The following is a 113239-nucleotide window of genomic DNA, read 5'->3' as shown; positions in this document are numbered from 1 at the left end:
CCCGGGTGCAGGACCGTGTCGAGGACGGTGCCGAGCGGGATCGGCCGTGACCCGAAGGCCACCGAGAGCGCCACTGCGACGGCGAGCACGGCCACGGCGGCGCCGACGAGTCGTCCGCGGGACACCGGTTCCTGCCGTGGCCGGAGGAGCGGAGCGCGGCGGAGGCGGGGACGGGGGCTGGGAGCGGACGCGTGCATGGGCAGTGGTGCAAGCCTATGCGCGCACCCTGCTCGGCGGCCCCCGAGGAACCCCGGAGCAGTCGTCGGGTTCGTTCATAGGTGCGTCATGGGTTCGGCGCCTGTACTGGGTCCCACGACGCTCGACCAGGGCGCCGAGGACGACCGGAGAGCACCGATGAACGAGACCCCGAACCCCGCAGCGGCCGACGACCAGCACGACGCGCAGCAGGCACCGCGGACCGAGTGGGAGGCGCCGCACGCCGACCGCACCACGCTCCGCCCGGCGTACGCGTTCGACGGCAGCGGCCCCTACCTGTACGGCGCCGACGGCTCGGGCCCCTACGCCTACACACAGGACGGACGCGGCCCGTACCTCGTCGGCTCCGCGGCGCTCCTCGGCGGGGCGTCGCTCGGGAACCCGGCCGGTCCGCACGGCCAGCAGCACTGGGCCGGGGCAGCCGCCGCCGCGGATCACGCCGGCGGCTGGGCGCACGCCGGCGGCTGGGCGCACGCCGGCGGCTGGGCGCACACGACCGGGAAGAACGGCAAGCCCCGTCGGCTCGGCCTGGTGATCGGCTCCGGCGTCGCGGCGCTCGCGATCCTCGGTGCCGCTGGCGGCACGGCACTCGGCCTGTCCTCGCAGCACACCACGACGACGTCGAGCCAGACGCAGGGCACCCTGCCCGGCACCGGCACGGGCACGGGCGGCTCCGGGACGAACGGCTTCACCGTCCCCGGGTACGGCGACGGCAACGGGACCGACGGCAGCGGCGGCGGCAGCGGCACGGGTGGGACGGGCACCGGCTCCGGCACGGCGACCGAGTCGGCCGCCACCGCCGCGACGGCCGCGCAGAAGAAGGGCGTCGTCGTGATCGACACGGTCCTGAACTACGACGCGTCGTCGCAGGCCGCCGGCACCGGCATGATCCTGACCTCGGACGGGACGGTCCTGACGAACAACCACGTCGTGCAGGGCGCGACGAGCATCACCGTGACGGACGAGACGACCGGCAAGCAGTACGACGCCGAGGTCGTCGGCACCGACGCGACGCACGACGTCGCGGTCCTCAAGCTCAAGGACGCCTCCGGCCTGTCCACGGTCACGCTCGACGACGACGGCGGTGCGAAGACCGGCGACGCGATCACCGACGTCGGCAACGCCGGTGGCACGGGCGACCTGGTGTCCGCCCAGGGCACCGTGACCGCGACCGACCAGGACATCCAGGTGCAGAGCGAGTCCGGCACCGGCACCGAGTCGCTGCAGGGACTCCTGCAGGTCGCCGCGGACATCGTGTCGGGTGACTCCGGCGGCCCGGTGCTCGACAGCGAGGGCGAGGTCGTCGGCATGGCGACCGCCGCGTCCTCGGGGTCGGCGGACGTCACGGGCTACGCCATCCCGATCGCGACGGCGAAGTCCATCGCGGACGAGATCCTCGCCGGCCACGCGTCGGACACGATCACCATCGGCCTGCCGGCGTTCCTCGGGGTCGAGGTGAGCGGCACCGCGACGAGCGGCGGCGTCGCGGTCGCCGGGACGGTCGCGAACTCGGGCGCCGCCCTGGCCGGGCTGACCGAGGGCGACACGATCACGAGCCTGGACGGCACCGCGGTCACCTCGAGCGACGCCCTCACGGCGGCGATCCGCGCCCACTCCGTCGGGGACCAGGTGACGGTCGGCTACACCGACGCCACGGGCGCCGCGAAGACCGTCACGGTCACCCTGACCGCGGGTCCGGCCGCCTAGGCAGCCGGCGCGGCGAGCACCGCGCGCACCACGCTCCGGTACACGTTGGCCGGGGAGTCCGTCCGGAAGGACGTCTCCCCGGCCGTCGTGCGTCCGACGCGTGCGAAGCCGTGCCCGGCCGCGTGCACGATCGTGACGGGCTCCGGACGGCCGGGACGCAGCAGGTGCGAGACGGTCCACGGGGCGGACCAGAACCGGGCCAGTCGCGGGTCGCCCGCGGCGACCGACGCGGGCAGGTCCGGCACGTCGGTGCCGCCGCCGACGCGGCGACCCAGCAGGTCCGCGCGGAGCGACCCCGTGCGGAACGGGAAGGTCCACGTCGGACCGATGCCGAGCCTCCCGGCCAGCAGTGCGACGACCCGTTCCGGCGTGGCGGAGCCGACCACGACGTCGTCCGTCCCGTCGACGACGGTGTCGGACCAGGCCTGGAGGCGCGTCCGCCGCCCGTCGGGCAGGTGCTGTTCCAGCGTGACCGGCTGGGTGCCCTCCTGCCACGGTGCGAGGAGCGCCTGCGTGGACTCGGGCAGGGTGCCGAGCCGGCCGACGAGGCCGGCCTCGACGAGCTCGCGGCCCGCCTCGGTGCGGAGGAGGGTGGGGTTCCAGCGGCGACCGACCAGGCCCTGCAGGGTCGCGAGCGCCGCGGCGCTCACCCGCGGTCCGTCGAGGACCGGCGCGGGCGCGGGGGCCGGCAGCGGCTCGAGGTCGCGCTGCGGCCGTGCCGGGGTCGGCTCGGTCGCTCGGACCGACTCGAGCACGGCGAAGACGAGGTCGTCGGTGGCGACGAGCCGGCGGAGCGGACGTTCCACGGTGACGTCGACCCGGTGCCGACCGGTGACGAACAGCAGGTGCGCACCGGCGACGTCGCCGCCCTCGGTCCACTCGTCCGCGGTGGGCCGCACGTACTCGACGAGGCGTGCGGGGGCCCCGGCCGCGGTCCAGGCGTCCGAGCCGATCAGGCGCAGCCCCTCGACCGAGCCCGGGAGCCGTTCGAGCAGGCTCGTGTGCTCCTCGGCGATCGTCCGGTCGCTCGGGCGGGAGCGGACGGTGAGCACGACGTCGTCACCGGTGACGCGGAGGTCCGCCTGCTGCGCGTCCTCGCGGTGCCAGTGGTCGGGGCGGTGGAGGGTCAGCCGGGCGGTCCGGTCCTCGGTGCCGAGCGGGACGGTGACGACCATGCCCCGAGGCTACGGGTGGGCTGCTGCGTGGTCGGGTCGCCTCGCCGCAGCGGTGCGAGGTGGGGCGGGCGCGGCGCGGGCGGTCCCGGCGCGGGGTCAGGTGCGGCGGGGGCGTGGCGCCGGGGGCGGCGGGACGGACTTCGCGGCGACGACGACGTCCAGGGGCACGACGACGGTGCCGCGGCGGGTCGCGATCGACACCGTCGTCGGGGTGCGGGCGACGAGCTCGCCGAGGGCGTCCCGCGCGCCGTCGCCGTGGTGTGCCCGGACGACGAGCCGGTCCCCGGGTGCGGCGGCGGCGAGGACCGCGAGGGCGCGGGCCCGGGCGAGCGCGGCGGGCTCGGACCGCGTGGACGCGTCGGGTTCGTCGGGCTGGGGCACGGCTGCGAGCCTAGGCCGCGGGGTCGGCCGCGTAGGCTGGTCCGGTGGAGAAGGCACGCGTGGACAGCTGGATCTGGGCGGTGCGGATCACGAAGACCCGCTCGGCCGCGACCGCCGCGTGCAAGGCCGGGCACGTCCGGGTGAACGGCGAGCGGGCCAAGGCCGCGCAGCCGGTCGCCCCCGGGGACGAGGTGCGCGTCCGGCAGAACGGCTTCGACCGGATCGTGGTCGTCCGCGGCATCATCCTGAAGCGGACGAGCGCCCCGGAGGCCGCGAAGCACTTCGAGGACCGCACACCGCCGCGGCTCCCCCGCGAGGAGGCCGGCTTCGTCCCGACCCGTGAGCGCGGTGCCGGTCGCCCGAGCAAGCGGGAGCGCCGGGACCTGGAGAAGCTCCGCGGGTACTGAGCCGGTCCGGGTCCGCTCCGCGGGTACCGAGCGTGGGTCAGACGAAGCGGACGGTCTGCTGCAGCTGGTCGCGCACGGCGAAGACGTCGACGTTGCCCTCCGGGGACCACACGCCGATCAGGACCTGCCGGAGCGCGCTGCGGCGGACCACGAAGGCCGCCGGCTTCCGCGCGGGCCCGACGACCTGCACGTCCTCGTCCACCGCGGAGTCGGGCACGACCAGGAGCCGCCCGGTGAACCGGACGCGCGTCTGCTTCTGCACCGCACGGGCCGCCCGGACCAGCTCCTTGACCGGGCGCTCCCCCGGCGCCAGGGTCTCGCCGGTGACCTCGCCGTGCTCGATGCGGACGGAGCCGCCCCAGTCGATCGACTCGACGGCCCAGAGCCCCGTGGTGGTGAGGACGGCGTGGTCGAGCTTGCCCTCGGCTCCGGCGTCCAGGTCGTGCCACACGGTCACGCCGATGCCCATGTCCGCCACGATCGACGCGGTCGCCTCCTCTGCCAGGGCCTCACCGAGCAGGCGTCGGACGTGCCGGGGAGCCGAACGGACGAGCACGGGGTCGTAGGGGTCGTCGATCGGGTCGCCGAGTCCGACCCACTCGCGCTCGGCCTGCAGGAAGACCTCGCGGGACCGGCCACCGGGGTGGCCGTGCGACCGGGCGCGCGGACGGGAGTCACGACGGGCGGCCGGCGGCGCGTACGCGTCGCGGCCGGGGTCGCTCCGCCAGCTCGACGACCCGGACGGCCCGCTCGTACCGGCGGACCCCGACGTCGCCCGGGACCCGGCGTCGTACGCACGACGGGCGGCGGGGGTACCGATGCGCTCCCACGCGACCTGGACCTGCCGGAAGCGCCGGGCGTCCCCGCCCAGGTCGGGGTGGGACTCGCGGGCGGCCCGGCGGTAGGCGCGACGGAGCTCGTCGTCGTCGGCGGTGGGGAGGACGCCGAGCACCTCGTACGGGGTGGCGTCGGCCGGGCTGTCGGTCATGGCCTCCCGACGCTACCGGACGATCCGTCGGAGTCCGCCGCGTGCGGGCTGCACGCTGCCTGGGCGCGGTCCGTCCGTCAGAGCGCGGTGACCGCCTGGTGGATCGCGTCGGCGTTCGCCTCGATGTACGCCACGTCGGCCCGGTAGAGCTCGGCGTGGCCGTGTTCCAGGTCGCTGATGAACTTCGGGTTGCCGGCGGCGGCCTCGGTCTCCATGGTCGTCACGAGGGCGACGAGCGAGGCGGTCATCGTCTCGACGAGCACCCCGCGGGACCGGTCGTCGAGCGCGTAGGCGCGGCAGAACTCCGCGGCGCGTTCGAGTCGCTCGTCGAGGGTCGGCGCCGTGCTGCCCTCGACCTGCCCGGTGGTGAACGGGGCGAACCGGTACACCGCGCTCGCCACGTCCCACACCCGCGGACCGGGGTGCGCGGTGTCGAAGTCGATGAGCCCGACCGCCGCGATGCCGTCGTAGACGCAGTTGTACGGCGCGAAGTCGCCGTGCACGACCGTCTCGACCGGCAGGCGCTCGGCCTGCGACCACACGTCGGTCGTGCTGCGCGGGTACGTGGCCGCGGCGTCGTGGTAATGCCGGAGCAGGCGGGCGGAGGTGACGAGCGCCGCCTCGCCCGCGATCTCGGCGCTCCACGGGTAGTTGCCCGCGACGCCGGGCACGAAGGTGACCGTCTCGAGCGCGTCGCCGATGGCGATGGGCTCGGGCGCCGCGACGAAGCCCTGCTCGTGCAGGTGCGTGAGCAGCTGGTGCACCGTCGGCGTCCAGGGCCCGGCTGGGCGGTGGACGCGGTCGTCGGCTCTCGTGACACGCTCCATCGTGACCTCCTGTCGGCACGTCTCCGTCGACGTGGGCGCCAGCGTATCGGCACCGAGGCCGGTCCGTCACGGTCCGGTCACGATGCGCGTCGGACGGCGCCCCCGAGCCGGAGCCCGGCAGCCCCGGAGCCCGGAGCCCGGCGACACTGGAACCGGAGCCCGGTGGTCGCTCAGCCCTGCTCGCGGAACCACCCGGGACCACGGACCTCGGCCCCGAGCGCACCGACGCGGTCCCGCAGCTCGCGGTCCGCCGTGACGACCACGACGGGTGCGCCGCCGGCATCCACCGCGGCCGCCGTCGCCGCGACCACGGCGTCGTCCCCGGAACCATCGGCCCGCACCACGGCCACGTCGGCACCGGGGTCGTCCGCACCGCGCGCGGTGCCCTCGAGCACCACGGTCCAGCGTGGCCACCACCGGTCGAACCCGAGCCCGAGGGCGTCGGCGGGCAGCCCGGCCGCGGCGAGCGCCGACACGGACGCCAGCAGTCGCGACGCGGCCCCGGCGCGGTCCTTCCACCAGCCGTCGGGCACGCTGCCGACGACGTTCGCGGCGTCGACGACGACGTGCGGGGTGGTCGTGATGGCATCGCGGAGCGCCGGCCAGGAGGCGCCGAAGCCCGGGTGCAGCGGCAGGTCGACGACCTGGTCGAGCGGGATCCAGGACAGCGCGAGGCTCTCGCGGTCCGCGATCACCGGGTCGAACGGCCGGGAGGCGCGGCCCACCACGGTCGTGTAGGTCCAGAACCCGAGGTCGAGGACGGCCGTGTGGCGCAGGTCGACGCCGTCCTCGGGCACCCCGGCCTCCTCCGCGGACTCGCGGAGCGCGCCGGTGACGGCGTCCTCGCCCTGGTGCCGGGCGCCGCCGGGGATGCCCCAGGTGCCCCCGTGGTGGCTCCACTCGACGCGGTGCTGCAGGAGCACGCGGCCGTGGCCGTCGTCGACGAGCAGGCCGGCGGCGCCGAAGCGGCCCCACGCCTTCGTCCCGTCGGGTCCGACCGCCCATGCGTCGCCGGGGTCGCGCGGACCGGGCGGGGGTCCGGGAGGCGTCGGAGCTGGCACCCGTCAAGCCTGGCACACGGGCCCCCGCGATGACTGCGGACGGCTCGTGTACCGTGTGCCCCGAGACACGGGGTGCCGCCACGGGGCGGCTGAGATCACACCCGTCGAACCTGCTCGAGCTCGTACTCGCGAAGGGATCGTCCATGGAGAACGCTGCGCCCTCCCCTGCCTGGGCCCACCGCACCGCCGACCTGCTGGAGGCCGTCCGGGCCCGCTCGCCGCTCGTGCAGTGCATCACGAACACCGTCGTGCAGAACGTCACGGCGAACGTCCTGCTGGCCCTCGGTGCCTCGGCCGCGATGGTCGACGTCACGACCGAGGCCGGCCCGTTCGCCCGGGTCGCCGACGCCCTGCTGGTGAACACCGGCACCCCGCACGCCGAGCCGCGTGCCGCGTCCGTCGAGGCCGCGACCGCCGCCGTCGAGGCGGGTACCCCGTGGGTCCTCGACCCGGTCGCCGTCGGCTCGCTCCCGGTGCGCACCGCGCTGGCGCACGAGCTCCTGGCCCTGCGCCCCACGGTGCTGCGCGGCAACGCCTCCGAGGTCCTCGCCGTGCTCGGCGCGAGCACCGGCGGGCGCGGCGTGGACAGCACGGTCGGCCCAGACGACGCGCGTGCGGCGGCCGTCGGGGCGTCGGACGGGAGGATCGTGGGCGCGCTGGCCGTGTCCGGTGCGGTCGACCTCGTGGTCGCGCCCGACACCGGCGTGGTGCGGGTGGCGAACGGGACGGAGCTCCTGACGCGGATCACGGGCGGCGGGTGCGCGCTCGGTGCGGTCGTCGCGGCCTTCACGGCGGTCACCCCGGACGACCCCGGGGCCGCGGCGGTCGCGGCGACGGCGGTGCACACGATCGCCGCCGAGACCGCGGCGGCGGACGCCGGTGGCCCGGGGACGTTCCAGCCGCTGTTCCTGGACCGGCTGGCGTCCCTCACCCCGGAGGACGTCGTCCGCACCGCCCGGATCACCGTCGAACCCCGGACGACCGCCCTGCGGGGGGTCGGCGCGTGACCGCGGACGTGGGCGTCTACCTGGTGACCGACCCCGTGCTGTGCGACCGGCACGGCCTCGGCGTGCTCGCGGTCGTCCGAGCGGCGGTGCACGGCGGCGTGCGGATCGTGCAGGTCCGCGACAAGACGGCGTCGGCCCGGGACCTGCTCGCCCTGACCGCGGCGGTCGCGGACGCGGTGGGCGACCGTGCGACGGTCGTGGTGGACGACCGGCTCGACGTGGCCCTGGCGGCGCGGCACGCCGGGCACGCCGTCGCCGGGGTGCACCTCGGCCAGTCGGACGTCCCCGTGACGGCGGCGCGTGCCCTGCTCGGTGCGGATGCCCACGTCGGGCTGACCGCGAACACGCCGGAGCACCTGGCGGCCGTGGACCGGCTCCTCCGCGGGACGGTGGACCTGCTCGGGGTCGGCGTCGTGCACCCGACGACGACGAAGCCGGACCACCCGCCGGCGCTCGGGCACGACGGGTTCGCCCGGATCGCCGCGGCCACGGACCTGCCGTGCGTGGCGATCGGCGGGGTCGGCCCGGACGACGTCGCACCGCTCCGGGCCGCCGGCGCCGCCGGCGTCGCGGTGGTCTCCGGGATCTGCGCGGCGCCGGACCCGGCTGCGGCCGCCGCCGCGCTCGTCGCGGCCTGGGACGCCGCCGGAACCGGCCACGGGGCGGACCGGACGGACGACGGCGGGGGTGGGGCGCGCCTCCAGGCCGGTCGACCGGACCACGGGGCGGACGCGTGACCGGGGGTGTGCCCCGCGTGCTGAGCATCGCGGGGACGGACCCGACGGGCGGGGCCGGCGTGCAGGCGGACCTCAAGGCGATCGCTGCGCACGACGGGTACGGCATGGCGGTCGTGACCGCGCTCGTCGCACAGAACACGCACGGCGTGCGGTCGGTGCACGTGCCGGACCCGGCGTTCCTGCGGGAGCAGCTCGACGCGGTGTCCGACGACGTGACGGTGGACGCGGTGAAGACGGGCATGCTCGGCACCGCGGCGGTCGTCCGCGAGGTCACGGCGTGGCTCCGGGCGCACCGGCCGCCGGTCGTCGTGGTCGATCCGGTGATGGTGGCGACGAGCGGCGACCGGCTGCTCGACGCGGACGCGGTCGAGGCGGTCCGGGAGCTCGTCGGGCTCGCCGACCTGGTGACGCCGAACCGGGCGGAACTCGCGGTGCTGGCGGAGCTGGCAGCGGGCGCGTCGGACGGAGGGAGTGCCGTGGACGTCGACGATCCGGCCCTGCTCGTCGCACGGAGGTGGGACGTGCGGGTCCTGGCGAAGGGCGGCCACGACGGCGGGGCCACGGCGGACGACGAGCTCGTGGAGCCCTCGGGCGCGCGGCGGACGTTCTCGGCGCCGCGGGTCGCGACGACGAACACGCACGGCACGGGGTGCTCGCTGTCGAGCGCGATCGCGACGCTCGTGGTGCGGACGGGCGACTGGGAGCTCGCGGTCGGCGAGGCGAAGGCCTGGCTCGGCGCCGCACTGGCCGGGGCGGACGACCTGCACGTGGGGAGCGGGAACGGACCGGTCGACCACGGTGCCGCCGTCCGGGCGCTCCTGCCGCCGGTGCGGTGGACGGACCGGTGGTGGACGGACGTCGCCGGGGTGCTCGAGGAGACCCTCGCGACGCCGTTCCTGGTGGGGCTGCGGGACGGGACGCTGTCGGCGGAGGTCTTCGCGGGGTACCTCGCGCAGGACGTGCACTACCTGCGGGCGTACCAGGGGCACCTGTCGGCGCTGGCCGCGGCGGCTGCGGCGTCCGCGTCGTCGGCGGCTGCGGCGTCGGACGAGGCGGCGTTCTGGGCGGGGGCCGCGCAGGGGTGTGCGGACGAAGCGCGGGACCTGCACCACCGCCGGCTCGCGGGTTCTCGCGCGGACGACCCCGTGCACCCGGTGTGCGCCGGGTACCTCGCGCACCTGCAGCGGGCGGCGGACACCGGCTCGGCGGCGGTCCTGGCGGCCGCGGTGCTGCCGTGCTTCCGGGTCTACGCCTGGGTCGGGACGCAGCTCGGCCGGGCGCCCGAGGGACACCTGTTCGGCGACTGGCTCGGCGCCTACGGGGACCCGGGGTTCGCGGCGGCCTCGGCGGCGGCGACAGACTGGGTCGAGCGCCACGCGGCCGCGGCGAGCGCCGAGGAGCGCGGTCGGATGACGGCGGCGTTCCGGGCGTCGACGGCCTGGGAGCTGGCGTTCTTCCGGATGCCGACGGACTGACACGGGGCGCGTGCCCCGGGGCGGGCGCGCGCCCGGGGTCAGCGCGGGGGCAGACGGACGAGCTCGACGGTCAGGTCGCGGCCCGAGGCCTCGCCGCGCATCCACGTGTGGTCGGGCTGGCGGCGGCGGTCCGTCGGCGATCCCGGGTTGAGCAGCCGCATGCCCGACGGGGCGACGGTGTCCCACGGGATGTGCGAGTGCCCGAACACGAGCACGTCGGTGTCCGGGTGGTCCCGGTCCGCCCGGCGCTCCCGACCGGTCGCGGCCCCGGTCTCGTGCACGACCGCCCAGCGCAGGTCCTCGACCAGCAGGTGCGCGACGAGGGGCAGCCGGTCGTCGAACTCGGGACCGTCGTTGTTGCCCCGGACGCCCGCGAAGCGCCGGGAGCGTGCCTGCACGGCGTCGACGGTGGCCAGGTCGACCCAGTCCCCCGCGTGCACCACGAGGTCCGCGGCGTCGATGTCCGCCCAGAGCCCGGCGGGCAGGTCCTTCGCGCGCTTCGGCAGGTGCGTGTCGGACAGCAGGACGAACGACGTCGTCACGGGGCCGTGCGACCGGGCATCGGCAGGCCGGCCTCGTCCGCGGCGCCGAGCCGCTCGAGCAGCCCGGCGAGCAGGGCGACGTCGTCGTCGGACCACTCGGCGAGCCGTTCCTCGAGGGCGCTGCGGTGCATCCGGACCGACCGGTCGAGTGCGGCGCGACCGGCGTCGGTGGCCTCGAGTGGCTTGGCGTTGCCGGACCCGCCGTCGGTCGTGCGGACGAGCCCGGCGGCGAGCAGCCCGGACAGCTGCCGCGAGATCGTCGAGCGGTTGAGCCGCAGGTACCGGGCGATGTCGATGGCCATGCAGCCGGGGTGCTGCACGACGAAGTCGACGAGGGACTGGTCGACGACGCTCAGTGCCTCGTCGTCACCGCGGGCGCGGATGCTCGCGCGCCGGGTGATCCGGGAGAGTTCCGTGTACGCGCGGCCGATGTCGCTGTTCCGGACGTCGCTGTTCCGGACGTCGCCGTTCCGGAGGTCTCCGTCGCGGACGTCTCCGTCCCGCACGTCGGAGCTCGGGCTGCTCATCTCGGTCTCCAGCCTCTCGCGGGGGTGCGCCGTCCGTCGGCGCCGATCGGTCCCGCCACCATACCGGCGGGTACGTGCGGGGCGTCCTCAGTGACCCGCCGCCGCGGCCCGGAGTGCGGGGATGTCGAGTTTGACCATCTCCTGCATCGCCGCGAAGACCCGGGCGTTCGCGTCCGGGTCGCCGCTGCCGGTCATGAGCTCCCCCATCATCGACGGGGTCACCTGCCACGACAGGCCCCAGCGGTCCCGGAGCCAGCCGCACGCGACGGGCTCGCCGCCGTCCGCGAGCAGCGCGTCCCAGACACGGTCGAGTTCGTCCTGCGTGTCGACGTCGACCTGGAACGACACCGCGTCGGTGTGCGGGTGGCCGGGTCCGCCGTTCATCGCGCGGTACTGCTGCCCGAGGAGCGTGAACTCGACGACCAGTGCGGACCCGTCGGGCATCCGCGCGACGCTGTCGACGCGGCTGTCCTCGAACAGGCTCGTGTAGTACCGCGCCGCGGGCTCGGCCTGGTCGTCGTACCAGAGGAACGGGGTGATCGTCGGCATCGTCGCCTCCGGGTGGTGGGGTCAGTCCGCAGCGCCGCGGCTGAGCAGGTCGGCCTTCTCGGGGTGCTCGTCGAACCACTTCGCGACGAACCAGCACATCGGGACGATGCGCTTCGTGGTGGTGGCCTCGACGTCCGCGACGGCGTGCTCGACGAGCTGCGCCGCGTACCCGTGGCCGCGGTGCTTCGGCACTGTGTAGGTGTGCGGGAACGACACCGCGTCGTCGGTCGCGCGGCGGTCGAGCACGCTGACGAGCTCGCCGTCGACGTACATCGCGTAGCGGTCGCGGTCGGCTTCGTCGCGGAACTCGTGGGCCATGCGGCCATCATGCACCCGGCCGTGACTCGCCGTCCCACCCGGCCGGGACGGGCCACGCACTGTGCGGGAATGCGCCGCCACACGCGGTGTTGCAGCTCGCATGACCACCATCGGCATCATCGGAGCAGGCAACATCGGATCCCAGCTCGCACGTCTCGCGGTGCAGCACGGCCACCAGGTCGTGATCGCGAACTCGCGCGGACCGGAGACGCTGCAGGACCTCGTCGCGGAACTCGGCGACGGCGCGCGTGCGGCGACCCGTGACGAGGCGGCGGCCGCCGGCGACATCGTCGTCGTGACCACCCCGCTCGCCGCGATCGAGACCATCCCCGTCGAACCCCTCGTCGGCAAGGTCGTCATCGACACGAACAACTACTACCCGCAGCGCGACGGCCACATCGCGGCCCTCGACGACGAGACCACCACGACCGCCGAGCTCCTGCAGGACCACCTGCCCGGCGCCCGCGTCGTGAAGGCCTTCAACCACATCGCCGCGACGGCCCTCACCGACGAGGCCCAGCCCGCCGGCACCGCGGACCGCCGCGCCCTGGTCGTCGCCGGTGACGACGAGGACGCCAAGGCCGTCGTGTCGGAGCTCATCGACTCGTTCGGCTTCGACGTCGTCGACGCCGGGCCGCTCGCCGAGGGCTGGCGCATCCAGCGGGACACCCCCGGGTACGTCACGCGGTACACGGCCGACGAGCTGCGCGGCAAGCTCGCCGAGGCGAAGCGCTACCGCGACATGTGATCCCCACTCGGCGCAGCCCCGCGTCCCCGGAACTGGGGCTGCGCCGAGCTCCATGCAGACGGATAGAACTGACGATGGATCAGCACGGACGAGGGAGCACCAGTGGCGTCGCACCGCATGCCGGACCGGGACCGGCCGCGCCGACCGGTCCCCGCCTGGGTCACCGCGCCGCCGCACGCTGCGGTCACGACCGTGGTCGCGGACCCCGGCCTGGAGGCACACCCCGCCCCCGCCGTCGCGTCGCACCTGTCCGAGCGGGTCGCCACCACGGCAGCCGCTGCGGAACTCCCGCCCGCAGCGGTCGCGAGCGCTGAGCCCGGACCCGTCACGCACCTGCCGTCGCCGGAGGACGTCGTCGTCCCCGACTTCCCGCCAGAGCAGGACCTCCTGCCGCCGGCCCCGACCTCGCCCGCCGTGCAGGTCCCGAACACCGACGCGGTCCCGGTGTCCCCGACGGCCGTCGCCCCCACGTCGACCCCGGCACCGACCGTCGCCGCCCCGCTGCCGGCGCCGCCCGCGCCGGTGCAGCCCGCCGTCCCCGAGGTCGGGCAACCGCGCTTCTCGGTGCCCGGGCTCGAGCACGTCGTGGTCGAGGGCACGGAGCCGGAGCCCTCCGGGCCGATCGGCTACCGGACCCCCGCACGTTTCGCCCGACAGCAGGCACCGCTGCCCGCGGCCACCCCGCCGTCCGACGCGGCGACCCGGGCGTTCGACGCGATCATCACGCCCGCCGCACCGACCCCGGCTCCGGCTGCCGCGCCCGCTGCGCCTGCACCAGCCACGGCGACCGGACCCGCCACCGACGCCACCCACCGGACGCAGGAGCTGCCGCGACCCGACCGTGCGACGGCCGCGAGCGGACGTGCCGGACGGGCACCGCGCCTCCAGGCCGGATCGGCGACCACGCGGACCGACCGCCGGCCCGCCGTCGGCCCCACCCCGGGAGCGGCGCTCGGTGCCCTGACCGGGATCGCGACGCTCGCGCTGGCGGCCTGGTGGTTCACCGCGCCGGCGAGCGTGCACGCGACCGGACTCGCGCTCGGGGTCGTGGCGCTGCTGCTCTCGGCGACCGTCCTGCGGGACCGGACGGCGACGTGGCAGCGGCCGCTCGCGCTCCTCGGCGCCGCGCTCGGCGGGGTCGGGACCCTCGTGCTGCTGTGGGCGGTCGCGACCGCGGTCCTGCCGCTCGCCGGCGTGACGCTGCCGGACCTGACCGGCACGGGCGCGACGACGACGCTCGCCCCGTAGGGGCACCGGGTCAGACCGCGCGGACGACCCCGCGCGAGGTGATCGCGTTCGTCAGGGCGTCGATCGGCTCGCGCTGCACCGTCGGGTTCGCGATCAGGACGTAGTCGACGGCCGGCAGGTCCGGCAGCGACAGGCGCTGCGACACCTTCACGAGGTCCGCGGGGATGAGCGAGTGTGGGAAGACCGCGACCCCGATCCCGGCCCGGACCGCCGCGAGGACCCCGTTGACGTCCCGCGTGTTGCAGGTGATCCGCCAGGTGCGGCCGGCGGCCTCGAGCGCGTCGATCGCCATCTGCCGGCTGATGCTCGGCGCCTGGTAGGCGATGAGCGGCACCGGCTCGCCGGGTTCGAGGGCGATGCCGTCCTGCGCCATCCACACCATCTGGTCCGTCGCGACGCGGGTGCCCTCGGCGGACTCCCCCGCGGTCTGCTTGATGAAGACCAGGTCGAGCTGTCCGGCGTGCACGCGCCGCAGGAGCGGTGCGGACTGGTTCACCGTGAGCTCGAGGTTCACCTGCGGGTGCAGGCGTCGGAAGTCCCGCAGGATCCGCGGCAGCTGGGTGATCGCGAGGTCGTCCGCCGCGCCGAACCGGAGCCGTCCGCGGGTGGCGGCACCGGAGAAGTACGCGTCGGCGGTGGCGTGCGCGGCGAGGATCGTCCGCGCGAACCCCGCCATCGCGTCCCCGTTGTCGGTGAGCGCGACGCCGCGGGTGTCCCGGGCGACCAGGGTCCGGGCGACCGCGGTCTCGAGGCGACGGACGTGCTGCGAGACCGTCGGCTGGCTGATCCCGAGACGCTGCCCGGCGAGCGTGAAGCTGCCGGTCTCGGCGACGGCCAGGAAGGTGCGCAGCAGGACGGGGTCGAGCATCGGTGCTCCTCGGGGGCCTGACTGATCGCGTTCGGCTCATTGCGTTCCGCAATGGAGTGATAGCCACCATACGGGAGCCGAATGGCCCGGGTGGAACTAGTTTCGAGTGGGTACCGACCATCCGTCCGCCCGCGACGATCCGGAGCCCCACCACCGTGAGTGCGTCATCGACGACCCTCCCCCCACCCACCGAACCCCTCCCGATCCAGGCCGAACGCCCGCCGTGGCGCCACACCCTCATCGCGCTCTCCGTCCCGAACTTCCGCCTGTTCACGGCGACGAACCTCGTGGCGATGACCGCGGGGTGGATGCAGCGCATCGCGCAGGACTGGCTCGTCCTGCAGCTGACCGGCTCGGTGGCGCAGGTCGGCATCACGGTGGCGTGCCAGTTCGCCCCGATGCTGCTGTTCGGGCTCTGGGGCGGGGTGCTCGTCGACCGGTTCTCGAAGCGGGCGCTGATGATGCTGACGCAGGGCGCGTTCGCGGTGCTCTCCACCCTGCTCGCCGTGCTCACCCTGACCGGCGTCGTGCAGGCGTGGCACATCTGGGTGATCGCGTTCCTGGTCGGCATGGTGACCGTGATCGACAACCCGGCGCGCCAGGTGTTCGTCACCGAGATCGTCGGCCACCAGCACCTGCGCAACGCGATCAGCGTGAACTCGAGCGTGTTCCAGCTCGGCGGCATGATCGGCCCGGCGCTCTCCGGCGCCCTGCTCGTCGCGGTCGGTGCGGGGTGGTCCTTCGGCGTCAACGCGGTCGCGTGCGTGGCCGTCGTCGTGACCCTCGGGTTCCTGCGGGCGTCGGAGCTGCACCGCACCCCGCCGGCACCGCGGACGAAGGGGCAGCTCGTCGAGGGGCTGCGCTACGCCGTCCGGAAGCCCACGATCCTGGTACCGGTCGTCCTGATGGTGTTCTTCTCGGTCTTCGCGCTGACCATGCCCGTGCTGCTGTCGGCCTTCGCGTCGCAGGTGTACGACGTCGGCGCGGGCGGCTACGGCCTGTTCAACTCCGCCGTCGCGGTCGGTGCCCTGGCCGGTGCGCTGCTGTCCACGCGTCGGGCGACCGTCCGGCTCCGCACGATCGTCGGCGGGGTGTTCTGGACCGGCGTGCTGCTCGTGGTGTCCGGGTCGATCCCGGTCATCGCGCCGTTCACCGTCGCCCTGCTCGCGGTCGGGATGTCGCAGCTGCTGTTCATGACGGCGTCGAACTCGCTCGTGCAGCTGTCGTCGAACGTCGCGATCCGCGGCCGGGTGATGTCGCTCTACGTCCTGGTGCTCCTGGGCGGCCAGGCGATCGGCGGTCCGCTCATGGGCCAGGTCGTCGACCACTTCGGGGCCCACGTCGGCATGGTCGTCGCCGGGGGCGTCCCGGCGGTGGCGGCCGCGGTGGTCGGGCTCGTGCTCGCCCGGCGGGGTGGGCTGCACCTGGCGGTGCGGATGCGACACCACCTGCCGCTGCCCGCGATCGTCGGGCAGCGGTAGGGCGCGCGGCGCGCGCACGGGCGTTCCGCACAACGGGAAGCACGCCGCGCCACGTGATCGCGTGGCGCGGCGTGCTTCCGGTTGTGCGCGAACAGCACGCACCACCCGCCGGACGGGAGGCACGGGGCACGGCCGCCACGCGCCTCCAGGCCGCCGCGTGGTCGGGTCGCGCGCACGCGTGCCGCGGGACGCTCTCGCGGATCGCACCCCGCCGTAGCCGCCACGCACAACAGAAGGCACGCCACGCCACGGGATTCCGTGGTGCGGCGTGCCTTCCGTTGTGCGGCGCGCCGCGCGTCAGTACGCGACGCCGAAGCGGGCGCGGTGGTGCGCGGGGTGCTCGACCTCGTCGACGAAGGCGATCGCGAAGTCCTCGCCGGAGATGTCCGAGTTACCCTCGGCGTCGGTCAGCAGCACGTCGTCCGTCGTGCGGTAGGTGCCCTTCCGCTCGCCGGGGTTGTAGCCGCCGAAGGCCGCCGCCGGGCTCACGTAGAACCAGTCGACCTCGGTGCCGGAGGCCTTGAGTGCCTCGAGGACCTCGGCGTGGCTCTTCGCCTCGCCCTTGAACGCGTCGGGGAAGTCCGGGGTGTCGAACAGGGCCGGGCCGCCCTCGGCGACGAGCAGCGAGCCCGCGCCGCCGACGATGCCGAGGCGCGCGCCGGCTGCGGCTGCGGCGTCGACGAAGTGCCGGAACTTGTCCTTGAGCTCGCTGCCGTCCGCCTGGACCGCGTGCAGGGCGACCACGACGACGTCGGCGCCCTTCGTGACGTCCGCGACGAAGTCGGCGTCGAAGGCGTCGCCCTGCGCGAGGGTCAGCCCCTCGGCGGCGTCGAGCTTCGAGGTGTCGCGCGCGACGGCGGTGACGGCGATGCCGCGGGACAGTGCCTCGCGGGTGATGGCGGAGCCGGCGTACCCGGTGCCGCCGAAGACGACGATGCTCGTCATGGTGGTCCTTTCCTCGGACGTGGATCTGGTGCGACCGACCGTACTCGCGATACTCTCCTTCAGGAAGTAGGCACCTGTCAGTGCGTAACGGAGGTCGTGATGTCAGCGCTCGAGTACAGCCCCTACGCGGCGGACTGCCCCTCGCGGCAGCTGCTCGACCGGATCGGGGACCGGTGGAGCGTCCTGACGATCGGGTCGCTCGCGGGTGGTCCGCTCCGGTACTCGGCGCTCGCGTCCCGGGTGCAGGGCGTCTCGCAGAAGATGCTCACGCAGACCCTGCGCGCCCTCGAGCGTGACGGCCTGGTCACGCGCACCGTGTACCCGGAGATCCCGCCGCACGTCGAGTACGAGCTGACCGAGCGCGGCCGGTCGCTCCGGACCGTGCTCGAACCGCTCGAGGACTGGGCGACGATGCACATGGCCGAGGTGCAGGAGTCCCGCGACGCCTACGACGCCCGCTGAGCGTCACCGGGAAGCCCCGGGACCCCGCGGTGGTTGCCTGGTCCCATGCGATCGATCGTCTACACGAAGCCCGGAGCCAGCAGCGTCCTCGACCTGGTCGACCGGGAGGTCCCGCAGCCCGGCCCCGGCGAGGTCCGCGTCCGCGTCGTCGTCTCCGGCGTGAACCCCACCGACTGGAAGGCCCGCGCCGGCGGCACCTACGGTGACGCCCTGCCCTTCCCGGAGATCACCCCGAACCAGGACGGAGCCGGGGTCGTCGACGCCGTCGGCGAGGGCGTCACTGACCTGGCCGAGGGCGACCGCGTCTGGCTCTACATGGCCGCTGCGAGCCGCCCGACCGGCACCGCGCAGGAGTACACCGTCGTCCCCGCCGCCCGCGCCGTCCGGCTCCCGGAGGGCACGAGCTTCGACGTGGGCGCCTCGCTCGGCGTCCCCGCGATGACCGCACACCGCGCCCTGACCACGCACGAGCACGGTCCGTCGCGCCTGTCCCCCGGGGCGCTCGACGGACGCACGGTGCTGGTCGCCGGCGGCGCCGGAGCCGTCGGACACGCGGCGATCCAGCTCGCCCGCTGGGCCGGCGCCACCGTCGTCACGACCATCAGCTCGGACGCCAAGGCGGCCCTCGCGACCGCCGCCGGCGCGCACCACACGGTGAACTACCGCGACGAGGACGCCGCCGCCCGCATCCGCGAGATCGCCCCGGACGGCGTCGACATCGTCGTCGAGGTCTCGATCCCGCAGAACGCCGGGCTCGTCGCGGACGTCCTCGCGAACCACGGGGTCGTCTCGATCTACGCGAACAACGGCGGGGACGACGCGACCCTGCCGATCCGACCGAACATGAGCGTGAACGCCCGCTACCAGTTCCTGCTGCTCTACACGATCGGTGACGACGCGCTGGCGGCCGCCGCCGAGGACGTCACCGCCGCGCTCCGGGACGGCGTCCTGCCCGTCGGCGAGGACGCGGGCCTGCCGCTCGTGCGCTTCGCGCTCGAGGACACCGCCGCAGCCCACGACGCCGTCGAGGGCGACGCGGTCGGCAAGGTGCTCATCGACGTCGCGTCGGTCTGACGCGGTGACGGACGGGAGGATCGTGGCGGGGCCCGCCACGATCCTCCCGTCCGCTGTTCCCGGACCTGGTAAGCAGGTCGCATGAGCGAACTCGCCACCCCCGCCCCCGGTACCCGAGCCCTCGTCCTGGGCGGTGGCGGCGTCGCCGGCATCGCGTGGGAGGTCGGCGTGCTCTCCGCACTGCAGGACGCCGGGGTCGATCTCGACGCGGCCGACCTGGTGGTGGGCTCGAGCGCCGGCAGCGTCGTCGGGGCGTTCGTCCGCGCCGGGCAGGTGCAGGCCGCGTACGACCAGCAGCACGCACCGCTGCCGACGAGCTACGAGGAGCCCGCCCCGATCGCGTCCGAGGACTACCAGGAGCGGCTCGTACAGGTCCTGACCGGCGCCGCCTCGGAGCAGGAGGCCCGCGCCCGTCTCGGCGCCGTGGCGCAGCAGGTCGTGACCGGGCAGACCGACGAGGAGCGCATCGCGACGTTCTCGCACACGCTGCCGACGACCGAGTGGCCGACGAAGCCGTTCGGCGTCACCGCGATCGACGCCGTCGACGGGACCTTCCGGGTGCTCACGGCCGAGTCCGGCGTCCCGCTCCCCCGGGCGGTCGCCGCGAGCTGCTCGGTGCCGTTCGTCTGGTCGCCCGTCCACGTCGACGGGGTGCCGCACATCGACGGCGGGATGCGCTCCGCGACGAACGCCGACGTCGCCGCCGGGTACGAGCGGGTGCTCGTGATCGCCTGCGGTCCCGAGGGGCCGTCGCCGCTCGGGCCGTGGCTCGACGTCGCGGTCGAGGGCCTGCGCGCCGGCGGGAGCTCGGTCGAGGTCGTCGTCGCGGACAGTGCCTCGCAGCACGCGTTCGGCGACGACTCGCTGTCGCTGTCGACCCAGGCACCCGCGTCCACCGAGGGGCGGCGACAGGGGCAGACGGTGGCCGAGGCGATCGCGGCGTTCTGGGCCTGAGCGGCTCCGCCGGTCGGGCCTGAGCGGCTTCGTCGCCCGGGCCTGAGCGGCTCCGTCGCCGGTGCCCCCTGTTGCACGGTGCACGACAGCCGTAGCGTGAGGGCATGACGACGCCGTTCTCCGACCTGGACCAGTACACCGCCCTGCCCCGCGTGGACGGGATCGCGCTGAGTCCGGACGGCACGCGCGTCGCCCTGACCGTGAGCGCCCTGGACGAGCGCGGCACCGGGTACCGACGGTCGGTGTGGCAGGTGCCGGCGTCGCCGTCCGACGCGGGCGGGTCCGGCGCCCCGGTGCGGCTGACGCGCTCGGCGAAGGGCGAGGGCGGGGTCGCCTTCACGCGCTCCGGCGACCTGCTGTTCGTATCGGCACGCCCCGACGAGTCCGGGGACGACGCCGAGGGCGCGCAGCTCTGGCTCCTGCCCGTGGCCGGGGGCGAGGCACGACCCGTGACGGCCCTGGCGGGTGGCGTCGGCGGGGTGTTCGGCGTCGCGAGCGCAGCCGACACCGTCGTCCTGACGGCCGACCTGCTGCCCGGTGCCGGGACCGACCGCGACACCGTGGTCGCCGAGGACGCCCGGCTGCGGGACCGACGGAAGGACCGTCGGGTCCGGGCGGTCCTGCACGAGACCTACCCGGTCCGGTTCTGGGACCACGACCTCGGTCCGGCGCAGCCGCACCTGCTCGCACTCGACACGTCCGAGCTGCGGGAGCCCGAGGCCCGCGTGCCGTCGACGGCCGCGGCCGACGCCGCGTCGGAGCCCGGCGCGGACGAGGACTGCGCTGCGCGGTACCCGGCGCACCTGCCGGTCCCCCACGACCTCACGCCGGCGCCCGGTCGCACGCTCGACCACGTGGGCGGCACGGTGTCGCCGGACGGGTCGACCGTGCTCGCCGCGGTCGGCGTGCAGGAGGCCCGCGGCACCCGGTCGGCCGTCGTCACGATCGACGTCGCGACGGGCACCCGGACGGTGCTGTTCGACGAGGAGGGCGTCGACCACGAGCTGCCGACACTGAGCCACGACGGCACCACGATCGCCTGGGTGCGGACGGTCCGGTCGACCCCGGCCGGCGCGCACGAGCAGGAGGTGTGGGTCGCCGCGGTCGACGGCTCGGGGGCTCGTCGCGTCGCCACGGACTGGGACCGGTGGCCGTCCGAGCTCGTGTTCACGCCGGACGACGGTGCGCTCCTGGCGGTGGCGGACCAGGACGGGCGTGCGCCGCTCTTCCGGATCCCGCTCGAAGGCGGCGCCGTCGAGCAGGTGACCCACGACGACTGGGCGTACTCGAGCCTGCGCGTGGCGGGCGGGACGGACGTCGTGGTGGCGCTCCGTGCCTCCTGGGCGGCGCCGCTGCACCCCGTCCGGATCGCGACCGACGGGACGGTGACCCCGCTCGCGACCCCCGCGCCGCTGCCGGAGGTGCCCGCGCGGACCGAGGAGGTCGCGGTGACCGCGGCCGACGGTGCCCGCGTGCGCGGCTGGTTGCTGCTGCCGGAGGGTGACGGACCGCACCCGCTGCTGCTCTGGATCCACGGCGGACCGCTGAACTCGTGGAACCAGTGGTCGTGGCGGTGGAACCCGCAGCTCATGGTCGCGCGGGGGTACGCCGTGCTGCTGCCGGACCCGGCGCTGTCGACCGGGTACGGGCTCGACTTCGTGAACCGCGGGTGGAACGCGTGGGGGCAGGCGCCGTACACCGACCTGATGGCGATCACGGACGCCGTGGTCGCGCGCGACGACGTCGACGAGACCCGGACCGCGGCGATGGGCGGGTCCTTCGGCGGGTACATGGCGAACTGGGTCGCCGGGCACACCGACCGGTTCCGGGCGATCGTCACGCACGCGAGCCTGTGGGCGCTCGACCAGTTCGCCGGGACGACCGACTCGGCGCAGTACTGGCAGTCCATCTTCGACGAGCAGGGGCTGCACGAGAACGACCCGCACCGCTTCGTGGCGGAGATCGCGACGCCGCTCCTGGTCGTGCACGGGGACCGTGACTACCGGGTGCCCATCGGCGAAGGACTGCGGCTCTGGGCGGAGCTCGCCGAGCACCACGCGGGGCCGGACGGGGCGATGCCGCACCGGTTCCTGTACTTCCCGGACGAGAACCACTGGGTGCTCGCGCCGCAGCACGCGGTGGTCTGGTACCAGACGGTGTTCGCGTTCCTGGCGGAGCACGTGCTGGGCGAGGAGTGGGAGCGGCCGGAGTTGCTGGGGTAGGCGGCGGGGGCGGTGCCGCGTGCCCAGGCGCGGGCGTGGCGGGGCGTGGGCGTTGGCTGTGCCGCTGTGGTACGTCAACGCCGCTGTCGTACGACATCGGCCTTGTCGCACCTTCGCGTGCCGAACGGTTGCAGCCGCAAGGAGCGTCACCACCGCTGTCGTACGACAACAGCAATGACGTTCCCCAGCGGCCGCCGCGAACCCCGCCCCGCGCCCTACACGAACGCGGCCTGGCCCGTGATCGCCCGCCCCACGATGAGCGTGTTGACCTCGCGCGTGCCCTCGTACGAGTAGATCGCCTCGGCGTCGGCGAAGAACCGCGCCACACCCTTGTCGAGCACGATGCCGTTGCCGCCCTGCACCTCGCGGCACCACCCGACGGTCTCCCGCATCCGAGCGGTCGCGAACGCCTTCGCCATCGCCGAGTGCTCGTCCGCGCCGATGCCCTCGTCCTGCATCTGGGACGCCCGGGTGCACAGCGCGATCGACGCCGTGATGTTCGCGAGCGACTTCACGAGCAGGTCCTGCACCATCTGGTGCGATGCGATCGGCTTGCCGAACTGCACGCGCTCCCGGGCGTAGGCGAGCGCCGCATCGTACGCACCGACCGCGATGCCGATCGCCTGCCAGGCGACCTCGGTCCGGGTCAGGCGCAGCACCTCGGCGGTGGCGCGGAACGAGTTCGCGCGCTGCAGCCGGCGCGACTCGGGCACCCGCACGCCCTGCATGACGATGTCGGCGTTCTGCACGCCACGGAGCGCGATCTTGTCCTCGATCTTCGTCGCGGCGAACCCGGGGGTGTCCGTCGCGACGAGGAAGCCCTTCACCTGCTCGTCGGCGACGTCCTTCGCCCAGATGACGACCACGTCCGCGAAGGTCGCGTTCCCGATCCAGCGCTTCTCACCGTCGAGCACCCAGGTGTCGCCCTCGCGCCGAGCCGTGGTCCGCAGGCCACGTGCGGAGTCGCTGCCGGACAGCGGCTCGGTCAGCCCGAACGCCCCGATGACCTCGCCGGTCGCCATCCGCGGCAGCCACTCCCGCTGCTGTTCGTCGCTGCCGCCCACCGCGATCGAGTTCATCGCCAGACCGGACTGCACGCCGATGAACGTCGCGACGCTCGCGTCCACCCGCCCGAGCTCCAGGGCCGCCCACCCGCGGTACACGGCCGAGTTCTCGAACTGCCGTACGAGCGGGATGCTCGGCCCGTACATGCCGAGCTCCGCGAGCGGCGCGATGGTCTGGCGCGGGAACTCCGCCCGGGCCCAGTGGTCGTCGACGATCGGGCGGACCTCGGACTCGAGGTACGCACGCAGCTGCCCGAGCGACTCCCGCTCCCGCTCCGTCAGTCCCTCCTGGAACCGGTAGAAGTCGGACTCGAGCAGGGTGGTGGGCACGGACGTCGTTGACATACCCCCGAGCGTGCATCATTCTCGAAAACGTTGCAAGGGAGGACCGTGCCTTCACAGGAACGCACAGCACACGACATGGGGACGCTCGGCGCGGCCCTCGTCCCGTCTGCGCTCACCGCCAGACTGGAGGCACATCCCGAGTCCCGACGCGCGTTCCGTTCCGCGCGGCACAGCTTCATCGCCGGCTCCCGGATCGACATGGGATCCCTGGCGACGTCGCTGGGGGTCGACCGCACCTCCCTGTTCCGCTGGGTCGGGAACCGCGACCAGCTGCTGTCCGAGATCCTCTGGTCACTGGCCGTCCCGACGCTCGACGCCGCGTCCCGCGCCGCGGCGGACCTGCTCGGCGCCGCACGGATCGTGGCGGTGCTCGACCACTTCACGGCGGACCTCATCGAGGCGCCCTACTTCCGGACGTTCCTGACACGCGAGCCGGCCCGAGCCCTGCGACTCCTCACGACCACGGACAGCGACGTCCAGCGCCGGTTCGTCGCCGTCGTGACCGCACTCGTGCAGGAGGAGCACGACCACGGCGCGTTCGACCCCGCGCCGCTCGCCGCCGAGGAACTCGCACGACTGCTCGTCCGCATCTCGGAGTCGTTCACCTACGCCGACCTGATCAGCGGCGACCGCCCGGACCCGGCCCGGGCGCGGACGACGTTCGAGTACGTCCTGCGCCCCTGACCGACCGCCACTGTCCGACCACTCGCTGTCGGACACCCCACCCCACCGAACGGAGACCGATGCCCCTCGACGAGTACCCCTACCGCCGCGCGTACCCCACGCGGTGGAACGACAACGACATGTTCGGCCACGTGAACAACACGCTGTACTACAGCGCGATGGACAACGCGGCGACGTACTGGTTCCGCACGGAGGCCGGGCTCGACCCCTTCACCTCGCCGTGGATCGCGGTGCTCGTGTCGTCGAGCTGCCACTTCATCGAGTCCGCGGTGTGGCCCGACGTGATCGAGGTCGGGATGCGGTCGAAGCGCATCGGCACCACCAGCCTGGCGTGGGACTTCGGCTTGTTCCGCCAGTCGGACGGCGCCCTGCTCGCGACCGGTGAGTTCGTGCACGTCGTCATCGACCGCGAGGGTGCCCGCCGGCCGACGCCCGTGCCGGACACCCTCCGCGCGCTCGTCACGGAGCGGATGACGGTCCCGGTCGACGCCTGACGGCCGACGGGCCCGTACCTACTTCTGGGCGGCCAGCTCCAGGTTGATGTCGTCGGGGTCCTGCACCGACAGGATCACCATGCCGGCGTCGCCGAGGTCGGTCACCTCGCCGTGCTCGATGCCCGCGCCGTCGAGGCGCGACGCGGCAGCGCGCAGCTCGTCGACGGACCCGACCGTGAAGCTCACGTGGTCGAGCCCAACGGTGTCGGGATCGAACCGCTGGCCGCTCGGCGCCACCGGGCGCAGGCCGAACAGCTGCTCCCCCACGGGGAAGATGCACCCGCCGTACAGCCGCTCGCGGTCCTCGGCGATGCCTGGCTCGTCGATGTGCTCGCTGAAGTCCATCGCGGGCGCGACGCCGAGCAACTGCTCGTAGAAGGCCTTGCTGCGGTGGATGTCGGTGACGGTGACCCGCACGTGTGCGAGGCCGAGGGGACGGACGATCTGTTCGCTCATGTCCCCGAGCCAACGCCGGACTCCTGCGCACGACCGTGGCGAGCGCGGCTACCGGCCAGCGAGCTCAGGCGCCGACGGGCCGAGGGGCGGCGAGCTCGAGGTTGATGTCGTCCGGGTCCTGCACCGACAGGATCACGAGTCCGAACGGCTCGAGGTCCGTGACCTCCCCGTGCTCGATGCCCGCGGCGTCGAGCCGCTCGACGGCGCGCTGGAGGTCGTCGACGCTCCGGACCCGCAGACTGAGGTGGTCCAGACCGACCCGGTCCGGATCGAAGCGGTCACCCGGATCGGCCACGGGTCGGAGCCCGAGCGTCTGCCCGTGGAACGTGAACGAGCACCCGCCGTAGGTGCGCCAGGGGTCGTCACGGACGGTCGGGTCGTCGACCTGGTCGCTGAAGTCGCTGCCGGGTGGCATGCCGAACAGCTGCTCGTAGAAGGCCTTGCTCCGGTGGATGTCCGTCACCGTGAGCCGGACGTGCGCGAAGCCCTGCGGATCGACGATGCCGGTCCGGGCGTCGTTCACCGGAAACCCATGCCGTCGAGCATGTGGTTCGGGAAGCCGTGTCCAGCGCACCGGTCACGGCGGCGGGTCCCGCGCAGCACGTCGCGGACGTGGTCGCCGCAGCCGGTCCACGTGGTCTTGCCGCAGACGGGGCACTGGACGGACTCGCACATGGGCCCGACGGTACGCACGGGGCCGGCGGCTGGTGTCGTGACACCGGTCCACCGTCCGCCTTGCGCACATCGGTTCCGCCCGCCGCCGCCCGCCGCCGCCGCTAGATGAGCGTGTCGGTCAGGTGGTTCGGCGTGCCGAAGCGGTGCGCCGTGATCGACACCGCCTGCTCACGGAGGAACGGCAGCAGCTCGACGCGACCGGCCTCGGTGACGGGCTCGCCGTACACCGCGACGTCCGGACGGCCGTCGACCGCCGCGTACAGTGCCGCGAGGTCACCGCCGATGAGCCGCACGCGGGTCGAGGGTCCGGCGGCGATGCGTCGCGCGAACGCCTGGTCCGACTGGCCCTCGGCAACCGAGCGCACGACCGGCAGCGCACGGACCGCGGCCGCGACGCTCGACGGCAGCGGCTCGGCGGTCGAGACGTCCACCGTGGTCCCGGCGCGGAGGGCAGCGGCGACGACCCGCACGAGGCCGGCCACCGCGTCCTCACCCGAGGTCGCGAGTCGGACGTGGACGCCCGGGTACGGCAGGTACCGGGCGATGTTCCGTTCGGCCGAGAGCGCCGACACGTCCGCCGCGGCTCCGAACAGCGTCGACCAGGCCTGCTCGTCCGACGGCGCGGATCGGTCGAGCGACGGGGATGCGACCCCGGCTGCTCGGACGAACTCCTGCACCGGGCGCGAGGCCGGCACGCCGGACTGTGCCGGTGCCGTGCTCCAGGAGCCCAGGCCGAGCAGGTAGTTCAGGCCGCCGGCCTTCGTCCCCGCACCGACGGCCGACTTCTTCCACCCGCCGAACGGCTGCCGGCGCACGATCGCTCCGGTGATGCCGCGGTTGACGTAGAGGTTGCCCGCCTGGATCCGCTCGAGCCACGTACCGATCTCGGCCGGGTCGAGCGAGTGGAGCCCGGAGGTCAGGCCGTAGTCGACCTCGTTGACGATGTCGATCGCCTCATCCAAGGTCGAGGCGGTCATGATGCCGAGGATCGGGCCGAAGTACTCCGTGCGGTGGAAGGCGGAGCCACGGCGGACACCCCCGCGGACGCCCGGGCTCCACAGCCGACCGGAGTCGTCGAGGCGCTTCGGCGTGACGGCCCAGTGCTCGCCGGCGCCGAGGGTGGTCAGGCCCTCGAGGAGCTTGCCCACGGCGGGCTCGATGACCGGGCCCATCTGCGTGGTGGGGTCGGACGGGTACCCGACCGTGAGCGACGACACGGCGTCGAGCAGCTGCGAGCGGAACCGGCGCGATCGCGCGACCGACCCGACGAGGACGACGAGGGACGCCGCGGAGCACTTCTGCCCGGCGTGCCCGAACGCCGACGCGACGACGTCCTTCACGGCGAGGTCGAGGTCCGCAGAGGGCGTGACGATGATCGCGTTCTTGCCCGAGGTCTCGGCGAGCAGCGGCAGGTCGGGGCGGAACGACCGGAAGAGCTCGGCCGTCTCGTACGCGCCGGTGAGGATGACGCGGTCGACCTGCGGCGCCGTGATGAGGTCCTTGCCGAGCTCGTCCTCGGCGACCTGCACGAAGGCGAGCAGGTCGGCGGGCGCGCCGTGCGCGTCGAGGGCGGTCTCGATCACGGACGCGAGCACCGCGCCGCAGCGTTCGGCCGGCGGCGCGGGCTTGAGCACGACCGCGGAGCCGGCGGCCAGGGCGGCGAGCGTCGAACCGGCGGGGATCGCGACCGGGAAGTTCCACGGCGGCGTGACGAGCGTCAGGGCCGCCGGCGTGAAGGTCGCACCGTCGACCTCGTCGAGCTGCGCGGCGAGTTCGCCGTAGAAGTGCGCGAAGTCGATCGCCTCGGACACCTCGGGGTCGGCCTGGTCGATGGTCTTGCCTGCCTCGGCCGCCATGACCTCGACGAGCGCTGCGCGGTTGGCCTCGAGCGCGTCGCCGACGGCGTGCAGCACCGCACCGCGCGCCGCGCCGGACCAGCCCGCCCAGGTGCTGCCGGCGGCCCGCACGCGGTCGAGCACCGTCGTGAGCTGGTCGGCCGAGGTCATTCGCGCCTGCTGCACGCCGCGCTCACCGAGCGTGGACGAGACGACCCGCGCGTGGATGCCGGCGCCCCACTCGCGGACGGCGGCCACCGACGGGTCGCTGTCGGGCGTGTTCTCGAAGTGCCCCGGTCGGGGCCGCTCGACCGCGGCGTAGCGGTCGGCCACGCGGTGCGGTGCGGGCGCGTCGAGCCCACCGGGGAGCGACAGCGGCGCGAGCGAGTCGCGGAACCGCGTCTCCTCACGGGCGAACAGTGCCGGCGAGGACGCGAGCGAGAAGACCGCCGACATGAAGTTGTCCTGCGACGCGCCTTCTTCGAGTCGACGGATCAGGTACGCGATCGCGACGTCGAACTCGCCCGGGTGGACGACCGGCGTGTAGAGCAGCAGCGATCCGACGGTGCGCCGGACGGCCTCGGCCTGCCCCTGCGCCATGCCGAGGAGCATCTCGAACTCGATGCCGTCACGGACCCCGCGCTCCCCCGCGAGCAGCCATGCATGCGCGACGTCGAACAGGTTGTGCCCGGCGACCCCGACGCGCACGTTCTCGATGCGCGACGGGGTGAGCGCCCAGTCGAGGACGCGCTTGTAGTTCGTGTCGGAGTCCTGCTTGGTGTGCCACGTCGCGAGCGGCCACCCGTGCACGGAGGCTTCGACCTGCTCCATGGGCAGGTTCGCACCCTTGACGAGCCGGACCTTGATGTCCGCGCCGCCGCGGGCCCGGCGGGCGGCGGACCACTCCTGCAGATGCTGCATCGCGGCGAGCGCGTCGGGCAGGTACGCCTGCAGCACGATGCCGGCTTCGAGCGCGGTGAAGTCCGGCTCGTCGAGGAGCTTCGTGAAGACCGCGATCGTCAGGTCGAGGTCCTTGTACTCCTCCATGTCGAGGTTGATGAACTTCGCCGGGCTCGCCGCGGCCGCACGGCGGAACAGCGGGCGGAGCTTCTCGACGATGTCGTCGACCGCGTGGTCGAACGCCCACGGCGAGTGCGGGTGCACGGTCGACGAGACCTTGATCGAGACGTAGTCGACGTCGTCCCGGGCGAGCAGCCGCTCGGTGCCCTCGAGCCGTCGGGACGCCTCCTTCTCGCCGAGCACCGCTTCACCGAGCAGGTTCACGTTGAGCCGGACGCCGTCGCGCTTGATCTTCGCGATGGCCGGCCCGAGCTTGGCGTCGGTCGCGTCGACGATCAGGTGGCCGACCATGTCGCGCAGCACCCGTCGGGCGATCGGGACGACGACGTTCGGCAGGACCGGCGCCATCCCGCCGCCGAGCCGGACGAGTCCGCGGAGCGCGGCCGGCAGGAACCCGGGGGCGTCCGGCGCGATGGCCCGGAGCTTGCGCGCTGCGACACCGAGGTCCTCCGGGCGCACGACGCCGTCGACGAACCCGACGGCGAACGCCAGGCCCTTCGGGTCCGCGAGCACGCCCGCGAGCTGCTTGGCCGAGCCGTCCACCGGGTAGGACTCCGCTTCGGCCAGCCACTGCCGGACGAGCGCGACGGAGGCGTCGGCGAGGGCATCGGGAGCAGGCGTGGCGTGCGCGTCGGTGCGCGGCTGGACGTCGGTCATGGCCTCAGTGTGGTGCCGGTCAAACAGTAGCGGAAGCAAATAGTTCTGACGCGTACCGTGAAGAAGAACTACTGTTCGATCATGCTCGACGTCCGGCGCCTGGTCCTCCTCCGCGAACTCTCGATCCGCGGCACCGTCGCGGCCGTGGCCGAGGCCATGAACCTCACCCCGTCGGCGGTCTCGCAGCAGCTCGGCGTGCTCGAGCGGGAGGCTGGAGTGCAGCTCCTTCGCAAGGCCGGACGTCGGCTGCAGCTCACCTCGCAGGCAGACGTGCTGGTGCAGGCGGCCGGACAGGTCCTCGACGTCCTCGACGCCGCCCAGGCGCAGGTGGAGTCCACGCTGCCCACCGTGCAGGGTCGGGTGAAGGTCGCCGTGTTCCAGTCCGCGGCGCTCGCGCTCATGCCGAACGCGCTCCGGGAGATGGCGACGGAGCACCCGGACGTCCGGGTCGAGATGGTCCAGCACGAACCCGAGTCCGCGCTGCACGAGACGTGGGCGCGCGAGTTCGACATGGTCATCGCAGAGCAGTACCCCGCGCACGCGGCACCGCACCTGTCCGGGCTCGTCCGCGCGGACCTGACCACCGACGAGGTCCGGCTGGCGCTCCCTCCGGTCGCGACCGCCCTCGCCCCGGTGTCGAACATCGAGGACGCCGAGGCCCTGCCGTGGGTGATGGAGCCCCGAGGCACCGCGTCGCGGCACTTCGCCGAGCAAGTGTGCCGACGCTTCGGCTTCGAGCCGGACGTCCGGTACGAGACCGCCGACCTGCAGACCCAGATCCGGCTCGTCGAGTCGGGCAACGCCGTCAGCCTGATGCCGGACCTGATGTGGACGGGCCGGACCACGACCTGCCGGCTCGTGGACCTGCCGGAGCGGCCGCGGAGAACGATCTTCACGACGGTGCGGTCGGCAGGCGCCTCGGCGCCCGCCGTGCGGGCGCTCCGCGAGGCGCTGGAGCGCGCGGCGGCGACCGTCCACGGTGATCGCGAGTCGGCGACGACCACGCCGTGACACGGCGGACGGGGGCGCGGTGCCGGCCCGCCCCGTGCCTCCCGCCCGTCCTCCTGCTTGCGTGATCACGCAACCCGACAGGCGGTTCCGGCACCCGACCCCCAACCCAGGTCACATTTCGGGAACTCGGCCCGGAGGCCCGTTCCTGTACCAGTACGATCCGATCACGCCGAGATTCTCGGCGGATTCTTACGATCCGGCACCCGACCGGACCTGACCCCTGGGGGGACCCGTGCACCGCAGCACCTCCTCGACCCGTCGCGCCTGCGCGCTCGGGACGACCGTCGCACTCATCGGCCTGACGACCGGACTCGGCGTCTTCACCTCGACGGCGGCCTTCGCCGTCGACGAGCCGACCTCGGCCGTCGCACCGGCCGACCCGTCGTCGACGGGCACCACGTCGACCACGACGGACAGCACCGGCGCGGGCACGACCGCGACGGACACCACCGGCTCGGCCACGTCGACTCCGACGGACGCCGCGACCGCGCCGTCCGGCACCGGCACGTCGACGGACGCCGCACCGGCTCCGACCACGGGCGACACCGCCGCGCCCGCCCCGACGACCACCTCCCCCGCGCCGAGCACGACGACGAAGGCCGCGCCGTCCGCCGTGGCCCCGACCGCGACCTCCTCGGCCACGATCGTCGGCGCCCCGAAGGTCGGCGTGACGCTCTTCTACAAGACCACCGGCATCGACGACCCGCGGGCCGCCTGGACCGTCGAGGGCGGCACGCCCGTCGTCGCGTCCTCGTTCGAGGTCACCGCGGACATGGTCGGCAAGACGATCACGCTGACCGTCACGGGCTCGGCGCCGGGTCAGACCGCGACGGAGACCACCGCGGCCGTCAGCGAGGACGTCGCGTTCGCGGCCGAGACCTCGTACGAGTCCCCGCGCACGATCGAGGTCACCGCCGGCGACACCCTGGACGAGGTCTTCGGCGTGAGCAAGGGCAGCGGCACGGTCGAGTACTCGATCGGCTACGCCGACCCGGAGAACGTCGACCCGGAGACGGACACCCCCGAGGGCTACCTGCCGTTCGACACCACGTTCGACGCCGCCACCGCGACGCTGTCCGGCCGGGTGACGTACGCATCGGTCTTCGACTTCACCGTCGTCGCGACGAACGGCACCTCCACCGCGACCGAGTACGTCGAGGTGATCGTCGACCCGGCGAAGGCCGTCGGCGTCATGGCCCAGACGACGAACACCTCGCCCATCGACCTGTTCGACGGCGAGCACCCCTTCACCGGCTGGGTCATCGAGCCGGACGGGCACATCACCACGTTCGTGTTCTCGGGTGACCCGGACCAGGAGCCGACCGTCACCGACGGCGGGCAGCCGACGGTCGCGCAGGGGCAGTCGCTCTGGATCAACGGCTCGCCGGTCGACGAGTTCGGCAACGACACGACCCGGTACGACGACGAGGGCAACGCGGACCAGGTCACCGTGACGAGCGACCACGCCACCGACCAGATCGCGATCGACGAGGACACGTTCTCGACGAAGGTCACCTTCCCGCACGCGTCGACCCACGTCCTGACCGTCACCGCGCAGTCCGCGTCGGTCTCCTTCCCCGTGACGGTCGTCCCGACCGCCGCCCCCGCCGGCACCGTGGGCTCGGTCACGCCCGCCGTCGCCACCGCCCCGAAGGGCCAGCTCGCCTTCACCGGCACCGACGCCACGAGCGCCCTCCCCTGGGCCCTCGGCTTCGTCGCCGCGGGTGCCGGGCTCCTCGGCGCCGGCGTCCTGCGCCGCCGCCGCGCCCAGCGCTGACCCCGCCTGCGGTCCGTCGCGCTCCGGCGTGACGGACCGCAGGCCCACCACGGCCCCGTCGCACCCCTCGCGGTGCGACGGGGCCGTCCGTGTTCCCCGCCGGTGCGGCCCGGCGTGGGTAGCGTGGTCCCATGCCCTCCCTGCTGCACATCGACTCGTCGGCCGACCTCGCGCACTCCCGCTCCCGCGACCTCACCGCTGCCTTCGCCGACGCCTGGCGCGCGCGGGGCCCGGAGTACACGGTCGTCCGCCGGGACCTGCACACCGACCCGCTCCCGCACCTCGAGACGTCGGCGCTGCACTGGGCCGCCGCGGACCGTCGGCCGGACGAGGCCGTCGCGCCCGAGGCCGAGCAGCTCCGCCAGGAGGTCATCGACGAGCTCCTCGCCGCGGACGTCGTCGTGGTCGGGGCGCCGCTGTACAACTACACCGTGCCCTCCACCCTGAAGGCCTGGATCGACCGCGTGCACGTCCCCGGGGTCCTCGCCGGTGACGTGCAGCCCCTGGCGGGACGTCCGGTCGTCACGGTCGTGAGCCGTGGCGCGACCTACGACGCCGGGACCCCGACCGAGACCTGGGACCACGGCTCCCCCGTGCTCCACCTGATCCTCGGCACGGCGCTCGGCATGAAGCTGTACCCGGTCACGGTCAGCGCGACCCTGGCCGACCGCATCCCCGACCTCGCACCGCTCGCGGAGCACGCCGCTGCCGAGGTCGCCGACGCCCGCACGACCCTGGAGCGCCTCGCCGCCACCCTCGCCTGACGGCGATCGGCGGCACGACGATCTGGCGGGGCTGTGCGACCGCCGGCGGTCGCCCGTCAGGCGGGGCGGACCTCGTCGGCACGACCGAGCAGGTCCGCGTGGAACGCCGTCTGCGTCAGCGCGCTCGCGAGCAGGAAGCCCGTCATCGACTCGATGCCGCCGGAGAACGGCACGCGCGCGGCGATCTCGAACAGCGTCGGGTGGTCGAGCGCGTCGAGGGCCTCGGCGACGTGTCGGCTCCGCTCCTCCCGGTGCAGCGCGAGCGTGCGCGCCCGCCGGACGACGTCCGCGAAGCGGTACTCGTGTCCGGGGCAGACCTCGAGGTGGGCGTACGGCTCGAGCCGCACGAGCGACCCCAGGTGGTCGGCGAGCGGGTTCGTCGCGGTACGGCCGCCGAGCCCGATGCCCGGGTTGATCCGCGGCAGCACGTGGTCGCCGGTGAACAGCAGCCCGTCCGGCTCGTCCACGAAGCACAGGTGGCCGGCGGTGTGCCCGGGCGTCCCGAGCGCGGTGAGCGTCCGACCGGGCACGGGCAGCACGTCCCCGTCCTCGAGCAGCAGGTCGGCGTACGGCGGTTCGCCGGCCCCGCGGCCGATCCGCCGACCGGTCCCCCACGCCGCGACGACCCCGGCCCGCAGCTCCTCGGGCAGGCCCCACGTCGCGATGTCCGCGTCGTTCGCCGCCGCGTCCGCCCGCTCGTCCTGCAGGGCGCGCACCTCGGCGGCGTGCATCGCCACCGGGGCGCCGGACACCGCGCGGACCGCGGCGGCAGCGCCGAGGTGGTCGGCGTGCAGGTGCGTGACCGCGACGAGCGCCACGTCCTCGAGCGACCGGCCGATCGTCCGGAGACCGGCCCGGAGCTCCGTCAGCGAACCGTCGCCGCTCCACCCCGGGTCGATCACGGTGAGGTCCCCGGCCGAGTCCTCGACCACGTACGCGAGCGTCGCCGCCGGCACGCCGCCGTGGAACGGGACCGCGAGCGTCCACACCCCCGGCCGGACCTCCTCGACGGGCGGGAGCGCACCGGCGCGGAGCGCGGCGGCCTGGACGGGACTGGTCGGAGCCGGCGCTGCCGACGGGGCCTCGGTCGTCACGCGACCACCCTAGTGACGGCACGGACGCACCCGGGTGAGCCGCGCCTCCAGGCCGACCGCCACGACCGCCCACCGCGACCCGGCCACCCGAGCCGGCCACCCGAGCGGCGCCCCCGCCCTCGCCCGCCGGCCCGCCCGTCCGCCAGCGCCCGCCGAGTAGACAGGCCGCATGGACACCGCACCGATGCTCGCCAAGGCGGTCGCCGCCGTGCCCGAACCGGACAGCGTGCGGGGCGGGCTGCGGTACGAACCGAAGTGGGACGGCTTCCGCGGGATCGTGACGGTCGACGGCGACGACGTGACGATCGGCAGCCGCGGGGCGAAGCCGCTGACCCGCTACTTCCCCGAGCTCGTCGAGGCGTTCCGCGCACAGCTCGGCGGGCGGGACCACCCCGTGGTCCTGGACGGCGAGGTCGTCCTGCGCAGCGGGGAGCCCGGCGCCGAGCACCTCGACTGGGAGGCGCTCTCGCAGCGCATCCACCCCGCCGAGTCGCGGATCCGGAAGCTCAGCGCCCTGACACCCGCGCAGTTCGTCGCCTTCGACCTGCTCGCCTGCGACGGCGAGGAACTGCTCGACCGGCCGTTCGACGAGCGCCGCGAGCGGCTCGAGACCCTGGCCGCGGACCTCACCGACCCGCTGTTCGTGACGCGCACGACGCTCGACGTCGACCTCGCCCGCGAGTGGCTCACGACGTTCGAGGGGGCCGGCCTCGACGGTGTCGTCGCGAAGCCCCGCGCGAAGCCGTACGAACCGAACAAGCGCACCATGCTCAAGGTGAAGCACCACCGCACCGCCGACGTCGTCGCGATCGGCTACCGCGTGCACAAGAGTGGCTCCGGCATCGGGTCGCTGCTCGTCGGGCTGTACGACGACGACGGGGAGCTCCGCCAGGTGGGCGGCGTGTCCGCCTTCACCGACCGCCGCCGCCAGGAATTGGTCGAGGAGCTCGCGCCCGTCGTCGTCCGGGACACGGACGGGAGGCCCGTCACCGGTGACGGGGAACGGTCGCGGTTCTCGTCGGGTCGCGACACGTCCTTCGTCCGGCTGGCGCCGGAGCGGGTCCTCGAGGTCCGGTACGACCAGATGGAGGGCGACCGGTTCCGGCACACGGTGCAGTTCGCGCGCTGGCGGCCCGACCGCGAGGCCGGATCGTGCCGCTTCGACCAGCTCGAGGTGCCCTCGGCGTACGACCTGCGAGACGTCCTCAGCTGAGGCTTGCGCTGTCCGTTCGGCGCTCCTATGCTCGCAGTAGTTAGTCTAACTAGTAACTTGAGTGCGGCAAGGACGCCCACAGCAGACGGGAGCGGGACATGATCATCGACGGCATCAGCGACGCCCACCGCGGCACCTGGTCCCGCCTGACCAGGCTGCACACCGCCAGCGTCACGCTCCCGATGCAGACCACGCGCGTGGCCGAACCGGAGCACCGCGCCGAGGACGTCGCCGCGGCCTGAGCCGCCGGTTCAGTTCTTCTTCGCGCGGGACGGCTGCACTCGCGGGGGCTCCCCCGGCATCTTCGGGAAGTCCGGCGGGAACGGCAGCTCGCCCAGGCCGTCCGCCAGGTCGCGGTCCCACCACGCCAGGAGCGGTGCGAGGTCGCCCGGCTCCGCGTGCAGCTCCGCCCACGGATCCCCGGTCGACCGGAGCCGCTCGGGCACCGACCGGACCGTGAAGGTCGTCGGGTCCGCGTCGTCGAGGTCGTCCCAGGTGATCGGGGTCGAGACGCTCGCGTGCGGGAGCGCCCGCGGGCTGTACGCCCCGGCCATCGTCCGGTCGCGGTTCGCCTGGTTGAAGTCCACGAAGACCCGCCGTCCCCGCTCCTCCTTCCACCACGCCGTCGTCACCCGGTCGGGCATCCGCCGTTCGAGCTCCCGCGCGGCGGCGATCACCGCGTGCCGCACGTCGAGGAACTCGTGCGCGGGACGGATCGGGGCGAACACGTGCAGCCCGCGGTTGCCGCTCGTCTTGATCCACGCCGTCAGGCCGACCTCGTCGAGGACCCGGCGCAGCTCGTGGGCGATCGGCACGGTGTCCCGGAAGTCGGTGCCGGGCTGCGGGTCGAGGTCGATGCGGAGCTCGTCCGGGTGGTCGCTGTCCTCGGCGCGGGACGCCCACGGGTGGAACACGACGGTGTTCATCTGCGCCGCCCAGACCGCCACGGCCGGCTCGTCGACCACGAGCTGCGGGTGCGACCGGCCGCTCGGGTAGGTCACCGTCACGTCCCGGACGTACTCGGGCGCGCCCTTCGGCGGGTTCTTCGAGAAGAACGAGTCGCCGTCGATGCCCGCGCCGTACCGCTGCAGGGAGATCGGCCGGTCGCCGTTCGCCCGGACGAAGGCGTCCCCGACGGCGACCAGGTACTCCGCCAGGTCGAGCTTCGTGATCCCGGGCTCCGGGAAGAGCACGCGCGAGGGGCTGCTGACCCGGACCTCGCGGTCGCCGTGCGGCCCGGGGACCGTCAGCGTCGTCGCCTCGCTCGCCATGCAGCGGAAGGTACACGGTGCACGATGGGTGGGTGACGGCGTACCTCGGGGTGGACCTGGCGTGGGGGCTCGGCTCGGCGCGGAAGCCCGCGAACGAGACCGGGCTCGTGGCGACCGCGGCGGACGGGACGATCACCGACGCCGGATGGGCCCGCGGGGTGGACGCTGTGACCGACTGGATCGCGCAGCACCTCGGGCCGCGGACGCTCATCGCCGTGGACGCCTCGCTCGTCGTGACGAACCCGACCGGCATCCGCGAGGCCGAACGGCAGGTCGGGCAGCGCTACGGCCGGTGGAAGGTCGCGGCGAACCCGACGAACCAGGCCTCGGCGGCGAGCGCCGGCATCGCACTGCTCGAACGGCTCACCGCCCTCGGGGTCGGGTACGTGTCGGACACCGCCGCGATGCGGGAGCGGACCGGGCCGGTGGCGTTCGAGTGCTACCCGTACACGACCCTGGTCGGGGTGGAGGAGCTCGGCTACGACGTCGAGCGACCCCGGTACAAGCGCCTCGACCTCGCGCTGCCGGCACCCGTCGCCCGACAGCGGCGCGCGGAGGCGTTCGACGACCTGGTGCACCGGCTCCGGACGACGCCGCTCGACCCGCCGCTGCACCTCGACTCACACCCGCTGACGGCCGGGCTCGCCGAGCCCTCGGTGCTGCACCGCCCGACGCACAAGCACCGGGAGGACCTGCTCGACGGCGCCCTGTGCGCCTGGACGGCCGCGTTCTGGGACCGGCACGGCGACGGGCGGGTGCAGGTGCTGGGAGGTGATCCGGGCCTCCCGTCCGACCCGCTGGACGAGGCGGGCCGCAGCCCGGCGATCATCGCTCCCGCGCGCCCGTCCCAGCGGCGACCCGCTGGGTAGGCTGACGACGTGAGCACCACCACCGAACCCCTGCGCATCGGGCTGGTGTCGCTGCACACCTCCCCCGGCGACGAGCCCGGCTCCGGCGAGGTCGGCGGCATGAACGTCGTCGTCCGGCACCAGGCCGAGGCCCTGGCGGACCGCGGCCACCAGGTGGACGTGATCACGCGGCGGTCGTCGCCGACGCAGCCGGACTCCGTGTCGCTGCTGCCGGGCGTCTGCCTGCGCTTCCTGTCCGCCGGGCCCGCCGAGCCCGTGCCGAAGGGCGAGCACGACGCGTTCATCGCGCCGTTCCGGGCGGAGCTCGAGCACCTGGGCCCGTACGACGTGCTGCACTCGCACCACTGGTTCTCCGGCGCGGCCGCGCTGCCGGTCGCGCGCGAGCGGGGCATCCCGCACGTGCAGTCCTTCCACTCCATCGCCGCAGCCTCGGACACCCCGCTGTCCGAGGGTGAGCGCCCCGAGTCGGCCGGTCGCGAGGCCGGGGAACGCCTCCTCGCCCGCGAGTCCGACGCGGTCGTCGTCGTCTCCGGGGCCGAGGCCGACACGGTCCGGACCCGCCTGGGCGGCGACCCGACGCGCGTGTGGATCGTGCCGCCGGGGGTCGACGGTTCCGTCTTCCGCCCCGCGGGCGCGGCTGCGCGCCGCGCGGACGTCCCGTACGTGGTCGCGGCCGCGCGCGTCCAGCCGTTGAAGGGACTGGACCTGGCGATCGAGGCGATCGCTGGCATCGGCCAGGAGGCACGCCCCACCCTCGTCATCGCGGGCGACGCCTCGAGCGAGGCGGGCGACCACGTGTCCGAACTGCGTCGGCTCGCCGCCGCGCTCGGCGTGGCCGACCGGGTCACCTTCATCGGACCGCAGTCACGGGCGGACCTGGCGTTCCTGTTCCGCGGCGCGGCAGCCGTCCTCGTGCCGTCGCACTCCGAGACGTACGGCCTGGTCGCGCTCGAGGGTTCGGCGTCCGGGGTGCCCGTCGTGGCCGCCGCTGCCGGGGGTCTGCGCGAGGCGGTGGTCGACGGCGAGACGGGGATCCTGCTCGAGTCCCGCGACCCGGCCGTGTGGGCCGCCGAGATCGAGCACATCCTGACCGACCCGGTGCACGCGGCCTCGCTCGCGGCGGCCGGGCGGGAGCACGCCGAGCGGCTGAGCTGGGAGCGGTCGGCCGGCGGGCTCGAGGACGTGTACCGCCGGGTGCTCGGGCGGGACTGATGGAGCCGGGTTCGGGTTCGGGTTCGGGCCAGGGGCTCGGTCTGGATCAGGGGCAGCCGTCGTTCGCCCGGTTCTGGGCGGCGCTCGACGCGGTGCCCGTTGCCGACGACGCCGAGGCGCTGTACGACCCGTCGACCCCTGGGGGCCGACTCCGCCGCGAGAACCTGTCCCGGTACCTGGCGCACGTGGGCACCGGTGCGGACACGCTCCTCGTCGCCGAGGCCCCCGGCTGGCGCGGCATGACGAACACGGGCATCCCGTTCACGAGCATGCGCGAGCTCGGGTCGCTCGGCTTCGACACCCTGGAGCCACCGGAGCCGACGGCACCGTGGGAGGCGTCGTCCCGTGTGGTGCACGCGGCGCTGCAGGACTGGTCGGGGCCGCTGCCGGTGGCGTGGGCGATCTTCCCGCACCACCCGTTCGTGGCGCCGGACCGGCTGACGAACCGGACGCCGCGGCCGGCGGAGGTGCGCGCGGGGGCGCCCGTCGCGCTCGCGCTGCTCGAGGCGTTGCGGCGGTCCGGGCCGCCGGGCCCGGCCGCGCCGGGCGCACCGGACGCGCCTGGAGCTGCAGCGAGACTCGGCTCCGCGGACGCTTTCGCGGCCCAGCTGCCGCGGAACAGTCCGCGGGGCCGAGTCTCGGCCGAAGGCGACGGCGCGGGCGCGCGGCCGGTGCGGGTCGTGGCCGTCGGGCGGAAGGCGCAGGGGGCGCTCGCGCTCGCGGGCATCGACGCCGTCGCGGTGCGGCACCCGGCGCAGGGCGGCGCGGCACAGTTCACCGAGCAGGTGCGGGCGCTGCAGCGGGGGTAGGGCGCGTCGCCGGCACCGGCCGGGTCAGGCGGAGCGGACCTCGACGCCCTTCGCGGCCAGGCGCTCGGAGACGTGCGCGGGCAGCGGTGCGGCGGCGTACACGACGGACAGCGACGGCAGGTCGAGCACGTCGTCCCAGTTCTGCGGGTCGTAGCGGTCGTCCGAGCCGTCCCACCCGGGGTGCACGTCCTGCAGGACCTCGAGGTCGGCGTCGACGGTCAGCTCGGTCACCAGGTCGAGGTGCGACGGCAGCAGGTCGAGGTCGTCGTAGTACTCGCGGGCGCGGTCGTCCTGCCCCTCGACGTCGAGGTCCTCCTCGCTCTCGTCGTCTGCGTCCCCGTCGTAGGGCTCGAGCACGTCGAGGTCGTAGCAGAGGACGTCGAGCACGAGCAGCTTCGCGTTGAAGTCGGCGAACTCGACGGGTTCTTCGGTGGTGTTCGACTCGTCGTCCATGGCTCCGCAGCGTAGCGACGGACCTCGGGGAGCGCCCGCAGACCGCCGCTTCCCGGTCGTGACGGGCAGGACACGGGCGTGTTGCGACCACCGGGGAGCTTGCTGTGAAAGTGGACAGGCTCGTGTCCCCCGGAAGAGGCTGACGCATGGCCACCACGAACACGGACCGCCCAGCGCAGGAGCAGACCGAGCTCCGCCGGGTCATCGGTCCCAAGCTGCTGCTGCTCTTCATCGTCGGCGACATCCTGGGGACGGGCGTCTACGCGCTCACGGGTCAGGTCGCGGCCGAGGTCGGTGGAGCAGCGTGGCTGCCCTTCCTCATCGCCTTCGCCGTCGCCCTGCTGACCGCGTTCTCGTACCTCGAGCTCGTCACGAAGTACCCACAGACCGCCGGCGCCGCGCTGTACGTGCACAAGGCGTTCGGCATCCACTTCGTCACCTTCATCGTGACGTTCATCGTGATGTGCTCCGGCATCACCTCGGCGTCCACCGCGTCCCGGGCGTTCGCCGCGAACCTCGGCGCCGGCTTCGGGCTGGAGCTGCCGAACGCGGCCGTGATGCTCATCGCGATGGGCTTCATGCTCGCCGTGATGGCCATCAACTTCCGCGGCGTCAGCGAGAGCGTCAAGACGAACGTCGTCCTGACGCTCGTCGAGCTGTCCGGCCTGGTGATGGTCATCCTCATCGGCTTCTGGGCGATCGCCGGGGGCAACGCCGACTTCTCGCGCGTCGTGATGTTCGAGACCCCGGAGGACAAGACGCTCCTGCTCTCGGTGTCGACCGCGACGTCGCTGGCGTTCTTCGCGATGGTCGGGTTCGAGGACTCGGTGAACATGGCCGAGGAGACCAAGGACCCCTCGCGAATCTTCCCGAAGGTGATGCTCACGGGCCTCGGCATCACGGCCGTGATCTACGTGCTCGTGTCCATCTGCGCCGTCGCGGTCGTCCCGATCGGCGAGCTCGCCGGCAACGAGACCCCCCTCGTCACCGTCGTGCAGACCGCCGCGCCGGACTTCCCGATCGCCGACCTGCTGCCGTTCATCTCGATGTTCGCCGTCGCCAACACCGCGCTCATCAACATGATGATGGCGTCCCGGCTGCTGTACGGCATGAGCAAGCAGGGCGTCTTGCCCGGCTTCCTGTCGCGCGTCTCGCCGGCCCGTCGCACCCCGTCCACCTCGATCGTCTTCACCACCCTGATCTCCCTGGCGCTGATCGGCTGGGTGTCGCTCGACCCGGACTCCCCCATCGTCGTGGTGCTCGGCGGGACGACGTCGCTCCTGCTGCTGTCGGTGTTCGCGGTCGTCAACGTCACCGTGCTCGTGCTGCGCCGCGACCGCGTGGACCACAAGCACTTCCGGGCCGGCGTCGTCGTCCCGGTGATCGGCGTCATCACGTGCCTGTGGCTCGTGCTCCCGTTCTCGTCCGGACGTGACCCGCAGCAGTACCAGATCGCCGGTGCCCTGCTCGGGCTCGGGATCCTGCTCTGGGTCGTGACGTGGTACACGCACGGGCGGAAGCAGCCCGACAAGGCGCCGACCGGACTCGTCACCGAGCCGACCGCGGTCGTCCGCCCGGGGACGGGGCACCGCGGCCACGACGACGGCCGCGAGGGCGACCGGAGCTGACGGAGGGGGCGCGCCCGGCGCGGGCGCTGGCGCGCTCCCAGGCAGCACCAATACCCTCGCCGTGCCCACCGCACGAGAGGACCCCCCATGCGCCGCGCCGGCATCACGATCGCGTCCGTCTTCGGCGCAGGTGTCGTCGCGGCGGTCATCGGGGTCGTGGTCGTCGTCGTGATCGCGGTGCACTCCCTGACCGGCGCGGCGAAGTCCGTCACCGCGGCCCCCGCCTGCCCCGAGGTCGCCACGCAGAGCATCGGCGGCATCGTCGTCCCCTCCGGGCCGGTCGCCGGGTTCTGCCAGGACCGGCTCGTGAACGCCGCGTACGTCATCGAGGCCGCCCAGGCCCTGGGCATCGGACCGCACACCCAGGCCGTCGGGGTGATGACGGCGATCGGCGAGTCCAGCCTCGTGAACCTCGACCACGGCGACGCCGCCGGCCCGGACAGCCGCGGGCTGTTCCAGCAGCGGGACAACGGCGCGTGGGGCACGTACGAGCAGCGGATGGACCCGTACACGGCGGCGACGATGTTCTACACGAAGCTCGTGAAGACCCCGGGCTGGAAGACGATGACCCCGACGCAGATGGCGCACGCGGTGCAGATCAACTCGGACCCGGACCACTACGCCAAGTTCTGGCCCGAGGCGAAGGCCGTCGTCGAGGGCCTGACCGGCCAGACCGTCCCGGACGCGGCACCGCAGGGCTGACGCCAGCCGCGGACGCGGGTCCACGCCCGACGGTGCCCTCACGCCGGCTCCGGCAGCTCGTGCTCCTCGAGCTCGATCATCGCGACGCCCGCGGTGTGCACGACGACCTGCCCGCGCAGCCGGATCCCGCGCTCGCGGAACGCGCACGCGCACGCGTCGACCCACTCCCAGTCGACCGGGAACAGCCCCGAGTCGCCCGGCCGCTCCCACACGAGCACGACCTCGGTTGCCGAGGCGTCGTCGCGCACGTCGGCGACGAGCGCCGCGAAGTCCTCGACGTGCTCGTCCGGCTGCCACGGCAGGTCGGACACGGGCAGCAGGAACGGCACCGGCCGCGCCCGGTCGTCGAGGAACACCACCCAGCACTGCCGTCGGACGGGCCGACCGACGATGCCGGTGACGAGCGCCACGACGTCGTCGTCGGTGCGCGCCGGGGTGGAGAAGAGCTGTTCGAGTGCTTCGGTGTCTGCCATGCACGGCAGCGTCGCGGATCCCCTGGCCCTCCCGAGCTCGGACGACCCGCTCTGTGGACGACACCGCCGGACACTCCGCCTGTGGAGGAGCGAGATCCGCCCGCAGATCGCGCGAGTGACCGCGGTCAGATCCCGCGTGATCGCGCTCAGATCCCGCGCGTGACCGCCACGTCCGCCAGCGCCCGGGCCACGAAGAACACCACGACCACGAGCCCGGCCCCGAGCAGGGGCACCGGCCAGGTCAGCCGGCGCTTCACGAGCCGGACGATGCTCACCACGAGGGCCGCCACGAACACGAGGGCGACGAGGACCGGGCCGACGTACACCACCGCCCCACCGAGACCCTGGTCGCAGGTGTTCCCGGGGGCCCGGCACGAGCTGAACCCGAGCGACAGGAGCAGGATGCCCATCGCGGCGACCACGGACTCGACGGCGAGCAGGACGAGCAGCACGACCGAGGCGACCACGTCCGCGGCGCGACGCGGTCCGGACGACGGGGGCCGTGCCTCCAGGCCGACGCCACCCGTAGACGCACCGCGCACGCCGGAACCAGCCCCGCCAGCACCCGGCCCGCCGGGACCGGCCACGCCGCCACCCGGCCCGCCGGAACCGGCCGCCGCGACCATCAGCGCGCCCGCGAACCCGGGCCGCGCGTCGACCAGAGCGCCCACGCGATGAGCAGCGGCTGCCCGAACAGGCGCGCGAACCGCTTCTCGTCGGTGTCGAGCCCGAACGCGTCGCGCTGGTTCACCCACTGCGCGAGGTTCCCCGGGAAGATCGCCGTGAAGAACAGCGCCGCGACGTTCCCGACGGTCCGGCGACGGCCCCGTGGTGCGAGCAGCAGGGCGCTGCCGAGACCGATCTCCGCGACGCCGGACGCCAGCACGGTCGTGTCCGTGTCGAGCGGCACGAAGTCGGGCACCTGGGCGCGGAAGTCGTTACGGGCGAACGTGAGGTGGCTCGTGCCCGCGAACACGAGCGCCAGACCGAGCAGGACACGGAAGAAGGAACGCATGCCTCCATCGTGCTCGGAAGTCGGCGGACCCGCCCGCGTTCGCCGACGGACAGGGTCGTTCCGCGTCGGTAGGTTCAGGGCATGGGAGGAGCCCGACGGGACACCGAACCCCCCGCCGTGCCCGCGACCGTCGCCGTGCTGCTCGGCCCCGTCGCGGTGTGGATGGGGATCATCGTGCCCGCCGCCGGTCGGGGCCAGCACGTGTTCCTCGCCGCGGCGTTCGGGATCGTGTGCGTCCTCAGCGGCGTGCGTGCGCTCCGCATCGCCGGTCGTCGGCGCGCCGTTCGAGCATGGTCGTGGGTCGGCCTGGTGCTCGGCACGGCGGGTCTGGTGATGCTGGTCTGGCAGGTCCTGTCGTTCGCCACGGGCGGCGCGTTCCCGCCGCCGTTCTGGTCGCCCTACGCGCGCGGCTGACGGTCCACGGGACGGCGGACGGCCGGGAGGATCGGGGCCGCGTCCGCCCCGCCGCACACGTCTGCCGTCCGGGTTGGGTCACCAGCCGAGGGTGCCCGGGCCGCCCTTGAAGGGTCCGACGACCTTCGACGTGATCCACCCGCCGTAGAAGTCGCCCTCCTGCGCCTGCACCACCTCGCCGCCGACCTCGCACGAGTCCATCGCCGACGGGTACAGCGCGACGCGGTCCCGCAGCGACTCGTACCCGGGTTCCGGCGTCGGGTAGTTCCACGCGGCCCGAGGAGCGACGACCCCGTCCCCGCCGACCACGTCGAAGTAGCGCGCGCGGCCCTTGAACTCGCACATGCTCGCGCCCGCGGCCGGTCGCAGCTCGAGGTCCGCCATCGGCACGTAGTACACCGGCGGGTGCGAGGTCTCGAGCACCCGCACGGCGTCCGTCGTGTCGACCACGACCGTGCCGCCGAGCCGGACGACCACGCGCTCGGGCACGGGCTCGACGGCGGGCGGTCGGGGGTAGTCCCAGACGGACTCCTGGCCGGGTCCGGGTTCGGTCCTCGAGGGGTGGCGCATGCGTCCGGTGTACACCGCGGGCCTGCCGGGAGGCGCCGTGCCCGAGTCTCGGCCTGGGCGACACGACTCGGCCGCCGACACCCGGGTCTCGTCGCCGAGCGCGAGACTCGCCCGCCGCCGGCCTGACACGGAGCCCGCCGCAGGAGCAGAGTGGGCGCGTGACGACGACGACACAGGGCATCTTCCGACGGAAGCCGATCGACGCGATCGACGACGAGACCGGCGAGGGCAGCGGCGGGCTGAAACGGCACCTCGGCCTCTGGCAGCTCACCGCGATCGGCGTCGGCGGGATCATCGGCGCGGGCATCTTCACCCTCGCCGGCACGGTCGCGAACGGGGTCGCCGGGCCCGCAGTCCTCATCAGCTTCCTCGTCGCCGGGATCGCGAGCGCCGCCGCCGCCCTGTCCTACGCCGAGTTCGCCGGGCTCATCCCGAAGGCCGGCAGCGCCTACACGTACGGGTACGCCGTGCTCGGCGAGGTGGTCGGGTGGTTCATCGGCTGGGACCTGCTGCTCGAGTACACCGCGATCGTCGCCGTCGTGGCGATCGGCATCTCCGGGTACGTCGGGTTCCTGGTCGGCCAGTTCGGCATCGACCTGCCGGCGTGGATGCTCGGCGCTCCCGGCACCGGCGACGGCCACGTGGTCGACGTCTTCGCGATCGTCCTCTGCCTGCTCACCGCGTTCGTCCTGACCCGCGGCATCCGCAGCGCCGCACGCTTCGAGTTCGTCGCGGTCGGCATCAAGGTCGCGCTGGTGGTGCTCATCATCGTGCTCGGGGTGTTCCACATCAACAGCGCCAACTACGACCCGTACTTCCCGTTCGGATTCGGCGGCGTGATGACCGGCGCCGCGACGGTGTTCTTCGCCGTCTTCGGCTACGACGCGATGTCGACCGCCGCCGAGGAGTCCACCGACGCCCGCAAGCACATGCCGAAGGCGATCCTGCTGTCCCTCGGCATCGCGATGGTGCTGTACGTGCTGGCCACCCTGGTGCTGACCGGCATGCAGAAGTACACCGACATCGACCCGGCCTCCGGCTTCTCGTCCGCGTTCGCCTCGGTCGGGCTCGGCGGTGTCGCGAACGTCATCGCGATCGGCGCCATCGTCGGCATCGTCACCGTCTTGATCACGTTCATGCTCGGGGCCTCGCGCGTCTGGTTCTCGATGAGCCGCGACGGTCTGATGCCGAAGTGGTTCGCGAAGACCGACCCGAAGCGCCACGTCCCGACCCGGGTCACCTGGATCCTCGGGGTGGCGTCGGCGGTGCTCGCCGGTGTCCTGCCGATCGGGATCGTCGCCGAGCTGACGAACATCGGCATCCTGCTCGCGTTCGTGGTCGTCTGCTCCGCCGTGATCGTGCTGCGGTACCGGCAGCCCGACCTCGACCGCCAGTTCCGGCTGCCCCTCATGCCGGTCGTGCCGATCATCGGCATCATCGCGTCGCTGTGGCTCGTGACGTTCCTGCAGTGGGAGACCTGGGTGCGCTTCGCGATCTGGTTCGCGATCGGCCTCGGCGTGTACTTCGGGTACTCGCGGAAGCACAGCAAGCTCGCGCAGCCCAGCCGCGAGCGCTGAGCCCTGCGCGGTACGGCGGCGGCGCGACCGTGTCGGGACTACTCCTCGACGACCCAGACGTGCTGGACCTGCCACCCCTCGGGGACGGACTCGCGGTAGGCCCGGAGTGCCGCGTCGTAGTCCGGCCCGGACGCCTCGTGCGGCTTCGTCGCCGTGGAACGGGCCGTCGCGCGGATGGTCGTCTCGCCCGTGGCCTTGCTCTCGACCGCGTTCGTCTGCTGCAGCGCGAAGCCGTCCAGGTCGAGGTTCGCGATCGCGACCTCCTTGGCCGTGACCACGGAGTCGGCGAATCCGTCGGCCTCGCGGGTCTCGGTGGAGCGGATCGTGCCTCGCAGTGTCGTCACCCGACCAGTATGGACCGGAGGACGAACACGACGGACCGGACGACGGACGGTGCCGTGCGCCTCACATCTCGCGGCGGTGCTTGCCCTTCGCCGCGGTCGGATCGGCCATCGGGTGGTTTCGGAACCAGCGCAGGAGCTCCCGCGGCCGGCTCTGGTCGGCGCTGCGGTCCCCCTCGTCGAGGAACGTGCTGAAGCCCTCGGGCACCGGCACGCCGTCGGACTCCCGGTCGTACGCCATCGACCAGTCCGGGAACCGTCGGGTGTGGACGCTCTCCTCGACGAGCAGGCGGACCTCGTCGTGCCGACCGTCGGCGACGATCCGGGCGTAGGTGGCGAGCACGGCGTCGTAGGGCCCCTCGAGGAGCTGCATGAAGCGCCCCCCGCGGTGCACGAGCATCCCCGTCAGTCCGTCCTCGGTGTTGCGTCGGCGGGCGTGCTCGAGGACCTCGGCGAGCGCGTCCTCGTCGAACGGCTCGGTCGCCGAGCTCATGTACACCAGGGAATGCATCACGCCTCGATCCTGCACCCGACACCCGTCGTCCGTCTCCCCCAGAACGGGACAGCAGGATCCCAGACCCCTCAGTGTCCGAGCGCCAGCTGCACGACCCGGACGACCACGAGCACCACCGCGACCACCAGGTACACCCGCAGCGCGGTCAGCCCGAGCCGACGACCCGGCGACAGCTGGGGCGCCGGCAGCTGCTCGACCGGCGGCATGCGCCACGACGCGCGGTCCGTGGCGGAGGTGACCCGTGCCTCCAGGCCGGCGACCGCACCACCCACCGGACCGCCACCGGTGCGCGTCCCCGAGACCGCACCCGAGCGACCCCGCTGCGTCCGTACCAGGAAGGCCAGCCCGACGGCCACCGACAGCGCCGCTCCCCCGAGCAGCACGTCGGTCACCTGCGCGCTCGTGATCGCGGGGAACACGACGCTCACCGTCAGCACGAGCGAGAGCACCACGAGCACCGCCACCACCGCGGCGGTGAAGAGCGTCAGCCACCGTCCGTTCACCCACGGCCCGAGCACCGCACGGTCCGTGCACAGGAGCAGCAGGAACACCGTCGCCGACGGCAGCAGCACCCCGGCGAGCACCTGCACCCCCACGGTGATGAGGCCGAGCGGGCTCCCGGGCACCAGCACCACCGCGGCGGCGAGCGCGAGCACCCCGGCGAACACGGCGTAGAAGCCCTTCGCGTCCCGGACCGAGCGGTGCAGCGAGTGCCGCATGCCGAGCACGTCCCCGAGGGCGTACGACGTCGACAGCCCCACGGCCGCGGCGCCGATGACGGACGCGTCGATGAGCGCGATCGCGAACAGCACCCCGGCGAGGTGCCCGACCGCGTGCCCGATCCCGACGGCGACCCCTCCGGCGTCCGTGAAGTGCCCGGCGCCGGCGTGCCCGCCGAACACCGCGGCGGGGACGGTCATCAGGATCGCCCCGCCGAGCACGACGATCACGATGCCGATCACCAGGTCGACCTTCTCGTAGCCCATGAAGCGCGGGGTGATCCGCTTGTCGATGACGTACGACTGCTGGAAGAACAGCTGCCACGGCGCGACGGTTGTGCCGACGATGCCGATCACCAGGAGCATCACGGTGGACAGGTCGGCACCACGCGGGAAGCCCGGGACGAGGAACCCGTGCACGACCGCCCCCGCCGCGGGGTGGGCGAGGAACGACAGCGGTACGAGCACGAGCGAGCCGGCGATCAGCACCATGCAGAGCCGCTCGAACCGGCGGAAGGACCCGGTGCTCACCGCTGCGATGACGAGCACGGCCGCGGCGACCACGCCGGGGACCTCGGGCAACCCGAGGTACCGCAGCCCGAGGCTGATGCCGATGAACTCGGTGACGATCGTCATCGCGTTGAGGACGAACAGGTCGACCACGCTGAAGGCTCCCCAGAACCGCCCGAACCGCGCCGTGATGAGCTTTGCGTGCCCCACGCCGGTGACCGCCCCGAGCCGGAGCACCATCTCCTGGTTGACGTAGAGGACGGGGACGAGAAGCAGCAGGGTCCAGAGCAGCGAGGTGCCGTCGTCCTGGCCGGCCTGCGTGTAGGTGCCGAACGCGCCGGCGTCGTTGTCGCCGACCATCACGATGAGGCCGGGGCCGACGATCGCGACGAGCGTTCGGAGCTTACGGCGCAGGCCGGTGCGGCGGGCGGTGTCGTCGACGCGGATGGTGCCGAAGGCGCCCTGGATGTCGCCGAGGTGGGCGCTGTCGAGGACGGCGGTGGGACGGGTGTCGGGTGCGGTGGTCATGGCGGGTTCCGTTCCGGGAGGAGGTGGGCGCGGCGATGGCGGGCCGGGCGCGGGGGCGCGGCCGCCGGTCGCGGCGCGCGGGGCGGCCGTCGGTCGGGCGCGCGGGGCCGCCGTCGGTCGCGGCGCGCGGGGCGGCCGTCCGTCCGGCGGGCTGGTGCGGGCCGGACGGGAGGCACGGGGCACGTCCGCCATGCATCGTGCGGGCGGACGGTGGTCACCGGCGCGCGCGACGGACCCTCCGGCCCGGAGGCGGGCACGGACGGGTCACACGGCGACGGTCGACGTCAGGATCGTGAGGGAGGCGCGTCGGAGGACGACCTGTGATGGTCACTGCTCATGGCACACCTCCCGTTCCGTCGGTCGCGCGCAGCGCCCGGCGGACCGGGGACCCGGTCACGCCACTCCCACGTCAGACCTTCAGCACTCCGTGACGTCGACCCGCCGTGTGCGGGAGCCAGTCGGGGCAACCCCTTGCGCCGGGGAGGCCTGTCCTGACCCGTGGCGTCTCTCGACGTTCGGGGTCGCTGGCATGTATCCACGAAGGAGCCTCAGCGAACGGAGGGCGCCTTGCAGGGTCGACTGTAGACCCGGCGCACGGGCCGGCACGACCCCGCGGGCCGTTCCTGACCGGACCATCAGTCGGCGGCTCAGTTCACGCAGGGGATGCCGCCGGAGGCCAACGGCTGCGCGGCGCTCGTGGTCGTCGTCGAGGGGACCCCGGACGTGCTCGGCGCCCCCTGGGCCCCCGCGGCACCCTGCCCGGAAGCGCCCTGCCCGGCGGCGCTCCCCGTGCCTGCGGTGCCCCGCGCCGCTCCGGTGCTCGGCGTGGCCGCGCTGCTCGGCGCGGCCGACTTCGCCGCCGGGTGGTCGGACGCCGCGATGAGCGCCGCCGTCGTGGACCGGACCTGCGCGAGGTCGACGATGTTCACGTCCTGCCCGTCCTCGACCCCGTACCGGACGATCGGCAGCGTCTGGAAGGTGATGCCGCCGCCGGCGAAGCGCTGCGCGTCCCCGGCGAACGACAGCAGGTCGAACCCGGAGTCGAGCGCGATGTCCTGCTTCGCGGTGTCGATCAGGTGCTGCACGAGCGGGAAGTTCGTCAGCACGTCCTCGTGCCGGAGCTTGTACGCCAGCGCGACGATGAACGCCTGCTCGCGGCGCTCCCGGTCCAGGTCGGTCAGCTCGACGCCGGATCCGCTCGTGTCCCGCCGCTGCCGGACGAACGACAGCGCCTGCGCGGCGTCGAGCGACTGCAGTCCCTTGTGGAAGTCCGCCCCGGAGTAGGTGTCGGACGTCGTCTCGTTCAGGCAGACCTGGATCGGCTGCACGGCCTGGGCGATGTCGTAGAACGCCGCCATCGTGACCTCGATGAAGTGGTTGATCGGCACGCCGCCCAGGAACTGCGACACCGTCGTGATCTCCTCCTGCCGCGCGGCCGACCGGGCTTGCTGGTAGGCGTCGTCGTGCGACACCCCGGGCTCGGTGTTCACGATGTGCCGCAGTGTCTGGTCGAGCTCGTACCCGTACGCCTGCTTGATCTTCCCCTCGGCGTTCCCGTCCGGCGCCCCGGGGAGCGTCGTCCAGTCGTCGCGCGGGATCGAGATGCCGACCGCGGGACCGCCGCCGGCGGGGATGTGGATGAGCATGAGGACGTTCGTGTTGTACCCGCCGTCCGAGCCGTCCCCGGCGTGCAGGGCCTGGTAGGTCGCAGCGGGCAGCACGTTCCCGTCCTCGTCCCGACGGCTGTCGAGCCCCATCACCAGGATGTTCGACTCCCCCTCGGCCTGCGGCACCGCACTGCTGCTCGCCGACGACCCGGCGACCGGCAGGTGGATGTCCGAGCGGTGGATCCCGGTGTCCAGGTCGACGACCGTCCGCGCGACGGCGACCCCACCGCCGACCAGCGCCAGGGCGGCCACGGCCGAGACCCCGAGCAGCACCCGGCGTCGGAGCCGGCGTCCCGGACTCGGGGCACGGCGGTGTGCGGCGGGTCTCGGTGCGTGCTGTCGGTCCATCGGGTTCCTCCGGCTCGGTGGGTGCCCGCACTGTACGGTCGCGCCCGACAGGGAGCCGGGGACCTGCCTCGGACCGGGCCTGCGCTCCTCCACAGCCTCGGCCGAGGTCCGCGGAACCGCGCGGTTCTGCGGCACCGGGCAGGCCTTCGGGGATTCGCAGTCGGTGGCGGCTGGCACGATGGTCCCGTGCCAGCCGTCCCGATGATCGACGCCGTCGACGTCATCCGCTTCGTCGGTCCGCAGACCTTCGGGCGCGGGCGCGACGTCGTGCGGGCGGGACTGGTCGAGGACGCCGCCTGGCACGAGGACGACGGCACCGTCACCGCGACCGTCACCGGGTCCGCCGACGACCCGTACGAGCTCCGCGTCGAGACGACGCTCGCCCGCGGGGACTTCGTCCGCCCGGTCCGCAGCACCTGCACCTGCCCCCTCGGCGGCGACTGCAAGCACGTCGCCGCCGCGCTCCTCACCATCAACGCGCGCGCGTTGGCAGCCGCCTCGGGTCCGCGACGCGTCGCACCCGTCGAGACCCCACCGGAGCCGGACTGGAGGCACGACCTCGCCCGCCTCGCCGGCGACGACCCGCAGGTGGCCGGCCCGCAGGGCACCCCGATGGGCCTGCAGTTCGAGCTGCGGGACGCGGTGCCGTCGAAGCTCGCCGCCCGGGCACGCGCCGTCGGTCGAGCGCTGCCGTCCCGGGCCCGCAGCGTTCGGCTCGGCGTCCGCCCGGTCACGCGGAGCGACGCCGGCAACTGGGTGCGCGGGCAGCTCACCTGGGGCACGCTCCCCTACTCGGTCAACCGGCTCGGGCTCGCGCCGGAGCAGCACGCGTGGTTCCTGCAGTTCGCGGCGCTCCACCGCGCCGGGCAGCTCGCCGGGCTGCCCGGTGAGAGCGACTGGGTGCACCTCGACGACTTCCAGAGCCCGCTGCTGTGGCCGCTGCTCCGCCAGGCCCCGGCGCTCGGCATCGCGTTCGTGACCGGGAAGCGCGAGGGCGGTGCGGTCCTCGGCGAGCAGGCCCAGGTGCTCCTCGACGCCGTCCGCTCCCAGGACGGCCTGGTGCTCGGCGCGAGCGCGGTGCTCGACGGCCGACCCGCCCCGGACGGCGCCGCGCGCACGATCGGCGACCACGGTGTGTACGTCTTCCGCGAGAGCCCCGAGTTCCACGTCGCGCTCGCCCCGACGCCGGCACCGGTGCCCGAGGACCAGCGGCGCATGCTCGTCGACGACGTCCGCATCACCGTGCCCCTGGCCGAGGTCGACGAGTTCCTGGCCGACTGGTCCCCGCGACTGCGCGGCGCACTCGGGCTCGTCAGCTCGGACGGCTCGGTCGAGCTCCCCGAGCGTCGGGCGCCCGAGCTCGTGCTCACGGCGACCTTCGAGCCCGCCCGTGCACCGCGCACCGACGACCGCGTGCACCTGCAGTGGCGCTGGCAGGTCGACGGGCGGAAGGACCCGGTCGCGCTGCACGGCCCGCTCCCCGACCTGACCGGCGTCCGGGCGGCCGACGACGCCGCAGCCGAAGCATCCGCCGCCCCCGGTCCGGGCGGCGGCCTCGCCTGGTTCGAGGACGGCACGATCGACGACGCCGACGTCGCCGTGTTCGCGAACGAGCTGCTTCCGGCGCTGCCCGGCCACGGCGTCCGCACGGTCGTCCAGGGCGAACGGCAGGACTACGAGCGACTGACCGGACGGCCGCACATCACGGTCACGACCATGCCGTCGGACAAGCACGACTGGTTCGACCTCGGCATCTTCGTCACCGTGAACGGCAAGCAGGTGCCCTTCACACCGCTCCTCCGCGCCCTCGCGAACCGGGACCGGCGGATGAAGCTCATCGACAACTCGTACCTGTCGCTGTCCGACCCGGCGTTCGACCGGCTCAAGGAGCTCATCGAGGAAGCCCGCGACCTCGAGGAGTGGGAACCCGACGCTCCCCTGACGGTGACGCCGCTGCAGGCCGGGCTCTGGTCGGAGTTCGACCAGCTCGCCGACGAGACCGAGCACGACGAGCGCTGGCAGCGGATCACCGCGGGGCTCCTCGGTGCCGCTTCCTCCGGTGCCACACCCCCCGCCGACGTCCCCGTGCCGGACACCGTGCACGCGGAGCTCCGGCCCTACCAGCACGCCGGGTACGCGTGGCTGCGCTTCCTGCGGGAGCACGGCATCGGCGGGGTGCTCGCCGACGACATGGGTCTCGGCAAGACCCTGCAGGTGCTCGCGATGATCGCCGCCGCCCGCCGGGACGAGCCGGACGCGCCGCCGTTCCTCGTCGTCGCCCCGACCTCCGTCGTCGGCAACTGGGCGGACGAGGCCGCACGGTTCGTGCCGTCCCTCACGGTGACGACCGTCACGGCGACCTCGCTCAAGGACCCGGCGCGCGTGTCCCGGGCGGCCGCGACGTCCGACGTGGTCGTGACGTCGTACGCCCTGCTCCGGCTCGACGCGGCCGAGTACCGCGAGGCACGCTGGTCGGCGCTCGTGCTCGACGAGGCGCAGTTCGTGAAGAACCCGCAGTCGCAGACCCACCGGGCGGCGGCGGAGCTCGGCGCCCCCGTGACGTTCGCGATCACCGGCACCCCGCTCGAGAACGGGCTCACCGACCTCTGGGCGCTGTTCCACGTCGCCGCTCCCGGCCTGCTGTCGTCCTGGTCGCGGTTCGGCGACGACTACGTGAAGCCCCTCGGGTCGCCGGACCTCCGCGGCGAGGCCCGCGCCGAGCTCACCGCGCGGCTCCGGCGACGGATCCGGCCGCTCATGCTGCGCCGGACGAAGGAGAGCGTCGCCGCCGACCTGCCGCCGAAGCAGGAGCAGGTCGTCCGGGTCACCCTCGACCCCGCGCACCGGGCGCTGTACGAGACGACGCTCAACCGGGAGCGGCTGAAGGTGCTCGACCTGATCGACGACCTGGCCCGCAACCGGATGATCGCCTTCCGGTCCCTCACCCTGCTCCGGATGCTCGCGCTCTCCCCCGCCCTCGTGCAGGAGACCGAGGAGCCCGTGCCCTCCGCGAAGCTCGAGCTGCTGCTCGACGAACTCGAACAGCTCGCCGCCGAGGGTCGCCGGGCGCTGGTGTTCAGCCAGTTCACGACCTTCCTGCGGATGGTCGCCGATGCGCTGGACGCGCGGGGCGTCGGCTACGAGTACCTCGACGGGTCCACCCGGAAGCGTCCGCAGGTCATCGAGCGCTTCCGCTCCGGCACCGCGCCGGCGTTCCTCATCTCGCTCAAGGCCGGCGGCTTCGGCCTGACCCTGACCGAGGCGGACACCGTGTTCGTGCTCGACCCGTGGTGGAACCCGGCTGCCGAGTCCCAGGCGGTCGACCGGACGCACCGCATCGGGCAGACCCGGTCCGTGAACGTGCAGCGGTTCATCGCCGAGGACACCATCGAGGAGAAGGTCCTCGCGCTCGCGGCGAAGAAGGCCGAGCTGTTCGCCACGATGATCGACGACGACGCCCTGTTCGCCGACGACCTGACCGCCGACGACATCCGCGCCCTGCTGACCTGAGGCACGGTCCCGCGTCGGCCGCCGGCGCGGCGTGCTCCCGCACAACCGGAAGCACGCCGCACCGCCGCGAACCGCGGCACGGCGCGCTTCCCGTTGTGCGACGGTGCCGCCGGGACGTCAGCCGCGCACGGACGCGAGCTCAGCGCGCGAGTGCGTCGATCCGAGCGACCTCGTCGGCGGAGAGGTCCAGGTGCGCACCCTCGGCGTTCGAACGGATGCGGTCCGGGTTCGACGACTTCGGGATGACGACGAACCCGTGCGCGACGTGCCACGCGACGATCACCTGCGCACTGTCGACGTCGTGCGCGCCGGCGATCTCGACCAGGGTCGGGTCCTGCAGGTTGCTCGCCTTGAAGGGGCTGTAGCCCTCGAGCACGACGCCGCGCTCCCGCAGCCCGTCGGCGATCGCGCGGTCGAACTCGACCGGGCTCCACCGGATCTGGTTGACGGCCGGGGCGGTGCCGGTGGCAGAGACGAGCTCGTCGATCTGCGCGAGCGAGTAGTTGCTCACGCCGACCGCCCGGGTCAGCCCGTCGGCCTGCGCCTGGACGACCTGCTCCCAGACGTCCGGTCGGGCCTCGCCGTTCGGCGGCCAGTGCACGAGCCACAGGTCCAGGTGGTCGAGGCCGAGCTGCTCGAGGCTCTCCTCGATCGTCTGCCGCACGCGGTCGGCGTTGTCCGGCGGCAGCTTCGTGGTGACGAACACGTCGTCACGTGCGAGTCCGGACGCGGCGAGGGCCTTGCCGACGCCGCGCTGGTTCGAGTAGCCCGTCGCGGTGTCGACGTGGCGGTACCCGGCCTCGAGCGCAGCGCCCACGGCAGCGGGTGCATCGGCGTCCGGGATCTGCCAGGTGCCGAAGCCGAGGAGCGGCATCGACCCACCGGCGACGGGCACGGAAGGAGTGGCGTGATCGGTCATGCACCCGTGTCTACGCCGCCGTTCGTCGGTGCCGTACGGGAAGGTGGACGACGGCCCGCCCGGGCCCGCACCATCGCACCACCCGGAGTCCCCCATGCCGTCGAACCGACGCCGCACCCCGATCACCCTCACGTCCCTCGTCGTCGTCCTCGTCCTGGCGGCCGGCGGCTACCTCGTGCACCGGACCGGTGACGCGGCGCCGACCCCAGGCGCGACCGCAGCCGACGGGACGGGCGCGAGCCGCGCCTCCAGTCCGACGACCGTGGCGACCACCCCGACCACCGCCACCGTTCCCGTCCCCAGCAGCGCGCCGGACCCCACCGGCACCGCGGACGTGGCGACCGCCCGCCGGCAGCTGGCCGCGCTCCCCGTCAAGGGCAAGGCGCCGGCGACGGGCTACGACCGCGTCGGGGACTTCGGCACCGCCTGGCTCGACGTCGACCACAACGGCTGCGACACCCGGAACGACGTGCTCGCCCGGGACCTCACCGACGTGCAGCGCGAGGGGCCGTGCAAGGTCCTCCGCGGCGCCCTGACCTCCCCCTACACCGGGGAGCACGTCGACTTCGTGCGGGGGAACACCACGTCGACCCTCGTGCAGATCGACCACGTCGTCGCGCTCGAGAACGCCTGGCGCACCGGCGCCCAGCAGCTCAGCCAGCAGGAGCGCGAGGCCCTGGCGAACGACCCGGAGAACCTGTTCGCGGTCGACGGGCACTCGAACGCGCAGAAGCGGTCGGGCGACGCGGCGACCTGGCTGCCCGCGGCGGCGGGTTTCCGCTGCACGTACGTGGCCCACCAGGTCGCGGTGAAGACGAAGTACCACCTGTGGGTGGCCCCTGCCGAACACGAGGCGATCGCGCGCATCCTCGATCGCTGCTGACGAACGCCCTGGACAACAGGTGTAGCCTAACTGGCGAGCTGATGCAGACGCATCGACCCTTCATCGTCGAAGACCGCAGGAGGCCTCCAGCATGACCAGCACCACCACCCGCTTCACCGACCGCGTCGTCCTCATCACCGGCGGCGGCTCCGGACTCGGCCGCGCGACCGCCGTCCGACTGGCGACCGAGGGCGCCGCGCTGTCCCTCGTCGACGTCTCCGCCGAGGGCCTCGAAGCGACGAAGACCGCCGTCCTCGACGCCGCCCCCGAGGCCCAGGTCGTCACCACCGTCGCCGACGTCTCCGACGAGGCGCAGGTCGAGGCCTACGTCGCCGCGACGACCGAGCGCTTCGGACGCATCGACGGCTTCTTCAACAACGCCGGCATCGAGGGCAAGCAGAACCCCACCGAGTCCTTCACCGCCGCCGAGTTCGACAAGGTCGTCTCGATCAACCTCCGCGGGGTGTTCCTCGGCCTCGAGAAGGTGCTCAAGGTCATGCGCGAGCAGGGCTCCGGCATGGTCGTGAACACCGCGAGCGTCGGCGGCATCCGCGGCATCGGCAACCAGTCCGGGTACGCCGCCGCCAAGCACGGCGTCGTCGGCCTGACCCGCAACTCCGCCGTCGAGTACGGCCAGTACGGCATCCGTATCAACGCGATCGCCCCCGGCGCCATCTGGACGCCGATGGTCGAGAACTCGATGAAGCAGATCGACGCCGAGAACCCCCGCAAGGCCGCGGAGGAGTTCATCCAGGTCAACCCGACCAAGCGCTACGGCGAGGCCCCCGAGATCGCCTCGGTCGTCGCCTTCCTGCTCTCCGACGACGCCAGCTACGTCAACGCGACGGTCGTCCCGATCGACGGCGGGCAGTCGGCCAAGTACTGAGCGGGTCCCCTCCGGCAGCCGGCGCGCGCCCGTCTGCGCCGACTGCCGGCCGGGAGGCACGACACACCTCCGCCCCGTGTGGCACGCTGCGAGCATGGCCGAGTTGCTGACGATCCCCCAGGTGTTCGCGCTGCTGCAGATCGCGCCGGACGGTCGGGCCCGTGCGACCGTGACGCGCACGCAGCTCGGGACCGCCGGGGGCGTCCTCGCCGACCTCGCCCTGCGCGGCGCGATCGTCCTGTCGAAGGACCGGCTCGTGATCGCGTCGGGGACACCGACCGGCGACCAGGTCCTCGACACCGCGCTGGCATGGATCGCCTCCGAGTCGCCGAAGCCCGCGAAGTGGTGGGTCCGCCAGCTCGGCAAGCGGACCCTGCACGACGGGGTGGTCGCCCAGCTGGTGCAGCGCGGCGTGCTCACCGAGGAGCAGCACCGCACCCTGCTGGTCTTCACCACGACCCGGCATCCCGAGCGCGACGGCCTGCCGAGGGCGCAGGTGCGCCAGGCGGTCGACGAGGTCCTGGCCGGTCGAGCAGCCCCGTCCTCCTACGTCGCGGCGGTCATCGGCCTGCTCGACGCCACGGACACGCTCCGCTCGGAGTTCGGTCGGGTCGACAAGCGCTTCCTCCGCTCGGTCGTGCAAGGCGACTGGGTCGCACCCGCGGTCCGTCAGGTGCTCGCCGACATCAACGCGTCGGCAGCCATGACGGCTGGGGTCCTCGCTTCGAGCACCGCGGCGACGACAGCGGGGAGCAACTGAGCTCGCGCCGTTCCCCGGTCCGCTGGCCGGGTTGGTCACCGCGGCGTGACAGCATGGCCGGATGAGCACGAACGAGACGGACGGGTCGGCCTTCGGTCGGGGCGTCGACAAGACCCCGCCCACCGCAGCCGCCGAGCTCCGCCGTCGGATGGCGACATCGCCCGCGGGGTTCCTGCGCAGCGCGGCCTGGGTGCCGTGGAAGCCCGAGGGCGCCCCGGAGGGCGGCAGCATCGCGCACGTGATCATCCGGGACCTGCCGTTCGTGCCGGTGTTCACCGACCCCGAGGAGCTCGCCGCCGGACTGCCGGGCACCGAAGGCCGCCCGGTCCCGATGTCCGAGCTCGTGACCGCGCTCCCCGAGGAGTTCGGCATCGTGGTCGACCCGACGAGCGCCGAGGCCGCGAACTTCCTGCACGCCGACGTCCTGGCGAACATGCGCGAGCAGATGCGCGGGGAGATTCCCGACGACGGCGCCGAGGGCCGGGAAGCCACCCAGGCCTAGTCCGCCGTCGGCCGCCTGCAGTGTTGCCGCTGATGATCGCCGCGCCGACGAGGTGACCTCGATCCACGGTCGACGATCTCAGTCCGTGACCTGCGGTCCATTCGAACCGAGATCGTCAGACCAGCGATTGCGGCTCCGTCCGCCGCGCGTTCGTCACGAGCCGAGCAGCGCAGTCGCGATGCCCCCGAGCGCGACGAGACCAGCGATCGGAAGCCCGACCACCCCGAGGGCGACCGCGAGCACAGCCCGACGCCGTCGTACGCGCGCATCCGCGACGTCGCGGACCAGCCGATCGAACCGCTGCTCGAGCCGCAGAGTGTCGTCCGGCACGAAGGCGGTCGCGTGCCATGTGGCTCGCTCCTCGGCAACCATCGACAGGTACCGGACGGCTTCGTCCGAGTACACCGGACGAAGCCCGAGGATCCATCCGCGCACCTGGTCCGGCCGGAGCACGACGACAGGAGCAGGCTTCTTGCCGAACGTGATCCGGTCCGCCGCGACGACGAGCAGCGGCTGCACGGAGAACGATCCGCCGGCCGCCGTCGAGAGCAGTCGTGTGGCCTTCCGCCCCTCACTCTGTGCCGCTCCGATGTGCGAGGTCCTCCCGCCGCCGACCATGAACGAGCCGCCACCAACGAAGACCTGCTGACCGCTGTGGTTCTTGGTGTTGATCGAGAACACGCCGGTCGGTCCGATCACCAGATGATCGATGTCCGTCGAGCCGGTACCGATCGGCACCGCGTGCAGCACGGTGAAGGCCGGCCCCAGGCGGTCGAGCTCAGCGGCGACGCGGCGCTCACCCAGGGCTCCCTTGAACCAGGACCGCGCCGCGGGCGCAACGGGATCGACGCCCCAGAACCGCTGCGCCCGCGAACGTCCTGGCGCCTCGGCCTGCAGCCGGAGGCACTCCTGCATCACCCCGTAGGCGGGTCGCCTTGCACGCAGGGTCATCGGCGCTGCCCCGATCGCTGTCGGACGAGGAGCCGACGGTTGCACCGGCTCGCCCTGCCCGAGCGTCGTCGTTCGATCCATCACGCTTCCACCGTGGCAGCGCGGATGAGCCGAGGAAAGCCCACCTTCGGGCGTCAGTGGCGGGGCTCGACGAGCTCGATGAAGCGGGAGAGCAGGGACAGCCCGGCGATCGACGGCGGCAGCCCGGTCGTCAGCGCGGGTGAGTGCACGAGGTACGCCGCCCACTTTGCCCGGGACAGCGCCACGTTCAACCGGTTCGGCATGAGCAGGAAGTCCAACCCCCGCGGGATGTCCGCCGCGCTCGAGGCCGCGAGCGACGTGATCGACACCACCGCCTCGCGTCCCTGGAACATGTCCACTGTGCCGACCTGGGTGCTCCGGAGTCCGGCGGCGTCGAGTGCCTCGCGGATCACGGCACCCTGCGCGTTGTAGGGCGCGACGACGATGACGTCCTCGTCGGTGAGCACGCGCGTGGTGTCCCCGTCGGTCCACGTTCGACCGACGACGTCCCGGGCGAGGGCCACGACCCGCTCGGCTTCCTCGATCGAGGACGTCGTGTTCCCGGCGTGCACGACCGGCACGGGGTGGACACCAGGGTCGATGCCCTCGAGGTGCCGGCCGGACACCATCGACGCCAGCTGCCCGTCGTACGACAGACCGGACACCGCTGCGGTCAGCGCGGGCTCCATCCGGCGAGTGCGGGCGAGGAAGTAGCCGAACTCCGCGGGCAGCACGTGCTCCCCGTCGGCGAGCCAGCCGAGCGCCGACTGGTCGACCGGCTCCGGGTGCGACCCCTGGGAGACCTGCGGCAGCTGCTGCGGGTCGCCGAGCAGGAGCAGGCGGGTCGCGGCGATCGAGGACGCGATGGTCGGGGCGAGCGAGAACTGCCCGGCCTCGTCGACGACGAGCAGGTCGAGGGAGCGCCGCGGGATCGTGCCCTCGTTCGCGAACGTCCACGCGGTCCCGCCGACGACGCCCCCGGTGCCGGTCTCTGCGCACGAGGACAGGAACGCGGCGACGGCGGCGTTGTTCTTCACGGGGGTCCACGCGGCGGATTCGAGCTCGTCCTCGGTGGCGCCGGACTTCGGGACCTTCACGACCCGGTCGGCGGGCACACCGGCACCCACGACGGACGCGAGGAAGTTCTCCGACGTCGCGTGCGACTGCCCGACGACCCCGACGCGCCAGCCGTGCTCGCGGACGAGTCGGGCGACGACGTTCGAGCCGACGTAGGTCTTGCCGGTGCCCGGAGGCCCCTGGATCGCGAGGTACGACCGGTCGAGGCCGAGCAGCGTCGCGACCACGGCGGACACGGTGTCGTCGCCCTGCACGGCGGTGAGCGCTCCCCGCGGCGGGACCCGACGGAGCAGGTCGAGCGCGGGGTCGAGCAGCATCGCCGGGAGCGCGTCGAGGACCCCCTGCCCCCACTCGGCGATCGCCTCGGGCTGGGGCTTCGCACGGGGCGGGGCCGCGGGGGCGAGCGCGACCGGGAACTCGGCGTGCGGCTCCCCGCCACCGACCGGCAGGCTCTCCTTGACCAGCACCTCGAACGCCTCGCCGTTCTCGCCCGCGTCGAGCACGACCGCGCGAGCCGACGCACCCTTCGACCCGGGGGCCGGAGCGGTGACCGACGGCGGGAGCGGGTCGTCGTAGACGAGGTGGGGCGTGCCTCCAGGCCGGATCCGCGAGCCGGGCGCGAGCGTCCCCGACAACCGGATCTCCCTCGACTGCGAGCGGGCACGCGGCAGCGTGCCCCAGTCGCGCTCGACCGACGCGCGCTCGACCACCAGGACGTCCCGCGTGTCCGCCCAGTCTTCGACGGGGTTCCGGAGGCGGTCGAAGTGGTCCTGCCAGAAGGTCTTCGCCTCGCGGCGGTGGTAGTCGATCGCGGCGGCGGCGAGCGCCAGCGCGGTCTGGTCGGCGTCGCGGTCGAGGGGGTCCACGTCCGCGAGCTCCGCGGCGAGCGCCGTGTAGACGGGGTTCGGTTCGCGCTCGACCGGGATCGGCGGCAGGAGTTCCTCGGGCTGCACCGGCGCAGCGGGCGCTGCCTGCCGCAGGGACAGGAGCCAGTCCCGCAGCCGCAGCGTCGAGCGGCAGTCGTAGGCGTTGTAGTCGGCGACCTCGTCGAGCATGTGCTGCCCCGCGGCCGGGTCGCCGTTCCGGAGCTCCTCGATCGCGTCGACGTAGGCGGTGATGCTGTCCGCGGCGTTCGTGACGTCGCTCAGCCGCAGGTCGTCGCCCATGTAGAGCGGCTCGAGCTTCTTGATCGAGTAGCTGTGGCTCCCGACCACCAGGGCCTTGCGGACTATCGGGTACAGGTCGACGAGGACCCCCGCGCGGAGCAGGTCGTCGACGACGTCCTCGCCGACGCCGTGCCGGGCGGCGAGGGAGAGCAGGTGCGTCCGCTCGTACGCGGCGTAGTGGTAGACGTGCATGCCCGGGTGCTGCTCGCGGCGCTCCTGGACGAACGCGAGGAAGTCGACTAACGCCTGCCGCTCGTCGCGGATCGTGTGCGCCCAGAACGCCGTGAACGCGGCTCGGTCGTCGACCAGGCCGAACAGGTAGTCGAGTCCCCAGTGCACGCCGTCCTCGGTGTGCAGGGGGTCGCCCTCGAAGTCGAAGAACACGTCGCCCGGGTCGGGTGCGGGGATCGCGTCGAGCGCGCCCGGGTCGAGGACCTCGAAGCGCGGTTTGGTCGCGTGGCCGGTTCCGCGGTGCGCGTGCTGTTCGGCTTCGCTCTCGGTCTGGAGGCGCGCCTGACGAACCAGTCTGTCTTGCGTGGATCGCGACAGACCTGGCACCGCCGCGGCGCGGTCCGCCAGGTCGTCGATCGTCCGCACCCCCTGCCGGATGAGCTTCGTGCGCTGGTCGAGGCGCATCCCGGCGACGAGGACCAGGTCGCGGTGCTGCTGCACCTGCGTCTGGCAGATCGCGCAGCGGCCGCAGCTGGAGTAGCGCGGGTCACCCCAGCGGAGCTCGTCGTGCTCTGCCATCCGTTCGGCGATCAGCCGCTCGAGCTCGGCGCGCTGCGTCCGGTAGACCGGGGCGATGTCGCCGAGGTCGTGCGTGGTCGTCGTCCGATCGCCGAGGACGAGGTGCACCTGGCGGCCCGTCGGGATGCCGTGCGCCTGCATCCGCTCGGCGTAGGCGGCGAGCTGGAGCAGGGCGCTGATCTTCGCGTGCCGGGCGAGCTTGGTGTCGTAGACCTCGTACTCCCCCGCCGCGTTCCGGACGATGAAGTCCGCGAAGCCGATGAAGCCAGGGCGGTCAGGGGTCGGCGGCTCGAAGAAAGTCGGCTGGTAGAGCACGTCGGCGCCTTTGTCGAAGGCGTCCAACGCTTGTCGCGCTGCTGTCTCGTAGTCACGCTCAGCGGGTCGGTCGAACTCCAAGACGTCCCGGGTCTGCTTGAGGATGTCGAGGTAGTCGAGCTCGTGCTGGTCACCCAGACGTGCGGTGCGCTCGAGCATGTCGTCGTGCTCGTCGGGCAGCGGTCCACCGCGACCGAGCTTGGCGTCGAGGCGGCGGAGGAACGCCCACTCGCAGGACGCCCACGTGCTGAGGTCGCTCGGGCTGAGCAGGACCTGCCCGTCGACGCCGATCTGCATGCGCTCCCCCGTCTCGTCTGGTGCGCTGACGAGCCTAGGGGCGGCCGCCGACAGGCTCGATCCGCACGAACCGCGGTCCCTCGTAGCCGTCGCGGGACACGTGCGCGGTGAAGTCGGCGAGGGACCGGACCCAGTGCCCGCGTGCGCCGTAGAGCGCCTGGTAGACGACCACCGGCTCCTCGGTCTCGACGTCCTGCGCGACGAGGACCACCTTGTACTCGCCGCCCTTGAAGTGGCGGTACCGGCCGGGGGTCACGTCGCTGCTCATCCCCCCGATGCTACGGAACCGGACGGACCGGCGCGGTCGTGCCTACAGTCACCGATGTGGACGAGACAGCGACGCGGGCACAGCGGGCGATCCGCCGCTCGATCGTGATCGCGGTCGTCGGCGCGGTCGTCGGCGGTGTCGGGAGCGCCATCGGCGGCGTGAGGCTCGAGAAGGGCTCGGACGTCGTCCTCCTGGCGATCGGCGGCACGATCACCGTCGCCGGTCTCGCCGGGCTCGTCTCGGTCTTCCTGACGCTGATCGACCTGCTGCCGGAGCGGCCCGACGCGCGTTCGACCGAGCACGCGGCACGGCCATCGTCCTGCCGCTCCAGACGACGCAGCTCGTCCTCCTCTCCTGCCTGATCGCCGGACCGCAGATCCCACGGTTGACTTCGGGCGAGCCGTGGCAGTGGTGGTTCAGTCGCATCTTCCTGGTGGTACTCATCTGCGTGATCGTCTGGTTCGTGCCGCACGCACTGCGTCGAGTGGCCGCTGCACGCCGGTACATGCAGGCCGCCGACGAATCCGTGCGCGCCTGACACGTCGTCCACAGACCACCGGCGAGGTGTCGGTCGTTCCGGTCCCGGATGGAACGCTGGGGCGATGGACCGCTGGGAGGCCGACGACGCCCGCCGCCGCCACATGGCCCGGTTCGGCCGACGGGACACCGCGCCGGAGCTCGCCGTCCGTCGCGAGCTCCACCGCCGCGGCCGCCGGTTCTTCGTCGACCGCCCCGTGAGCTCCCGCTGCCGAGTCCGCCCCGACCTCGTCTTCCCGCGCGCCCGCGTCGCCGTGTTCGTCGACGGCTGCTTCTGGCACTTCTGCCCGGACCACACCCACCTGCCGAGGGCCAACGCCGAGCTGTGGCAGCGCAAGCTCCTGGCGAACCGGCAGCCTGACGCCCGCAACGAGGCGATCCTGGTGCACGAGGGCTGGCGGGTCGTCCGCGCCTGGGAGCACGACGACCCGGCCGAGATGGCGGATCGCGTCGAGCGGATCCTCGACCAGTGGCACGCCATCGCTTGCCGGGCCGAGCATCCGCCGATCCCGGTACGGTGTCCGACGGAGGGGAATCGATGAGCGAGCAGACGAACACCTGGGGCGGCACCGAGACGGCCAAGGGAACGGGACCCCTGTTCGTGGTCCGCCGCCCCCGCTTCCCCGGAGTCATCTTCATCGGACTCGGCGCCGTCACGGCGGTCATCGGTATCCCCGGTTTCATCGTCCAGCAGCTCGCCGGCCCGGGAGCCGACGGCACGTCCTTCGGCATCATGGCCGTGCTCGGCACGCTGCTCCTGCTCTTCGGCCTCGCGCTCGGCGCCACCCGGGTGGACGTGTACGACCGCCACTACGACGTGAAGTCCGGCTTCGGCAAGCTCCGCCGCCGCGAGGTCGACGACATCCGCATGCTCCGCTACGCCACGCAGTCGAACGGCGGCGGACAGCGGTTCGTCAGCCTGACCGCGTGGAACGACCGCAAGAAGAAGCAGTTCATGATCTTCACGAACTACCGCGGTTACCGAGAGTTCACGGCCTGGCTCGCGGAGCGCCGCCCCGAGGAGTGGGCCGAGTGCGAGCGGCTCGGCATCCCGGACTGATCCCCGCACACGTCACGGAGCGACACGTTCCCTCGAGCGTCACCGGTCGGGCGTAGCGTCGCCGCATGACCGTCGGAACCGCGATCGCCGTGCTCGTCGGGGTCCTCGCCCTCGCGACCGTGATCGGCCTCGTGCTGCGCCAGCGCACCGGCCGAGCCCGCACCGCCGCGACGACGACCGACGCCCCGCGCGCCGACGACCTCGCCGCAGCGGAGGACTTCGGCCCCGCGGCGACCCTCGTCCAGTTCTCCACGCCGACCTGCGCGCGCTGCCCGGCGACCCGCCGCCAGCTCGACGCCGTCGCCGACCGCCACGAGGATGTCCGCCGCATCGAGGTCGACCTCGCCGAACGTCCCGAACTCGCGCGCCGCTTCGACGTCATGCAGACCCCGACGGTCCTGCTCCTCGACGCCGATCGCACCGTCCGCACGCGCTTCGGCGGCCCGCCCCGCCCCGCGGAGCTCGCCGCCGCACTCGACACCGTCCTGACCGCCGGATCCCGGGAGTCCAGATGACCACCACGAACGACACCGCCCGCGGGATCGACCCGCGCTCGCCCCGCTTCGGCGCCGCGATCACGACCGTCCTCCTCGCGGCGACGATCATCCTGACCCTCGTGCCCGCCACGTGGGCCGCCGGCATCGTGCTCCTGGCCGTCATCGTCGTGTTCTTCGCGATCGGCGGCATCGCGGGCATCCGCCGCCACCCGTACGGCGCGCTGTTCCGCCGCTTCGTCCGGCCGAGGCTCGCACCGCCCGCCGAGCTCGAGGCCCCCGAGCCCCCGACCTTCGCCCAGCAGGTCGGCCTGGTCATCACGGCGCTCGCCCTCGTGCTCGCCCTGGTCGGCGTCCCCTACGCCGCACCCGTCGGCGCCGCGATCGCGCTGGTCGCCGCGTTCCTCAACGCCGTCTTCGACGTCTGCATCGGCTGCCTGCTGTACGTGTGGCTGGTCCGGGCGGGCGTGTTCCGCCCGCGACGCAGCGCCGCCTGACGGCCACCGGTCAGCAGGACCACAGGCAACCGGCCCGGAGGATCGGACTACCTGCGCGACGCACGTCGCGCTGACAAGGTGATCCGTGCCTCCAGTCCGCGTCGAACCTGCTCTGCGTGCGAGGCCGGGCCGGAGGATCCCCCCACAACATCCTCCGACCCGGCCCCGCCATCGCTACCGCGCGGCGAGGGCCTGCTCACTGAGGGCGACGAGGTCGTCCGCACGCAGCGCCGGCCACCCGTGGAGCAGTTCGCGCCACTCGGCCGGGAGCGCCGATGCTCCGTACAGCGCTCCCGCCAGGCCTCCGGCGATCGCGGCGACCGTGTCGGTGTCGTTGCCGGTGCGGACCGCGCGGACGAGCGCGTCCTCGAGCGTGGTGCTCTTGAGGACCGCGGCGTACGCAGCCTGGAGGGCGGACACGACCCAGCCGTTCGAGTCGGTGAAGTCGACCGGTTCGGCGTGTTCGGCACGGACGAGTCGCTCCGCCCAGAGCTGGCGGCGGTCGAGGTCGAGCAGCTTGAGCCCGCGGAGGACGTCGAGCTCGCCGGTGAGCACCGCGTGCCGCATCGCGACGCACCACAGGACGCACCCGTCGCCGGCGTCCGCCTCGAAGTGGGTCAGGTCACTGATCGCGCGGGCGGCCTCGGCGAGCTTCGCCTCTTCACCGTCCTCGTCGCGGAGGTAGCCGAGCACCAGCGGAGCCGTGCGCATGAGCGAGCCGTTCCCCGCGGACCGGCCCTTGAACTCGTGTTCCTGCCGGGCCGCAGAGCGACTGTGGGCGGCGGTGCGTGCCTCCAGGCCGGTGAGCACGCTGCGTGTCTGGATGCCGACGTCGGGGGCATTCTGTGCCCATGCAGCCCAGGCGGCGACGAGGCCGTCGAGCGAGGGCTCAGCGGCGGGGTCGCCGCCTCGGGCGAGGGTGCGGAGGATCGGGACGGCCATGCTCGTGTCGTCGGTCCACTCCCCCGGCGCCCAGCCGAAGGAGCCGCCGCCCGCCATGCGGATGGGAGTGGGTTCCGGGACGGCCGGCTTGAACTCGTAGCCCGCGCCGAGGGCGTCGCCCGCGGCGGAGCCGAGCACGGCGCCGATCGCGCGGTCGTGTGTGGTGGTGTTCATGAGCGCCTCCCCTAGTTTGCGCGCTTCTGCGTAAACACGATCGTGGCATGCGGTCGCGGTTTACGCAAGACTGCGTAAACTCGTCGTCGTGAGTGAGTACCGCGATGCTGCCGGAAAGCGCCTGGTCGACTACCCGCGACCCTCGGTGGCTGTGGATACCGCCGTGCTGACGGTACCTGTGGAGGAGGAGTTGTCCGTGCTGCAGGTGCGGGACGCTGTCGACGGGGACTGGCGGCTGCCGGGGACGTTCGTGCACGAGGGCGAGCGGTTGGCCGATGCCGTGCTGCGGTCGCTGCGGGCGAAGGCCGGCGTGACGGGGTTGGCGCCGCAGCAGTTGCAGGTGTTCGACGATCCTGCGCGGGACAGTCGGGGGTGGGTGATGTCGGTCGGGCACCTCGACGTGGTGCCGTTCTCGTCACTGGCCCCAGGGCTGGACGGGTCGAAGGCGCGGCTCGTGCCCGTCGCCGCGGCGACGGGGATGGTGCACGGGCACGACGACATCGTGGCCGTGGCGGTGGCGCGGTTGCAGGCCTCGTACGAGGTGGCTCCCGATCCGTGTGGGCTCGTGGCGGAGCCGTTCACGATGACGGAGTTGCGACGGGTGCACGAGGCCGTGGCGGGGCGGGCGCTGTTGCCGGACTCGTTCCGGCGGGCGATGGTGCCGATGCTCGAGGCTGCGGAGGGGAAGCGGGCGGAGGGGCCGGGGAAGCCGGCGGGGGTGTGGTCACGACGAACATAAGCCGCTTGTATCGCCTTCCCATGACGGGCATGCCGAGTCCGCTTGCTCGCGCCGCGCATCCTCCGATTGATGTTGTCAGCCGCTTCGGCCGTCCTTCCTCAAATACTCGTAGAGCATCACCGGCAAAGCCTTGCTCAGCTCTTTGAAAAGCACGTCGTCCTCGAACAGATCATCGATGAATGCCGGGGTGTCCGCGCGAACCTTGAGCAAAGCGCTGGTGAACGCTTTCGGCACCGCGGGCGATTCGGCGAACTGTTGCTCTGTATTGACCAATGCCTGCTCCGCAAGATCATCGTCTAGGGCAAGTTTGCCAACAATGTGATTCAGTTGCAGATCCACGACGCCGACCCCGTACCTATCTCCAAGGCGGTCGTTGATCTTTTGGACAATCGCCTCGAGCGTACTGAGGTGTTTTTCGTGGATGGCACCTGAGCCGATCGCGGTGATCGGATCCAATCCCGGCCCCTGTTCAAGCCTCAGCTTCACCGCATCGCCAGCGCTGATCTTGAAGCCTACAAGGGACACATCCGAGACATCGACAGGATCGAGGATAGTCGCGGTCGAGAGTTGCGGGAGGATGCGGCGGAAGAAGTAGTGTCGGCGGGGCAGGTCGGTGTCTTCGAGGTTGCGGGCTTGGGAGATGAAGTCGTAGAACTTCACGAAGTTGCCAACGTCCGCCTTGAACAGTCGAAGTTCGTCCTGTTCGTCCTTGTCGTCGTCGAGCACTGCAGCGACCCACCGCTTCTGGAACCGGTCCACGGCTGGAGCGGTCGCTGCCGAGACCTTCGAGTTCACATTCAGGCCGCCCGTGAGAGCGGCGTTGAATGCCTGCTCCACCTCGGTCATGTCGTAGATCCCGGCCGAGTCGAGTTTCGCCACGAGGTCGTAGATGAGATTTGGATCGGTCGTCGCGGTGAGCGTTGCCTTCCGGTAGTAGGGCAGGAATGCGTTCAGCACCTCCTGTGGGTCGTTGACGAAGTCGAGGACGTACGTCTTGTTCTTGCCCGGGTGGGTGCGGTTCAGCCGGGAAAGGGTCTGCACGGCTTGCACCCCGCCGAGCTTCTTGTCGACGTACATCGCGACCAGGCGAGGTTGGTCGAATCCGGTCTGGAACTTTTCCGCAACGATCATCACGTTGAAGGTGACTGGCTTGAACGCCTCCGCGAGACCCGACTGCACCCCAGGGTTCTGGGTCCGTTCCGTCAGTCCCTCGCCGACGTCGTCGGGGTCCTCGACCGTGCCGGAGAACGCCACCAGCGACCGCACACCCAGTACGCCCGCATCGGTGATGTAGCTGTCGAGGTACTTCTTCCAACGCACGGCCTCGAGCCGGGACCCGGTGACCACCATCGCCTTCGCCTTGCCGTCCAGCAGCGGCTGCACGAAGGTGCGGAAGTGGTCGACGACGATCTTGGCCTTCTGGCTGATGTTCGTCGGGTGCAGCCGTACGTACCGGACGAGCGCCTTTACTGCGGTTGACTCGTCGACCTCGCGGGCGCCGTCGTAGTCTCCGTCGGGATGTTGCAGCTTCCACGCAACCTTGTACGGGGTGTAGTTCTGCAACACATCCAGGATGAAGCCCTCCTCGATCGCCTGCTGCATTGAGTACAGGTCGAACGGCTCCGGCGTCGCATCCGACCCGGCCCCCTCCGGCATCAGCCCGAACAGTTCTAAGGTCTTCGCCTTCGGGGTAGCAGTGAACGCGAAATAGGAGAGATTTGGCGCCGACGCAGTGACCGACATGGCCCATTGCAGGTACGCGTCCGAGTCGATCGGCGCACCCTCAGCGACGGCTGCCTGCTCGTCCGGAGACAGCACCTTCGTCAACGCTCCAGCCGTCGACCCAGTCTGTGACGAATGAGCTTCGTCCGCGATCACCGCGAAACGGCGCCCCTTCAGCTCGGGCAGAGTCTGGATAGCGGTGATCAGCGCCTCGAACGACTGGATCGTCACGATCACGATGTTCTTACCACCGGTGAGTGCGGCGGCGAGCTGCTTCGACTTTGACTCACCCCCATCCCTCGTGATGGACTGCACCACGCCGGCCTGCTTCTCGAACTGTGCGATCGCATCCTGCAGCTGCTTGTCCAGCACCGTCCGGTCTGTGACGACGACGACCGTGTCGAACACTCGCTGGTTCTCGTCGTCGTGAAGTTGCGAGAGGCGGTGGGCGAGCCAGGAGATCGAGTTCGTCTTCCCCGACCCCGCCGAATGCTGCACCAGGTAGCGCTTGCCTGCCCCCTCAGCTCGCGCCGCCTCAACGAGCCGGGTCACGGCGCGCCACTGGTGGTAGCGGGGAAACAGCACTTTCTGCGTTCTTGTCTTCTTGCCGGTGTCCGGGTCGACATCTGTCTCGACCTGCAGGTGCACGAACGACCCCAACAGTTGCAGCCAGGTGTCGCGCTCGAGGATCTGCTCCCAGAAGTACGAGGAGGCCGACCCGTGCGGGTTCACTGGGTTCCCAGCCCCCTCGTCCGCACCCTTGTTGAAAGGCAGGAACCGAGTCGCCGCGCCCGCAAGCTTGGTCGTCATCCGCACCTCGGAGTTTGACACTACGAAGTGCACCAGCGATCGCTTCGCGAACCCGAACAGGGGCTCTCCAGCCGGCGACCGGTCGAAGCGGTATTGATCGACGGCGTTCCCGATGGCCTGAGTGAAGTCCGTCTTCAACTCGATCGTCGAGACCGGGATGCCGTTCACGAACAGGACCAGATCCAACGCCTTGTTCGGATGCTTCACCGAGTAGTGCACCTGACGGACCACCCGCACTCGCATCTTCGCGTACGCGTCGAGCGTGTCTGGGTTCTGAGTAGTTGCCGGCTGGAACTGCGCCAACCGGAACTTCACCGCACCCCCGTGCAGCGGCACCATCGAGAACCCCTCATGCAGGATCCGGATCGTCCCACCGTTCTTCAACGGATCCAGATCCAGTGACTTCGCCAGACGTGTCAGGATGCCGCGGGCCGCCGCGTCACGCTGAGCGTCCGTGTCAAGCAGCCGGACGACCTTCGCGAATTCGGTCGGCTGCGACTCCTCCAACCAACCGAGCACGTCCTCGGGGAACAGTGCGAGCTCGCGGTCGTACCCAGCGTCTGACGGCGAATACAGCCACCCGTTAGCGGCGAGGTGCTCGGCAATCTCGTTCTCCAGCACCGATTCCAGATGCGCCCCCGCAACAACGCTCATGCTGCCACCTCCACGTCAATTTTGCCTGTCACCGTCGCCGTTATTAGTTCGGCACGGCGCTCTTGAGCCAAAGATACTCCGCACCGAGCAATCTCGATAGCTTCATCCACAGATTCAGTAATTAATTCGATCTTGCGAGCAATTTCGTGTTGCGCCGCCACTCCTGGCACTGAGAGTCGGAACTGTGCAAGCTGTTCTACCGACAGATTCGGCTGAGCTGATCCCGTCTGAGCAAGATCGATCGCATCTCGTACCCGCGACGACTGCAGAAGGTACGCGAAGAAGGTCACCGACATTGCTGGGTTGCGTCTCCGAAGCGCAACTAGCGACGAGGCCAGTGCGCCCGAGCCGTCTTCATCAAACACTCCAAGCTTCCCGAGTGAGCCTCGTAGGCAGAACAGAATATCTCCCGCTCGCAGCTTTGCCCCACCCATTTCTGCAAACTTTACGTCGGGGATGTAGTTCATAGCATTATAATCAACGGCGCCATTCTTAAGGTGGCCTGCATTGATGAATGGGACGCCTTCACTCACGTACTCATCCCGAGACGGATACGAAGCACCGCGATCACCGTTATGAAACGTGAACAGCCAATTGATCTTGACTTCGTGTTGTTCGGAGGCGACGGACGACAACAGAGCATCGATCTGCGCGGTGCGGCGTTCGGTGAGGAGGGTGATGAGTTCCTCGTTCTTCGCGATGAACGCGTCGATTTGCGCCGTCTCGCGATCCAGATAGTCCGCAACCGCCCGCTGCACATCGATGCTCGGGTGACGGACACGGAACCGAGCGGCGTAAGACTCTGGAACACGCTTCAGTCCGCCGGCCCCGCTCATGTGCGCTTCCCCAGGCCCACGGAAGTCCTCGGATTGCAAAGTCCATGCAAGGTAACGAGAATCCAACGAACTCGACGGGCGCATCACCGTGATCTCGGTCGTCGCGAACGCATGGCCCTCAGGTAGAGCTGTAGCGCGCAGCCCTTTACCGTTTTCGAAGCACGGAGTCACCTTGGCGTACGCCACGTCACCGTCCGCTAAGAACGAGTAGCCCTGCGCGAGCTCAGACGTCGGCCGCCTTCGTGAGGAGTCGACAGCACCAAACTCCGAAATGGCCTCCATCGGCAGATAGCACGACTCGTCGCTCTTCGTCGCCGATGGTCGAGGGTTGAACCGGACCAAGTACCGCAGTGGGACTTTTGGTGCAGCGAGAAGCTCGGTCTGGATGCTCACCGTTCGACCTCGGTGAGCATCGCGCGGAGTCGGTCCATGACAGCGTCGAGGTCCCGGTCAATTTCTTCGAGTGGCCGGGGTGGTACATACTGGTAGAAGTGGCGGGTGAAGGGGATTTCCGCGCCTTCCTTGGTCTTGGAGTGATCGACCCAAGCCTCTGGCGCGTGAGGGAGGACTTCGCGGGCGACGTAAGCGTTCACGTCTTCGTCCCATGGCACGTTCTCTGTGTCGCGGAGCGATGGGTCCGGTTCCGGGTTTCCCTTGCCGTCGGTGCAGGTATCGGCGGTGTCGTCCTGCTCACCGAGCTCGGTGGTCACGCTCTTGAGCAGCGGTGCGGGGAGTGTGAGGCCTTCGGCTTTCGCGGCGTCCTTCAGCGCCTTGTGGAATGCTGTGCGGTTCTTCCAGACGGTGTCGGTGCCGAGCCGGTCGAGGGCGGCACGTAGCGCTGCGGCATCCGACTCGCTCAGCTTTTGGACGGCCTTCGCTTCGAAGACGGCGTCAAAGCGCTCAGGTGTGGCGCGCCAATTGAGTTTCAGGGGGCGTTCGACGGTGATCGTGCGGTAGAGGAAGTGGTCGTTGCGGAAGATCTTCGAGTGCTCGGCATCCTCGAATCCGGCGTAGAGGCCAACAATCTTCTCGATGTTCCGCGGCGACAGCTCGTTACGCTTGGAGCCGAGGCCTTTGCGGAGCTTGATGAACATCTCACGGCCGTCGATGAGCTGCACCCGGCGCTTGCGGTCGCCTTCCTTGCGGTTGGTGAGGATCCAGATGTAGGTGGAGATGCCGGTGTTGTAGAACATATCCTTCGGCAATCCGATGATCGCTTCGATGAGGTCGTTGTCGAGCAGCCACTTGCGGATGTTCGACTCCCCGCCGCCGGCTCCGCCGGAAAACAGCGGCGACCCGTTGAGGACAATAGCCACGCGGGAGCCGCCGTCCTCGGGCTTGCGCATCTTCGATACCAGGTGCAGCAGGAACAGCATGGCCCCGTCGCTGACAGCGGGGGTTCCGGGGCCGAATCGACCGTTGAAGCCGAGCTTGATGTGCTCGTCGTCAACGGCGGTGCGCTGGTCCTTCCAGTCGACGCCGAATGGCGGGTTGGACAGGCCGTAGTCGAAGTGCTTGTCGTCGAAGGCGTCCTCGGTCAGGGTGTCACCGAGGGCGATGTTGTCGACTTCCTGGCCCTTGATGACCATGTCGGCCTTGCAGATTGCGTACGACGCGTCGTTGTAGTCCTGCCCATACAGGCTGAGCTGGATCCCAGGGTTCATTCTGCGCAGGTACTCGTCAGCGACGGACAGCATCCCGCCGGTTCCGGCGGTCGGGTCGTAGATGGACCGGACCACACCCGACTTCGAGAGGGCGTCGTCGTCGAGGGCGAACAGCAGCTGCACCATCAGAGCGATCACCTCGCGGGGCGTGTAGTGATCACCCGCGGTCTCGTTCGACTTCTCGTTCGCGAATCGGATGAGTTCCTCGAACACGAGCCCCATCTGAATGTTGCTGACTGTGCGGGGGTGGAAGTCGGCCTGCGCGAACTTTTCCGTAACCGTGAAAAGCTTGTTCTTCTCAGCCAGCTTGTTCAGGGTCTTGTCGAACTCAAACCGGTCGAAGATGTCTCGCACGTTCGACGAGAACCCGGCCAGGTACGACGCAAAGTTCGCACGGAGGTCCTGCGGATCAGCGACGAGCTTCCCGAGGTCGAACGGTGACGTGTTGTAGAACTCGTGACCCGAGGCTTCGGTGAGGGTGACGGTCCGCAGCATCTCGGGCATCGAGCCGATTGCTTTCGCGGTATGGAGAACGGCGGACTTCGTGTCCGCCAGGACGGCGTCAAGTCGGCGGAGCACCGTGAACGGGAGAACGACCGATCCGTACTCAGAGGGCTTGAACGGCCCGCGCAGCGACTCGGCGATGTTCCAGATGAAGGCGACGTGATTCACCAAGGGGTTAGTACTCCTGCTCCGTTACGACCATCTCGCGGCGTCCAGACCGCGCGCTCCATCCTCACGCAAGACGCGAGCGTTGGCTAACTCGCGATGACCGGGAGCTCGAATCCGATCGGCGGGTGTTCGCCCGACCTCGGGGAGAGGCGGACACCGACCCGATAAGTCCAACGGTCGGGCAGCGCGGCTTCGAGTACGCGATCACGCCCCGGCGACTCTCAACGAGAGGACTTGCAGGGCTTCCGCGACCGTGTGGCACGGTTCAGACAGGTCTAGCGCCGTACGGATCAGTGATGGACCTTGCAATACGTCGACCGGGCCGGAGCCCACTCCGCCCGCCGCGTACACAAGGTGCCCCTCCCCCAACCCGAACCTCCGGCAGTACGCCGCCATCTGGTACAGATCAGCGTTCGGGTCCTGCCCGTGCTTCTCAACCTTGTACTTGACGTCGATGCACGCCCGGACCTCCCCGTCGACGAGCCACACGAGGTCCGGCGCGATCTTCACCGTCCCCCCGATGTCGAGCGTCGAAGAGTACTGCGCCACCAGCTCTCCCCCGTACGGCCGGAAGGCCTCCCGCAGAGAGGCGGTCACGAAGTCCCCGAACACCGACCACATGTCGTCGAGGAACCCAGCCCCGATGTGCGACCCGGCCCGCTGCTCGATCGACGCGCCGGACAGCACGAGGGACGCGAGCGGCAGCACCGCAGAGTAGCGGGCGTTCCGCCGGTCCGTCCGGACTACCGGAACGGGCGCACCGACCGGGATCATCGTCACCCCGTCGAGCACCCGCACCACCCGGCGCAAGCGCGAGACGACGTCGTCCGGAACGCCCGGCAGCCGCAGCAACCGCGCGGCTGCGGTCAGCACGAGCTGGTTCTCCGCGATGTCCTCGACGTAGTCGTCGAACGACACCTCGACCGGTAGCGGCTGCCCACCCCGACGAGTCAGCTGGTCACCGATCCGCCACCGGCCCCGGACCAACGGCAGCACGTCCTCCCGCGTCACGTACCCGCGGAGCGGACCGACGACGAGCGCTCGCGCTGCCTGCCGCTCGAACGCGTGCGCCAGCGCCGGGACGAGATCGTCGTCGGCCGCGAACCCGAAGTCCTCGTCCTCCCAGATCGCGCTCCCGGCGCGGGCGTACCCGAGCATCGCGAACAGCCGCCGAACCGGCGTCCTCGGCCGGATCCAGACGTCGTACCCGGCGATCCGGACGACGCCGATCTTGCGCACGCTGCTGACCCGGCACTCGTCCGCAACGAAGGTCGGCGCGACCGCCGCGATCCCCGCCTCGACGAGCCCAGCTGCGACCTCCCTCAGCAACCGGTGGAAGGTGTGCTTGTCCGCCTCCCGCAGCTCAATCCGCGGGCTGGACATCCTCGGTCCTGTCCGCGACCGGTCGCGTCTCTTGGCGACGCAGCGTTGCCAAGCCGTACCGCGCCTCCGGGTCGACGCCGTCGCCGTAGTGGTGCTCCGCCAGGAGCGGCAGGATCTCGTACCGCCATACGTCCGCGACCCCGCCGTCCTCGAGGTCGCGCATAAGGAAGGACGGGCCCACCTTCGCATCGTGGTCCGAGATGGCGGCGTTGAGCCGCCGCAGCAGGTCAGCGCGGTCGTCCTGGAGGCGCTGGGCCGCGACCCAGCCGTCCAGCACCTGGTCGACGGGGCTGCTGTCCGGGCGAATTCCTTCGACGCCGTCAGGTGCTCTCGAGCAGTCCCGCCACAGCCGTCCGCGCCCGTTCCGCTTCGGATCGGTCTGAGAACGCAACGACGAAGGTCCGTCCATCGAGCATCCAAAGACGCACCGCGTGGCGACCACCCGCGGAGTACAGACGTCCACGCTCTTCGCGCGCACCGCCCTTGATTCCCCATCCGCCGTACTCAGCGAAGGCGTCGACCTCGATCACATCCACAGCGGAGATGGCTCGAGCTCGCAGAGTCGTCCTCCAGAACGGGGCGAAGCCCACGATCACGGTGTCGACGGAGCAGATGAGGAACGCAGACGTCCGCCGCGCCGCGACGACCGACGCGCCGGCTCCGACCAGGACCAGGAGGGCGACCGCGAGCGAAGGCCACTCGAAGCGGTGAACAAACAGGCCGGCGACGAGGATCACGGCCGCTGGCAGCAAGAGAAATGTGACCGCTGCCACCGCCCCACCGCTCGGCCCGCTACGCATCGGAAACACAGAGGTCCTGAACTCGCTCGACTCAGATGGCCGGCGTCGCACTCAGCCCACCCCTTCTTCGAGGCCCGGAGCCGCCCTCGGAACGAGCCACGGCTCGACTCGGACGAGACGCTCCCAGCCGCGTCCGAGCACAGCGTCGAGCTCGCCGACGGACACCGGGAACAGCGTGCCGACGAACACCTCCCACATGTTCGGACGGAGCTCTCCGGCGCGCACCTCGTAGGGCTGCCATCGGTCAGGCACGAGCTCGAGGAGGTCCATCGCGTCGTCACGTCGACTCGGCGGGACCGCGACCGACGGCCCGGATGGCCTCGACGCAGGCGAGAGCCGCACGACTCGTCCGAGCATGCCGCTCTCCGGCACCGGGCTCAGGAGCTCGATCTCGGCAGAGACCCGGTCGCAGCCGGAGTGCAGAGGCTCTGCTGCCTCGTCGTCGATGATTGCAAACCACGTCTGCGGAGGAGCGTCCTCGGCTCGGCGGGCTACGCCGCCGGTCGGCTCGGCTACGAGCCGCCCGTCGCGCCTGACCACGAACACCTCAGCACAGACCCGCTCCATCACACCCATTGTTGACGATAGGTGTAGAGCCACCAGCGCCCGCACGGCTTTCGACAGGAGATCGACTGGACGTCCGGGTAATGCTTGAGGACGGCGCGCCCACGTGCAAGACAGGTCGCCTGAGAAGAGTAGTTCGTCCCGTCCCATCGCTGCCAGACGTACGACCAGCGCTTGGGCGTGATGGCCTCAGCGGCCGGGTGCGCCCACTCCCCCGGTGTTGCCGCAGCAGCGCGAGACGGCGGATCGATCAGCTCGGCACCGCCCAGCACCCCGACGAAGAGCGCGGCAGCGAGGAGACATCGCGATGGGCGCGAGAGAAGACGACGCAACTCGTTCATGCCTCGATCCTGCAGGTACTGATACGCCATGTATTACGGTCGGATCACCATTGTGGAACGAACACTTCATGACAGCTGGCAAGGGACAACAGCCCCCACAACGCTTACTGCCCTCCAGCACCCCTCGTCCACGAGGATGGTTCAGCACCGCGCGCCCAGGGGACGACGCACGCTGCGACGCACAGGATCCCCGGGGAATCCGCAGGCCTCGAGGCCCGCCGCCAACGTGGCCTCGCCGACGCACACCGACGCCAGGCCGACGACGCCGAACGACGAGCCGAGCGCTTCGAGATCGCCGAGCGCACCGAGAGCGAGACCGCCCGGATCCTCGCCCCACTCGCCGGTATCGGCTACCACCTGCTCGCCGACCGCCGGTGGCCCGGCAGCCGCACCGCCCAGGTCGACATGGTCGTCGTCGGCCGCGGCGGTGTCTTCATCGTCGACACGAAGGCGTGGCGCGAGGTCGCGGTCCACGGCGACCGGATCACCCGCGGCCAGGAGGACGTCACCGACGACATTGCCCGGCTCGCCGACCTCGCCTACTCGACCGAAGCCGCCCTCGCCGACACGGGCCTCGCACCGAACGAGGTGCACGCGATCGCCGCCCTCGCCGGCCAGAGGCGGATGCACGCCCGGGTCGCGTCGGTCGACGTCCTCGGCGTGCACGACGTCGTCGGGCACATCACCAAGCGCGGTGCCCGGCTCTCGGCCTCTCGCGTCGACGAGGTGCTCGCGGCGCTGCTGCAGCACTTCCCCGTGATCGGCGAGCAGCCGGACACCTCGCCGCAGCTTCAACGGTCCCGCGCGGATCCGCGGTGCCGCCGGCACCGGCAAGACCGTCGTCGGCCTGCACCGCGCCGCCTACCTCGCGCGCGCCACCGGCAGCCGCGTCCTCTTCACGACGTACATCGCGACCCTCCCCGCCGTCCTCGAGTCGCTCCTCGCGCGCCTCGCGCCCGACATGGTCGGTCGCGTCGATTTCATGGGCGTCCACGCGTTCTCGAAGCGCCTGCTGGACGAGCGCGGGATCGCGTACCGCGTTCCCAGACGGGAGGCGCGACTCGCGTTCGACGACGCATGGAACGCGATCCGCGCCTCCAGTCCGCTGCGCTCGGCGCGTTTCACGCGCCGGTACTGGGAAGACGAGGTCAAGCACGTCATCAAGGGACGCGGCCTGACGCGGTTTGAGGAGTACGCCGACCTGTCCCGTGTCGGACGCAAGCACGCACTCCCGCTGGAGACGCGGCAGGCGGTGTGGGACCTCTACGACGCGTACGCGACGGGTCTGCGGAAGCGCGGCGGGACGGACTGGGAGGACGTCGTCCTCATGGCGCGCGACGCCCTCCGTGAGCGCCCGCTCGACCGGTACGGCGCGGTGATCGTCGACGAGGCCCAGGACCTGTCGTGCGCGATGGTGTCGATGCTGCACACGCTGGTCGGTGACCGGCAGGACGGACTCACCCTGATCGGCGACGGGCAGCAGACGATCTACCCGGGCGGGTACACCCTCGGCGAGCTCGGGATCAGCCTGGCCGGACGCGGAGTCGTGCTCGACGTGAACCACCGCAACACCGCCGAGGTGCTCGAGTTCGCGAAGCAGATGGTCGCCGATGATCAGTTCGTCGACATCGAGGGGGTCGACGGCGTGGGCGACGCGGTCTCCGCGGTGACCCGATCCGGGAGCGTGCCGACGGTGCACCGGGCGACGAGCAGCGGCGATCACGACGCGGCGATGGTCGCGCGCATCCGGCAGGTCCTGCACCTGGTCGGGACCGGCCACGGCGACGTCGGCGTGCTCACCGCAACGAACCAGCAGGCGGACGAGGTCACGGCGGCGCTGCGGGTGGCGGGCATCCCGGTCGTGCCGATGCAGCGCTACGACGGCAGGACCGTCGACGCGGTGAAGGTCGGGACGATCAAGCGCGCGAAGGGGCTCGAGTTCAAGCAGGTGCTGCTCGCGCACGTGAAGGGACGGCTCCTCGCCGAGCAGACCGCGGCGCAGACGGGCGTGCCGTCCGAGGCCGACCGGGAGCGGCGGGAGCTCGACCGACGGGAGCTGTACGTGGGCATGACCCGGGCCCGCGACGGGCTGTGGGTCGGCGTCCTCCGGTGACGGCGCTGCCGGTGTCGGGGTCGTCGGCGTCGGCGTCGGCGTCGGACGCGGCGCCGTGCAACGATGAGCTCGACAACCGGGGAGGGCGGCGATGGTCGACAAGGTGATCCGAGACCGTATGCGGATGCTCGCAGACGTCGCGGACGGCATCCGTGCGCGCCGCACAGCTGCAGCATCCGCAGCGACGGCAGCGGTCGACGCGATCCTGTCCCGTCGTGTCGAGGTCCGCGGCACTGCGCTCTCTTGCTCGGTCATCCCGCTCCGCTAGGGCGACGAGCCGCTCGCGGCCACCATCGAGCACGCAGCCGCGCTCCCCCGCATCGACCGGCCCGTCGAGGACCTGCTCGACATGCTCACGAACGACGTCCGCCGCGCACTCGACGACGAAGACGCGGTCTCCGGCATCGCGAGCCTGTTCGTCGGCCGGGAGCGCCGCGACGCAGCCGCACGTGCCGACCAGTACCTCGAGGACACGAACGCTTGGCTCGACCGGAGCGGCGTCCTGTCGGCGCTGCAGGCGGTCGACACCCGTGACCGCCGTCCCCCGCCGACCAGCCTCGAACCGCTGCTGGACACCGAGGGCCGGTTGCTCTCATCGACCGCTGACCTCGGTCCTGCTGCCCTCATCGACCTCGCCGCGCTCGACCACCTGCCGAGGACGATCGCGATCCTGCGTGAGGCCGTGGAGGCTGCCGATTCGTCGCGCGAACGCGTCCTCGAAGCCGGTCGGCGGGTCCGTGAGGAGGCTGCGCGCCGCGAACTCCGTCAGATGGACGTGGATCGACTGCGTGAGGTCACGCGGGACCAGCTCCGCCTGGTCGCTGTCCGGGACGCGGGCATCGAGACCGTCGGCCAGCTCCTCGCGGACCCGATCGTCGCCGGCCGGCTCCCCGGCGTCGGCGAGACGACCGCGACCCGGATCAACGCCGCCGCTCGGGCGATGCAGGACGCAGCCCGCGCCGACGCGGCCGTCCAGATCGACGCCCGCCGGCAGGACACCGGGAGCGTCGCGCTCGTCTCAGCGCTCCGGCAGTGGGAGGCGGTCAAGAACAGTGGCGGTCCTCGTGTCGCCCGGCTCGTCGACGAGCTCGGCCCCTTGGCGGCCGCGGTCGCTCACGGTGCCGTCCTCGGCATCGTGCACCAGCCGGGAGCGATCGCCTCCGGCGGCTTCAACCCGTCAGAGGGCACGGTCGAGCGGCTCGAGATCGACGCGGACGACGCGCGGCAGCGGGCCGTCCGTGCAGCCGGTGACCGTGAGCGGCTCCGGTCGACCGACGACTGGAGCGACTTCCTCGACCGGCCGGCGAGCTACTTCGCGCTCCTCGACGAGATCGGTCTGACGGACTCGACGACCGCGGGCCGTGGGTCACTCCCCGAGGGCCTGATCGAGCAGGTCGAGCGCTTCGAACTCGACACGACGCTCCTGACGGCATCGCTCCGCGGCTACCAGCGGTTCGGGGCCGCGTTCGCCCTGGTGCAGGAGCGGGTCGTCATCGGTGACGAGATGGGGCTCGGCAAGACCGTCGAGGCGCTGGCCGTGGTGGCGCACGTCGCAGCCGCCCACCAGACCGCGGACGGACCGGTACCGCGGTTCGTCGTGATCTGCCCCGCGGCCGTGGTGGCGAACTGGATCCGGGAGACCGAGAAGCACACGCGGGTGCCGGTGCACCGCCTGCACGGTCCGAGCCGCGTCCACGGCGTCGACGCCTGGCTCCGCGACGGCGGCGTCGCGGTCACGACCTACGAGACGCTCGCATGGCTGGGCACCCGCATCCCCGAGGACCAACGGTTCGCGGCCGTCATCGTCGACGAGGCGCACTACGTCAAGAACCCGGACGCCAAGCGCACGAAGCACACCCGGACGCTCCTCGACCGCTCCGACCGCGTCGTCCTGATGTCGGGCACGCCGCTCGAGAACCGCGTCGAGGAGTTCCGCGTCCTCGTCGACCACATCCGCCCGGACCTCACGGTCGATGCCGAGCACGATCCGATGGCGTTCCGGAAGCAGATCGCACCCGTGTACCTGCGTCGGAGTCAGGAGGACGTGCTGACGGAGCTCCCCGACCTCGTCGAGGTCGACGAGTGGACCGACCTGACCCCGGCCGAAACCGCGCGGTACGCCGATGCGGTCGCGAGCGAGAACTTCCACGCGATGCGGCAGCTCGCGATGCTCGACGGCGATGCATCGAGCAAGGTCGAGTCGCTCCGGGAGGTCGTCGCCGATGCCCGCGCGAACGGTCGCAAGACGCTCGTGTTCTCGCACTACCGTGCAGTCCTCGAAGCGGCACGTCAGGCGGTCGGGGGCGAGGTCTTCGGTCCGCTGAGCGGTTCGACGTCCCCGACGGCCCGCCAGGAGATGGTGGACGCGTTCTCCGCGGCGGCTCCCGGAGCGGTCCTGGTCGCTCAGATCATCGCCGGCGGCGTGGGGCTCAACATCCAGGCGGCCTCGGTCGTCGTGATCTGCGAGCCGCAGCTCAAGCCGACGACCGAGTGGCAGGCGATCGCCCGTGCCCGACGGATGGGCCAGCTCGACACGGTCCAGGTGCACCGGCTGCTGTCCGAGGACGGCGTCGATGCGGCCCTGGTCCGGATGCTCGCGAGGAAGTCGCAGATCTTCGGCGACTTCGCCGCTGTCAGCGTCACCGCGCAGGCCTCGGTGCAGGCGTTCGACATCTCCGAGTCACAGCTCATCACCCAGGTGCTCGCCGAGGAGCGCGCACGCTTGGCCGCTGTGACGGCCTGATCCAGCGTGGACCTGGCCGGGCTGCTCAGCGCGCTGCCGCCAGGGCTTCCTCGAGCACGTCCTCCCCGAGGATCGGGATCCCGTACTGCCGCGCCTTCTTCGCCTTCCCCGACAGGCTGTCGACGTCCGCCGCGATGAGCACGGTCGTCTTCTTCGTCACCGCCGGTGCCGTCCGGATGCCGTGCCGAGCCAGGTCGGCCTCGATCGCAGCACGACCGCGACGCATCTCACCCGTCAGCGACACGATGCTGCTCTCGTCGAGCGAGACGCTCTCGTCCTCGGACTCCACCGCCGCCGCCGCACGCCGCTCGCCCGGCTTGCGGCTGTGCACCACGTACTCGAGGCGGTCGTTCGGGATCCCGAGGAGCGCAGCCACACGCTCCAGCTGGATGTGCTCCTGGATGGTCAGGATGCCGTCGGCCCAGACCGCCTCGACCAGGTCGTCGAAGTAGCGATGATCCAGTCGACGCTGCTGGTCGGCGGTCAGGCCCGAGTCGCGCGCGAGTGCCTCGAGCGCCGCCGTCTCCGAGGTGCTGAGGAGCCCGTCCGCGAGCGCTGCGTCGAGCAGCGCGGCGTACTGGAACGCAGCGCCGCTGCCGTCGACCGCCGGCATCCGGTCCGTGGCCCGGTCGACCCTCGACCGAGTGAATGCAGCCCCACCGCGCCGACGCGGAAGCCACCCGGCTCCGGTCGACGGAACCCGCGGCCACGTGAGCCCTGCGGCCGTCGCGCCCCAGGTGTCCCAACGGCTCCGGTCCGCTGACGTCGCCATGTAGGCGGCGAGCAGCTGGGACGTCGCCCGGGCATCGGCGAGCGCCTCGTGCGCATCGGTCAGCTCGATGTCGTACGCGCTGCAGCAATCGGCGAGCTTCCGCCCGGAGCCGGGCAGGAACTCGAGCGCGAGCCGCATCGTGCAGAGCGCCCGCGAGGCCTCGGAGAACGGCGACCGCACACCGAGTCGGTCGAACTCCGCATGCAGGAAGCGCGCTTCGAACGGTGCGTTGTGCGCGACGAGGACGCGCCCTCGGAGGCGATCGACGAGCGTGCCGGCGATGTCCTCGAACGTCGGTGCTCCCTCCATGTCGGCGCCGCGCAGTTGGTGGATGTGCACGGGCCCGAGGTCGCGGTCCGGGTTCACGACGGTCTCGAAGGACTCTTCGACCTGCCCGTCCGGTGCGACGTGGACGATCCCGATCTCGATGACGCGGTGCCCGTAGGCCGGCGACAGACCCGTCGTCTCGAAGTCGACGACGGCGTACCCGTTGTGCATGTTCCCCCGGTGTTCCTGCGAGTCGCGTCGGTGATGCGCGACTCCTCGACCCCATCATCGCTGCTGCGACGCGAGCGAGCGAGCCCCCGAACGGTGTGCCTGCTCTGCGGCTCGAGAGCCCTCGATCTCCTGCGTCCTTCATCCGCGGCAGTCAGTCGAAGCACCAGACTGTGCCCATGACCAGGACCGGCGCACGTGCTGCGGTGCTCGACGATGTTTTCGTCCGGATGGGCTTCACCAGGACGCCTCGGCCGGCGGCGCCGAGGCTTCCTGATCTGACTACGAGCATCCGAACGGAGATCCTCGACCTGTACCGCTCGCTCGGCGGACTTGCCGCCGAGCCACAGATCCGACCGGGCCCCTGGGATCTGTCGTACGGCGACGTCGTCGTCGAGCTCGACGAGGACTTCCACTTCAATCGCTACCGCACGCTGACCCTGCTCGCCCCGTTCGCGGCAACACTTCCGTGGGCGGTCGACTACCGACGCCACTCGACAGAGCAAGAACATCGGTCCGGCACCGGCGGCAGACGATGGACGAACCCGTCTGCCGAGCGGATGTTCGGTTCGGCAGACGCTGAGATGGTGTTCCTGGACGTCGGGGCTCCCCGGTGGAAGCAGCGCGCGCTGTACGACGCAGTCAAGGACGCCGCTGCGGCCACGGGCATGGTCCGTCTCGCACGGCTGTCGGTCCACGACGACGTCGAGGGCGTCCGGCTCGAGGACTACCTCCGAGGTCGAGCGGCCGTCACCCCGGAAGCCTTGTTCGGCTTCGTCGCCGCGCGATCCTCGGCTCCGCTGGCCTGACCCGACCGTCTCGAGAAGGCGGCCTCGACGACCGCGCCGTGTCCCCAACCCGACCTGACTGTCGCTCGTTTCGGGTAGTTTTCCGAAGACCAAAAGGTGAGCACAGGAGTGACGTTGCCCCAACCAATCGACCCCGAGAAGCTGAAGCAGGGCCTGGCCAAGACCCTCGACACGGTGGGGCAGGCCACACGTGACACCTCGTCGCGCGTGATCGGCCAAGCGCGCTCCTTGCGGGAATCAGCGGCGGATGCTCTCGAGGCCCGGAGGGTCCCGGACGAAGATCCGTACGAACGAGCCACGGTCGACTACAACGCGACGCACACGTCGATGACCGACACGGGCCTCGCGCTCCTCCGGCAGCGTGAGCGGTCGACGGACCTGCTCGCACTCGTCGAGCACCTGGTCAACAGCATCGCCAACACGCCGAAGTCGTTCGAGACGGCCTTCGAGGGGGTCCAGCTCAACCGGACCGCGTTCGTCGAGGCCGAGGAGTTCGCGCGCAAGGACCTCGAGGCCGCTCGGGCGTCGGCATTCGGCGCCGGTGCCGGCATCTCGGTCGGCGCCGCCGTGGCGAGCCTCGCGCCCGCAGCGGCGATGTGGACTGCGACGACCTTCGGCGCGGCGTCCACCGGCACGGCGATCTCGACGCTGTCGGGAGCGGCAGCCACCAACGCAGCACTCGCGTGGTTGGGCGGCGGCGCGCTGGCGGCCGGCGGGGGCGGAACCGCGATGGGCGGAGCGCTCCTCGCACTGGCCGGTCCGATCGGCTGGAGCGTGGCCGGGGCGGCGCTCCTCACGTCGATCGTGCTCTTCACGAAGAAGAAGTCCGAGACACGGGAAGCGAAGCACCAGGCGCTGCTCGCGCTTCGCGAGAACACTGCCGCCGTCCGGTCGCTCGAGACGCAGATCAGGGCCCTGCTCGAGCGGAGCACATCGGTCCGCGAACTCCTGCGGGACAACTACACGCAGTCGCTCGCCGCCTTCGGCCAGGACTTCACCGGGCTCTCCAAGGCGGATCAGGCGCGTCTTGCGTCACTGGTCAACTCAGCGTCCTCCTGCGCGGGCCTCCTCGGGACGCGCATCGTGCCGGAGGCAGCGGGTGACTGACCCGATCAGCGGCGCGAAGCGGACCCAGGAGCAGGCTGTCGCTGCCTGGGTGAACCGCCTCAACGAGGTCCGCCTCGAGACGCTGTTCGCCCGCCTGGAACGGCACGCCGACGACCTCGACGAAGCACTCTCGTTGGTCGACGCAGCGCTCCGCAGGATCGACCTCGAGGTCGTCGCCCGAAACCGAGGCGGAGTGAAGGGAATGCACGGCTTCATCGCGGAGGTCGCCGAGGTCGGCGTCGGCAACGCCCGAGCACGGATCGTCGGCGAGGCTGCTCGCTACGGGTGGGTCAACGACAACGGCCCGGTCGACCTCCTCCGGGACGGCGTCGAGATCCAGCAGAAGTTCGTCGCCGCGGGCGGTCGTCTCGGGCTGGGGGCGATCGGCGAGCACCTCAACAAGTATCCGGACTTCATCCGGAACGGTGGGAAGTACCAGATCCCCGCGGACCACTACGAGACCATCCGCGACCTGCATGCCATGTCGGCAACCGACGCGAGCAAGCTCGTCGCCGGGTCCGGTGACGGCCCGTCGTACCGCGACTGGCTTCGCGTCCGAGCGTTCTTCGGGACCGGACGAGTCGACGTGGACTCCCTCGAGCCATCTGCGCTCGACTACGCGGACGTCCAACGCGGCTCGTACACGGCCACTCTCGAGAGCGAGAAGGACTCGCTGCGCGCAACCGCTCGATCACAGCGTGCCGATGCATCCGCCGCAGAACGAGCATCCATCCGAGAGGCGGGCAAGGCCACGATCGCCGCCGGCGTCGTCGAAGGGGTGACGACGTTCGTCACGGCAGTCGTCAGGAAGCACCGTGCCGGGACACCGCTCGCGCAGTTCACCGCCGGCGACTGGACCGAAGTCCTCGGCGAATCAGGAGTGGGCGTCGTGAAGGGTGGCGTTCGCGGCGCGAGTGTCTACACCCTGACCAACCTGGCCGCGACGCCCGCTGCTGTTGCGAGTGCACTTGTCACGGCGAGCTTCGGCATCGCCGAGCTGGCGAACGAGCTGCGTACCGGAACGATCACGGAGAGCGAGTTCATCGAGCGTGCCGAACTGGTCTCGCTGGAAGCTGCGGTCAGTGCGGTCTCGTCGCTCGTCGGCCAAGCGGTCATCCCGATCCCGGTCCTCGGAGCCGTGATCGGCAACACGGTCGGGACCGTGATGTACCAGACGGTGTCCGATTCCCTCGCTCGGCGGGAGTGCGAGCTCCTCGAGCGATACGCCGACGAGCAGCGGTTGCTCGGAGAACGTCTCACGAGCGAGCAGGAACGACTCGTCGACCGGCTCAGATCCGCGGCGTCGACGTACGTCGCAGTCCTCGACCGCGCGTTCTCACCAGACGTGGAGACCGCGCTCGCCGGATCGGTCGCGCTCGCGATCGAGGTCGGGGTGGCTTCCGCGGACATCCTCGACTCCGACGAGAAGACCGCGGCCTACTTCCTCGACTGACGTCCGGTGGACGGCCTGATGGGAGTCAGCCGGACCGGCCTCGGAACGTGAGTGCCCGAGCGCATCATGTGCGTCCAACTGAAGACCGGCCACCCCCTCGACGCCGGCCCCGCCTGGATCAGCCGCGTGCGCTTCACGAAGACGTGGCGGACGGCGTACTTCCACGGCCGCACCCTCGCCCGCGAGCAGTCGTGGGACGCCAACTTCCGCGACGTCGACACCGACGAGTGCTTCTGGCGCTCCGGCCCGAAGCGCGACCGCACCGACGCCCGGTACGGCCACGGCGCCCGCACCGTCGACGACGATGCCCGCGCCGACTACGAGGCGTTCCTCGACGGCGCCCCACTCCCCGGCCGCGAACACGGCTGACCTCCCGGCACACGCGTGGTCGCGCAGCGACGCCGCCCAGCGCACCACCCACCGGACGGGAGGCGCCCCACCACGCCGCCCCGCGCCTCCAGTCCGTCCCGCCCCACCCACCGCGACGACACCGCCGTCGCTCACGCTCGGACTCCGTCACCCAGGTCGAGGGCGGCTCCCGCCCAGGCGATCAGCTCCGGATCGTGCGTCGCGACCACCACCGCAGTCCCCGCGGAACGCAGCACCTCGAGCCCCTCGCACACCCGCGCCGCACTCGCGCGGTCGAGCGAGGCAGTCGGCTCGTCGGCGAGGACGAGCCGCGGCTGCTGCACGAGCACCCGGGCGACCGCGACCCGCTGCTGTTCACCACCGCTCAGGAGCCCCGCGCGCATCCGCCCCCGTCCGTGCAGACCGACGACCGCGAGGGCTCCGAGGATCCGCCGCTCCAGGTCCACCCGCGCCACCCCCGGCAGCCGCACGACGCGCAGGTTCTGCTCGACGGTCCACTGCGGGACCACGGCGTGGTCCTGCACGACGAACCCGACGACATCGCGTCGGAGCACACGGCGTTCCCGCGCCGAGCACCGGTGGACGTCGACGCCGCTCACCTGGACCCGGCCACGATCCGGACGCTGCAGGCCGCCGAGGCACCGCAGCAGTGTGCTCTTGCCCTGACCGGACGCGCCACGGACGGCCACGCTCCCGCCCTCCGGCACGCTCACCGTCATCTCCTCCCAGAGCGTCCGGGACCCGACGTCGAACCCGAGCCCCCGAGCGTCGAGCACCGGTCGCGCGTTCACCATGTCTTCCTCCATCGGTCTCCGGGGTGGAGCGCGTGCACGCCCAGCACTCCGCCGAGCAACAGTGAGACGGCCACGGCACCCAGCAGTGCCGTCGCGAGTACGCCGGCGGTCGACGTGCCGACGGACGACGCGGTCGCTCCGGACACGACCGCGACCACGATCCCTGCGGTCACGACGAACGCCCGGTGCCGCACGATCGGGTGTCTTCCGACCAGGAACCGCACGCGCGCGGAGCGCTGCGTCCGGATCCGGTGCTCCTGCACCAGGGTCACGGCGGCGAGCACGACCGCGAGCCCGGCGACGACGGCTGCTGCCGTCCGCGTCGCTCGTTCCGCCCGCACGGCGCCGATCTGCCGCTCGATCTTGGTCCCGACGCGGGTGACCTGCAGCACCGTGTCGGTGAGTCCGGCCTGCCGGAGGGCGCGCTCGAGGGCAGGACGATCGGCGAATCGGACCTCGCCGTTCGCGACGGCGGTGCCGATCTGGTTCAGGGCGATGTCCCGCGAGTCCGGCACGACGAGCACGGGGATGTCCGGCCACGTCGGCAGCGCCGGTTCGATGCCGTTGGTCCACTCGAGCACGGCCTCGGTGACGGCCGCGGTGGACGGGACGCGCCGGACCTCGATGTCGATCGGGCGCGGCGGAGTCCGTTCCTCCACCGCCCATCCCGCGGCGAGGTCAGCCGAAGCCGCGTCGGCGAGGCGGTCCGCGTCCGCCGCGAGGGCGTCCGGGACGAGCAACACCGGCGCCCCGCCCGGGGCAGGTGGGGCGCCGAGCACCGCCGGCAAGGCCGCGGTCGCCTCACCCACGAGCGTGGCACGGTCCGTGAACGAGGCGTGTGCCATGCTCGCCGTGTCCCGTTCCAGCGCCGCCAACCCGATCCGTCCGAGCTCGATGTCCTGAGCGAACGCGGTCGGTCCGAGCCCGAGCACGACGTCGTCGCCGTGCCGCGACTCCGCGAGGAGCGTCCGCTCCGATGCCTGCGCCGCCGTCTGTACCTGGACGACCGCGTGGGCGTCCGCGACGAGCAGGGCGACGAGTGCCGCCCCCGCCGCCCCCACGACCACGGGGGCCCAGGCAGACGACCCGGCGGAGCGACGGCTCCGCGCTGCGGCGAGCGTGGTCGCCACGTGCACGCCGACGACCACCAGGACTGCGGTCGACAGCGCGACGGCGGCGACCGTGACGGTGAAGGCCCGAGCAGTCGTGCCGGTCCCGGGCCACAGGGCCAGGACGAGGGTGCCGGCCACGGCGACCACGAGCACCGGAGCGGCGACGCGGCAGATGTCCGCGGCCTCGATCCCGGCGATCCGCGTCGGGCTCCACCCGGAGCGGAGTCGCAGGGCCTGCCGGGTGCCCCGGCGCTCGGCCTCGGCGACGAGCGCGATCACCAGTCCCAGCAGCGCGGCCGCCGCCACCGCCCCCACCGCCGGGTCGGCGAGCGTGTACAGCAGCGCGGGCACCGGTCCCGGCGTGGTGTCCGTCGCTTCGTACCCCACTGCTCGGAGTTGCTCGAGGAACCGCCCGACGTCGTTGACGTCGCCGTCGATCGCCAGGATCCCCTGCAGGTCGAGGTCCGCCCCGTCACCGATCGGCCGGACCTCGAGCGCCGTACCGAGGCCCTGCGTCTGCGCAGTGCCTCGGAAGGAGAACGCCCGCCACCGATCCGGGTCGCCCTGCCGATCGGGCACCACGAGCGCCACGGCGACGTCGGCGTCGGCAGCCGCCTCGGAGATGGTGCGGATCCGCTCGGCCTTGGACGCCTCGACGGGCAGGCTCGTCAGCGCGACGCTCGTCCGCCCGACGAGCAACCCGAGCGTGGCGACCTCGCGCGCGGCGCCGAGGGCGATGACCGCCGAGACCAGCAGCGCGGCCGCCACCGCGAGGACGGTGGCGGCCGCGACGTTCCTCATCCGCGGATGTCCCAGAACGCCTGGTTGCCCGCGATCGCCGCCGGACGGTGGGCGTACGCGGTCCGCGTCAGAGCCACCCAGTCGGACCGGACGAGAACGCCGTTCGACTTGACGGACGCGCGATGCGTGGAGCGGGCGGTGTTGAACAGCGAGTGCACGCGGCCGTCCCACACCCCGTAGGTCCACGTCCCGCCACCGACGTACGCGGTGCCGTTGCGCGCGGTCGACGGCTGGTCGGCCGAGGCGCTCCCACCCACGACCGATCCGGCCACGTCGGGTCGTTCATCCGCCGAAGCGCTGGTCACCCCGAGCGCGCACAGCGATGCCGCCGTCGCCAGGACAGCCACCGTCATCATCGACTTCCGCATCTGTTGCTCCTCCTTCATCAGGACCCGCGGCGTGGGTCTCGACCCAAGCTAGGAGGTCGGCATTTGACATGTCAACACATTGCACACGATGCCTGACGATCATCGGGAGTTCCGGTTCCACCGCAGATCTGCCGCGGCATCGTGGCTCGCCCGGGGCAGTACCTGGAGCGCCCGCGCAGCCGCCGAACACCGAGACGATCGGCTCCGTTCCGGCGACCGCACCCCGGAACGGGGGCATCGCGACGAAGCGGTCCCCACGGAATCATGGACGAGTCCTCAGGTTGGGAGAACCAGGTGTCGTCCTCGCAGAACGTCCACAGCGCCGTGATCAGCGCCGCCAGCGCGCTCGTGCTCGTCCTCACGCTCAGTGCGTGCAGCTCTGGCAGCGGGAGCGATGCTCCGGCGCTCGTGGCAGATGCCGCCCAGTCCTCCGCCACCGCGACGGCGAGCGCCTCGGCCGAGGCAGCGCGTGCGGCAGCGGCGCAGCAGGCAGCCGACGAGGCAGCTGCGCGGAAGGCCGCCGAAGAACAGGCCGCCGCAGATGCCACGAAGAAGGCCGCAGAAGAAGCCGCAGCGAAGCAGGCCGCCGACGACGCCGCGGCACAGGCCGCAGCCGCCGCGGCCGCCGCACAAGCTGCTGCCGATGCCCAGGCCGCCGCCGACGCCGCGGCAGCGCAGGCTGCCGCCGACGCACAGGCCCGAGCCGCCGCGGCCCCGACCTTCTTCGCGAACTGCGACGCCGCCCGTGCGGCGGGTGCCGCACCCGTCCGCGTCGGTGACCCGGGCTACTCCCGCAAACTTGACCGCGACGGCGACGGGGTCGGCTGCGAGTAGCCGCCGCGGCGGCGATCACGACGGGACGTCGAACGGACGCCCCTTGGCGGCCGCTACGCACCAGCGGTACCGACCACCGGACTGGAGGCACGGTGCCAGACCGCCACGCGCCTCCAGTCCGTCAGTCCGTCGCGGCGACGGCGACCGCGGCGACCGCGACGACCGTGACCGGCCGCACCGCGGAACGGCGTCCAGCCGTCCGGCCTACGCTCGAACGAATGCCCGCCCCGCACGACCAGACCGGCTCGCCCGACCCGACCACGGCCACCGCACCCGACGGCTTCATCCGCGTCCGCGGCGCCCGCGAGCACAATCTCCGGGACGTCGACGTGGACATCCCCCGCGACCGGATCGTCGCCTTCACGGGCGTGTCCGGCTCCGGGAAGTCGAGCCTGGCGTTCGGCACGGTCTTCGCCGAGGCGCAGCGCCGCTTCCTGGAGTCCGTCGCCCCGTACGCCCGTCGGCTCATCGCGCAGGGCAGCACCCCGCACGTCGACTCGATCACGGGCCTGCCGCCGGCCGTCGCCCTGCAGCAGCGCCGTGGCGCCCCGAGCACCCGCTCGACGGTCGGCACGCTGACGACCCTGAGCAACTCCGTCCGTATGCTCTACTCGCGCGCCGGCACCTACCCCGAGGGCGCCGAGCAGCTGTACTCGGACTCGTTCTCGCCGAACACCGCGACCGGGGCGTGCCCGCGCTGCCACGGGCTCGGGACGGCGCACGAGGTGACCGAGGCCTCCGCCGTGCACGACCCCTCGCTGAGCATCCGCGACGGCGCGATCACCGCCTGGCCCGGTGCGTGGCAGGGCAAGAACCTCCGCGACGTGACGGCGGTGCTCGGCTACGACATCGACCGGCCGTGGCGGGACCTGCCGCAGGCGGACCGCGACTGGCTGCTGTTCACCGAGGAGCAGCCCGTCGTGCAGGTCCACCCGAAGCGCGACCGGGTGGCCAAGCCGTACAAGGGCCGGTTCTGGAGCGCCCGGCAGTACACGCTGCACACGCTGGCCGACTCGCAGAGCGAGACGCAGCGGAACAAGGCCATGCGCTTCGTGGAGTCCGGCCCCTGCCAGCTCTGCCACGGCTCGGGGCTCACTCGAGCTGCCCTCGCGGTGACGTTCGGCGGCCTGTCGATCGCCCGGTTCAACGCGCTGCCGCTGTCCGAGGTCGCCGAGGTGCTCCGACCGGCGGCGACGCTGACGGACCCCGCGCCCGCGCAGAGCCGGGTCACGTCCGGGGAACGGTCCGAGGTGGCGAAGTCGATCGCCGCGGACCTGCTCTCCCGCGTCGAGGTCCTGACCGGACTCGGGCTCGGCTACCTCGGACTCGACCGGGCGACGCCGACGCTCTCCCCCGGCGAGATGCAGCGGCTCCGGATCGCGACGCAGCTGCGGTCGGGCCTGTTCGGGGTCGTGTACGTCCTCGACGAGCCGAGCGCCGGCCTGCACCCGGCGGACGCCGAGCCCCTGGTCCGGGTGCTCGAGGACCTCCGCGCGAGCGGCAACAGCGCCTTCGTGGTCGAGCACGACATGGACATCGTCCGCCGGGCCGACTGGATCGTCGACGTCGGACCGGGCGCAGGTTCCGGCGGGGGCTGCGTCCTGTACAGCGGTCCGCCCGAGGGACTCGCCGAGGTGTCCGAGAGCGTCACCCGGCGGTTCCTGCAGCCGGGACGGGCGGTCCCGGTGCACGAGCAGCGCACGCCCGTCGGCACCCTCGAGATCCGGGACGTGTCGCTGCACAACCTCGACCACCTCGACGTCGACCTGCCCCTCGGGGTGATGACCGCGGTCACCGGGGTGTCCGGCTCGGGCAAGTCCTCGCTCGTCGGCGGTGTCCTGCCCACCGTCGCGACGGCGCACCCGATCGTCAGCCGCGTGGTCGAGGTCGACCAGAAGCCGATCGGTCGCACGCCCCGCTCGAACCTCGCGACCTACACGGGCATGTTCGACGCCGTCCGCCAGGCCTTCGCCGCAACGGACGACGCCCGGGAGCGCGGCTGGACCGCCGGCCGCTTCTCGTTCAACGTCGAGGGCGGCCGGTGCGAGGTCTGCCAGGGCGAGGGGTCCGTCTCCGTCGAGCTCCTGTTCCTGCCGGGCAGCTGGGCGCCGTGCCCCGAGTGCCACGGCTCCCGGTACAACGCCGAGACGCTCGAGGTCCGCCGGAACGGCGCGTCGATCGCCGACGTCCTCGGCATGACGGTCGACGAGGCCGCCACAGCACTCGACGACCTGCCCGCCGCGGCCCGCGCGCTCGACGCCCTCCGCAGCGTCGGGCTCGGGTACCTCCGTCTGGGGCAGCCCGCACCGGAGCTCTCCGGCGGCGAGGCGCAACGCATCAAGCTCGCCACCGAACTCCAGCGTGCCCGGACCGGTCACACGCTCTACCTGCTCGACGAGCCGACGACCGGGCTGCACCCGGCGGACGTCGAGCTGCTCACCGGCCAGCTCGCACGACTCACGGACGCCGGCAACACCGTCGTGGTCGTCGAGCACACCATGTCGGTCGTCGCGCAGGCGGACCACGTCATCGACCTGGGACCGGCGGGTGGGGACGAGGGCGGCCGCGTGGTCGCGGCCGGTACACCTGCCGCGGTCGCGGCAGCGCCGGACAGCCGGACCGCGCCCTTCCTGCGGGCGGCGCTCGGTTCCTGACAGGGCCCGGCACCGGCTTGGAGGCGCGTGGCGGGCCCGCCTCGGGCCTCCAGTCGGTCCGTCGGTCCGTCGCGGCATCCTCCGATCGGAGGATGCCGTTCCGCCCGGCCCTCCGATCCGGTGCGACCATCCGGCGAGGAGGCTGGGGTCATGCCCAGCAGCCCCGCCATCGAGGTCGAGCACCTCTCGAAGCAGTACCCGAACGGCAAGCGCGCCGTCACCGACGTCTCGTTCACGATCGACCGCGGCGAGACCTTCGCCCTGCTCGGCCCGAACGGCGCGGGCAAGTCCACGACCGTCGAGATCCTCGAGGGGTACCGGTCCCGGTCGGGCGGCTCCGTCCGGGTCCTCGGCCACGACCCGGCCCGCGCGAGCCGCAGCCACAACGCCCGAGTCGGCATGGTCCTGCAGACGAGTGGCGAGTCCCCGAACGTCACCGTCGCCGAGCAGCTCGCGCACTTCCGGCACCTGTACCCGCGGAGCCGTCCGGTCGAGGAACTCCTCGCGGTCACCGGGCTCCACGAGCAGCGCAACACCCGTGTCAGCAAGCTGTCCGGTGGGCAGCGTCGGCGGGTCGACGTGGCCCTGGGGATCATCGGCCGCCCCGAAGTGCTGTTCCTCGACGAACCGACGACCGGTTTCGACCCCGAGGCCCGCCGGCAGTTCTGGCAGCTCATCGAGCAGGTCGCCAACGAGGGCACGACGATCCTGCTCACCACCCACTACCTCGACGAGGCCGCACACCTGGCCGACCGCGCGGCGGTGATCGCCGACGGCAGTCTGATCGACCTTGCCCCGATCGACGAGATCGGTGGCGCCGCGGCCCGCATCCCGGTCGTCCGGTGGCGGGACGACGACGGCGCGCAGCACGAGCGACGGACCGCGGACCCGGTCGCACTGGTACGCGGCTCGACCGAGCCGATGCACGACCTGGAGGTCGTCCGCCCCGCACTCGAGGACGTCTACCTCGCCATGATCGCGGAGCATGCAGCATGAACGCCGCGACGCCCGGCCCGGTCCGCGTCGAACCGGTGCGCAGTGGCCCGGTCCGCGTCGGCCTGTACCGCATCGGGTACGAGGTCCGTTCCTACTTCCGCGCCCCCGACTCCGTGTTCTTCACCTTCCTGTTCCCGATCATCATGCTGACGCTGTTCTCCGTCGCGTTCGACAGCGCCCCGGACATCCAGGCCGGCCCGGGCGTCAGCGTCGACTACGCGACCTACTACCTGCCCGGGCTCGTCGCGACCGCCTTCCTGCTCTCCGGCACCCAGTCGCTCGGCGTGGACATCGCCGGCGAGCGGAGCGACGGCACCCTGAAGCGCCTCGGTGGCACCCCGCTGCCCGTGCTCGCGTACTTCGTCGGGAAGGTCGGCATGGTGCTGGTGACCGTCGTCGCCCAGATCGCCCTGCTGCTCGGCATCGCCGCGGTCGTCTTCGGCGTGCAGCTGCCCACCGACGGCGGCGCGTGGGTCCGCTTCGCCGGGATCATGCTGCTCGGCGTCGCCACGAGCTGCGTCCTGGGCATCGCGATCTCGGCGCTCCCCCGCGAGGGCCGACGCGCCACGGCGACCATCGTCCCGATCGTCCTGGTCCTGCAGTTCATCTCCGGCGTGTACCTCCCCTTCACGCAGCTCCCCGACTGGTTGCAGACCGTCGCCGGGGTCTTCCCCCTCCGCTGGATGGCGTCGGGCATGCGGTCGGTGTTCCTCCCCGAGGGCTTCGCGTCCGCCGAACCCGGGGGCGCGTGGCACCTCGGAATCGGTACCGCCGTCCTGACAGCGTGGCTCGTCCTCGGCGCCGTAGTGTGCCTGCTGACGTTCCGGTGGAACCGACGGGACGCCTGACGTGCCCGTGGAGAACCCCGAGCGCGACGGCAACCAGTGGGATGCTGTCGACATGGACCGCACCAGCGCGCACACCGACCTGGGCCTCCACGTCGCCTTCGGTGGGACCGTCGCGCTCGTGACGGTCATCGCCGCCCTCGGCTGGTCCCCGTGGTCGAGCCGCTGGCCGGCGTTCGCGATGCTCGGGGTCCTCGCCCTGACGTACGCCGCGTACGGATGGCGCGGGTACGCCCGATCCCGAGCGGCCGTCTGCTTCGTGCCGGTGCTCGTCGTGGCGGCCCTCGTCCTGCCCGCGGTCGTCCCGAGCACCGCTTTCGTGCAGTGCATCCTGTTCCCGGTCGCCTGGTGCCAGCTCGACCGCGTCCGCACCTCGGTCGCGGTGTCGGTCGTCATCGGGGTCGCCTCGGGCACAGGGCTGCAGATCGCCTCGGGACCGGGCGCCGTGGTGTCGACGCTCCTCATCGAGAGCGTCAGCGTCGCCGGTGCCTGCGCACTCGGACTGTGGATCACGCGGATCGCCCAGCTGTCCGACGAACGCCGGGTGCTCCTCGAACAACTGCAGGCCACCCAGGCGTCCCTCGCCGAGGCACACCGGACGGCCGGCATCACGAGCGAACGCGAACGCCTCGCGAGGGAGCTCCACGACACCGTTGCACAGGACCTGGCGGGGATCGTCATGCTGACCGAGCGCGCCCGCGGCGACCTCGCTGCCCACCGCACGGACCGACTCGACGAACGGCTCACCGTGCTCGAGGACTCCGCCCGGACGGCGCTCGAGGGATCCCGCACCCTCGTCGCTGCCGGTGCTGCGGGGGTCGCCGGAGACGGCCTCGGTGCCGCACTGCACCGACTCGGCGAACGGTTCCACCGCGAGACCGGCATCCCGGTCGAGGTCGACGCGTCGGACTCCGCGCTGGACCGCGACGCGCAGGTCGTGCTGCTCCGCGTCGGACAAGAGGCGCTGGCGAACGTCCGCGCACATGCCCGAGCGCAGTCGGTGCAGATTCGCCTCCGCACGGATGCCGATCGCGTCACGCTCCGGGTCGTCGACGACGGAGTCGGCTTCGAGCCGACCCGTGCCACCGCCGGTCGCGGCCTCCCGGGACTGCGCGATCGGCTCGCCCTCGCCGGAGGCACCTGCACGGTCAGGTCCGCACCCGGCTCCGGCACCGTGGTCGAAGCCGCCCTGCCGCTCCAGCTCGTCACGACCGGCGCCTCCGCACCTGCTCAGGCCGGCGCCAAGTCCCCGCCGGTGCCCGCGTGATCCGGGTCGTCGTCGCGGACGACCACCCCATCGTCCGCGCAGGCATCGTCGCACTGCTGCAGGACGCCGACGACGTGCAGGTGGTCGGCCAGGCCAGTGACGGCGAGACCGCGGTCCGCCTCGCACTCGCGGAACGGCCGGACGTCGTGCTCATGGACCTGCGGATGCCCGGGATCGACGGCGACCAGGCCACCGCGCGCATCCTGGCCCGCGAGCCCGGGGTCCGCGTGCTCATCCTCACCACGTACGAGTCCGACGACCAGATCCTCGCCGCGATCGAGGCGGGCGCCGCCGGCTACCTGCTCAAGGCGGCCCCGGAGTCCGACATCCTGGCGGGCCTCCGGGCCACTGCCCGCGGCGAGACCGCCCTCGCGCCGTCCGCCGCCGCGGCCCTCGTGCGACGAGCCACCACGAAGGGCCCGACCGGACCAGCCCTCTCCCCGCGCGAGCACGAGGTCCTTCGACTCGTCGCGCAGGGCAACTCGAACCCAGCCATCGGCCGTGCGCTCTTCCTCAGCGAGACGACGGTGAAGACGCACCTCGGGCACGTGTTCGAGAAGCTCGGCGTGAACGACCGGACACGGGCCGTGACCCGAGCGATGGAGCTCGGGCTGCTCTGACATCAGTGGCAGTGCCGTCTCGACCGGCTCTCCCGTAGACCCACCCCCGAGGGTGCCTGCGACGCCCCTGGTCCGCGTCGCTCGATGGCTGTTCTGGTCCTCTGAACCCGGGGCGGACGGACCAGGACGGTCACCCGCTGATCGCGACCCACGGCCCCGCCACCACGCACCGGACGGGAGCCGCGGTGCCTGCCCGCACCGCGCCTCCCGTCCGTCCGACGACCGCCGGCTGCCATCCGACGGCCGTCCCCTCAGCGCTCCGCGTCCGCCCCCTCGGTCCGGACGCGGAACACCCTCGCCGTCGGGGTGGCACCGCCGTCGTCGACGTGCAGCACCCCGGCGGACGCATCCCACGAGACCGTCCACGGCGCGGCCTCGGTCGGGAAGAGCGCGGTCACCGTCACCGACCGCCCCGCGTGCCCGGCCAGCGGGAGCGCGACACTCGGGGGCCCGCCGGGCAGCGACCACACCGACAGGTACAGGTCGCCGTCCGGGACGGCCAGCCCGAGCGCCACCCACGGGTCCTCCCACCCGGGCAGCCCGAGCGGCCACACCGGCACCGCGGTCCCGAGCACGCCGAGCACCTCCCGGTGCGCCGCGATCGCCGACCGCACCACGGCGCGCTGCCCGTCCGACATCTCGTTGAGGTACCCCGACAGGTACATCCGCCCGAGCACCCCGTTCACGAGCGACAGGGTGAACCGCTCGGGCGACATCCCGGGCGCCGGGTACGCCCAGTTCCCCGCCTGCTCCGGCAGCATCGCCGCCGGGGCCGCCGCGGCGATCGAGGCGTACAGCACCGGGTCCTGCTGGTCCGACGTGGACTGCATGTGCAGCCGCGACAGCATCGCCTGGTCGGCACGCATCGCCCCCGAGGCGCAGTTCTCGATGAGCAGCTCCGGGTATCGCTGCTGCACGTCGTCGAGCCACTCGAGGAGCGCGCGCCCGCCGTCCACCGAGCCGGACCAGGGGCCGGTCATGGTGTTGTCGTCCATCTTGAAGAACGTCACGCCGAGGGTCCCGACGAGCCGGTCGACCACGCCATCCAGGTGCGCGCGGGCCGCCGGCGACCGCAGGTCGAGCACGTGCCGTCCGTGTTCGGCGACCCGCACGCCGTGGTGCTGCACGAACGCGTCGTCGGGCAGCGTGGACGCGAGCGGCGAGTGGATGCCGATCACCTCGGGTTCGAGCCAGAGTCCGGCCTGCATCCCCCGCGAGCGGATGTGCTCCACGAGGAGGGACAGTCCGCCGGGGAAGCGCGAGGCGGCCGGTTCCCACGCGCCGACGGTGTCCCACCAGTGTCCCTCGGCGTACCAGCCGGCGTCGATGCAGAACAGGTCGGCCCCGGCGTCGGCGGCCGCGTCGATGAGCGGCAGCAGCTTCTCGGTCGTCGGGTCGCCCATGAGCGTGTTCATGTAGTCGTTGAACACGAGCGGCAGTGCTGCGTCGGCGGCCCGGGTGTTCCGGGAAGCCCGGCGCTGCGCGGTCAGCACGCCGAACGCCTGGTCGATCGAACCCGCGATCCCCACCGAGACGGGCACCGAGGTGAACGGCGTCGACGGCGTGACCACCGTGGTCCACTGGTGCTCCTGGTCGGTCGGCCCGCTGAGCAGCACGTAGGCGGAGCGTCGGGTCTCCCCGAGCTCGTACAGCCACGGTCCGTTGTGCTCGACCTCCCAGACGAGCGCGTACCCGGGGCCGGTGAGCACCCCGATGGGCAGCGCCTCGCCGGTGGACCACGACCCGCGGTTCTGCACGACGGCCCGGCTGCGGGGCGGGTGGTGCTGCGCCTCGCGGTCGATGCGTGCGAGACCGATCTCCCGCAGCGGATCGGTCCGCCACTGGCTCTCGGCCGCCCAGTCGTTCGCTGCGTGCGTCAGCGACAGGTCGTCGACGTCCGCGCCCGCGTCGGTCAGCCACGCGCCGCTCGCGAACGATGAGACGAAGTCGACGACGTGCTCGCCCCGCTCCGCCCGGACCTCGGTCCACGTCCGGAACGCGGGGACGCCGTCGTGCGCCCGGAAGACGGAGACGGTCTGGAGGCCCGTGGCCGCGTCCGCCTGCAGGATCCGGATCTCGGGTCCGGTCACCACCCCGGCGCCGCTCGCGTCCGCCCCGTCCGTCGCGGTGTGCGACACGTACCGCAGTCGGGCGCCGACCGTGGAGTCGACGTGTCGGAAGCCGCCGGGGAACCGCCCGTGCCCGATCGTCGTCAGCTCGACGAGCGGTTGCGGGTCCGCCGCCCCGTCCGACAGCGTCCCGCCGGCCGGCACGAACGACACGAGCGCCACCGGGTGCTCCGGTTCGATCCGGAACCGGACGGCGAACCCGCTCGTGACCCAGTCGACGGTCCGCGCCGTCACCGGGCACCGACGGGCGCAGCCGGGGCGTCCACCCACGCCCCGATCCCGTGGTCGTAGCAGGTGCTGTTGTCGATCGCCGACCGGTCGACCGCGGGCCCGGCCGTCACCCGGCGGTCCACCCGCTCCGGGTCCGGTGCAGCGTCGGCGAGCAGCCGCGTGTAGTCGTGGTGCGGGTCGAGGATCACGGCGTCGGACGGCCCCCGCTCGACCACGCGGCCGCGGTAGAGCACGAGGATCTCGTCGGAGAAGTGCCGCGCGGTCGCCAGGTCGTGCGTGATGTAGAGCACGGCGAGGTGGTCCTCGCGCTGCAGCCGCCCCATCAGGTTGAGCACGCTCAGCCGGATCGACACGTCGAGCATCGACACCGGTTCGTCGGCCACGAGCACCTGGGCGCCGGGGGCCAGCGCACGGGCGATCGCGACGCGCTGCCGCTGCCCGCCGGACAGCTCGTGGGGGCGACGCTCGGCGAAGTCCTCGTCGAGGTTCACCCGGTCGAGGAGTTCCCGGACGCGCTGCCGGGTCTCGGCGGCGCCGCGGGTCCGGTGGTGCAGCTGCAACGGCCGCGCGATGTGGTGCTCGATCGAGTGGAACGGGTTGAGCGAGGCGAACGGGTCCTGGAACACCATCTGCACGTGCCGGCGGTACATGCTGCCGACGACGGGCGTGCCGTCCTCGAGCCGGACGTCGATCGACCCGCTCGTCACGGTCTCGAGCTTCGCGAGCATCCGCGCGATGGTGGACTTGCCCGAGCCGGACTCCCCCACCAGGGCCACGGTCCGGCCGGGCAGCAGCTCGAAGGACACGTCGTCGACGGCGCGGAGCGTGTTGCGGCGCAGGCCCTTGCGGACGTGGAAGTCCTTGGTCAGGTGGTTCACGGTGACGCTGGTCACGATGCGACCTCCTCGAAGCCGAGGCCCGTGCGGATGAAGTCGCCGCGGGCGCCGGACAGGCTCGGGAACGAGCGCAGCAGCCGCTGCGTGTAGGGGTGCTGCGGCTCGTGCTGGATGCGCGCGGCGGTGGCACACTCGACGACCTCGCCGCGGAGCATGATCGCGATCCGGTCGCTGATCTCGAGCAGCAGCGGCAGGTCGTGCGTGATGAACACGACCGCGAAGCCGAGCTCGTCCCGCAGCCGGACGATCTCCCGCAGGATCTCGCGCTGGACGACGACGTCGAGCGCGGTGGTCGGCTCGTCCATGATCATCACCTGCGGCTCGAGCAGCATCGCCATCGCGATCATGACGCGCTGCCGCATCCCGCCGGACAGTTCGTGCGGGTAGGCGGTGATGCGGGCGGGGTCGACGCCGACCCGGCGCAGGGCGTCCTCGGCGATCGCCCGCCGCTCCTTCTTCGGCATCCCCCTGCGGTGCTCGACGAGCGCGTCGTCGAGCTGCGCCCGGATGGTGGTGACCGGGTTGAGCGCGTTCATCGCGCCCTGGAACACCATCGAGAGCTTCGACCAGCGGACGGCGCGGAGCCGTTCGTCGCTCAGGCCGAGCAGGTCGACGTCGCTGCCGTCGCGGTCGTGGAAGGTGATGCTGCCGCTCGTCACCTTCGCCGGCGGCTTGTGCAGCCGGGTGATGGCGTAGGCGAGGGTCGTCTTGCCACAGCCGGACTCCCCCGCGAGCCCGAGGATCTCCCCCGGTGCGAGCGTGAGCGACACGTCCTTGACGGCGTGCACCGGACGTTCGGTCTCGTAGACGACGTCGAGGTGGTCGATGGTGAGGACGGCGTCCCGGGTCACGAGGCGACCCCCTTCCGGTCGGTGGTGGTGTCGTCGAGGCGAGCCGTGCCTCCCGTCCGTGCCGCACGCCGCGCACGACGCTCGCGCCGTCGCTGCGCACGCACGTTCGCGAGTCGCGGGTTGATGACCTCGTCGATCGAGAAGTTGACGAGCGACAGGCCCATGCCGAGCAGGGCGATGAGCAGCCCCGGCGGCACGAACCACCACCAGGCGCCCTGCGCGAGCGCGAACCCGTTCTGGGCGTAGAAGAGCATCGTGCCGAGCGTCGACGAGTTCGACGCCCCGAGCCCGAGGAAGGACAGGCCGGCCTCGCCGAGGATCGCGGCGATGACCGCGAAGACGAACTGCGACGCGAGCACCGGCAGCAGGTTCGGCAGGATCTCGACCGCGATGACCCGCCACGGCCGTTCGCCCGCGACCCGGGCGGCGGAGACGTAGTCGCGGTTCCGGATCGACATCGTCTGCGCCCGGAGGACCCGCGCGGACCCGGCCCACGACGTGATCGCCAGGACGATCGCGATGGTCCAGAGCCCGCGTGCCTCCTGCGGCACCAGACCCGAGATGACGATGACGAGCGGCAGACCGGGGATCACGAGGAAGACGTTCGAGAAGAGCGAGAACGCCTCGTCCATGATGCCGCCGAGGTACGCGCCGAGGATGCCGAAGAACGCGGACAGCACCGTCGCGAGCACGCCGACGATCAACCCGATCTGCAGGCTGCCTCGGGTGGCGTACGCGAGCTGGGCGAGGACGTCCTGGCCGGTCTGGGTGGTGCCGAGCAGGTTGTCCCCGCTCGGCGGCTGCATGCCGGAGTCGCGGATGGCGTTCGGGTCGCCGACCAGGAGCGGTCCGAGCAGCCCGAACAGGGCGACGCCGACGATGAGCACGATGCCGGTGACGAGCCACGGCGTCATGGTGGGCAGGAAGCGGCGCAGGCCACCGGTCCGACGAGCGGACCGGGCGGTCGCGATGCTGCGGGTGGAGGCGCCGACGGTCTCCTCGGCGAGCGCGCCGACGGTGGGTTCGGTGTCCTCTTGGATGTTGGTCACGGTGGTGTCCTCCTAGCTCCGGGCCCGGGTGCGCGGGTCGATGAGCCCGTACAGCAGGTCGACGACGAGGTTCGCGCCGAGCACGGCGAGGGTGATGAACAGGAAGATGCCCTGCATGAGCGCGTAGTCGTTGTTGGTGACCGCCGACAGGAGCTTCGAGCCGATGCCCGGGTACGAGAACACCTGCTCGGTGACGACCGACCCGGAGACGATGAACCCGAGCGAGATCGCGAACCCGGCGACCGAGGGCAGCACGGCGTTCCGCGCCGCGTAGTTGCGGAGCACCTTGCCCGGCGGCAGGCCCTTCGCGAGCGCCGTCGTGATGTAGTCCTCGGACAGCGTCGACACCATCATGTTCCGCATGCCGAGCAGCCAGCCGCCGAGCGAGGCGAGCACGATGGTCGCCGCGGGCAGCACGCCGTACTCGAGCGCCGACATGAGGAACGGGCCGTTGAACCCGGGGTCGAGGACGACGTCGTAGCCGCCCTGCGCCGGGAACAGGTGGAGCCCGGTGGCGAACAGGTACACCAGGATGAGCGCGAGCCAGAAGTAGGGCACCGCCGCGAGCAGCGTGGTGGCCGGCACGAACGAGTCGAGCCAGGTGCCGGGCTTCCAGCCGACGAAGGCGCCGAGCGCGACACCGATGACGGCGGCCAGGACCGTGGCGATCCCGACCAGGGCGATGGTCCACGGCAGCGAGCTCCCGATGACCTCGGTGACGGGTGCCGGGAAGTAGCTCACCGACACCCCGAGGTCACCGCGGAACACGTTGCCGAGGTACTGCCCGTACTGCACGATGAGCGGCTGCGAGGAGTCGCCCCCGAGGAGCAGCTGGTACGCCTCCCTGGTCTCCGGGGTGATCTGCCCGCCGCGCTGCTGGAGCTTGGCGAGCAGGATGTCCACGGGGTTCCCGGGCAGGAGCCGGGGGATGATGAAGTTCAGCGTCAGGGCCGCCCACAGGGCGACGACGTAGAAGCCGATCTTGCGCAGGAAGTACTGCATACGAGTGCTCCTCGGTCGCGGTCCGCCGTCAGCCCTTGACGGGCTTCAGGGCCTTGAACACCTCGGCGTTGTCCGGGCTGGCCCAGATCGCCGGGAAGGCGTACAGGTCGTCCTGGGTCGGCCAGCCGGTGAACTTCGCGGTGTGCACCTCGCTCGTCGTGCCGCCGGTCAGGATCGGGATGTACGGCATGTCCTCGACGAGGTGCTGCTGGATCGTGTCGAGTTCGGGCTGGGTCGCGGCGGTGTCCTCGGGGTTGATCGCCTTGAGCTTCGCGAGCGCGGCGTCGACGTCCGGGTTGCTGTAGCGGGACAGGTTCGTCGCGGCGCCCTCGCCGACCTTCGCGGTGTTCGAGGTCGCGAGGTTGTTGTTGTACAGGTAGTACGGGTTCGCCGTCGGGCCCTGGCCGAGCGAGTCGATGGCGAGCTGGAACTGGCCCTTGGTCTTCTTGTCGGTCCACTCGTTCCACGACGACTGCTGCGCCTTGAGCTCGATGCCGGCGGCCTTGAGCTGCTGGGTCATCGTGTCGATGGCGGTGATGTAGTCGGTCCAGCCGGTGACGACCTCGACGGTCAGCGAGAGCTTCTGCCCGTCCTTGGCGTAGATGCCGTCCGACCCCTTCTTCCACCCGGCGCCCTCGAGCGTCGAGGCGGCCGCCTCGGTGTCGGGCGAGTTCGGCATCACGGCCGGTGACACGTCCTTCGAGATCATGTCCTTCTGCGTGGTGGTGAGGGCGAGGGTCGGCGAGATGTCGCTCGCGGTGTTCGCGAACGCCAGCGAGTTGAGCTGCTTGCGGTTGATCGCGTCGGCGACGGCGTGCCGGACGGCGGGATCGGTCTGCGGTCCGGAGCACCCGAGGTCGGTGTTCGCGCAGGTGATCAGGGCCATCTGGTTCTGCCCGATCGTGATGCCGTCGTAGCCCGGGTAGTTGCCCTTGATGTCGTCCATGTTCGGGACCGGGCCGGTCTGCCAGTCGATCGACCCCTGCTTGAGCGCGTCGGCGCCGGCGGTGTTGCCGGAGAGCGACAGGTAGCGGACCGTCTTCACGGCCGGGGCCCCACCCCAGTAGTCCTTGTTCGCCGTGAGGGTGAACGCCTGCGCCTTGAAGTTGCCGAGCGTGTACGGGCCGGTGCCGACCGGTTCGCGCATGACGTCGGTGGCGGGGTCGATGCCCTTCCACAGGTGCTCGGGCACGATCCACGTCTTGCCGAGCAGGTTCGGGCCGAGCACGAACGACGGCTCGTCGAACGACACGACGACCTTCGCGTCCCCCTCGGCCTTCGCGGTGCCGGTGTAGCCGATCGAGTTGAGCGACTTGTCCTGCTTGAGCATGTCGAGCGTGAACACGACGTCCTTCGCCGTGAAGGGCTCCCCGTCGCTCCACTGCACGCCGTCACGGAGCTCGATGGTGAGCTGCGTGCCGTCGGCGTTCCACTGGTAGCTCTTGCCGAGGAGCGGCTTCGGGTCCGCCGTGTTCACGTTCGTGATGAAGAACAGGCTCTCGTAGATGGTGCCGATGCCGCCGATGTTCGACGGGGACCACGGGTTGAAGTTGATCTGGTAGTCGCCGGACTGTCCGGTGTAGGCGACGAGGGTGCTCGCGGAGTCGGACGACGCCGCGGTCCCGCTCGAGCTGCAGCCGGTCAGGGCGAGTCCGGCGGTGGTGACGATGGCCGCGGCTGCGATGGCGAGCCGCCGTGAACGGTTGAGTACTGACATCGTTGTCCTCTCGGTCTGCTCCGTCGCAGTCCAGTTCGTTGACGGCGATTGTTACACGGCTAAACTAACCCGGTCAAGCATCTGCACGATGATCTGAGGAGGCGCGATGGAGCGCACGACACTGGACGGCCCCTGGACCCTCGAGGCGGTGACCGGCCCGACGGAGTCAGAGCCGTTCCGCTCCCCCGTGGAGGCGGTGGTGCCGGGGTGTGTGCACACCGACCTCCTCCACGCGGGATGGATCCCGGACCCGTTCGACGGGGACGGCGAGGCGGCGACCCAATGGATCGGCGACACGGTGTGGCGCTACCGACGCACCTTCACCTGGGACGGCACGAGCGCCGAGCACCGGGACGGCACGAACACAGCGGAGCGGCACGACCTGGTGGCCGAGGGGCTCGACACCCTCGCCACGATCGAGCTGAACGGCCTGGTCGTCGGCACGACCGCGAACCAGCACCGCTCGTACCGGTTCCCCGTCGGGCACCTCCTGCGACCGGGCGACAACGAGCTGGTGGTCACGTTCGACGCCCCGGTCCCGGCCGCCGTCCGACTGTCGGAGCAGCACGGCGGCGAACTCCCCCACGTCAACCACCACCCCTACAACGCGCTCCGCAAGAACGCGTCGAACTTCGGGTGGGACTGGGGCGTCGACGTCGCGACGAGTGGCATCTGGCGCTCGATCGGCATCGAGTCGTGGACCGGCGTGCGGATCGCGAGCGTCCGCCCCCTGGTCGACGTCGACGGTTCCACCGGCGTCCTCACCGCACACGTCGACGTCGAGCACGCCGGCACCAGCGGCGGCTTCCGCCAGCACATCGGCTCCGCCCCGCAGGTCGCGGCCTCCGCGAGCACCGGCCTGGAGGCACGGATCACCGTCTCCGGACACGGCACGTCCGTCACGGGGTCCGGTCCCGTCACCGGCGGTCGCGCCGCCGGGTCCGCTGCGGTCCGCCTGGAGCTGCCCGACGTCGCGGTCTGGTGGCCGCGCGGCCACGGCGAGCAGCCGCTGTACGACGTCCGGGTCGAGGTCGGCGACGACGTCTGGACCGGACGCGTCGGCTTCCGGACGGTCACGCTCGACACCTCCGCCGACGCCGGCGGTGCCCCGTTCCTGCTCCGGGTGAACGACGAGCCCGTGATCGTGCGCGGCGCGAACTGGATCCCGGACCACGCGTACCTGACCGAGATGACCCCCGAGCGGTACGCCGAGCGCATCGACGACGCGGTCGAGGCGAACGTCAACCTGCTCCGGATCTGGGGCGGCGGGATCTACGAGTCCGACGACCTCTACGACCGCTGCGACGAGCTCGGCGTGCTCGTGTGGCAGGACTTCCTGTTCGCCTGCGCCGCCTACGCCGAGGAGCCCTGGCTCGCCGACGAGGTCGAACCTGAGGTCCGCGAGGCCGTGACGCGGCTCAGCCCCCACCCGTCGCTCGTCGTGTGGAACGGCAACAACGAGAACCTCGTCGCCTACGCCGAGTGGGGCTGGCGTCCGTCGCTCGTCGGGCGGACCTGGGGCAACGGGTACTACCGGTCCCTGCTGCCCGCGGTCGTCGCCGAGCTCGACCCGACCCGGCCGTACACGCCCGGGTCGCCGTTCTCGTTCGACGAGTACCTGCACCCGAACGACGACCGCAACGGCAGCGTGCACATCTGGGACGTCTGGAACACGAAGGACTACACCGCCTACGCCGACTGGCACCCTCGGTTCGTCGCCGAGTTCGGGTACCAGGGGCCGCCCGCCTGGTCGACGCTCACCGCCGTGGTGCACGACGAGCCCCTCGACTCGGACGGCCACGAGATGCTCGTGCACCAGAAGGCGCACGAGGGCAACCGGAAGCTCGCCGACGGCATGCGCGGGCACCTGCCCGAGCCGCGGAGCATCGAGGACTGGCACTGGGCGGCGCAGCTGAACCAGGCGCACGCGATCCGGTTCGGCATGGACTGGTTCCGGTCACGCACGCCCGACAACACGGGCATGGTCGTCTGGCAGCTGAACGACGACTGGCCCGTGGTCTCGTGGGCGCTCGTCGACCACGCCGGGCACCGGAAGCCGGTCTGGTACGCGGTGCGGCAGGCCTACCAGCCGGTCCTCGCGACCGTGCAGCCGTCCGAGGAGGGCACCGGGACCGAGGTCGTCGTCGTCAACGCGGGGGCCGGTGCGGTCACGGACGACCTCGTCGTCGAGCGACGGTCCTTCGACGGCACGGTCCTCGCGTCGACGAGCACGTCCGTCAAGGTCGCTCCGGCCGACGCGGTCCGGGTGCCGCTGCCGGTCGAGGTCGGCCGGTCCGAGGACCCGGCCGGCGAGGTCCTCGTCGTCACGGGAACCGCCTCCGGTCGGCGGGTGCACGACCTCGCCGAGGTGGTCGACCAGCGGCTCGCACGCCGACCGTTCACGACCGAGGTGGAACGGACCGACGACGGCGCGCGGGTCACGGTGACGGCGACCGGCTACGTCCGTGACCTGTCGCTGTTCCCGGACCGGCTCGTGTCGACCGCCCGGGTGGACGACGGCCTGGTGTCCCTGCTGCCCGGCGAGCACGTCGTGTTCACGGTGACCCGCGCAGCCGGCATCGACGCCGACGCGCTCGTCGGACCGCTCGTCCTCCGGCACGCCGGCGACCTGCTGCACTGACGGGACGACGAACGGGGGCCGCGCTCGTGCACGGCTCCCGTTCGTCGTCGAGTCAGACCGCCTGCGCCTCGAGCACCAGCGCGGTGCCGGGCGCGAGCGACGGCAGGCGCACCCCGAGGTCCTCGAGCACCGCACCGGGCAGCTCGACGCTCCCCCGCTCGAGCCACGGCGTCGGGGTGACGTCGACACCCTTCGGCACGCGCAGGCCTGCCACCGGTGCCACCCGGTAGCGCCGCGCCCGGTCGAGCCCGCGGAAGCGCAGCGGCACCGCGAGCGCCCGCGGTCCGGTCTCGGTCCGGACGACCCGCGCGAGCGCACGGTCCCGGTCGGCGCCGACGACGACGGTCGTGACGAGTCCCGTGTCGCCGAGGTCCACGTGGTGCACCCGCCCGGAGTGCAGCAGGCCGCGTTCCCGCTTGTACAGCGCGGTCCACTCCCGCAGCCGGTCGCGCTCGGCGGGCGTGCAACGGGTGACGTCGGTCTCGATGCCGGCGCTGCCGAACAGCGACACCGCCATCCGGAAATCCAGGTCCAGGTGCCGACCGGTGGTGTGGGAGACCTCCGGACCGACGTGCGACCCGATCAGCTCGAGCGGCAGCAGCAACTCGGTCCACCGCTGGATCGCCAGCCGCTCCATCGCGTCGTTCGAGTCCGAGGCCCACACCCGGTCGGTCCGTTCGAGCACGCCGAGGTCGACCCGGGCGCCGCCGGACGCGCAGGCCTCGATCTCCAGCCACGGGTGTCGTCGGCGCAGTTCGTCCATCACTGCGTACACGCCACGGGTGTGGGCACCGAGACCGACCCGTCCGGCGTGCACGGTCTGCACGACGTCCCGGTTCTGATCCCACTTCACGAAGTCGACGTGGTGCTCCTCGACCACCGCGGACATGCGGTCGAGCACGTGCGCGCGGACCGCGGGGTTCGCGAAGTCGAGCGTGTACTCGTGCCGCCACGTCCGCGCCTGTTCGGGGTCCTGCAGGAACCACTCCGGGTGCGCCTCGGCCAGGGCGGAGACCGGGCTGACGCACTCCGGCTCGAACCAGAGCCCGAAGTCCATCCCGAGCGCGCGCACCCCGTCGACGAGCGGCCCGAGTCCGTCCGGCCAGACCTCGGCGTCGACCGTCCAGTCGCCGAGCGCCGTCGTGTCGGACCGTCGGCCGGTGAACCACCCGTCGTCGAGCACGAACCGTTCGACCCCGACGTCGGCCGCCGCACGGGCGAGCTCGAGGAGCGGCTCCAGCTCCTGCCGGTAGTAGACCGCCTCCCACGTGTTGAGGACCACCGGGCGGGGCGTGACCGGGTGCCCTGGCCGCGCACGCAACGAGTCGTGCAGCCGCGCCGACAGCCCGTCGAGCCCCGTGTCGCTCCACACGAACACCGTCTCGGGCGCCGTGAACACGTCCTGCGGCCGGAGGACGACCTCGCCGGACCGCAGCAGTTCTCCCGCGCCGAGCAGGATCCGCGCCTCCGCCAACCGGTCGATGCGGTGGACGCTGTCCGCGCTCCACGCCGGGTGCACCGCCCACAGTTCACCGAGCGCGTCGTCGAAGCCGGCCGTGCCGAGGATCGTCAGGGTCGGGGCGTCGTGGCCCGTGCGGCCGCGACGACTCTCGCGCACGTGCACCCCGTCGGTCAGCGCCCGCCGCTGCGGGGTCCGCTCGCGCGTCCACTTCCCGGCCAGGTCGAGCACCTCCGCAGCACGCTCCCCCACCGGCAGCACGGCCTCGAACGCGGTGAGCTCGACGTCCGCGACACCGGTGTTCGTGACCGACTGCCGCACCCGGAGCACACCGTGGGCGTCGAGCACGAGGACGATCGACAACGTCAGCTCGTCGGACACCGCGTCGACGACGAGCTCGTCCTGGGTCCCGCGGACGGCGACCTCGTGCCAGACCGGCACGAGCGGCCGTCCACCGACCTGGCCGGCGATCCCCGGCCGTCCCTCCCAGCCGTCGTGCTCGGTGGGCAGCAGCGTCAGCGGCCACGCGGCGTCGTACGCGCTCGGCGAGACCGCCCGCCCCTGCGCCGCGACGAGGTCGTCCGCATCGGTCGCCGACACCGGTCCGGTGTCCCGCCCCCAGTGCAGTACCTCGGGCAGTCCGTCCGGACGCGACGCGACCACCAGCCCGACGCCGCCGCCACGCAGCACGTGCACGGTCCGCTCCGGCTGTTCGGCCGGGGCGAGGTCACGCTCCACGACGGTCATGCGGTCGCCGTCTCGAGCAGCACGCGGACGCCACCGGCCGGCACGACGGTCTCCGGACCCTGCGCGGAGCCGTCGAGCAGGTCCGTGCCGGACGCGACGACCGTGACGTCGTCGTCGCGGTGGTTGAGGAGGAACAGGACCCCGGAACCGTCGTCGCGGACGCGACGCACCGCCTCCAGGCCGGGAGGCGCGGTGACCGTCCGCGGGACCGCCCGCTCGTCGACGACCCGGTCCACGATCCGCTGCACGCCGTCCTGGTCGAGCATCGCGGAGACGTACCAGGCGCCGCCGCCGGCGGCGCGGCGGGTGACGGCCGGCCGTCCGGCGAGCGGTCCGTCGACGTGCCGGAGCACGACGTCGGCGTCCTCGACCACCAGGTCCTCGGCCCAGTCGGTGACGAGCGTGCCGTCGTCGAGCCGCGCGTGCTGGTCGCGCTGGAGCGGGACGAACTCCTCCGCCCAGACACCCAGCACGTCCCGGAACGCACCCGGGTAGCCGCCGGTCAGCACCCGCGCGGTCTCGTCGACGATGCCCGAGGCGTAGGTGACGAGCAGGGTCGCGCCGCGGTCGACCACGGCGCGGATGCGCGCCGCCGAGGCCGCGTCGACGACGAATAGGGTCGGCAGGACGAGCACGTCGTACCCGCTCAGGTCGGCGTCGAGCGGGACCACGTCCGTGGTGACCTGCCGACGCCAGAACGCGGTGTGCCACGCCCGGACCTCGTGGCCGTACCGCACTCCGCGGTGCGGCTTGAGCCCGGCCTGCAGCGCCCAACCCGACGCCTCGTCGACGACGATCGCGACCCGGGCGGCTTCGACAGGTGCGCCCTGCACCGACGCGAGCGCCTCGAGGGCACGGCCGAGGGTGCAGACCTCCCGCCAGACTCGGGTATCGGTGCCGGCGTGCGGGACCATCGCGGAGTGGAACTGCTCGGCTCCCGCGGTCGAGGCGCGCCACTGGAAGAACAGTGCGCCGTCCGACCCGCGTGCGACGTGCGCGAGCGAGTTCCGGATCAGCTCGCCGGGCTCCTTGGCGCGGTTGCGCTGCTGCCAGCTCGGACCACCGGTCGAGTGCTCCATGAGCAGCCACGGCGTGCGGCCCCTGGAGATGCCGCGCATCCGGTCGGCGGAGGCGGCGAGGTCCTCGGCCCGGTCCGGGTCGTCGACCAGCGTGTAGTGGTCGTTCGCGGGGATGGCGACGTGCTGCGCCCAGCCGGCATAGTCGACCACGTGCGAGCCGGCCCCGACCATGAAGTTCGTGGTGACCGGCACGTCCGAGTGCCGCTCGATCGCGGTGCGTTCGGCCGTGAAGTGCGCCAGCAGGGCGTCCGAGGAGTACCGCTCGAAGTCGAGTGCGAGCCCCGGGTTCGGCGCACCGCCGACCCCGCGGGGCGGCGAGACCTCGTCGAACGACGTGTAGGTGTGGCCCCAGAACGCCGTGCCCCACGCCGCGTTCGCCGCGTCGACGTCGCCGTACCGGTCACCGAGCCAGCGCCGGAAGTCCGCTGCCGACACCTCGCAGAAGCAGCGGGCGTTGCCGCCGCCGAGCTCGTTGCTGACGTGCCACAACCGGACGGCCGGGTGCTTCCCGTACCGCTCGGCGATGGCGTCGACGATGCGCAGGGCGTGGGCGCGGAAGACCGGCGAGGCAGGGCACCAACCGAGCCGACCCCCGGGTCGCTCGCGCCGCTCGGTGGCGTCGACCGGCAGCACCTCGGGGTGGGCCGTGAGCAGCCAGTTCGGCGGCGCGGCCGTCGGCGTCGCGAGGTCGACCGCGATGCCGTTCGCGTGCAGCAGGTCGAGCACGTCGTCGAGCCAGGACCAGGTGTACTCCCCCGGCGACCGCTCGAGCAGCGCCCACGAGAACACCCCGACGGTCACCAGGTTGACCCCGGCCTCGCGCATCAGACGGACGTCCTCGTCCCACACCTCGCGCGGCCACTGCTCGGGGCTGTAGTCACCTCCGAACGACAGTCCCTCGGTGGGCCAGGGCACGGAACGGGCAGCGGTCACGACATCTCCTTCGACGGTGGACACCTCCAGCATCCCGTCCGCCGAGCACGTTTGTCAACTTGTGTAACTAAGCCTGCTTTGCGCTGCGCTCAGTACCGGAGCGACCGCCGGATCGCCAGCACGGCGGCCGCACGGGCCCACTCGGAGAACTCGAACGGCTGGACCACGATCGGCACGTCGGCGTCGTACGGCCGGAGCCCCTGGCGGAACGCCTCGTCCACCTCGGCCCGCGCGATGTCGTACACGGGCAGTCCGTCGCCGGTCAGGACGATCGACTCCGGGTCGACGAGGGTCACGACCGAGGACAGGAGCGCGCCGAGGGCCGTGCCGGCGTCCCGGAAGGCCTGGAGCGCCCGCGGTTCGCCGCCGCGCGCACGCTCGACCACGTCATCGTAGCCGTCGTCGGCCGCACCGGCGTTCTGCACGATGATCGAGCTCGGCAGGTAGCTCGACACGCAGCCGTGGTGCCCCACACCACAGTCGGGGCCGCCGCCGTACACCGGCAGGTGCCCGACGCGACCGAACCGCCCGTGGGACCCCTCGGAGACCTCGCCGTTCGTGACCAGGCCGAACCCGACGCCGGTGCCCACCGTGACGAGCGCCATGGATCGAACGCCGGCGCCCGCTCCGATCCAGTGCTCCTTCGCGGTCAAGGCGTCGACGTCGTTCGACGTGTACGTCACGAGCCCGGTCGCCTCCTCGAGCAGCCCGGACAGTGCCACGTCACGCCACCCGAGGAACTGCGAGACTTCCACGACGGTGATGCCCCCACGCGTGACCACGTCACCCGGTACCGAGACGCCCAGAGCGCAGATCGCCGGTGATGCCCGACGCAGTGCGCCCACGACCTCAGCCACCTGGGCCACCAGTGCGCCCGGCGCAGTGTCCCGCAGGGCCTCCTCGTGCAGCGCGAGGACCCGGCCGCCCAGGTCGGTGACGGCGGCGTAGACGCGGTCGGGCGTGAGCTTCACGCCGAGGAACTCCCACGACCCGCTGCTCGCCCGCAGGAGTTCGGACGGGCGCCCGGTGGCCCCACGGACCCCGGTACCGACCTCGGTGACGAAGCCGTGCTCCTGCAGGGTGCGGACAGCCCGGGTGAGACTGGCACGGGAGAGCCCGAGCGCACGGGCGATCTCCGCACGGGAGAGCACACCGTGCACGAGGATCTGCCGCAGCGCTGCCCGTGTGGCATCGGTGAGCACCGGCCACGCTGCTCCCGGCTCCGGCGGCGTGACCACGAGCTGATCGGTCATCGCTCTCCTTCGTCGTCGGCCGATCATACTGCCGCCACGAGGAGCCGACGGCGCCGTGTCGATCGAGCCGGGAACGCAGGAAACCCCTGACCAGTCATGGTCAGGGGTTCCCTAGTGTTACCAACGTTGAGTCCGGCGGCGTCCTACTCTCCCACAAGGTCCCCCTTGCAGTACCATCGGCGCTGAGAGGCTTAGCTTCCGGGTTCGGAATGTGACCG

General features: G+C 72.1%; 105 protein-coding genes, 1 rRNA gene, 1 pseudogene and 2 riboswitches (1 of these 109 cut by a window edge). Of the genes and pseudogenes, 52 read left to right on the top strand and 55 right to left on the bottom strand.

The window, feature by feature from the left end:
- On the bottom strand, window positions 1-125 hold the 5' portion of the coding sequence (locus tag DEU32_RS12555; protein WP_220152785.1) for an iron ABC transporter permease. It extends 868 nt beyond the left edge of the window; 125 of the gene's 993 nt are visible here — the first part of the coding sequence; its start codon is at window positions 123-125; the stop codon falls past the left edge of the window.
- A gap of 229 nt (window positions 126-354) precedes the next feature.
- On the opposite strand from DEU32_RS12555, the gene DEU32_RS12550 reads away from it, so the two are divergent.
- Complete coding sequence (locus DEU32_RS12550; protein ID WP_114850851.1) at window positions 355-1923, top strand: S1C family serine protease; 1569 nt, start codon at window positions 355-357, stop codon at window positions 1921-1923.
- On the opposite strand, the gene DEU32_RS12545 is transcribed toward DEU32_RS12550, so the two are convergent.
- Both DEU32_RS12545 and DEU32_RS12540 read right to left on the bottom strand, forming a co-directional pair.
- Window positions 1920-3098 carry a hypothetical protein gene (locus DEU32_RS12545; RefSeq protein WP_114850850.1) on the bottom strand — a complete coding sequence of 393 codons (1179 nt, stop codon included), beginning with the start codon at window positions 3096-3098 and terminating at the stop codon, window positions 1920-1922. The two genes, DEU32_RS12550 and DEU32_RS12545, sit on opposite strands and share 4 nt — an antisense overlap.
- A gap of 96 nt (window positions 3099-3194) precedes the next feature.
- Window positions 3195-3479 (bottom strand): hypothetical protein, encoded by a 285-nt coding sequence (locus DEU32_RS12540; protein ID WP_181819283.1) that lies wholly within the window; start codon window positions 3477-3479, stop codon window positions 3195-3197.
- 44 nt (window positions 3480-3523) lie between these two features.
- Between DEU32_RS12540 and DEU32_RS12535 the strand changes: the two genes are divergently transcribed.
- Window positions 3524-3886, top strand: a complete 363-nt coding sequence (locus DEU32_RS12535) for an RNA-binding S4 domain-containing protein (protein WP_114850849.1) — start codon at window positions 3524-3526, stop codon at window positions 3884-3886.
- A gap of 37 nt (window positions 3887-3923) precedes the next feature.
- Here DEU32_RS12535 and DEU32_RS12530 read toward each other — a convergent pair whose 3' ends face one another.
- From DEU32_RS12530 to DEU32_RS12520, 3 genes are all read right to left on the bottom strand, one after another.
- Window positions 3924-4874 (bottom strand): DnaJ domain-containing protein, encoded by a 951-nt coding sequence (locus tag DEU32_RS12530; protein ID WP_114850848.1) that lies wholly within the window; start codon window positions 4872-4874, stop codon window positions 3924-3926.
- 77 nt (window positions 4875-4951) lie between these two features.
- Window positions 4952-5701 (bottom strand): aminoglycoside phosphotransferase family protein, encoded by a 750-nt coding sequence (locus tag DEU32_RS12525; protein WP_114850847.1) that lies wholly within the window; start codon window positions 5699-5701, stop codon window positions 4952-4954.
- A 170-nt stretch (window positions 5702-5871) separates the two neighbouring features.
- Window positions 5872-6762 (bottom strand): NUDIX domain-containing protein, encoded by an 891-nt coding sequence (locus tag DEU32_RS12520; RefSeq protein ID WP_114850846.1) that lies wholly within the window; start codon window positions 6760-6762, stop codon window positions 5872-5874.
- Window positions 6763-6820: 58 nt separating this feature from the next.
- A riboswitch (TPP riboswitch) is annotated at window positions 6821-6917 on the top strand.
- Between DEU32_RS12520 and thiM the strand changes: the two genes are divergently transcribed.
- The 3 genes from thiM to thiD all read left to right on the top strand — a co-directional run bounded on the left by thiM (window position 6906) and on the right by thiD (window position 9981).
- A complete protein-coding gene (thiM, locus tag DEU32_RS12515; protein ID WP_114850845.1) occupies window positions 6906-7769 on the top strand; it encodes a hydroxyethylthiazole kinase in 864 nt (287 codons plus the stop codon). Its footprint overlaps the riboswitch before it by 12 nt.
- A complete protein-coding gene (gene thiE, locus DEU32_RS12510) occupies window positions 7766-8506 on the top strand; it encodes a thiamine phosphate synthase (RefSeq protein ID WP_114850844.1) in 741 nt (246 codons plus the stop codon). The genes thiM and thiE overlap by 4 nt, the downstream gene beginning before the upstream one ends.
- A complete protein-coding gene (gene thiD, locus DEU32_RS12505) occupies window positions 8503-9981 on the top strand; it encodes a bifunctional hydroxymethylpyrimidine kinase/phosphomethylpyrimidine kinase (RefSeq protein WP_114850843.1) in 1479 nt (492 codons plus the stop codon). The genes thiE and thiD overlap by 4 nt, the downstream gene beginning before the upstream one ends.
- A gap of 38 nt (window positions 9982-10019) precedes the next feature.
- On the opposite strand, the gene DEU32_RS12500 is transcribed toward thiD, so the two are convergent.
- The 4 genes from DEU32_RS12500 to DEU32_RS12485 all read right to left on the bottom strand — a co-directional run bounded on the left by DEU32_RS12500 (window position 10020) and on the right by DEU32_RS12485 (window position 11917).
- Entirely contained in the window at window positions 10020-10523 is a 504-nt protein-coding gene (locus tag DEU32_RS12500) for a metallophosphoesterase (RefSeq protein WP_114850842.1), read from the bottom strand.
- The gene (locus DEU32_RS12495; protein WP_114850841.1) at window positions 10520-11050 is read right to left on the bottom strand and encodes a MarR family winged helix-turn-helix transcriptional regulator; all 531 of its coding nucleotides are present in this window, start codon (window positions 11048-11050) and stop codon (window positions 10520-10522) included. Before DEU32_RS12495 ends, DEU32_RS12500 begins: the two co-directional genes overlap by 4 nt.
- Before the next feature lie 87 nt (window positions 11051-11137).
- A complete protein-coding gene (locus DEU32_RS12490) occupies window positions 11138-11599 on the bottom strand; it encodes a VOC family protein (protein WP_114850840.1) in 462 nt (153 codons plus the stop codon).
- Between the two features lie 21 nt (window positions 11600-11620).
- Window positions 11621-11917 (bottom strand): GNAT family N-acetyltransferase, encoded by a 297-nt coding sequence (locus DEU32_RS12485; RefSeq protein WP_058743238.1) that lies wholly within the window; start codon window positions 11915-11917, stop codon window positions 11621-11623.
- Between the two features lie 61 nt (window positions 11918-11978).
- On the opposite strand from DEU32_RS12485, the gene DEU32_RS12480 reads away from it, so the two are divergent.
- On the top strand, window positions 11979-12665 hold the full coding sequence (locus DEU32_RS12480; protein ID WP_258554866.1) for an NADPH-dependent F420 reductase: 687 nt from the start codon (window positions 11979-11981) through the stop codon (window positions 12663-12665).
- Between the two features lie 102 nt (window positions 12666-12767).
- Complete coding sequence (locus DEU32_RS12475; RefSeq protein ID WP_114850838.1) at window positions 12768-13913, top strand: hypothetical protein; 1146 nt, start codon at window positions 12768-12770, stop codon at window positions 13911-13913.
- A 10-nt stretch (window positions 13914-13923) separates the two neighbouring features.
- Here the strand turns inward: DEU32_RS12475 and DEU32_RS12470 are convergent, their stop codons facing one another.
- Entirely contained in the window at window positions 13924-14781 is an 858-nt protein-coding gene (locus tag DEU32_RS12470; protein WP_058743356.1) for a LysR substrate-binding domain-containing protein, read from the bottom strand.
- A gap of 155 nt (window positions 14782-14936) precedes the next feature.
- Between DEU32_RS12470 and DEU32_RS12465 the strand changes: the two genes are divergently transcribed.
- Window positions 14937-16262, top strand: coding sequence for an MFS transporter (locus DEU32_RS12465; RefSeq protein ID WP_114850837.1), 1326 nt, complete (start codon window positions 14937-14939; stop codon window positions 16260-16262).
- Window positions 16263-16559: 297 nt separating this feature from the next.
- Here DEU32_RS12465 and DEU32_RS12460 read toward each other — a convergent pair whose 3' ends face one another.
- Window positions 16560-17207, bottom strand: coding sequence for an NAD(P)-dependent oxidoreductase (locus DEU32_RS12460; RefSeq protein ID WP_114850836.1), 648 nt, complete (start codon window positions 17205-17207; stop codon window positions 16560-16562).
- A 99-nt stretch (window positions 17208-17306) separates the two neighbouring features.
- Here DEU32_RS12460 and DEU32_RS12455 point away from each other — a divergent pair, with 99 nt between their 5' ends.
- From DEU32_RS12455 to DEU32_RS12440, 4 genes are all read left to right on the top strand, one after another.
- On the top strand, window positions 17307-17669 hold the full coding sequence (locus tag DEU32_RS12455; RefSeq protein WP_114850835.1) for a helix-turn-helix domain-containing protein: 363 nt from the start codon (window positions 17307-17309) through the stop codon (window positions 17667-17669).
- A gap of 45 nt (window positions 17670-17714) precedes the next feature.
- Window positions 17715-18743, top strand: a complete 1029-nt coding sequence (locus DEU32_RS12450) for an NADPH:quinone reductase (RefSeq protein ID WP_114850834.1) — start codon at window positions 17715-17717, stop codon at window positions 18741-18743.
- An 81-nt stretch (window positions 18744-18824) separates the two neighbouring features.
- Entirely contained in the window at window positions 18825-19697 is an 873-nt protein-coding gene (locus DEU32_RS12445) for a patatin-like phospholipase family protein (protein ID WP_114850833.1), read from the top strand.
- A 104-nt stretch (window positions 19698-19801) separates the two neighbouring features.
- The gene (locus tag DEU32_RS12440; RefSeq protein WP_114850832.1) at window positions 19802-21919 is read left to right on the top strand and encodes an alpha/beta fold hydrolase; all 2118 of its coding nucleotides are present in this window, start codon (window positions 19802-19804) and stop codon (window positions 21917-21919) included.
- A gap of 215 nt (window positions 21920-22134) precedes the next feature.
- Here the strand turns inward: DEU32_RS12440 and DEU32_RS12435 are convergent, their stop codons facing one another.
- Window positions 22135-23328, bottom strand: coding sequence for an acyl-CoA dehydrogenase family protein (locus tag DEU32_RS12435; protein WP_114850831.1), 1194 nt, complete (start codon window positions 23326-23328; stop codon window positions 22135-22137).
- 45 nt (window positions 23329-23373) lie between these two features.
- Between DEU32_RS12435 and DEU32_RS12430 the strand changes: the two genes are divergently transcribed.
- On the top strand, window positions 23374-24012 hold the full coding sequence (locus tag DEU32_RS12430; protein WP_258554865.1) for a QsdR family transcriptional regulator: 639 nt from the start codon (window positions 23374-23376) through the stop codon (window positions 24010-24012).
- 59 nt (window positions 24013-24071) lie between these two features.
- Complete coding sequence (locus DEU32_RS12425; RefSeq protein ID WP_114850830.1) at window positions 24072-24506, top strand: thioesterase family protein; 435 nt, start codon at window positions 24072-24074, stop codon at window positions 24504-24506.
- A gap of 18 nt (window positions 24507-24524) precedes the next feature.
- Here the strand turns inward: DEU32_RS12425 and DEU32_RS12420 are convergent, their stop codons facing one another.
- The 4 genes from DEU32_RS12420 to DEU32_RS12410 all read right to left on the bottom strand — a co-directional run bounded on the left by DEU32_RS12420 (window position 24525) and on the right by DEU32_RS12410 (window position 29209).
- Complete coding sequence (locus DEU32_RS12420; protein WP_114850829.1) at window positions 24525-24962, bottom strand: VOC family protein; 438 nt, start codon at window positions 24960-24962, stop codon at window positions 24525-24527.
- A 64-nt stretch (window positions 24963-25026) separates the two neighbouring features.
- The gene (locus DEU32_RS12415) at window positions 25027-25485 is read right to left on the bottom strand and encodes a VOC family protein (RefSeq protein WP_258554864.1); all 459 of its coding nucleotides are present in this window, start codon (window positions 25483-25485) and stop codon (window positions 25027-25029) included.
- On the bottom strand, window positions 25482-25637 hold the full coding sequence (locus DEU32_RS17215) for a hypothetical protein (RefSeq protein WP_175326111.1): 156 nt from the start codon (window positions 25635-25637) through the stop codon (window positions 25482-25484). Before DEU32_RS17215 ends, DEU32_RS12415 begins: the two co-directional genes overlap by 4 nt.
- 101 nt (window positions 25638-25738) lie before the next feature.
- Window positions 25739-29209 carry a bifunctional proline dehydrogenase/L-glutamate gamma-semialdehyde dehydrogenase gene (locus DEU32_RS12410; RefSeq protein ID WP_114850828.1) on the bottom strand — a complete coding sequence of 1157 codons (3471 nt, stop codon included), beginning with the start codon at window positions 29207-29209 and terminating at the stop codon, window positions 25739-25741.
- A gap of 81 nt (window positions 29210-29290) precedes the next feature.
- On the opposite strand from DEU32_RS12410, the gene DEU32_RS12405 reads away from it, so the two are divergent.
- The 3 genes from DEU32_RS12405 to DEU32_RS12390 all read left to right on the top strand — a co-directional run bounded on the left by DEU32_RS12405 (window position 29291) and on the right by DEU32_RS12390 (window position 32761).
- The gene (locus DEU32_RS12405; protein ID WP_114850884.1) at window positions 29291-30220 is read left to right on the top strand and encodes a LysR substrate-binding domain-containing protein; all 930 of its coding nucleotides are present in this window, start codon (window positions 29291-29293) and stop codon (window positions 30218-30220) included.
- A 232-nt stretch (window positions 30221-30452) separates the two neighbouring features.
- Window positions 30453-31997 carry a hypothetical protein gene (locus DEU32_RS12395; protein WP_147281471.1) on the top strand — a complete coding sequence of 515 codons (1545 nt, stop codon included), beginning with the start codon at window positions 30453-30455 and terminating at the stop codon, window positions 31995-31997.
- A 131-nt stretch (window positions 31998-32128) separates the two neighbouring features.
- Window positions 32129-32761, top strand: coding sequence for an FMN-dependent NADH-azoreductase (locus tag DEU32_RS12390; protein ID WP_114850826.1), 633 nt, complete (start codon window positions 32129-32131; stop codon window positions 32759-32761).
- A gap of 56 nt (window positions 32762-32817) precedes the next feature.
- Here DEU32_RS12390 and DEU32_RS12385 read toward each other — a convergent pair whose 3' ends face one another.
- Window positions 32818-33855 (bottom strand): MBL fold metallo-hydrolase, encoded by a 1038-nt coding sequence (locus DEU32_RS12385; RefSeq protein ID WP_114850825.1) that lies wholly within the window; start codon window positions 33853-33855, stop codon window positions 32818-32820.
- 169 nt (window positions 33856-34024) lie between these two features.
- Here DEU32_RS12385 and DEU32_RS12380 point away from each other — a divergent pair, with 169 nt between their 5' ends.
- Together DEU32_RS12380 and DEU32_RS17210 are read left to right on the top strand one after the other, a co-directional pair.
- Window positions 34025-35068, top strand: coding sequence for an ATP-dependent DNA ligase (locus DEU32_RS12380; protein WP_114850824.1), 1044 nt, complete (start codon window positions 34025-34027; stop codon window positions 35066-35068).
- A 98-nt stretch (window positions 35069-35166) separates the two neighbouring features.
- On the top strand, window positions 35167-35310 hold the full coding sequence (locus DEU32_RS17210) for a hypothetical protein (RefSeq protein ID WP_174778278.1): 144 nt from the start codon (window positions 35167-35169) through the stop codon (window positions 35308-35310).
- Between the two features lie 9 nt (window positions 35311-35319).
- Here DEU32_RS17210 and ligD read toward each other — a convergent pair whose 3' ends face one another.
- Entirely contained in the window at window positions 35320-36339 is a 1020-nt protein-coding gene (gene ligD / locus DEU32_RS12375; protein ID WP_114850823.1) for a non-homologous end-joining DNA ligase, read from the bottom strand.
- Window positions 36340-36371: 32 nt separating this feature from the next.
- Here ligD and DEU32_RS12370 point away from each other — a divergent pair, with 32 nt between their 5' ends.
- From DEU32_RS12370 to DEU32_RS12360, 3 genes are read left to right on the top strand one after another with little or no spacing between them, the layout of a single operon-like run.
- Entirely contained in the window at window positions 36372-37208 is an 837-nt protein-coding gene (locus DEU32_RS12370) for a DUF429 domain-containing protein (RefSeq protein ID WP_114850822.1), read from the top strand.
- Between the two features lie 9 nt (window positions 37209-37217).
- Window positions 37218-38420: a glycosyltransferase gene (locus DEU32_RS12365; protein ID WP_114850821.1), complete on the top strand. Its 1203-nt coding sequence runs from the start codon at window positions 37218-37220 to the stop codon at window positions 38418-38420.
- Entirely contained in the window at window positions 38420-39229 is an 810-nt protein-coding gene (locus tag DEU32_RS12360; RefSeq protein ID WP_181819288.1) for a uracil-DNA glycosylase, read from the top strand. Before DEU32_RS12365 ends, DEU32_RS12360 begins: the two co-directional genes overlap by 1 nt.
- Before the next feature lie 24 nt (window positions 39230-39253).
- Here DEU32_RS12360 and DEU32_RS12355 read toward each other — a convergent pair whose 3' ends face one another.
- On the bottom strand, window positions 39254-39682 hold the full coding sequence (locus tag DEU32_RS12355; RefSeq protein ID WP_058741826.1) for a DUF6892 domain-containing protein: 429 nt from the start codon (window positions 39680-39682) through the stop codon (window positions 39254-39256).
- 146 nt (window positions 39683-39828) lie between these two features.
- Here DEU32_RS12355 and DEU32_RS12350 point away from each other — a divergent pair, with 146 nt between their 5' ends.
- Complete coding sequence (locus DEU32_RS12350; protein ID WP_114850820.1) at window positions 39829-41310, top strand: APC family permease; 1482 nt, start codon at window positions 39829-39831, stop codon at window positions 41308-41310.
- Window positions 41311-41397: 87 nt separating this feature from the next.
- Entirely contained in the window at window positions 41398-42012 is a 615-nt protein-coding gene (locus tag DEU32_RS12345; RefSeq protein WP_114850819.1) for a hypothetical protein, read from the top strand.
- A gap of 38 nt (window positions 42013-42050) precedes the next feature.
- On the opposite strand, the gene DEU32_RS12340 is transcribed toward DEU32_RS12345, so the two are convergent.
- The 3 genes from DEU32_RS12340 to DEU32_RS12330 all read right to left on the bottom strand — a co-directional run bounded on the left by DEU32_RS12340 (window position 42051) and on the right by DEU32_RS12330 (window position 43500).
- Complete coding sequence (locus tag DEU32_RS12340) at window positions 42051-42485, bottom strand: hypothetical protein (RefSeq protein WP_114850818.1); 435 nt, start codon at window positions 42483-42485, stop codon at window positions 42051-42053.
- Between the two features lie 146 nt (window positions 42486-42631).
- On the bottom strand, window positions 42632-43027 hold the full coding sequence (locus tag DEU32_RS12335; RefSeq protein ID WP_147281470.1) for a DUF6264 family protein: 396 nt from the start codon (window positions 43025-43027) through the stop codon (window positions 42632-42634).
- A gap of 83 nt (window positions 43028-43110) precedes the next feature.
- Window positions 43111-43500 (bottom strand): hypothetical protein, encoded by a 390-nt coding sequence (locus tag DEU32_RS12330; RefSeq protein WP_114850816.1) that lies wholly within the window; start codon window positions 43498-43500, stop codon window positions 43111-43113.
- Window positions 43501-43581: 81 nt separating this feature from the next.
- Here DEU32_RS12330 and DEU32_RS12325 point away from each other — a divergent pair, with 81 nt between their 5' ends.
- Window positions 43582-43914: a hypothetical protein gene (locus DEU32_RS12325; protein ID WP_147281469.1), complete on the top strand. Its 333-nt coding sequence runs from the start codon at window positions 43582-43584 to the stop codon at window positions 43912-43914.
- 78 nt (window positions 43915-43992) lie between these two features.
- Here the strand turns inward: DEU32_RS12325 and DEU32_RS12320 are convergent, their stop codons facing one another.
- Complete coding sequence (locus tag DEU32_RS12320; RefSeq protein ID WP_114850814.1) at window positions 43993-44484, bottom strand: DUF427 domain-containing protein; 492 nt, start codon at window positions 44482-44484, stop codon at window positions 43993-43995.
- A gap of 158 nt (window positions 44485-44642) precedes the next feature.
- On the opposite strand from DEU32_RS12320, the gene DEU32_RS12315 reads away from it, so the two are divergent.
- Window positions 44643-46061 carry an amino acid permease gene (locus DEU32_RS12315; RefSeq protein ID WP_114850813.1) on the top strand — a complete coding sequence of 473 codons (1419 nt, stop codon included), beginning with the start codon at window positions 44643-44645 and terminating at the stop codon, window positions 46059-46061.
- Between the two features lie 38 nt (window positions 46062-46099).
- Here DEU32_RS12315 and DEU32_RS12310 read toward each other — a convergent pair whose 3' ends face one another.
- From DEU32_RS12310 to DEU32_RS12295, 4 genes are all read right to left on the bottom strand, one after another.
- Window positions 46100-46405 carry a hypothetical protein gene (locus tag DEU32_RS12310; protein WP_114850812.1) on the bottom strand — a complete coding sequence of 102 codons (306 nt, stop codon included), beginning with the start codon at window positions 46403-46405 and terminating at the stop codon, window positions 46100-46102.
- A gap of 61 nt (window positions 46406-46466) precedes the next feature.
- Window positions 46467-46913: a BLUF domain-containing protein gene (locus DEU32_RS12305; protein ID WP_229666984.1), complete on the bottom strand. Its 447-nt coding sequence runs from the start codon at window positions 46911-46913 to the stop codon at window positions 46467-46469.
- Between the two features lie 71 nt (window positions 46914-46984).
- On the bottom strand, window positions 46985-48673 hold the full coding sequence (locus DEU32_RS12300) for an NRAMP family divalent metal transporter (protein ID WP_114850810.1): 1689 nt from the start codon (window positions 48671-48673) through the stop codon (window positions 46985-46987).
- 395 nt (window positions 48674-49068) lie between these two features.
- Window positions 49069-49240, bottom strand: a riboswitch (M-box (ykoK) riboswitch).
- Window positions 49241-49320: 80 nt separating this feature from the next.
- Entirely contained in the window at window positions 49321-50688 is a 1368-nt protein-coding gene (locus DEU32_RS12295; protein WP_114850809.1) for an LCP family protein, read from the bottom strand.
- A gap of 186 nt (window positions 50689-50874) precedes the next feature.
- Between DEU32_RS12295 and DEU32_RS12290 the strand changes: the two genes are divergently transcribed.
- Window positions 50875-54198, top strand: coding sequence for a DEAD/DEAH box helicase (locus tag DEU32_RS12290; protein ID WP_147281468.1), 3324 nt, complete (start codon window positions 50875-50877; stop codon window positions 54196-54198).
- A 139-nt stretch (window positions 54199-54337) separates the two neighbouring features.
- Here the strand turns inward: DEU32_RS12290 and DEU32_RS12285 are convergent, their stop codons facing one another.
- On the bottom strand, window positions 54338-55117 hold the full coding sequence (locus tag DEU32_RS12285; protein WP_114850807.1) for an aldo/keto reductase: 780 nt from the start codon (window positions 55115-55117) through the stop codon (window positions 54338-54340).
- A gap of 94 nt (window positions 55118-55211) precedes the next feature.
- On the opposite strand from DEU32_RS12285, the gene DEU32_RS12280 reads away from it, so the two are divergent.
- The 4 genes from DEU32_RS12280 to DEU32_RS12265 all read left to right on the top strand — a co-directional run bounded on the left by DEU32_RS12280 (window position 55212) and on the right by DEU32_RS12265 (window position 58148).
- Window positions 55212-56000 carry an HNH endonuclease family protein gene (locus tag DEU32_RS12280; RefSeq protein WP_114850806.1) on the top strand — a complete coding sequence of 263 codons (789 nt, stop codon included), beginning with the start codon at window positions 55212-55214 and terminating at the stop codon, window positions 55998-56000.
- A gap of 91 nt (window positions 56001-56091) precedes the next feature.
- Window positions 56092-56886: a glucose 1-dehydrogenase gene (locus tag DEU32_RS12275; protein WP_114850805.1), complete on the top strand. Its 795-nt coding sequence runs from the start codon at window positions 56092-56094 to the stop codon at window positions 56884-56886.
- A gap of 94 nt (window positions 56887-56980) precedes the next feature.
- Window positions 56981-57646, top strand: a complete 666-nt coding sequence (locus tag DEU32_RS12270; protein ID WP_114850804.1) for a GPP34 family phosphoprotein — start codon at window positions 56981-56983, stop codon at window positions 57644-57646.
- A 61-nt stretch (window positions 57647-57707) separates the two neighbouring features.
- On the top strand, window positions 57708-58148 hold the full coding sequence (locus DEU32_RS12265; RefSeq protein WP_114850803.1) for an SseB family protein: 441 nt from the start codon (window positions 57708-57710) through the stop codon (window positions 58146-58148).
- Between the two features lie 153 nt (window positions 58149-58301).
- Here DEU32_RS12265 and DEU32_RS12260 read toward each other — a convergent pair whose 3' ends face one another.
- From DEU32_RS12260 to DEU32_RS12250, 3 genes are read right to left on the bottom strand one after another with little or no spacing between them, the layout of a single operon-like run.
- Window positions 58302-59180 (bottom strand): nuclease-related domain-containing protein, encoded by an 879-nt coding sequence (locus DEU32_RS12260; RefSeq protein WP_114850802.1) that lies wholly within the window; start codon window positions 59178-59180, stop codon window positions 58302-58304.
- Window positions 59181-59233: 53 nt separating this feature from the next.
- Window positions 59234-62725: a TM0106 family RecB-like putative nuclease gene (locus DEU32_RS12255; RefSeq protein WP_114850801.1), complete on the bottom strand. Its 3492-nt coding sequence runs from the start codon at window positions 62723-62725 to the stop codon at window positions 59234-59236.
- 34 nt (window positions 62726-62759) lie between these two features.
- Window positions 62760-62993 (bottom strand): DUF1653 domain-containing protein, encoded by a 234-nt coding sequence (locus tag DEU32_RS12250; RefSeq protein ID WP_114850800.1) that lies wholly within the window; start codon window positions 62991-62993, stop codon window positions 62760-62762.
- Between the two features lie 56 nt (window positions 62994-63049).
- Here DEU32_RS12250 and DEU32_RS12245 point away from each other — a divergent pair, with 56 nt between their 5' ends.
- From DEU32_RS12245 to DEU32_RS12225, 5 genes are all read left to right on the top strand, one after another.
- Entirely contained in the window at window positions 63050-63355 is a 306-nt protein-coding gene (locus DEU32_RS12245; protein WP_114850799.1) for a hypothetical protein, read from the top strand.
- A 240-nt stretch (window positions 63356-63595) separates the two neighbouring features.
- Window positions 63596-64072, top strand: a complete 477-nt coding sequence (gene vsr / locus DEU32_RS12240) for a DNA mismatch endonuclease Vsr (protein ID WP_114850798.1) — start codon at window positions 63596-63598, stop codon at window positions 64070-64072.
- Window positions 64069-64590, top strand: coding sequence for a hypothetical protein (locus DEU32_RS12235; RefSeq protein WP_114850797.1), 522 nt, complete (start codon window positions 64069-64071; stop codon window positions 64588-64590). The genes vsr and DEU32_RS12235 overlap by 4 nt, the downstream gene beginning before the upstream one ends.
- Before the next feature lie 65 nt (window positions 64591-64655).
- Entirely contained in the window at window positions 64656-65105 is a 450-nt protein-coding gene (locus tag DEU32_RS12230; protein WP_114850796.1) for a thioredoxin family protein, read from the top strand.
- A complete protein-coding gene (locus DEU32_RS12225; RefSeq protein ID WP_114850795.1) occupies window positions 65102-65581 on the top strand; it encodes a DUF4395 domain-containing protein in 480 nt (159 codons plus the stop codon). The genes DEU32_RS12230 and DEU32_RS12225 overlap by 4 nt, the downstream gene beginning before the upstream one ends.
- 174 nt (window positions 65582-65755) lie before the next feature.
- Here the strand turns inward: DEU32_RS12225 and DEU32_RS12220 are convergent, their stop codons facing one another.
- Window positions 65756-66697: an ADP-ribosylglycohydrolase family protein gene (locus DEU32_RS12220; protein ID WP_114850794.1), complete on the bottom strand. Its 942-nt coding sequence runs from the start codon at window positions 66695-66697 to the stop codon at window positions 65756-65758.
- A 196-nt stretch (window positions 66698-66893) separates the two neighbouring features.
- Here DEU32_RS12220 and DEU32_RS17205 point away from each other — a divergent pair, with 196 nt between their 5' ends.
- Complete coding sequence (locus tag DEU32_RS17205) at window positions 66894-67436, top strand: NrtR DNA-binding winged helix domain-containing protein (RefSeq protein ID WP_258554870.1); 543 nt, start codon at window positions 66894-66896, stop codon at window positions 67434-67436.
- Between the two features lie 75 nt (window positions 67437-67511).
- On the opposite strand, the gene DEU32_RS12210 is transcribed toward DEU32_RS17205, so the two are convergent.
- From DEU32_RS12210 to DEU32_RS16945, 8 genes are all read right to left on the bottom strand, one after another.
- Window positions 67512-70622, bottom strand: coding sequence for a type I restriction endonuclease subunit R (locus DEU32_RS12210; RefSeq protein WP_114850792.1), 3111 nt, complete (start codon window positions 70620-70622; stop codon window positions 67512-67514).
- On the bottom strand, window positions 70619-71851 hold the full coding sequence (locus DEU32_RS12205; RefSeq protein ID WP_147281466.1) for a restriction endonuclease subunit S: 1233 nt from the start codon (window positions 71849-71851) through the stop codon (window positions 70619-70621). The genes DEU32_RS12210 and DEU32_RS12205 overlap by 4 nt, the downstream gene beginning before the upstream one ends.
- Entirely contained in the window at window positions 71848-73794 is a 1947-nt protein-coding gene (locus DEU32_RS12200) for a class I SAM-dependent DNA methyltransferase (protein WP_258554863.1), read from the bottom strand. The genes DEU32_RS12205 and DEU32_RS12200 overlap by 4 nt, the downstream gene beginning before the upstream one ends.
- 204 nt (window positions 73795-73998) lie before the next feature.
- Window positions 73999-75123: an McrC family protein gene (locus DEU32_RS12195; RefSeq protein WP_181819281.1), complete on the bottom strand. Its 1125-nt coding sequence runs from the start codon at window positions 75121-75123 to the stop codon at window positions 73999-74001.
- A gap of 34 nt (window positions 75124-75157) precedes the next feature.
- The gene (locus tag DEU32_RS12190; RefSeq protein WP_114850788.1) at window positions 75158-75454 is read right to left on the bottom strand and encodes a hypothetical protein; all 297 of its coding nucleotides are present in this window, start codon (window positions 75452-75454) and stop codon (window positions 75158-75160) included.
- Window positions 75455-75497: 43 nt separating this feature from the next.
- Window positions 75498-75950, bottom strand: coding sequence for a hypothetical protein (locus DEU32_RS12185; RefSeq protein ID WP_147281465.1), 453 nt, complete (start codon window positions 75948-75950; stop codon window positions 75498-75500).
- A 78-nt stretch (window positions 75951-76028) separates the two neighbouring features.
- Window positions 76029-76544 carry a hypothetical protein gene (locus DEU32_RS12180; RefSeq protein WP_147281464.1) on the bottom strand — a complete coding sequence of 172 codons (516 nt, stop codon included), beginning with the start codon at window positions 76542-76544 and terminating at the stop codon, window positions 76029-76031.
- Window positions 76544-76882 (bottom strand): hypothetical protein, encoded by a 339-nt coding sequence (locus DEU32_RS16945; protein ID WP_147281463.1) that lies wholly within the window; start codon window positions 76880-76882, stop codon window positions 76544-76546. The genes DEU32_RS12180 and DEU32_RS16945 overlap by 1 nt, the downstream gene beginning before the upstream one ends.
- Window positions 76883-76957: 75 nt before the next feature.
- On the opposite strand from DEU32_RS16945, the pseudogene DEU32_RS17670 reads away from it, so the two are divergent.
- From DEU32_RS17670 to DEU32_RS12160, 4 genes and pseudogenes are all read left to right on the top strand, one after another.
- Window positions 76958-77311, top strand: a pseudogene (locus DEU32_RS17670) (hypothetical protein); the annotation flags it as partial.
- Window positions 77312-77690: 379 nt separating this feature from the next.
- Window positions 77691-78995, top strand: coding sequence for a 3'-5' exonuclease (locus DEU32_RS12165; protein WP_114850783.1), 1305 nt, complete (start codon window positions 77691-77693; stop codon window positions 78993-78995).
- 124 nt (window positions 78996-79119) lie between these two features.
- Window positions 79120-79263, top strand: coding sequence for a hypothetical protein (locus tag DEU32_RS17200; protein WP_181819279.1), 144 nt, complete (start codon window positions 79120-79122; stop codon window positions 79261-79263).
- An 81-nt stretch (window positions 79264-79344) separates the two neighbouring features.
- A complete protein-coding gene (locus tag DEU32_RS12160) occupies window positions 79345-81738 on the top strand; it encodes a DEAD/DEAH box helicase (protein ID WP_114850782.1) in 2394 nt (797 codons plus the stop codon).
- A gap of 25 nt (window positions 81739-81763) precedes the next feature.
- Here DEU32_RS12160 and DEU32_RS12155 read toward each other — a convergent pair whose 3' ends face one another.
- Window positions 81764-83008 (bottom strand): exonuclease domain-containing protein, encoded by a 1245-nt coding sequence (locus DEU32_RS12155; protein ID WP_114850781.1) that lies wholly within the window; start codon window positions 83006-83008, stop codon window positions 81764-81766.
- A 176-nt stretch (window positions 83009-83184) separates the two neighbouring features.
- Here DEU32_RS12155 and DEU32_RS12150 point away from each other — a divergent pair, with 176 nt between their 5' ends.
- The 4 genes from DEU32_RS12150 to DEU32_RS12135 all read left to right on the top strand — a co-directional run bounded on the left by DEU32_RS12150 (window position 83185) and on the right by DEU32_RS12135 (window position 86743).
- Window positions 83185-83814: a hypothetical protein gene (locus tag DEU32_RS12150; protein WP_147281462.1), complete on the top strand. Its 630-nt coding sequence runs from the start codon at window positions 83185-83187 to the stop codon at window positions 83812-83814.
- Between the two features lie 114 nt (window positions 83815-83928).
- Window positions 83929-84921 (top strand): hypothetical protein, encoded by a 993-nt coding sequence (locus DEU32_RS12145; protein ID WP_114850882.1) that lies wholly within the window; start codon window positions 83929-83931, stop codon window positions 84919-84921.
- Complete coding sequence (locus DEU32_RS12140; RefSeq protein WP_220152783.1) at window positions 84914-86374, top strand: hypothetical protein; 1461 nt, start codon at window positions 84914-84916, stop codon at window positions 86372-86374. The genes DEU32_RS12145 and DEU32_RS12140 overlap by 8 nt, the downstream gene beginning before the upstream one ends.
- Window positions 86375-86425: 51 nt before the next feature.
- On the top strand, window positions 86426-86743 hold the full coding sequence (locus DEU32_RS12135) for a hypothetical protein (protein WP_114850779.1): 318 nt from the start codon (window positions 86426-86428) through the stop codon (window positions 86741-86743).
- Between the two features lie 131 nt (window positions 86744-86874).
- On the opposite strand, the gene DEU32_RS12130 is transcribed toward DEU32_RS12135, so the two are convergent.
- From DEU32_RS12130 to DEU32_RS12120, 3 genes are read right to left on the bottom strand one after another with little or no spacing between them, the layout of a single operon-like run.
- Window positions 86875-87537, bottom strand: a complete 663-nt coding sequence (locus DEU32_RS12130) for an ABC transporter ATP-binding protein (RefSeq protein ID WP_114850778.1) — start codon at window positions 87535-87537, stop codon at window positions 86875-86877.
- Window positions 87531-89450: a hypothetical protein gene (locus DEU32_RS12125; RefSeq protein WP_114850777.1), complete on the bottom strand. Its 1920-nt coding sequence runs from the start codon at window positions 89448-89450 to the stop codon at window positions 87531-87533. The genes DEU32_RS12130 and DEU32_RS12125 overlap by 7 nt, the downstream gene beginning before the upstream one ends.
- Window positions 89447-89818, bottom strand: coding sequence for a lactococcin 972 family bacteriocin (locus tag DEU32_RS12120; RefSeq protein WP_181819278.1), 372 nt, complete (start codon window positions 89816-89818; stop codon window positions 89447-89449). The genes DEU32_RS12125 and DEU32_RS12120 overlap by 4 nt, the downstream gene beginning before the upstream one ends.
- A gap of 264 nt (window positions 89819-90082) precedes the next feature.
- On the opposite strand from DEU32_RS12120, the gene DEU32_RS17410 reads away from it, so the two are divergent.
- The 6 genes from DEU32_RS17410 (at window position 90083) to DEU32_RS12090 (ending at window position 97034) form a co-directional block, all read left to right on the top strand.
- Window positions 90083-90652 carry an excalibur calcium-binding domain-containing protein gene (locus DEU32_RS17410; protein ID WP_114850775.1) on the top strand — a complete coding sequence of 190 codons (570 nt, stop codon included), beginning with the start codon at window positions 90083-90085 and terminating at the stop codon, window positions 90650-90652.
- A gap of 218 nt (window positions 90653-90870) precedes the next feature.
- The gene (locus tag DEU32_RS12110) at window positions 90871-93306 is read left to right on the top strand and encodes an excinuclease ABC subunit UvrA (protein WP_114850774.1); all 2436 of its coding nucleotides are present in this window, start codon (window positions 90871-90873) and stop codon (window positions 93304-93306) included.
- Between the two features lie 150 nt (window positions 93307-93456).
- Window positions 93457-94302 (top strand): ABC transporter ATP-binding protein, encoded by an 846-nt coding sequence (locus DEU32_RS12105; protein WP_114850773.1) that lies wholly within the window; start codon window positions 93457-93459, stop codon window positions 94300-94302.
- On the top strand, window positions 94299-95150 hold the full coding sequence (locus DEU32_RS12100) for an ABC transporter permease (RefSeq protein WP_114850772.1): 852 nt from the start codon (window positions 94299-94301) through the stop codon (window positions 95148-95150). Before DEU32_RS12105 ends, DEU32_RS12100 begins: the two co-directional genes overlap by 4 nt.
- A 52-nt stretch (window positions 95151-95202) precedes the next feature.
- The gene (locus tag DEU32_RS12095) at window positions 95203-96414 is read left to right on the top strand and encodes a sensor histidine kinase (protein ID WP_147281461.1); all 1212 of its coding nucleotides are present in this window, start codon (window positions 95203-95205) and stop codon (window positions 96412-96414) included.
- The gene (locus DEU32_RS12090; protein ID WP_058742527.1) at window positions 96411-97034 is read left to right on the top strand and encodes a response regulator transcription factor; all 624 of its coding nucleotides are present in this window, start codon (window positions 96411-96413) and stop codon (window positions 97032-97034) included. Before DEU32_RS12095 ends, DEU32_RS12090 begins: the two co-directional genes overlap by 4 nt.
- Window positions 97035-97285: 251 nt before the next feature.
- Here the strand turns inward: DEU32_RS12090 and DEU32_RS12085 are convergent, their stop codons facing one another.
- Genes DEU32_RS12085 through DEU32_RS12065 form a run of 6 tightly spaced genes read right to left on the bottom strand, consistent with a single transcriptional unit; the run spans window position 97286 to window position 104909 of the window.
- A complete protein-coding gene (locus tag DEU32_RS12085; protein WP_181819277.1) occupies window positions 97286-99397 on the bottom strand; it encodes an alpha-galactosidase in 2112 nt (703 codons plus the stop codon).
- Window positions 99394-100287 (bottom strand): ABC transporter ATP-binding protein, encoded by an 894-nt coding sequence (locus tag DEU32_RS12080; protein WP_114850770.1) that lies wholly within the window; start codon window positions 100285-100287, stop codon window positions 99394-99396. Before DEU32_RS12080 ends, DEU32_RS12085 begins: the two co-directional genes overlap by 4 nt.
- Window positions 100284-101141 (bottom strand): ABC transporter ATP-binding protein, encoded by an 858-nt coding sequence (locus DEU32_RS17405; RefSeq protein ID WP_058742524.1) that lies wholly within the window; start codon window positions 101139-101141, stop codon window positions 100284-100286. Before DEU32_RS17405 ends, DEU32_RS12080 begins: the two co-directional genes overlap by 4 nt.
- A complete protein-coding gene (locus tag DEU32_RS17400; RefSeq protein WP_258554862.1) occupies window positions 101138-102190 on the bottom strand; it encodes an ABC transporter permease in 1053 nt (350 codons plus the stop codon). The genes DEU32_RS17405 and DEU32_RS17400 overlap by 4 nt, the downstream gene beginning before the upstream one ends.
- A 12-nt stretch (window positions 102191-102202) precedes the next feature.
- Complete coding sequence (locus DEU32_RS12070) at window positions 102203-103192, bottom strand: ABC transporter permease (RefSeq protein WP_114850769.1); 990 nt, start codon at window positions 103190-103192, stop codon at window positions 102203-102205.
- 28 nt (window positions 103193-103220) lie between these two features.
- Entirely contained in the window at window positions 103221-104909 is a 1689-nt protein-coding gene (locus tag DEU32_RS12065; protein ID WP_114850768.1) for an ABC transporter substrate-binding protein, read from the bottom strand.
- Between the two features lie 106 nt (window positions 104910-105015).
- Here DEU32_RS12065 and DEU32_RS12060 point away from each other — a divergent pair, with 106 nt between their 5' ends.
- Window positions 105016-107550 carry a glycosyl hydrolase 2 galactose-binding domain-containing protein gene (locus DEU32_RS12060; protein ID WP_114850767.1) on the top strand — a complete coding sequence of 845 codons (2535 nt, stop codon included), beginning with the start codon at window positions 105016-105018 and terminating at the stop codon, window positions 107548-107550.
- Window positions 107551-107602: 52 nt separating this feature from the next.
- On the opposite strand, the gene DEU32_RS12055 is transcribed toward DEU32_RS12060, so the two are convergent.
- The 4 genes from DEU32_RS12055 to rrf form a co-directional block, all read right to left on the bottom strand.
- Window positions 107603-109756, bottom strand: a complete 2154-nt coding sequence (locus DEU32_RS12055) for an alpha-galactosidase (RefSeq protein WP_114850766.1) — start codon at window positions 109754-109756, stop codon at window positions 107603-107605.
- A complete protein-coding gene (locus DEU32_RS12050) occupies window positions 109753-111768 on the bottom strand; it encodes a beta-galactosidase (RefSeq protein ID WP_258554861.1) in 2016 nt (671 codons plus the stop codon). Before DEU32_RS12050 ends, DEU32_RS12055 begins: the two co-directional genes overlap by 4 nt.
- Before the next feature lie 89 nt (window positions 111769-111857).
- The gene (locus tag DEU32_RS12045) at window positions 111858-113021 is read right to left on the bottom strand and encodes an ROK family transcriptional regulator (RefSeq protein ID WP_114850764.1); all 1164 of its coding nucleotides are present in this window, start codon (window positions 113019-113021) and stop codon (window positions 111858-111860) included.
- A 130-nt stretch (window positions 113022-113151) separates the two neighbouring features.
- Window positions 113152-113239 (bottom strand): 5S ribosomal RNA (gene rrf, locus DEU32_RS12040); the annotation flags it as partial.

Origin of the sequence: Curtobacterium sp. AG1037, from assembly GCF_003349855.1 — a bacterium.
In the GTDB taxonomy this organism is placed as follows: domain Bacteria; phylum Actinomycetota; class Actinomycetes; order Actinomycetales; family Microbacteriaceae; genus Curtobacterium; species Curtobacterium citreum.
The sequence above is the reverse complement of the archived record's forward strand: the minus strand, read 5'-3'. Positions and strand labels throughout refer to the sequence as shown.

Bases quoted from the DNA above. Each gene is read 5' to 3' on its own strand.
- DEU32_RS12550 (WP_114850851.1), top strand. From the start codon at position 355: ATGAACGAGACCCCGAACCCCGCAGCGGCCGACGACCAGCACGACGCG.
- DEU32_RS12545 (WP_114850850.1), bottom strand. From the start codon at position 3,098: ATGGTCGTCACCGTCCCGCTCGGCACCGAGGACCGGACCGCCCGGCTG.
- DEU32_RS12530 (WP_114850848.1), bottom strand. From the start codon at position 4,874: ATGACCGACAGCCCGGCCGACGCCACCCCGTACGAGGTGCTCGGCGTC.
- DEU32_RS12525 (WP_114850847.1), bottom strand. From the start codon at position 5,701: ATGGAGCGTGTCACGAGAGCCGACGACCGCGTCCACCGCCCAGCCGGG.
- thiM (WP_114850845.1), top strand. From the start codon at position 6,906: ATGGAGAACGCTGCGCCCTCCCCTGCCTGGGCCCACCGCACCGCCGAC.
- DEU32_RS12495 (WP_114850841.1), bottom strand. From the start codon at position 11,050: ATGAGCAGCCCGAGCTCCGACGTGCGGGACGGAGACGTCCGCGACGGA.
- DEU32_RS12490 (WP_114850840.1), bottom strand. From the start codon at position 11,599: ATGCCGACGATCACCCCGTTCCTCTGGTACGACGACCAGGCCGAGCCC.
- DEU32_RS12485 (WP_058743238.1), bottom strand. From the start codon at position 11,917: ATGGCCCACGAGTTCCGCGACGAAGCCGACCGCGACCGCTACGCGATG.
- DEU32_RS12470 (WP_058743356.1), bottom strand. From the start codon at position 14,781: ATGCTCGACCCCGTCCTGCTGCGCACCTTCCTGGCCGTCGCCGAGACC.
- DEU32_RS12460 (WP_114850836.1), bottom strand. From the start codon at position 17,207: ATGACGAGCATCGTCGTCTTCGGCGGCACCGGGTACGCCGGCTCCGCC.
- DEU32_RS12455 (WP_114850835.1), top strand. From the start codon at position 17,307: ATGTCAGCGCTCGAGTACAGCCCCTACGCGGCGGACTGCCCCTCGCGG.
- DEU32_RS12450 (WP_114850834.1), top strand. From the start codon at position 17,715: ATGCGATCGATCGTCTACACGAAGCCCGGAGCCAGCAGCGTCCTCGAC.
- DEU32_RS12445 (WP_114850833.1), top strand. From the start codon at position 18,825: ATGAGCGAACTCGCCACCCCCGCCCCCGGTACCCGAGCCCTCGTCCTG.
- DEU32_RS12440 (WP_114850832.1), top strand. From the start codon at position 19,802: ATGACGACGCCGTTCTCCGACCTGGACCAGTACACCGCCCTGCCCCGC.
- DEU32_RS12435 (WP_114850831.1), bottom strand. From the start codon at position 23,328: ATGTCAACGACGTCCGTGCCCACCACCCTGCTCGAGTCCGACTTCTAC.
- DEU32_RS12425 (WP_114850830.1), top strand. From the start codon at position 24,072: ATGCCCCTCGACGAGTACCCCTACCGCCGCGCGTACCCCACGCGGTGG.
- DEU32_RS12420 (WP_114850829.1), bottom strand. From the start codon at position 24,962: ATGAGCGAACAGATCGTCCGTCCCCTCGGCCTCGCACACGTGCGGGTC.
- DEU32_RS17215 (WP_175326111.1), bottom strand. From the start codon at position 25,637: ATGTGCGAGTCCGTCCAGTGCCCCGTCTGCGGCAAGACCACGTGGACC.
- DEU32_RS12410 (WP_114850828.1), bottom strand. From the start codon at position 29,209: ATGACCGACGTCCAGCCGCGCACCGACGCGCACGCCACGCCTGCTCCC.
- DEU32_RS12405 (WP_114850884.1), top strand. From the start codon at position 29,291: ATGCTCGACGTCCGGCGCCTGGTCCTCCTCCGCGAACTCTCGATCCGC.
- DEU32_RS12390 (WP_114850826.1), top strand. From the start codon at position 32,129: ATGCCCTCCCTGCTGCACATCGACTCGTCGGCCGACCTCGCGCACTCC.
- DEU32_RS12380 (WP_114850824.1), top strand. From the start codon at position 34,025: ATGGACACCGCACCGATGCTCGCCAAGGCGGTCGCCGCCGTGCCCGAA.
- DEU32_RS17210 (WP_174778278.1), top strand. From the start codon at position 35,167: ATGATCATCGACGGCATCAGCGACGCCCACCGCGGCACCTGGTCCCGC.
- ligD (WP_114850823.1), bottom strand. From the start codon at position 36,339: ATGGCGAGCGAGGCGACGACGCTGACGGTCCCCGGGCCGCACGGCGAC.
- DEU32_RS12360 (WP_181819288.1), top strand. From the start codon at position 38,420: ATGGAGCCGGGTTCGGGTTCGGGTTCGGGCCAGGGGCTCGGTCTGGAT.
- DEU32_RS12355 (WP_058741826.1), bottom strand. From the start codon at position 39,682: ATGGACGACGAGTCGAACACCACCGAAGAACCCGTCGAGTTCGCCGAC.
- DEU32_RS12350 (WP_114850820.1), top strand. From the start codon at position 39,829: ATGGCCACCACGAACACGGACCGCCCAGCGCAGGAGCAGACCGAGCTC.
- DEU32_RS12345 (WP_114850819.1), top strand. From the start codon at position 41,398: ATGCGCCGCGCCGGCATCACGATCGCGTCCGTCTTCGGCGCAGGTGTC.
- DEU32_RS12340 (WP_114850818.1), bottom strand. From the start codon at position 42,485: ATGGCAGACACCGAAGCACTCGAACAGCTCTTCTCCACCCCGGCGCGC.
- DEU32_RS12330 (WP_114850816.1), bottom strand. From the start codon at position 43,500: ATGCGTTCCTTCTTCCGTGTCCTGCTCGGTCTGGCGCTCGTGTTCGCG.
- DEU32_RS12325 (WP_147281469.1), top strand. From the start codon at position 43,582: ATGGGAGGAGCCCGACGGGACACCGAACCCCCCGCCGTGCCCGCGACC.
- DEU32_RS12320 (WP_114850814.1), bottom strand. From the start codon at position 44,484: ATGCGCCACCCCTCGAGGACCGAACCCGGACCCGGCCAGGAGTCCGTC.
- DEU32_RS12305 (WP_229666984.1), bottom strand. From the start codon at position 46,913: ATGCATTCCCTGGTGTACATGAGCTCGGCGACCGAGCCGTTCGACGAG.
- DEU32_RS12300 (WP_114850810.1), bottom strand. From the start codon at position 48,673: ATGACCACCGCACCCGACACCCGTCCCACCGCCGTCCTCGACAGCGCC.
- DEU32_RS12295 (WP_114850809.1), bottom strand. From the start codon at position 50,688: ATGGACCGACAGCACGCACCGAGACCCGCCGCACACCGCCGTGCCCCG.
- DEU32_RS12285 (WP_114850807.1), bottom strand. From the start codon at position 55,117: ATGACCGATCACGCCACTCCTTCCGTGCCCGTCGCCGGTGGGTCGATG.
- DEU32_RS12280 (WP_114850806.1), top strand. From the start codon at position 55,212: ATGCCGTCGAACCGACGCCGCACCCCGATCACCCTCACGTCCCTCGTC.
- DEU32_RS12275 (WP_114850805.1), top strand. From the start codon at position 56,092: ATGACCAGCACCACCACCCGCTTCACCGACCGCGTCGTCCTCATCACC.
- DEU32_RS12270 (WP_114850804.1), top strand. From the start codon at position 56,981: ATGGCCGAGTTGCTGACGATCCCCCAGGTGTTCGCGCTGCTGCAGATC.
- DEU32_RS12265 (WP_114850803.1), top strand. From the start codon at position 57,708: ATGAGCACGAACGAGACGGACGGGTCGGCCTTCGGTCGGGGCGTCGAC.
- DEU32_RS12260 (WP_114850802.1), bottom strand. From the start codon at position 59,180: ATGGATCGAACGACGACGCTCGGGCAGGGCGAGCCGGTGCAACCGTCG.
- DEU32_RS12255 (WP_114850801.1), bottom strand. From the start codon at position 62,725: ATGCAGATCGGCGTCGACGGGCAGGTCCTGCTCAGCCCGAGCGACCTC.
- DEU32_RS12250 (WP_114850800.1), bottom strand. From the start codon at position 62,993: ATGAGCAGCGACGTGACCCCCGGCCGGTACCGCCACTTCAAGGGCGGC.
- vsr (WP_114850798.1), top strand. From the start codon at position 63,596: ATGGACCGCTGGGAGGCCGACGACGCCCGCCGCCGCCACATGGCCCGG.
- DEU32_RS12235 (WP_114850797.1), top strand. From the start codon at position 64,069: ATGAGCGAGCAGACGAACACCTGGGGCGGCACCGAGACGGCCAAGGGA.
- DEU32_RS12230 (WP_114850796.1), top strand. From the start codon at position 64,656: ATGACCGTCGGAACCGCGATCGCCGTGCTCGTCGGGGTCCTCGCCCTC.
- DEU32_RS12225 (WP_114850795.1), top strand. From the start codon at position 65,102: ATGACCACCACGAACGACACCGCCCGCGGGATCGACCCGCGCTCGCCC.
- DEU32_RS12220 (WP_114850794.1), bottom strand. From the start codon at position 66,697: ATGAACACCACCACACACGACCGCGCGATCGGCGCCGTGCTCGGCTCC.
- DEU32_RS12210 (WP_114850792.1), bottom strand. From the start codon at position 70,622: ATGAGCGTTGTTGCGGGGGCGCATCTGGAATCGGTGCTGGAGAACGAG.
- DEU32_RS12180 (WP_147281464.1), bottom strand. From the start codon at position 76,544: ATGGAGCGGGTCTGTGCTGAGGTGTTCGTGGTCAGGCGCGACGGGCGG.
- DEU32_RS16945 (WP_147281463.1), bottom strand. From the start codon at position 76,882: ATGAACGAGTTGCGTCGTCTTCTCTCGCGCCCATCGCGATGTCTCCTC.
- DEU32_RS17200 (WP_181819279.1), top strand. From the start codon at position 79,120: ATGCTCGCAGACGTCGCGGACGGCATCCGTGCGCGCCGCACAGCTGCA.
- DEU32_RS12160 (WP_114850782.1), top strand. From the start codon at position 79,345: ATGCTCACGAACGACGTCCGCCGCGCACTCGACGACGAAGACGCGGTC.
- DEU32_RS12155 (WP_114850781.1), bottom strand. From the start codon at position 83,008: ATGCACAACGGGTACGCCGTCGTCGACTTCGAGACGACGGGTCTGTCG.
- DEU32_RS12150 (WP_147281462.1), top strand. From the start codon at position 83,185: ATGACCAGGACCGGCGCACGTGCTGCGGTGCTCGACGATGTTTTCGTC.
- DEU32_RS12130 (WP_114850778.1), bottom strand. From the start codon at position 87,537: ATGGTGAACGCGCGACCGGTGCTCGACGCTCGGGGGCTCGGGTTCGAC.
- DEU32_RS12125 (WP_114850777.1), bottom strand. From the start codon at position 89,450: ATGAGGAACGTCGCGGCCGCCACCGTCCTCGCGGTGGCGGCCGCGCTG.
- DEU32_RS12120 (WP_181819278.1), bottom strand. From the start codon at position 89,818: ATGCGGAAGTCGATGATGACGGTGGCTGTCCTGGCGACGGCGGCATCG.
- DEU32_RS17410 (WP_114850775.1), top strand. From the start codon at position 90,083: ATGGACGAGTCCTCAGGTTGGGAGAACCAGGTGTCGTCCTCGCAGAAC.
- DEU32_RS12110 (WP_114850774.1), top strand. From the start codon at position 90,871: ATGCCCGCCCCGCACGACCAGACCGGCTCGCCCGACCCGACCACGGCC.
- DEU32_RS12105 (WP_114850773.1), top strand. From the start codon at position 93,457: ATGCCCAGCAGCCCCGCCATCGAGGTCGAGCACCTCTCGAAGCAGTAC.
- DEU32_RS12100 (WP_114850772.1), top strand. From the start codon at position 94,299: ATGAACGCCGCGACGCCCGGCCCGGTCCGCGTCGAACCGGTGCGCAGT.
- DEU32_RS12095 (WP_147281461.1), top strand. From the start codon at position 95,203: ATGGACCGCACCAGCGCGCACACCGACCTGGGCCTCCACGTCGCCTTC.
- DEU32_RS12070 (WP_114850769.1), bottom strand. From the start codon at position 103,192: ATGCAGTACTTCCTGCGCAAGATCGGCTTCTACGTCGTCGCCCTGTGG.
- DEU32_RS12065 (WP_114850768.1), bottom strand. From the start codon at position 104,909: ATGTCAGTACTCAACCGTTCACGGCGGCTCGCCATCGCAGCCGCGGCC.
- DEU32_RS12060 (WP_114850767.1), top strand. From the start codon at position 105,016: ATGGAGCGCACGACACTGGACGGCCCCTGGACCCTCGAGGCGGTGACC.
- DEU32_RS12055 (WP_114850766.1), bottom strand. From the start codon at position 109,756: ATGACCGTCGTGGAGCGTGACCTCGCCCCGGCCGAACAGCCGGAGCGG.
- DEU32_RS12045 (WP_114850764.1), bottom strand. From the start codon at position 113,021: ATGACCGATCAGCTCGTGGTCACGCCGCCGGAGCCGGGAGCAGCGTGG.